Here is a 112,028-nt window from a genome sequence, read left to right as displayed (position 1 = left end):
GTGGTCAGGTGGTCGAGCAGGTGCTGCGTCGCGTGGGCGACCGCCTCGACGGCCTCGTCGAAGGCCTGCTGGTTGGCCTGGCTCGGCCTGGTGCTGCCGCTCACCTTGCGGACGTACTGCAGCGCGGCGGCGCGCACCTCCTCGGACGTCGCGGCGGGCTCGAAGTTGTGGAGCTGGCGGATGTTGCGGCACATGGCTCGACTGTATGTCGGCGCACCGACCGCGCGGTGTGCGGAGGTTCTGTGGATGAGGGTCTTGCGGAACGAGAGTTAGTAAAGTTTACTAACTCTCGTGACCACCGCACTGCCTCGAGCCCGACGGGTCTCCAGCCGCTCCGCCGTCCTCCCCTCCCACGGCCGCAGCCACAACCTGTCGCTCGTGCTGCAGGTGCTCTACTCCGTCGGTGCCATGAGCCGGGCAGACCTCGCCCGGCGCCTCGGCATGAGCAAGGTGACGGTCTCGGACCTCGTCTCAGAGCTCATGGAGAGCGGTCACGCCGTCGAGCTCGGCCCGTCCGACGTCGTGCGCCCCGGAAAGCCGGGCACCCTCGTCGACGTCAACCGCACCGGGCTGCAGACGATCGGTGTCGACCTGGCCGAGCACGAGGTGCTGCGCGCCGCGGTGCTCGACCTCGACGGCAACATCCTCGTGCGTGCCGAGCGCGCCATCGGCGACGTCACCGGCCAGTCCGTCGTCGACACGGTGCTCGACCTCGTGGACGAGGTGGTCGCGGCGGCCACGACGCCCCTCCTCGGCATCGGCATCGGCACGCCCGGCATCGTCGGCCCCGGCGGAGTCGTGGGCACGGCCCCCAACCTCGGCTGGACCGACGTGCCCCTGCGCGAGCTCGTCGCCGATGCCACTGGCCTGCCCGTCTTCGTCGTCAACGATGCCGACGCGGCCGTGCACGCCGACCACACCCTCGGCGAGGGCGGCGACGACCTCGTGCTCGTCAAGGTCGGGCGAGGCGTCGGTGGCGGACTCATCGTCGGAGGCCAACGCGTCCGCGGCGCCCACTTCGCCAGCGGCGAGATCGGCCACGTGACCGTCGGAACCGACGGCGGTGCCCCCTGCCGCTGCGGCAAGGTCGGCTGCCTCGAGACGTGGGTCTCCGCGCCGAACCTCGAGAAGGCGCTCGCCGCAGCCGGCGACGACGAGCCACTGCGCGAGGCGGGCGAGCGCCTCGGCATCGCGCTCGCCCCCGTCGTCGCGGCCCTCGACCTGTCGGAGGTCGTCCTCTGCGGACCCGAGCACCTGCTCGGCGGTGCGCTGCGCAACGCCCTCGACGAGACCCTCCACGCCCGGCTGCTCGCCCGCACGAGCACCGATCTCACGGTGCGCCTCGCGCACCGCTCCGACGACATCGTCCTCCGGGGCGCCGCCGTGCTGGTCCTCTGGGACCAGCTCGGCGTCGCCTGACCCGCCCACCCCGACGCGACACCGGCGCACCCGGTCCTGGCCACCCCACGGCATACGCCCTCACCCCCTCCGCTCGCGTAGCGAACAACCGGTCCGCACCGCGGCCGTTCGAAAGGAACCGGAATGAAGAAGACCCTCGGTCTGGCGATGGCCACGACCACCGCGGCGCTCCTGCTCACCGCCTGCGGTGGCGGCGCGACCGGCTCGACCTCCACCCCGTCCGCCGGCGCGGCCGGGGCGGGCGGGACGGCCGGCAACGCGGGCAAGAGCATCACGCTCTGGCTCGCCGGCACCGACACCCCCAAGGAGCTGCGCACCTACCTGCAGGACACCTTCAAGGCGAAGACGGGCGCGACTCTCAAGATCGAGGAGCAGGCCTGGCCCGACCTCGTCACGAAGCTGACGACGGCGCTGCCCGACGCGAAGAACACCCCGGACGTCACCGAGATCGGCAACACCCAGAGCCCCACGTTCACCAACGTCGGCGCCTTCAGCGACGTCTCCGACCTCTACCAGGAGCTCGGCGGCAGCAAGCTGCTCCAGTCCTTCGTCGACGTCGGCACGGTCGACGGCAAGCAGTACGCCCTGCCGTACTACTTCGGCTCGCGCTACCTGTTCGGGCGTGCGGACCTGTGGAAGCAGGCCGGGGTCGCCGCCCCGAAGACCCTCGACGAGTTCAACACCGCCGTCAAGACGATCACGGCCAAGAACCCCCGCGGCATCAAGAACTTCAGCGGCTTCTTCCTCGGCGGCCAGGACTGGCGCAACGGCATCTCGTGGATCTTCGCCAACGGCGGGGACCTCGCGAAGCAGGAGAACGGCCAGTGGGTCTCGACGCTCTCCGACCCGAACACCGTCAAGGGCCTCACGCAGCTGCAGGACCTCTACCGCAACGCGTCCAAGGCCCCGGCCGACGCGAAGGACCAGACGCCGTGGCTCTACGTCAACGACGCCGACGAGATCCTCGACGAGAACCAGAAGGTCACGGGCAAGACGTCCCTCGCGGCCGCGACGATCATGGCGCCGGGCTGGGCGCACTGGTCGATCGGCGACCTCAAGGACAAGGACGGCAAGAAGGTCCGCGAGTGGAACGACAAGACGTTCACCGCCTTCGTGCTCCCGGGCAACGACGGCAAGCCCGCCCCGGTCTTCGCCGGTGGCTCGAACATCGCGATCTCCAAGGCGAGCCAGAACCAGGAGCTGTCGCGCGAGCTGCTCAGGATCATCTTCTCCGCCGACTACCAGAAGAAGCTCGGCGGCGCCGGCCTCGGCCCGGCCAACAGCGACTACGTGAGCTCGCTCGGCGACGACCAGTTCGCCAGGGCGCTCGTCGAGTCGGCCTCGAACTCCAAGCTGACGCCGGCCGCGCCGGGATGGGCGGTCGTCGAGTCGAAGTCGGTCATGGAGGAGTTCTTCTCCAAGATCCGAGACGCCGCCGACCTCACGGCCCTCGCGAAGGAGTACGACGCGAAGATCACGCCGCTCCTCAACGTCAAGTGACGGCTCGACGTCAGCCCACCTGACACCGTCCCCGGCGGCCGGGCGCCCACCCGCCCGGCCGCCGGACCATCGGCTCGAAAGGCCACCCCATGACCACGACGGCGACCTCCCCGCCCCCGACCCTCCACGAGCCCGATCCCGCAGCCGCGCCGCAGCCGCCGCGCCGGCGGCTCCCGGCCGTCCTCGTGGCGCCCACCCTGCTCGTCCTGGTCGCCGCCCTCGGCTACCCCATCGGCTGGCAGGTCGTGACGAGCCTGCAGAAGTTCGGCCTGGCCCAGCAGTTCGGCCGACCGCCGGAGTGGGTCGGTCTCGACAACTACCGCGCGCTGCTCACGGACACCGACCTCTGGGTCGTCGTGGGGCGCTCGATCGCCTTCTGCCTCGTCTGCGCCCTCGTCACCGTGGGCGTCGGCCTCGGGCTCGCCCTGCTCATGGGTGCCGTCGGCCGGGCCGCGCGCCTCGTCCTGCAGGTCGCCCTGCTGCTCGCCTGGGCCATGCCGGTCGTCGCCTCGATGACGGTGTGGACGTGGATCGTCAACTGGCGCAACGGCCTGCTCAACTGGCTGCTCGAGCGGGTCGGCGTCGATGCCGAGGGGCACAACTGGCTGGTGCAGCCTGTGTCGTTCTTCGTCGTGGCGGCCGTCATCGTCGTGTGGATGAGCGTGCCCTTCGTGGCGCTCTCGATCTACGCCGGGCTCACCCAGCTCTCACCGGAGGTGCTCGAGGCCGCCGAGATCGACGGGGCGGGCGGCTGGCAGCGGCTGCGGCTCATCATCCTGCCGCTCGTGCGACCCGTGATCTCGATCGTGCTGCTGCTCCAGCTGATCTGGGACCTGCGCGTCTTCACCCAGGTGAAGCTGCTCCAGGACGCCGGCGGCGTGGCCAACGAGACCCACCTGCTCGGCACGTACATCTACCAGCTCGGCACGGGCGCAGGCGACTTCGGCACGGCCAGCGCCGTGTCGATCCTCATGCTCGTCCTCACCGTGGCGATCAGCTGGTACTACGTCCGCTCGCTCATGAAGGAGGAGCCGCGATGAGCACGACAGCCCTTGCTGGGTCGCGGGCGCCGCGGCGGTCGACGCGGCGCGCGCTGCTCACGGCCCTGGCCGTCGCCCTCGCGCTCGTGTGGGCGTTCCCCGTCTACTGGATGCTCAACTCGGCGTTCCTCGACAAGGTGACGCTGCAGCGCACCACCCCGACCTTCCTGCCCTTCGGTGGCTCGTTCGACAACTTCCGGGCGATCTTCGACGACCCGGGCTTCCTTCGGGCACTGGGCATCTCGCTCGTCGTCACCCTGACGACCGTGGCGGTGGCGATCGTCATCGCCTTCCTCGGGGCGCTCGCCATCAGCCGCTTCCGCTTCCGTGGACGCCGGTCCTTCGTGCTCGCCCTCCTGCTCATCCAGATGCTGCCCGCCGAGGGCCTCTTCATCGCGCAGTACAAGATGATGAGCGGCGTCGGACTGCTCAACAACGTGCTGGGCCTCGCGATCCTCTACACCGCGGCGGTCGTGCCCTTCACCGTGTGGATGCTGCGTGGCTTCGTCGCCGGGGTGCCGGTCGAGCTCGAGGAGGCGGCCATGGTCGACGGGCTGTCGCGCACCCAGGCGTTCCTGCGGATCACGTTCCCGCTGCTGGCGCCCGGACTCGTCGCCTCGGGCGTCTACGCCTTCCTCCAGGCGTGGAACGAGTTCACCGTCGCGCTCGTGGTCATGACCGAGGAGCAGTCTCGGACCCTGCCGCTGTGGCTACGCGGCTTCGTCCAGGCGAGCGCGACCCGCGAGACCGACTGGGGCCAGGTCATGGCCGCCTCCGCCGTCGTCGCCGTTCCCGTCATCATCTTCTTCCTCGTCGTCCAGGGGCGGATGAGCAGCGGCCTCGTGGGCGGGGCGGTGAAGGGCTGACATGGAGCACTCACCTGAGGCGCTCAGACGCCTCGTCGTCGGCACGCTCATGCCCGGATTCGTCGGCACGACCGTGCCCGAGTGGGTCACGCGGGAGTATGCCGCCGGGCTGGCTGCCGTGTGCCTCTACGGTGCGAACGTCGTCGACCCCGACCAGCTCTCGGCACTGTGCGGATCGCTCCGGTCTGCTGCGCCCGACCTCGTCGTCGCGGTCGACGAGGAGGGCGGCGACGTCACGCGGCTGCACTACCCGACCGGCTCGAACCAGCCGGGCAACGCGCTGCTCGGTCGGCTCGACGACACGTCGCTCACGCGCGACTCGGCGGCGGCCATCGGCCGCGAGCTGGCGGCATACGGAATCAACCTCGACCTCGCGCCCGTCGTCGACGTGAACTCGGCCGACGACAACCCCGTCATCGGGGTGCGCAGCTTCGGGGCGGACGCGGCGCACGTGGCGCGGCACTCGGCGGCGTACGTGGAGGGCGTCCAGTCCGTCGGTGTCGCCGCGTGCGCCAAGCACTTCCCCGGCCACGGCGACACCGTCACCGACTCGCACCTCGCCCTACCGACCGTGCACGCCGAGCCGCACGTGCTCGACACGCGCGAGCTCGTGCCGTTCCGGGCGGCGATCGCGGCCGGTGTCGCCTGCGTCATGACGTCGCACGTCGTGGTCCCCGCCATCGACCCGGACCGGCCGGCGACGTTCTCGCCGACGGTGCTCGGCGACGTGCTGCGGGGACGCCTCGGCTTCGAGGGCGTCATCGTGTCGGACGCGCTCGACATGGCAGGGGCGTCGGCCGAGACCGGCATCCCGGAGGCCTCCGTCCGGGCGCTCGCGGCAGGGTGCGACCTGATCTGCATCGGGTCGGAGACGACCGAGGACGAGTTCCTCGAGGTCGTCGCCGCCGTCGTCGCCGCGGTGGCGGCCGGGCGACTCACCGCTCGGCGACTCGAGGACGCTGCTGCGCGAGTCCAATTGCTGTCGAGGAGTTTTGTGGTTGCACACCCCATCGGCGATGGGTCCGGACAGGCTGCGTCGTGGTCCGACGGGACGCGCGCGGACGCGCTCGTCGCCGGCTTCGAGGTGGGCGCCGCGGTGGGGGCCTGGCTCGGGATGCCGCGCCCCGCGTTCATCGTGGAGGTCGCGTCCGACCCGAACCTCGCCGTCGGCGGCGTCGCCTGGGGGCCGTGTGCCGCCGGGCTGGCGACGCCCGAGGGCGCGGTCCCCGACGGGGCCAAGGTCGCCGTCGTGGGCCGGGGCCTCGCCGCCGAGCACCCGCTGTGGGCTGTGGCCGAACGCCTCGGTGCACAAGGACACCCGATCATCACCGTCGACTGCGGGTGGCCCCGCGGTGGTGCCGATCTCGTCACCTTCGGTGGGTCGGTGGTCGTCGCCGAGGCGCTCGGCCGCTACCTCGGCGTGGAGCGGCCGGCATGAGCGGCACTCTCAGGCTCGGCATCGACATCGGCGGCACGAAGACCGCCGCCGCGCTCGTGGCCGACGACGGACGCGTACACGAGATGCGCTCGGCTCCATCGGGTCGCGGACCGGACGGTGTCGTCGACGTCGCGGTGCGGCTGGCGTTGGGCGTGTGCGGCGAGACGACGGCGCCCGTGCTGTCGACGGGTGCGTGCATGCCCGGACTCGTCGACCCCGCAACGGGACTCGTGCGTCATGCGGTGAACCTGGAGGTCGACCGTCTCGCGCTCGGCGCGGAGCTGGAGGCCCGGTTGGGCACCGCCGTCGCGGTCGAGAACGACGTCAAGGCGGCGGCGCTCGGGGCCTGGCGGCTGCGGGGGGCCGGCGGGTCGGGCTCGTTCGACGAGACCATGGCGTACCTCAACCTCGGCACGGGACTCGCGTCGGCCGTCGTGCGGCGCGGCGAGCTGGTCCGGGGGATCGACGGTGTGGCAGGGGAGATCGGGCACCTGCCGATCGGTGGAGACGCCGCGTGCGCCTGTGGTCAGCTCGGCTGCCTCGAGACGGTCGCGTCCGGGTCGGCGCTCGCACGGTTGTGGCCGGAGAGCCGCCGGGTGCACCGCGACCCCTTCGTCGCGGCCGCTGCCGGTGACCTGTCGGCGGCTGCCGCGGTCGACGTGCTGTGCACCGGCATCGGCCTCGCCGTCCAGCTGCTTGCCCTCGCGTCCGGCGCGGAGCGCGTCGTCATGGGCGGCGGGCTCGCCGGGCTCGGTGCGCCGCTCGTCTCCCGCGTCCGCGCCGACCTGAGTCGTCGGGCGCTCTCCTCCCCGCTCGTGGGCGCCCTGGACCTCCCGGCCCGCGTGGAGCTGCTCCCGGCGGACGTGCCGGTGGCCGCTCTCGGTGCCGCCTGGCTGGGCGAAGGGCGGCGACACGATGCTCGGCCTGCTGGAGTCGGTGCTGACCCGATGGGCATGGTGGGGTGATGGAGGTCCTCGTCCTGCCCACGCCCGCAGACGGTGCCCGTCGGGCGGCCGAGCTGGTCATCGCAGGTCTCGCCGACGCCGGCAGACCCGAGCCGGTGCTCGGCCTCGCCACCGGCTCGTCACCCCTCGGGCTCTACGCCGAGCTGGCGGCAGCGGTTGCCGCGGGACGCCTGGACCTCACGGCCGCAAGGGGTTTCGCGCTCGACGAGTACGTCGGACTGCCGCCCGGGCACCCGCAGTCGTACCGGGAGGTGCTCCTGCGCGAGGTGTGTGCACCCCTCGGGCTGCGGCCGGATCGACTCCACGTGCCCGACGGCTCCGGCGGCGACGAGGCGGCGCTCGTGGCGGCAGCGGCGGCATACGAGATCTTGCTCGCGAAGGCCGGTGGCGTGGACGTGCAGATCCTGGGCATCGGGGCCAACGGCCACCTGGGGTTCAACGAGCCCGGGTCGGCGCTGTCGTCGCGCACGAGGGTCAAGCGGCTCTCGGACCGCACCCGGGCAGACAACGCGCGGTTCTTCGAGGGCCCCGACGAGGTGCCGACGCACTGCGTCACGCAGGGCCTCGGCACGGTGCTGGAGGCCGGCAGGCTCGTGCTCGTCGCGTCGGGGGGCGCCAAGGCGGAGGCCGTCGCTGCCGCCCTGGAGGGGCCGCTGTCGGCCTCGTGCCCCGCCTCGGTGCTCCAGTGGCACGCCGACGCCGTGGTGGTCCTCGACGAGGCCGCGGCAGGGCTGCTGCGCAACCGCGACTACTACGACGCCTCGGCCGCGGGTCTGGCCAAACCGCACACACCCTCGTCCAAGGCGTGGTAAAGGGCGCACCACGCTCTGTTGAGGCGTCGGCCACAGGTTCGTTGTGGAAAACTCCACAGGCCTGTCCCAGTTGTTCTCCACAGGTGGTGGAATGGTGTTTGCGCAGTTCATCCCGCATGAGCCGGTGTGACCTGAGCCACACGTGCACAGTTGTGCACACATCTTGTCCACACCTGTTGACGGCGTGTCGCGGATCCCCGTCCCCAGGTTTTCCACAGGCCGTCTTGTGTGTCGCCGGACCCGGCCCTAGGTTTGCACGGTGCTCCTCGGGGAGGGCGGTTCGACGGGTTGGTAGGGCCCGGTCACCGACCCTGTCGGCGCTGCGTTGTCTACTAGGTGTGGACCGAGGTTGCACGGCTGTCATTTCACTCACGCACCACACCCGCACGACTCAGGGGAACTCTCAGGGGAAGGGGAGCACGTGTCGCTCGACGAGCTGAGCACGAGCGCTTTCGCGTCGTCGTCGACCCGTGACGCAGGCCCGCCCGACGACCGTCTCCCGCCGCAGGACGTCGGGGCCGAGCAGTCGGTCCTCGGCGGCATGCTCCTGTCGAAGGACGCCATCGCCGACTGCGTCGAGCAGCTCAAGGGCACCGACTTCTACCGTCCCGCGCACGAGCTCATCTATGACGCGATCCTCGACCTCTACGGTCGCGGCGAGCCCGCCGACGCGATCACCGTCAGCGACGAGCTGACCAAGCGCGGCGACCTCGGCCGCGTGGGTGGCCAGGCCTACCTGCACCAGCTCATCGCCTCCGTGCCCACGGCCGCCAACGCCGGCTACTACGCCCAGATCGTCGCCGAGCGCGCCGTGCTGCGCCGCCTCGTCGAGGCCGGAACCCGCATCGTCCAGCTCGGATACGCGCAGGGCGGTGGCGACGTCGAGGACATCGTCAACGCCGCCCAGGCCGAGGTGTACGCCGTCGCCGACAAACGCGGCGGCGAGGACTACGCGGCCATCGGCGACATCATCGAGGCCACCGTCGACGAGATCGAGGTCGCCTCGGGTCGATCCGGTGAGATGACCGGTGTCCCAACGGGATTCACCGACTTCGACGCCCTCACCAACGGCCTGCACCCGGGACAGATGATCGTCATCGCCGCCAGGCCGGCCATGGGAAAATCGACGATCGGCCTGGATATCGTGCGGTCGGCGGCGATCAAGCACAAGATGGCCGCCGTCGTCTTCTCGCTCGAGATGAGCCGCACCGAGATCACCATGCGTCTGCTCTCGGCCGAGGCCGGCATCCAGCTGCAGCACATGCGCAAGGGCACCATGCGTGAGGAGGACTGGACCCGACTGGCATCCACGATGGGCCGCGTGTCCGACGCTCCGCTCTTCATTGACGACTCACCGAACATGTCGCTCATGGAGATCCGTGCCAAGTGCCGTCGGCTCAAGCAGCGCGAGAACCTCAAGCTCGTCGTCATCGACTACCTCCAGCTGATGAGCTCGGGCAAGCGCGTCGAGTCGCGTCAGCAGGAGGTCTCCGAGTTCTCCCGTGCGCTCAAGCTGCTCGCCAAGGAGCTCGAGGTCCCGGTCATCGCGATCTCGCAGCTGAACCGTGGTCCCGAGCAGCGCACCGACAAGAAGCCGGCCATGAGCGACCTGAGAGAGTCGGGATCGATCGAGCAGGATGCCGACATGGTGATCCTGCTCCACCGAGAGGCCGCCTACGAGAAGGACTCCCCTCGTGAGGGTGAGGCCGACCTCATCGTGGCCAAGCACCGAAACGGCCCCACCGACACGATCGTCGTCGCGTTCCAGGGCCACTTCAGCCGCTTCACCAACATGGCCAACAACTTCTGACACGAGCCCACCGACACCGGGCCTGCGGTCGGGTCGGGCAAGAGTCGGGGCGCGCCGTGTGGCGCGCCCCTGTCTGGTGCGGTCTCAGGCCTCGGGGAGAGCCGCGAAGGCCGCCTTCGTGTCGCGGTACCAGTCCATCGACTTCTTCGGGTGCCGCCACCGGCCCTTCATGGCGTCGCGCGCCTGCTGGTGCGAGGTGTCGCCAGCCCTCTCGGCCTCCCTGAGGTGGCGGTCCTGGGCCTTGATGACCTCGTCGGCGTTCTCGCCTTGGTGCTCGAGGTCGCAGGGCCCTCCGAGGGATCGGCAGGTCATCGTCTTCATGTCAGCTCCTTCGTCGGGGTGGTCCTTGTGGTCTGATGACGATCCTCGCCGAAGGAATGTGACAGGGCGCGTCGACGATCTAGGCGCGGCGTGCGTCGAGGGCGCGGAGTGTGGCCCACACACCCAACGTGATCAGCAGCAGCGAAGGCACGAGCAGGGGTGAGCGCCAGGGCGCGAACGCACCGTAGCCGCTGACGGCCACGGCCATCGCAGCGAACATGGCTGCGCCCGTGACGATCTCGACCATGCCGAGGGCCACGCGCAGGGCACTGGGGCGGGCCGCACGGGCACTGCGCACCGCGGCGTACGCGAAAACGAGACCGACGACGACGAGGACCAGGCCGGGGGCGAAGAGCGCGGTCTCGAGCTCGGCTCGCGGTGACCTGCTGGTGACGACGAGGACGACGCCGAGGACCACGGTCGCGAGCCCGACGAGGAGGTGTCCGATGCCGAGGGCGACGTCGACGTCGCCTCGAGGGGAGGGGCTGCTGTCCATGCTCCAGCGAAGCACCGGTCGGGCCGCGTGGGCGTGAGTAGTCGTACTTCACGGCCGAGCGCGACGGTCACTCGGCCGAAGAAACTGCGGCCAGGAGGGAATGGCAGGCGCCTTGACCCCGTTGTCGTCAGCAGGCAACATACCCATGGGGGGTATGTTCGGAGTGGCAGACGACGGAGGAACCGACCATGAGCGACACCTCGCACGTAGACCACGTAGACCACGTAGACCAGACGGGCCAGGCAGAACACGCCGGCCACCACACCGACCCGGCCCACGCCGGCGGGCACGACCACGGCAGCCACGCCAACGGCAGCCACGGTCACGACGGTGGTGGCCTGTCGTCCATGGCGGCGAGCGCGACCCTGCACTGCCTCACGGGGTGTGCCATCGGCGAGATCCTGGGCCTCATGATCGGCACCGCGATCGGTCTGGCCACCGGGGCCACGATCGCCTTGTCGGTGGCCCTCGCCTTCCTCTTCGGCTACACCCTCTCCAGCTTCCCGCTGCTGCGCTCCGGGCTGACGTTCGGCGCGGCCCTGCGCCTCGTCCTCGCGGCCGACACCGTCTCGATCCTCACGATGGAGGTCGTCGACAACCTCGTCATGGCCGTCATCCCCGGCGCGATGGACGCCGGTCTCGTCAACACGGTCTTCTGGGTGAGCATGGCGATCTCGCTAGCCGCCGCCTTCGTCGCCGCCTACCCGGTCAACCGCTACCTGCTGCGCCGCGGAAAGGGCCACGCGCTGACCCACGAGCACCACGGTTCCACCGCCCCGGTCACCGGTGCCCGGCGGTTGATCCCCGTGCTGCCGCCTACCGCACTCGCAGCCGCCATCGCGTCGTTCATGCTCGGGGGCTTCGTCGTGTCGGTGGCCGACGGCCTCGCCCAGCAGGACCAGCCCGCCGCCCCGACCCACGCATCGGTCTCGGTGGAGCGCTGACAGACCGACCCGGTCTCAGTCACCGTCCACGAAGGTGAGGATGTCGTGCGCCACACGCCGGTCGCTCGCGACCTGCATGTGGCCGCGACCGGCATACCTCACCGGTGTGCAGTCGGGGATGAGACGCACGGTCTCGTCGACGACGTCCGGAGGGAAGAAGCGGTCGAGCTCGGCACTGACCAGCACCACGGGGACCGTGATCTCAGGCAGCGCCTCCCATGCCCGGAAGCCGATCTCGGCCTGGGCCTCGACGAGCAGGTCCGAGGGCGGGTAGCTCTTGCCCGACATGAGGCTGCGCCCGAGGAACGGGCCGACGACCTTGCGCAGCCAGCGTCGCCCGTCGCCGGGCATCGCGTACTCCGCGAAGGTCGTCCCGACGCCCGCCGTGTCACCGCGTGTGACCGCGCCGGCGAGCCGCGCGTCGACCTGCCTGCCCCACTCGCTGACCTCCGCGGCAGCGACGACGACGGCGACCCTGCCGACGTGGTGGCCGCCCCGGGCTGCGAGCAGCAGCGCGATCATGCCCCCGTACGACTCGCCCACGACCAGGTCGACCCGCCCGCCCAGCTCGTCGACGATGACCGCTGCGAGGTCGTCTGCCATGTCGGCGACCGTGTGCCCCGCGGGCAGGTGCCGGGGCCGGGTCACGTACCAGATGGTGTAGCCGGCGTCGACGAACGGCTCGAACCAGCGAAACGCCATCCGTGCCCAGAGCCCCCGCGGCACGGAGCTGCCCGGACCGCCCGGGAGGAAGAGCAGGCTCCGGGGCCCGGAACCCCACGAGGCGAAGTCCATCCCGCAGGCGAACGTCCCGCTGCGCCAACCCTGCTCACCGGCCACCGGTCCACCGCCTCTCAGGCTCCAGAACCACGGTCCCGCAAGACGCGCGTTCCGGGAAGAGGCGGCGAACGGCCAGGCCGGCAGCCATGTCGTCCGAGTCCATGTCACAGCGGACGCCGTTCGTCCGGGACCCGACCTACGCTGCTCGACATGAGCGACGATACGTACGAGGACCGCACGGGCACGAAGTTCGAGAGGGTGCGACTCACCGGGGCGAACTTCGAGGACGTCCACCTCGACGGTGCCCGCTTCCACGACGTCGTGCTGACGGGCGCCACCCTGCGGCAGGTCGATCTGCGCGGGCTGCGGGCCCGCGACGTCTGGCTCGAGGACGTCGACATCACCGGCGACATCGGCAACCTCCGCATCAACGGCGTCGACGTGGCGCCCTTCGTCGAAGCCGAGCTCGACCGCCTCCAGCCCGACCGGCCGAAGATGCGGCCCACCGACGCCCAGGGCTTCCGCGACGCGTGGGACATCCTCGAACGCCTCTGGGGCGAGACCGTCGAGCACGCACGCACCTTTACCGCCGACCAGCTGCACGAGCGCGTCGACGGCGAGTGGTCGTTCATCGAGACGCTGCGCCACCTCGTCTTCGCCACGGACGCCTGGGTGTGCCGGGCCCTGCTCGGCGACCCCGAACCGTGGGACGCCCTCGACCTGCCGCACGACGAGATGCCCGACAGCCCACCGGTGCCGCGTGACCGCGACGCCCGACCGACGCTCGACGAGGTGCTCGCCGTGCGCGCCCGCCGGATGGCCACGGTGCGTCGCGTCGTCGACGACCTGACCGACGAGGCACTCGACGGCACGACGGAGCCGGTCACCGAGCCCGGCTACCCCGAACCGGAGCCGTATGCCGTCCGGCGCGTCCTGCGCACCGTCCTCAACGAGGAGTGGCTGCACCGTCAGTACGCCGAGCGTGACCTCGCCGTCATCGCGGCACGAGCGGAGGGGCGCCGGGACCCGCAGCCCGCGGTCGGCGTACCCCCTCGGTGAGACCCGACCCCGCGCAAACGCGAACCACGCGACCGGTCAACGCGCCCGGTCGACGATCCGCCGATGCACCTCGTGCAGCCTCGACGCCACGCCCTCCGTGACGCGCTCGCCGTCCGTGAGCCAGTCGAGCAGGGCGGTGTCGTCGCGGGTGACGCCCAGCCGGGCATCGGCGACGGCGGCGGCCATGAGGGCACCCGCGCGGGCAACGGGCAGGGCCGCACCGAGGGCCTCGACGGCCCACGTGTCGGCGTCGTCGATGAGCTCGTCGTCGACGTGCCTGCGCCGGGAAGCGGCGAGCGCCGCCGCTGCTGCCGGCAGGGCGCCGACGGCACCCGACCCGGCTGCCGACTGCACCGCACGCACCAGCTCGTCGAGGTGGATCTCGAGGAGCCACGACGGCATGCCTCGCCCGGCGAGGACGCGAGCCAGCCACTCCACCTGACGGACGGCGGCGGCCTCGTCGAGGGAGGCCAGGGACACGAGCCAGGCCGAGTCGGTCGTGGCGAAGCGCGACCCGCGGGCTCCGTAGCGCGCGCCGTAGTAGGGCATCGCGTCGATCGACCGCTGCGCGGCTCGCACCGCGGCCCGCAGCAGCGTGGCCTCGGTGGTGATCTCGTAGCCCCCCGCGTCGGCGTTGACGACCGCGGCATCGGCGGGCAGTCCCTCCTCTCGTCGGACCAGCCCGGCGACGACGTGGTTCACGGCCTCGGCCACCAGCTCGACGACCCGCTTCAGGTCGGCGCGGGGGGCATCACGCGCGCTCAGTCGCCCCTCGAGGGCCTGGCGCAGCACCGACGCCTCGGTGGACCGGGTGGCCACGACGAGTCGCTCGACCCCCACGACCGCAGCGACGACGGCCGGGTCGTCGAGCGGTCCCGTGGTGGCGCGGTCGACGTGGTCGAGCAGCAGCTGCCGCGCCTCGGCGATTCGTTCCGGTCCACTCATGGCACACATTCTGGTGGTCGGTGGGCCGCCCGTCTGCCGGACCCCGCTGGGCGCCGCCTGCCTCCGAGCGACCGTGCGGGTGCTCGCCTGCGCCTCAGGCGGGTTCGAGGCGCCGGATGTCGGTCCACCCGGTCCAGCCGCGCTCCTCGAGCAGCTCGAGCAGGCGCGCCGCGCAGGGGAACGACTCGAGGAACGCGGCGTCGAGCAGCTCGACGAGCTCCCTGCTGACGGGGTGCACGTCCTCGAAGTCGGAGGCCTCGGCTGCGGCCGCCTCGATGAACGCCGCGACGCGGTCGGCGAGCGCGGGCAGGCGCGGGTCGTCGGGCCCGCAGTCGACGAGGTCGGCGAAGTCGAGGTAGAGACGGCGCAGGCCCTCGTGCTCGAGCTGGACCTGCTTGATCTCCATGAGGTCTGCTACGGCGTCGGGCATCTGCGCGGCGATGAGGATCCAGCTGTCCCGCTCGATCTCGATGATCCGCTGCGGGAAGCCGAGCTCGCGCATCCGCTCGACGTAGGCGACGGCCGCGGGCGGCAGGCTGAGGCTGTCGCCGGCGGCAAGCTTCGCGATGCGGTCACGGTGCCGCTGACGCTCACGGATCTCGGCCCGCAGTCGGCGGTCGATCTGCTCGACCGCCGCCGCGAACTCCTCGTCGCCCGCGTCGAGCAGCTCGCTCACCCGCGCCAGCGGCACGCCGGCGTCGGCGAGCGTGCGGATGCGCACGAGCTGCACCACGGCCGCCGCGTCGTAGCGACGGTAGCCGGAGCGGTCGCGCTCGGGCTCCGGCAGCAGCCCCTTCGCGTGGTAGTGCCGCACCGCGCGGACCGTCACGCCCGCGTACGCGGCGAGCTGGCTGATCGTGAGCATGGCCCCATTCTCCTGACGCGGGGGCGAGATGGCGTGTGCCGTGTGGCCCGGCACGTCGTCAGGTGACCTTGGCGCGGTAGGTGCGCAGCGCGAGGACGTACGCCACGACGAGCAGCCCGACGCACCATGCGAGCGCGACCCAGACGTCGGTGCCGACCGGCTGCTCCGCGAGGAGCGCCCGGATCGTGTCGACGATCGAGGTGACCGGCTGGTGCTCCGCGAACCAGCGGACCGGCCCGGGCATGCCCTCCGTCGGCACGAAGGCCGAGCTGACGAACGGCAGGAAGATGAGCGGGTAGGAGAAGCCGCTCACCCCGTCGACCGACTTCGCCGTGAGGCCGGGGATGACCGCTAGCCACGTGAGGGCCAGGGTGAACAGGACCATGATGCCGACGACCGCAAGCCACGCGAGCAGCCCTGCGCCGGAACGGAATCCCATGAGCAGAGCGACGAGGACCACGAGGACGAGGGAGATGAGGTTCGCGACGACCGAAGTCAGGACGTGGCTCCAGAGCACCGAGGATCGGCTGATCGGCATGGACTGGAAGCGCTCGAAGATGCCGCCGGAGACGTCGGTGAAGAGCCGGAAGGCCGTGTAGGCGATGCCCGACGGGACGGTGATGAGCAGGATGCCGGGCAGCAGGTAGTCGACGTACGACTGGCTGCCGGCGTCGATGGCGCCTCCGAAGACGTAGACGAAGAGCAGGAGCATGGCGATCGGCGTGACGGCCGTGGTGATGATCGTGTCGGGGCTGCGCAGGATGCGGCGCAACGACCGCTTGGTCAGGACGGTGGTGTCGCCGAGGGCGTGGGTGGTCATGGGTGGTCCTCAGTTCGCGGGGGTCGAGTGGCCGACGATGGACAGGAAGATCTCCTCGAGCGTCGGTTGCTTCTCGACGTACTCGATCTCGGTGGGCGGCAGGAGCGCCTTGAGCTCGGCGAGCGTGCCGTCGGCGATGATCCGGCCCTCGTGCAGGATGGCGATGCGGTCGGCGAGGTGCTCGGCCTCGTCGAGGTACTGGGTCGTGAGCAGCACGGTGGTGCCCCGGCCGGCGAGGTCCTGGACGGTCCTCCACACCTCGAGCCGTGACTGTGGGTCGAGGCCCGTCGTCGGCTCGTCGAGGAAGAGCACGGCAGGGTCGCCGATGAGGCTCATCGCGATGTCGAGCCGCCTCTTCATGCCGCCCGAGTAGGTGCCGGCCCGTCGACCGCCCGCGTCGGTGAGACCGAACCGGGCGAGCAGGTCGTCGGCGACGCGTCCGGGCTCGGCGACCCGTCGCAGCTGCGCGACGAGGACGAGGTTCTCGCGGCCGGTCAGGATCTCGTCGACGGCCGCGAACTGTCCTGTGAGACTGATCGACTCGCGGACCCGGGCGGCCTCGGTCGCCACGTCATGGCCGTTGACGCGGGCGGACCCGCTGTCGGCGGCGAGCAGCGTGGCGAGGATCCTGACGGTGGTGGTCTTGCCGGCCCCGTTGCTGCCGAGCAGCGCGAAGACCGAGCCCGCCGGGACGCCGAGGTCGACGCCCTGCAGCACCGCGGTCTCGCCGTAGGACTTCGTCAGACCGACGATCTCGATGGCGTGTGTCGTTGTCATGGGACGAGCGTGCAACCCTGACGCAGCGTCAAGGTCAAGCCCCGTGCGCCGGCGCTCTGGCGGTGGCGTCCGGGACGCTCAGGGGCGGACGACGACCTTGCCGAGCAGCGTGCCCTGCTCCATGGCTGTCAGGGCGTCGGCGACGCCGTCCAGGCCGACCGTGCGATCGATGGCCGGACGCACCGCACGCGTCGCGACGAGGTCGCCGAGCCTGGCGTGCAGCTCTCGGGACTGGCGGGTGACGAACCAGGTCAGGTGCTGGCGCGAGAACGGGTCGAGGGCTGCTGCGGCGAGGTTGCGGTGCAGGCCGCCCAGCCATCGGCCACCGCCCTCACCGCCGACGATGACGAGCGTGCCGGTCGGGGTCAGGACCCGGCGCAGCTCGCTGATCGGTCGGTTGCCGGCGATGTCGATGACGGCGTCGAAGGGGCCGGCGAGCTCGCCGACGGTCGTGGTGCGGTAGTCGGCGACGTGCTGCGCCCCCAGGGCGCGGACGAAGTCCGCCTTGCCGGCGCTGCACACCGCGGTGACCTCGGCGCCCAGGTGGGCGGCGATCTGCACGGCGAAGCTGCCGACGCCGCCCGAGGCGCCGAGCACGAGGACCCGCTGGCCGGCCTTCACCTGAGCGTGGCGCTGCACGGCCTCGAGAGCGGTACCGCCCGAGATGCTCAGGGTCGCGGCCTGCTCGTCGCTGACCTCGGCCGGCGTGGTCGCCAGCTGGGCGGCTCGGGCGACGGCGAGCTCGGAGAGGGAGCCGGCGGCCGTGCCGAAGACGCGGTCGCCGACCGCGAGACCCGTCACCTCCGGACCGAGGGCGACCACCTCACCGGCGACCTCGAAGCCCAGCACCGGCTGACGCGGCCGGCGGAGCCCGAAGGCGGCGCGGGCGGCATACGGGGTGCCGGTGAGCAGGTGCAGGGCGCCGCGGTCGAGGCCTGCGGCTGCCACCTTCACGAGCACCTCGGCACGGCCGGGCTCGGGTCGTGGGATGCGTTCGACCTGCAGCTCGGTGACGCCGCCGTAGCGGCGCCGGGTGACGGCCCGCACGTGGTCCGGGAGGGGCGAGGTCCCCGTCGAGGACGCCTGTGAGGTGGCCAGGTCGTAGGGCTGGTGTCCGAGAGACTCCATGTCAGGCCTCACTCTCTTACGTTGTAAGGTATGAGCCGACGCTAGCATTACGCCGTAAGGTTGACAACCCCCTCTGGAGGTCCGGTGCCCCCGCGCAAGCTCACCCGCGAGAGCGTCCTCGACGCCGCGGTCGTCATGGCCGACGCGGAAGGCCTCAGCCGACTGACGATGCGCCGGCTGGCCGGCGAGCTCGGGGTCGAGGCGATGTCGCTCTACCACCACGTCGCCAACAAGGACGCGCTGCTCGACGGCATGGTCGACCGTGTCTACGCCGAGGTCGTCCTCCCCGACGCTTCAGGCGACTGGCGCGTCGAGCTGCGTCGCAGGTCGCTCTCGGTGCGCGAGGTCCTCGGCCGGCACCCGTGGGCGCTGCCCCTCATGGAGTCGCGCCGCACGCCCGGGCCGGCGACCCTGGCCTACCACGACGCCAACATCGCGTGCCTCCGCGCGGGCGGTTTCAGTCCCCGACACGTCGCGCACGCGTATGCCGTCGTCGACGCCTTCGTCTACGGCTTCGTCCTGCAGGAGACGACGCTGCCGTTCGACTCGGGCGCCGAGGCGGCCGACTTCGTCAGCACCGGTCCGCTCGCCGAGCTCCTCGCCGCGTACCCCAACATGGCCTGGTTCGCCCAGCACGTCGTGCTCGAAGCCGGATACACGTTCGCCCGCGAGTTCGAGCCTGGCCTCGAACTCGTCCTCGACGGGGTGGCCGCCCTGCTCGGCTGAGCGCCCTGCCTTCGATCCCGGTCAGCGGCAGGTGGTGAGGACCCGCGTGACCGCGGCCTTCTCGGCCGCGGTCACCCACAGGTGGTAGCGGGTCTTGACCGCCACCTGTCGTGCGACGTAGGTGCAGCGGAAGGCGCGGTTCGGAGGCAGCCAGGAGGCGGCGTCGGAGTCGCGCTTGGCACCGTTGGTCGGGCCGTAGACGGCGAGGAGGTTGAGCGGGTCGTTGGCCAGCGAGATGCGCTGCTCGCGCGTCAGCGCCTGCCCACCCTTGACCCACGCGTCACCGAGGGCGACGACGTGGTCGATCTGGACCCTCGACGAGAAGGGGCCGCGCTCGAAGGTGATGACGTGTCCCGTGTAGGGGTCGGCGAGCCGCCCCGACGTCACGACGCAGCCGTGGGTGCCGGGCTTGAGGCGCTCTGCGGTGAGGTCGCGGCGGAGCACGTCGTTGCGGGTGTCGCACCCGTTGTGGCCGCCGGCGACGTCGGCGTCGTCGGTCCACGCCGGACCGAACTGCTCGCGGGAGTAGCCGGTCTTCGGGGCTCGTCCCTTGACCGGCAGCCGGTCGAGCTGCGAGAGCGCTGCGCGCGCCTGGGCTGCGGAGATCGTCGGGGTGAAGGGGGCGGGCAGGCTCGTCGTGGTGCCCGGGCGCGACCCGTCGACCTCGGTCGGCGCGTGGTCCCGGCCACCCGGTGCCGCCCCCGTCAGGACCGGGAGCCCGCATCCGCCCACGAGCACCGTCAGAGCGGCAAACAGGGCGGCAGCGAGGGTGCGCGTGTGCTGCGCGGTGGCACGCTGAGGGAGTCTTGGCACGGTGAGAAACCTTGGCACACAAACCAACCCGTGACGGCACGCCCCGCCGCACCAGGCCGATGCGGGGTGGGCCCGGACGCTGGACTCACGGCTGGTTCCCAGCCCGGGCACGGTGCCCTCCCACCCGGCCGGCCTACGGTGCCCCATCGCCACGCGCCCGGCGACGGGTGGGCGCCGACCGTCAGGAGGTTGCCATGGCTGATCTCGGAGGACCGGAGATCATCGTCATCATCATCGCCGTCGCTCTGCTCTTCGGCTGGAAGCGCATGCCCGACATGGCCAGGAGCCTCGGCCGGTCGGTGCGCATCTTCAAGTCCGAGGTGGACCAGCTCCGCGCCGGCGAGGCACCCGAGACGCACGCGGCGGACACACCCGGCCCGACCGCCACGCGTACGCCGGAGGGCCGAGCGCCTCGAACGCCGCTCTGACGCTGCCGGACGCGCCTCAGGCGATCATCACGCGACGGTGTGGATCGGCTCCGTCGGCAGCTTGCGCACCTTGGCCCGGCGGCGGCGCCGCTGCGGGATCATCGACCGCATCTCCTCGAGCCGGCCGAAGCACAGGAGGCGGTCCTCCGCCTCGAGCACGACGCGGCGGCGCGGGTTGGGGATGACGCTCGCGCCGCGGTGCAGCGTGAGCACCTGCAGGTCGTGCTCCTCGAGGCCCGACTCGCCGATCGTCTTGCCGATGATGTCGGCGCCGGCGTGGACGACGAGCTCGGCGACGCCGTATCCCGTCGAGACGGTGAGGCGTTGGCGCACGTCGATCTCGGGGAAGGCGACCTGGCCGGCGATGTAGTCGACGATCGCGCCGGCGACGTCGAGGTTCGTCGCGGCCTCGATGCCCTCGAGTCCGGGGGAGGAGTTGACCTCCATGACGAGCGGCCCGTCGTTCCCCTCGAGCATGTCGACGCCGGCCACTCGCAGGCCCATGATCTGGGCCGAGCGCACTGCGGCCTGCTCGTACTCGGGCGTCAGCTCGACCGGCTCGACGGTGCCGCCGCGGTGCACGTTCGAGCGGAACTCGTCGCCGTTCGCCCGGCGCCGCATTGCGGCCACGACCCGGTCACCGACGACGAGGGCACGGATGTCGCGTCCCTTGCTCTCCGTGACGAAGCTCTGGATGAGCACGTTCTGCTTCGTGCTGTGCAGCGTCTCGATGATCGCCTCGGCGATCTTGATCTCCGGCGCGAGGATGACGCCGATGCCCTGCGTGCCCTCGAGCAGCTTGATGACGACCGGCGCGCCGCCGACGCGCTCGATGGCGGGGATGACGTCGGCGCGGTTGCGCACGAAGGTCGTCGCCGGCATACCGATGTTGTGGCGCGAGAGGATCTGCGTGGCGCGGAGCTTGTCACGTGCGTTGGCGATGCCGTTCGCGGTGTTCGGCGTGTAGATGTCCATCTGCTCGAACTGGCGCACGACGGCGGTGCCGAAGTAGGTGATCGAGTTGCCGATGCGCGGGAGGATCGCGTCGTAGTCGGAGAGCGGCCGCCCGCGGAACTGCAGGTCGGGCTCGGGCCCCGTCAGGTCGATGGCGAAGCGGAGCGTGTTGAGGACTCTCACCTCGTGCCCCCGGTCGAGCGCCGCGGTGCGCAGGCGCTGGGTCGAGTAGGCGCGCGGCGCGCGCGAGAGGATCGCGAGTTTCATGCAGAGGTCCTGCCAAGATGGGCGGGTGTCCGGGCCGGCCTATTCAAGCACCCATGTGGGGTGGAGGGAGTGGGTCGGTATGCCCGGGGTGGGGCTGCCGTGGGTCAAGGCGAAGATCGACACCGGCGCCCGCACGTCGTCGCTGCACGCCGAGGACGTCGAGGAGTTCGAGCACGACGGCCGCCCCTGGGTGCGCTTCACCGTGCACCCGTGGCAGGACTCGCAGGCCGACCCCACGGTCGTCGAGTGCCCCGTCCACGACCGCCGCAAGGTGCGCTCGTCCAGCGGCCACGTGCAGCGTCGGCTCGTCATCCGCGTGGACCTGCGTCTCGGTGGGCGGACGGTCCCGGCCGAGGTGACGCTGAGCAAGCGTGACCGGATGGGCTTCCGCATGCTCGTCGGCCGTGAGGCGCTGCGCCAGGGCTACGTCGTCGACCCCGACCGGTCGTATGCCGGGGGCAAGCCGCCCAAGGACGTGCGTCGCCGCAACCGGGGCCGCTGACGTCGCTGACCCGGCTCGGTCACGGCGCGCACGACGGCCGCCACCAGCAGCGCGGCCGCCGATGCCGCGAAGGGCGCCCCGGGGCCGTATGCCGTCCCGAGCGTCGTGAGGATGCCCGGCGCCGCCGTCGTGGCGAGTCCCCACGTCAGTCCCAGCACGGCGAGGTAGGTGCCCCGGCTGCCCTCCGGGGCGAGGGCGCCGGCGCCGGCCATCATCGTCGAGATGACGAGGAGGCCGCCCACGTCGAAGACGACGAGCCCGGCCGCGAGGGCGAGCGGCCCGTCGGCGAGGGCGAGGGCTGTCAGGCCCAGCGCTGCGGTGGCCTCGCCCGTGAGCAGGACGCCGCGGTCGCCCACGCGGCGCCGGAGCACCACGACGAGCCGCGCGCCGGGGACGCTGGCAGCGGCGCCGGCCGCGAGCACCCAACCCGTGACCGACGGGGCCATGCCGCGCTGCTCGACGAGGAGCGGCACCCCGAAGACGACGACCATCGTCACGGTCGCGGCGACCGTGCCCAGGGCGACGACCCGCACGAGCCGGCGGTCCGTCAGTGCCCCGACCCACCGCTGCCCCGGCGAGTCGGAGCCGCGTCGGGAACCGGGCACGCGATCATCCTTCTCGTCGAGTGTGCAGTTCCCGACGGGATCCGCCGCCTCCTCCTGGTCGAGAGGGCCCAGCGCCGGAGGTCGCCGCGACGCCGGGACGGCCCCCGCGACGAGGACTGCGCAGGCCAGGCAGGTCGCCGCGTCGACCACGAAGAGCCAGCGCAGGCCGAAGCCCGAGACGGCTGCCGCGACGAGGCCGGCGAGGACGCCGGCGACAGCCAGCGACGCGTTGAGGGCGGAGTAGGCGAACGAGCGGTCGTCCGCCGGCACGAGGTCGCTGACGAGCGCCTGGGTCGGGGGCTCGACGATCTCGTAGGCGAGGCCGAGGAGGACCGCGCCGGCGAGAGCCCACGCGTACGTCGGTGCAGCGGCGATGACGAGCTGGGCCACAGCGCAGCCCGAGAGGCCGAGCAGCATCGTCGGGCGGCGTCCCCACGCGTCGGCGAGGTGGCCACCGAGCAGACGCGACGGGATCGTGGCCAGCCCGAAGCACGTGAGCACCAGAGCCGTGCCTGCGGGACCGGCGTCGAGGTCGCGCAGCAGCAGGACGCCGAGGAAGGCCATCGAGAAGCCGCCGAGGCGGTTGACGCACCGCGCGAGGATGAGCACCCGCAGCTGCCCGGGTAGACCCATGGTCGTCCTGACTGTCGAAGTAGACTTTGGTAGTCACGACGCTAGATATGAGGAGGTGACTGGTCAAGTGCAGTTCGACAGTCACATCGAACGGCTGCTGGCCGTCGCGGTCGATCTCGTCAACCTCGTCACGCCCGGCGACGCCCGAGGGGTCGTCTACGAGCCGCCGACCGGGGAGGCGCTCGTCGTCGGCGTCGCCGATGCGACGTCAGGGCCCGACCGGCGCTCGCAGCCGACGCAGGCGCAGGCGCTGTCGCTCGTCGAGGTGGTGCCCGCGGTCCGTGCCGTCTTCGAGTCGGCCGAGCGCCACGACCTCGACGCGGCGGCGGCGACCGTCAACGAGCTGCTCGAGAGCACGGGGGCCCGGCCGCGGCTCGACGCCGACGGGACGGGCCGGCACCAGCTGCACTTCCACGGTCCCGACGACGGCTACGTGCGCGGATGGCAGGCAGGGCTCGCGTCGGGCCTCGCCGTCGCGCTCGGCAGCGACCTCGGAGGGCGTCTCGGGGTGTGCGCGGCCCCGGCGTGCGACCGCGTCTACGTCGACGCGTCGAGGAACGGCACGCGGCGCTTCTGCTCCCCGCAGTGCCAGAGCCGCGTCAAGGCCGCCGCCCACCGCGCCCGCACCCGCTGACCCACGACGCCGTCAGGTCGTCAGGTCGTCAGGTCGTCAGGCCGTCAGGTGGTTGCGTCGTGGGCGGCGAGGAGGCGGACCTCGGCCTCGGCGTCCATCGGGCCGTCGCCGCGGTTCGTGGGCCGCTCGGGCACCCCCTCGCGCTGCAGCCACGCCCACGTGTCGGCCACGGTCTCGGGCATCGGTCGCGGGCTCAGCCCGGCGGCATACGCGGCAGACACGTCGCAGTCGTGCAGGCCGACGTACACACCGGTGGGCGGTACCCAGATCGGCAGCTGGGTCCAGGGCGACACCTCGGCCGCCTCGACCGTCGAGGGGTCGACCCACACGAGCTCTGCGTCGCTGCCCGTCACCGACTTCACCTCGTCGAGGAGCAGGCCCATCGTCGTGTGCCCCGGCTTGCTGACGGTGTTGAAGACGCCGACCGGTCGGGAACCCAGGGCCCAGTCGGCGATGTCGCGGCAGTCGACGTACTGCAGCGGCCGGTCATGGGGACCGGGGGCCGGCACTCGCCCACCCGCCGCGATCCGGTTGAGCCAGAACGGCATCCGGCCGACGATCTCGTAAGGCCCGAGGATCAGCCCCGCGCGTGCGATCGCGATGTCGCCCTCGAACTCGGCCTGGACGGCGAGCTCACCACCTCGCTTCGCCGCGGCGTAGTCGGCGTCGTCGGTCGAGGAGGCGTCGCCCTCGACGACGGGTGCGTTCTCGTCGGCGCCCGGCTCGGGAGGCCAGGCGTAGACCGAGCGCGACGAGATGTAGGTGTAGTGCGGCACGCGGCCGCTCAGGAGCCGAGCTGAGGTCTGCACCGCGACGGGGGCGGCCGACCAGGTGTCGACGACCGCGTCCCACTCGTCGTCGCCGAGCGCGGCCCGCATCGCGTCAGGGTCGAGTCGGTCGGCGTGCCGGGCGTCGGCGCCCTCGACGGCGTGGCCGGTGAGGCCGCGCGTCAGGGTGGTCACCTCGTCGCCGCGGGCGAGCCCGGCCTCGACGAACGCGCGGCCGACGTGGTGGGTGCCTCCGAGCACGAGAAGTCTCATGCGCAGATCCTTGCCCGCCGGCCCCGGCCCGCCAAGCACCCTTCGCTCTCGACGTAACCCATCGAGAGAACGCTCGGGCACGTGACGGAGCGTTCTCTCGATCGGGACGTCGAGGGCGGGGGCTACTCCCAGTCGGTGGTGCGGGGACGGTCGGCGCGGCCGTCGGTGAGGTCGGCGACGTGCTGGGCGAAGCGGGGACAGGCGACGATGTCGTGGGCGCGGCACCGCAGGGCGTGCGCGGTCATCTCGCGCGACCGTTCGATGGACCGCGCCCGCTCGTCGAGGTCGCGCAGGTGCGCCTCGAGCACCTCGTGCCGGCCGGCCGCCTCGCCGTCGAGCAGCACCCCGATCTGCTCGAGGGTCATGCCGGCGGCCTTGTTGCGCACGATGACGGCGACCCGCACGAGGTCCCCGTGCCGGTAGCGCCGGTAGCCGGACGCGTCACGCTCCGGGGTCAGCAGCCCGAGCGTCTCCCAGTGCCGAAGCACGTTCGTCGGCAGGTCGAAACGAGCCGCCAGCTCACCGACGGTCCAGGTCTGCTCGCGCTCGCTTGCCTTCATCCCCACATGAAGGTACACGCTCGATCCTCAAGAGCCGCAACGACAGCAGGGAGACACCGTGCACACCGACATCGCCATCATCGGAGGCGGCCCCGCCGGCCTCCAGGCCGCCCTCTCGATCGGCCGCCTCCACCGCGACGCCGTCCTCTTCGACGACGGCACCTACCGCAACGCCGCCGTCAGCCACATGCACAACGTCGTCGGCAACGAGGGCACCCGCCCGAGGAGTTCCGCGCCCTCGCGCGCAAGCAGCTGACGGCATACGACACCGTCAGCGTGCGGGAGGAGCGGGTCGAGTCCGTCGAGGAGGCCGCCGGCACCTTCCACCTCCGCGTCGCCGACGGTTCGACCGTCACTGCGTATGCCGTCGTGCTCGCCACGGGCGTGCGCGACACCCTGCCGCCGGTGCCCGGTCTGGAGGACCTGTGGGGCGACCTCGTCGCGCACTGTCCCTTCTGCCACGGCCACGAGCTCTCGGGTGAGCGTGTCGGCATCCTCGGCGCCGCGATCGCGCCGCACCTGAGCGCCATGCTCGACCGGGTCGCCTCCGACCTCGTGGTGTTCACCGACGGGGAGGCGCTGCCCGACGGCTGGGACAACCGTCCCCCGGTGCTGACCGGACGGGTCCTCTCGGTCGAGCGCCGCGACGGCGGCGTCCGCGTGACTCTCGACGGCGTGGACGGTGCGCAGTCCTCCGAGCAGGTCGCGGGCCTCTTCGTGAAGCCGGCGATGACCCAGTCCGCGCCGTTCGCAGAGCAGCTCGGGCTCGAGCTCAACCCGTCGGGCTGCGTGCGCGTCGACGAGTTCGGCCGCACCAGCCGCCCCAGCGTCTTCGCCGGTGGCGACCTCGCTCACCTGCCCGCCTACCCGATGCCGATGGCGTCGGTGACCATGGCGGCGGCCGCCGGTCAGGTCGCGGCGTCCGGAGCGATCATGGCGGTCCTGTCGCGCTGATGCTCGGTGCTCGGTGCTCGGTGCTCAGCGCGGCTGCGGGCGAGCTCGCGGGCCCGTGCGGCGGCGAGCAGGCCGACGATGCCGGTGACGACGAGCAGGAGCACCTGGAAGGCGGACAGCCACGGGGTGAGGCGTGCGTTGCCGAGGCCGCCGTCGAAGAACCCCGACGCGATGCTGGCGAAGCAGGCGAGCGTGAGCAGCGTCGCCGGCACGGCCCCCCACCGGCGCCGGGTCGACACCGACAGCGCGGTCAGGACCACCTGCCCCGCCACCATCGGCAGGGGCGCAGCGAGCAGGGCCGCGGGTCCCCAGGCCTCCGCCCACGTGTTGACCCCGGCGGCGACGGCGAGGACGCCACCGAGGGCATCGACGCCGACGAGCGCGAGCTGGGCCACGACGAGGAGCGTCGCGACGCGCGCTGTCGTCGGTGCGGCGGGTGCGGCCGATGCAGGTGTGAGCGGCTGGGCGGCGGTGCTCATCGAGGGCTCCTGACTCTGGATGGTCGGTGCGGGTCGTCTCCATCGAGGGTTCCGCCTGCGTCTTGGGTTTCGCTTGCGAGCGGCTTGCGGCGGCGCGCGCCGGTTCGGGCCTCTCGGGCGAACGGCCACGGGACGCGGGCCTGCTGGCTACCTTGGCGACATGCACGTCTTCGTCCTCGGTGGGAGCCGCGCCGAACGTGCGACCCCGCACGGCTCGAGCGCCTCCGACGGCGTCGAGGCCGAGCCGATCGACCTGGGTGCGCGCAAGCCGCGGTCGATCGTCGCGGCGCTCGCGATGCGCCCGGGCCGACCGGTGCCCGTCGACCTGCTCGCCGACCTCGTCTGGGCGGGGGAGCCGCCGCCGGCCGCTCACGGTGCGCTGCACGCGTACATCTCGGGCCTGCGCAAGGCGATCGAGCCCGGTCGGCGCAGCCGCACGGAGCCGTCGGTGCTGGGTCGCACCGACCACGGCTACGTGCTGTCGGTGCCACCCGACGCCGTCGACGCCCACCGCTTCGCCGAGGTCACTCGCCAGTCGGAGCGCTCGCTCGCCCCGCTGGGCTCGCAGCTCGCGCCGACGGACGGCAGCAGCCGCACATCGAAGTGGCCCTCGCGCGACCTCGTCGCGGAGACCGTCGACCGGCTCGACGAGGCGCTCGGGCTCTGGGCGGGGGAGCCGTATGCCGACCTGCCCGACCACCCGGACGTGCTGGCCGAGCGTGCCTCCCTGGAGCGCCTGCGCGCGGCTGCCGAGGAGACCCGGCTGCTCGGTCTGCTCGCGCTGGGCGAGCACGTCAACGTGCTGGCGACGACCGAGCCGCTGACCGACCTGCACCCGACGCGCGAGCGCCTGCACGCGCTGCACGCCCTCGCCCTCGTGAGGGCGGGCCGGCAGGTGGAGGCGCTCGACCACCTGCGCCGGGCCCGTGAACGGCTGGCGGACGAGCTCGGGCTCGACCCCGGGCCCGAGCTGCGCGACCTCGAGCGGGCGGTGCTGCGCCAGGACGCAGGCCTGCTCGAGTGGCTGCGCGACAGCGAGCCGGGGGTGCTGCCGGAAAGACGCGCCTCCGTGGCTGTGGCACCGGAACCGACGGCGGGGAAGCGTGACCCGGTGCCGGGGCGCGGTCCTCGCGACGGGTTTCGCTCCGAGGCGACTCGGGAGACGCCGGCCACCGACGCAGTCGTCGGTCGAGGCGCCGAGCGCGCGGTCCTGTCCGCGCTGCTGGACCATGCGGTTGCGGGTAGCGCTGGGTCGGCGCTGGTCGTCGGCGAGCCGGGCATCGGCAAGTCGCGGCTGCTGCGCGACCTGGCCGCGAGAGCCCGAGGCGCAGGCTTCGTCGTCGCCGCCGGGGTCTGCTCGCAGGACGACGGGGCTCCGCCGCTGTGGCCCTGGCTCTCGGTGCTGAACGCCCTCGACGGGCAGATGCATCGGACGGGCCGGGACAACCCGCAGGACGTGTCGCCCGAGCCGTCGCCGGCGCGGCTCGCCGACGTCGCCGCCGACGCGGAGGCGCTGGGCCCCGGTCGGTCGGCCTTCCGCACGTGGGAGCGGATCGCGTCGGCCGTGCTCTCCGCGAGCGAGGCGCAGCCGGTCCTCGTCGTGCTCGACGACCTGCACTGGGCCGACGACGCGACGCTGCGCACCCTGCGCCACCTGCTCGACGTGTCGCCGGCGGAGGCGCGGCTCGTGGTCGTCGGGTCGAGGAGGTCGCACCCCGAGCCCGTCGGCGCACTGGCCGAGGTGGGCGAGGCGTTCGCCCGCCGGGGCGGGGCGCGACTGGACCTCACCGGTCTGGGCGGGGCCGACGCGGCGGCGCTCGTGCACTCCGTCGCGGGAGCGGTGCCCGACGACGTCGCCGCCGCCTGGCACGCGCGTACGGCCGGGAACCCCTTCTTCCTGCTCGAGCTGGCCCGGCTCGGGCCGACCGACTCCGGTGCGGCCGTCCCGGCTGCCTCGGCCGCGCCGGGCGAGAGGAGCGAGAGGAGCGACCGCGCGCCCACCGCCGGCGACGAGCCCGTCCCCGCCACCGTGCGCGAGGTCGTCATGCGCCGGGTCGCCGCCCTGCCGGCAGCCACCGTCAGCGCCCTCGGCACGGCGGCCGTCGTCGGGCGGTCCTTCCGCGTCGAGACCGTCGCGGCCGCCGACCGTGCCGACCCGGACCTCGTGGACGACCACCTCGCGCCGGCGCGTGCGGCAGGCCTGCTCGTCGACCACGGTCTCGACGGCTACGCCTTCGCCCACGCGCTGGCCCGCGACGCCGTCTACCACTCGGCGCCACCACGTCGGCGGGCCCGCGTCCACGCGCAGATCGCCCACGCGCTGGCCACCGATCCGGGCCTGCGCACCACCATGACCGACGACGAGCTGACGGCCGAGCTGGCCCGGCACTGGCTGGCGAGCGGACCGACCCATGCGGAGCAGGCGTGGCGTGCGGCCGACGCCGCAGCGACCCAGGCACGCCGCGCGGCCGCGTACCGCGACGCGATGGACCTGCGGGCTCGGGCCGTCGAGGCCCACCGCCGGGTGCCGGGCGCCAGCCAGGAGGAGCGGTGGGACCTGCTCCTCGAGCTCGCGCGCGACGCCGCCTTCGCGGCCCACTGGCCGGCCGTCGTCGAGGCGGCGACCGAGGCCGTCGCCCTGGGCCGCTCGCTCGGTTCGCCCCACCGGGTCGCCCGCGCGGCCGCTGCCCTCTCGCACTACTGCGTCTGGGAGCCTCTGTCGTGGCAGGAGGTGCGCGAGGACGCCGTCGACGACCTGCGCTGGGCGCTCCGGGTGCTGCCCGAGACCGACTCGCCCGACCGCGCCCGGCTGCTGCTCTCGCTCGCCGTCGAGCTCTACTACGACCAGCACGCGACGGCGGAGCGCGCCGCGCTCGTCGACGCCGGGCTCGGGGTGGCCCGGAGGGTCGGGGACGCCGAGCTGCTCGCCTGGGCACTTCGCGCCGCCTGGCTCGCCTCGTGGATCCCGTCGCGGACCGAGGCGAGACTGGCCTCCGGCCCGGAAGCGGTCGAGGCGGCCCGCGCCGCAGGCGACACCGTGGCCGAGGCGGTCTCGCTCATCAGCCTCGCGATCGACCACCTCGAGCTCGGAGACGTGGACGCGTGGACGCGCCACGCCGGCCAGGCCGACCGCATCGCCCGCCGGGAGCGCCTGCCTTACCTGCTCTACACGTTCAACTGGGTCGAGCTCTGCCTAGCGTCGCTGCGCGGCGACGATGTCGAGGCCGAACGGCTCGCGGCCGTGACCCTCGACTGGGCCTCCCAGGTGTCGCTGACGGCCGAGGACCTCGCGAAGCCGGTCATCGCCCTCGTCCGGGACATCTGGCGGCTCGGGCTCGGCGACGACGTCACGTTCTTCCGCCTGATGGCGCTCCACCCGTTGGGGCGGGCCACGGCCCACGCCCTGCTCGGCCGCGCCGGCCGCCCCGACCTCGTGGCCGAGGAGCTGCGCGACCACCCCGTCCTCCCGGTCCAGGAGAGCTGGCAGACCCTCGTCACCGAGACGCTGGAGGCCGAGGCGGCGAGCTACGTCGCCGACGTGGGGCTCGCCCGCCGCGCGGTGGCGCGGCTGACCCCGTACTCCGGTCGGATGACGCTCGCCGGCATCTCCATCGTCATCGGTCCGGTCGACGGCTACCTCGCTCTCGCGCAGGTGACCGCCGGCGACCGGGCGGGCGCAGTCGCCAGCGCGCGGCGCGCCCTGGCGCACGCGCACCGGTGGGGCTTCACGGCATACGCCCGCTGGTTGACGGGCAACCTCGAGCGTCTGGGCGTGGACGTCAGGGCCGCCCCGGGCTGAGGCGACCCCGACGGCGAGGTCGGGTCAGGCGAACCCGAACGCCTTGCGGGTGGCGCGCTCGTAGCGGCCACGCGTCAGCCACAGCAGCACGACGAAGGGCTTGCCCGCCTCGTCGAGGATCTTCCTGACGAGATGGTCCGGCACCTCGTCGGCGACCCACGGCACGAGGAAGCCCATGAGGCGGGGGCCGTACGCCTTCTGCGCAGCCGCGTCGAAGCGCGCGTTCTCCTCGGGCGTGACGACGCGCTGGAGGAACGGCAGGGCCTCGGTCTCCTCGTGGGCGAGGTGGTCGAGCAGGGCGGCCCGCGCCGCCGTGACGTGCACGTCGAGCGCGTTCCGGTGGTCGACGCACGGGTGCTCGCGCATCGCCGCGAAACCCGCCGAGACGGCCGCGAGCGTCGGGTCGATGACGCCGTGCTCGGCCTCCATGTCGTCGAGCATCGTCAGAGCGCTCTCGTCACCGAGCCGCTCGGCGTGCTCCGTGAGCACGGGCCACAGGTTGTCGTCCTCGACGCCGTGGTGGTGGTGGAGGATGTCGCCGAAGCGGGCCCAGCGCTGAGCCAGCGCCGTCCACGTGTCGGCAGCGCCGATCGGGGTGGCCCGCACCGCGGACTCGAAACGGGCGAGGTCGCGCCGCAGCGCGTGGTGCATGAGGTACATGCCGGTCTGGTCGTGCGGGCCGTGCGCGACGTGCGCCTGTCCGGGGAACGAGACCTGCTCGTGGGTCGGAGGGGTGGTGGTCGTCATCGTGCTCTCCCTGTCGTCGTCGTGCCGCGGTTGCGGCCTGCGACCAGAGTCGGCGAGGCATCTAGTGCCGCTCTTGGGAGCGACTTGCGCAGGGCGTGAGGGGCGCGGCATACGATGCCAAGATCCCGAGAACTCGAAGGAGTGGCACATGCCCCGCGACCTCGCCCCGGACCTCGTCGAGCGCCTCACGAAGGCGTTCGAGGCCGACCCGACCGCACGGATGCTCCAGAACGCCGTGACGACGACCTCCGTCGACGACATCGCCCTCGACCGCCGGGTCGTGACGAGCATCGACCACTCCGTGTCGCACCTGCTCGACGACTGGACGGCGACGTCGCAGGAGAAGAGCGGGCGCTGCTGGCTCTTCGCCGGCACCAACCTGCTGCGTGCCGGTGCGCGGAAGACGTTGAACGTCAAGGACTTCGAGTTCTCGCAGAATCACCTCCTCTTCTGGGACAAGTTCGAGAAGGCCAACCACTGGCTCGAGTCGGTCATCGCCACCGCCGACCGTGACGTCGACGACCGCACGGTCGCGCACCTGCTCGCGACCCCGGCCGAGGACGGCGGCCAGTGGAACATGTTCGTCGCGCTCGTGGTCAAGCACGGCCTCGTGCCGAAGGTCGCGATGCCCGAGACGAAGAGCTCGAGCAACACGCGCCTGATGAACCGCGACATCTCCACGATCCTGCGCCAGGCCGCGCGCGACCTGCGGGCGCAGGCTGTTGACGGCGCCTCCGAGGACGACCTGCGCGAGACCAAGGAGCAGGTGCTCGGCACGATCCACCGGCTGCTCTGCATCCACCTCGGCACGCCGCCGCAGTCGTTCGTGTGGCAGTGGAAGGACACCGACGGCGGCTTCCACCGCGACGGCGAGATGACGCCACTGGAGTTCGCCGAGAAGTACGTGACGGTGCCGCTCGAGGACTACGTGTGCCTCGTCAACGACCCGCGGGCGACCAGCCCCTACGGCCGCACCTTCACCGTCGAGCACCTCGGCAACGTCGTCGGGGCGCCGCCCGTCACCTACCTCAACGTCGAGCCCGACCTCATGAAGTCGCTTGCGGCACAGGCGATCGTCGGCGGCGAGCCGGTGTGGTTCGGCTGCGACACGGGCCAGATGTCGAACGCCGACCTCGGCCTCTGGGACGCCGGCCTCTTCGACCGCGCCGCCCTCTACGGCACTGAGCCGAGCCTGGCCAAGGCCGACCGCCTGCTCCACCACGAGTCGCTCATGACCCACGCGATGCTCTTCACGGGCGTCGACCTCGTCGACGACACCCCGCGACGCTGGCGCGTCGAGAACAGCTGGGGCACCGAGAAGGGCGACAAGGGCTTCATGACGATGAACGACGGCTGGTTCGCCGAATACGTCTTCGAGGTGGCCGTCCGCCGCGACGCCCTCCCGTCCGAGCTCCAGCAGGCCCTGACGCAGGACCCGATCGTGCTGCCCGCGTGGGACCCGATGGGCGCCCTCGCCGGCTGACCGCACTCGTGAGCCCCACGACACCGGGCCCGTCCGCGGACGCCGACGTGCCGGCATACGTCGGCGCGCTCGGCCTCCCTGGGCTGGCCGACGTGCACGTCCACTTCCTGCCCGACCCGATGCAGCGCAAGGTGTGGGCCTACTTCGACGAGGCCGAGACCCACTACGGCACGCCGTGGCCGATCACCTACCGGGCCGATGAGGAGCTGCGCCTCGCGACGTTGCGCGGCCTCGGGCTGAAGGCGATCCCGTCACTCGTCTACCCGCACAAGCCGGGCATGGCGGGGTGGCTCAACGAGTGGTGCGCCGACTTCGCCGACCGCGTGCCCGACGCCGTGCACAGTGCGACCTTCTACCCCGAGCCGGGGGTCGGCGACCTCGTGGCGACGGCGCTCGACCGCGGCGCACGGCTGTTCAAGATGCACGTGCAGGTCGGCGACTTCACACCGGACGACGAGCGCCTCGACGCCGCCTGGGCCCGGCTCGAGGCCGCCCGCGTGCCGGTCGTGATCCACGCGGGGTCGGCGCCGATCCGGGGCATGCACACCGGACCGGGGGCTGTCCGCGAGGTGCTGCGCCGCCACCCCGACCTCGTGCTGGTCGTCGCCCACCTCGGTATGCCGGAGTACCACGAGTTCGCAGATCTGGCAGACGAGTTCGGCGGTGTGCACCTCGACACCACGATGAGCGGCACCGACTTCACGAACCGCTTCGCGCCGTTCCCCGCCGGCTACGTCGAACGGCTCGCGACCCTGCGCGACCGGGTCGTCCTCGGGTCGGACTTCCCGAGCATCCCCTACCCGTACGCGCACCAGCTCGACGCGTTGGCGCGGCTCGGGCTGGGCGACGACTGGATGCGGGCGGTGCTGTGGCACAACGGCGCCCGCCTCCTGGGTCTGCCCGGCGCGTGACGTCGCCGGCGCGCTTGTCTAGGCCGTCGCGACCGGTTCGGTGGCGCGGTCGTAGGTGAGCAGGACGGCGTCACCCACCACGTGGTGGTCGCTGAGACGCCACGCCTGCGGGGACGATGTGCCGCAGGTGCGGGTACGCGTTGGTGATGCCGGCGTCGAGGCCGACCTGGTAGGAGCCACGCCCCTCGAGCACGGTGTCGAAGTGTCGCCAGGGCCCCGTGACACCCAGCGGTTCGTGCGCCGTCGCCGGCAGGGTCTCGGGGTACTCGGCGACGAGGTGTGCGACGTACTCCGGCGACACCGGCCAGAAGCCCCCGGGGCCGGTCGGGTCACTGCCGTCCGGTCCGGCGATGAAGCCGTCGATGGTCGTGGCGACGAGGTAGGTGAGGGTGCGCAACGGTGCTCCTGTCGTGGAGGTCGGAGTCCCAACCTGCCACAGTCACAAGCGCGCTCGGGCGCCGGATCAGGTCAGGTGCTGGCGCAGGAAGGCCTCGGTGCGGCGGATGGAGGTGTCCCACTGCGGCGAGGTCAGCGTGTGGCGCCCGCCCGGGTAGACGTAGAGCTGGACGTTCTTGCCCTTCGCCTTCAGTGCCGCCACCGACTCGCGCGACCACGCGATCGGGCAGTCCTCGTCAGCGGTCCCGTGGTGGATGAGCAGCGGCTCGGTGATGCGGCTGAAGTACGTGCGCGGGCTCGTCGCCGCCCACCTCGCCGGCTGGGCCTCGGGCGTGCCGAGCCGGGCGATCACCGAGCGTGCGGCACCAGCCCTCGACGCGTCGCGCCGCACCCACTTGTTGAAGTTGTCGACGGTGTCGGAGCTGACGGGCGCGTAGGCCACGGCCGCGCGGAAGAGGCCGGGGCGCGCGACGAGGGTGTTGTAGACGACCCCGCCCCCCATCGACCGACCGATGAGCGCGACCCGCGAAGGGTCGACGAGCGACGACTGCTTGAGCGCCAGCCCGGCGTTGACGGCGTCGATGGTGTAGCCGGCACGGAGCCGTGAGTCGTTGCTCGGGTCCTTGCTCGACTGGGCGTGGTTGCGGTAGTCGATGTGCAGCGTCACGTAGCCCTGCCGGGCGAGGTGGTCGCGCTCGCGGAGCATCGTCTCGCCGTTGGTGTAGACGGCCGGGTCGACGTAGCCGTGCGCGAGCACGACGGCGGGGAACGGGCCCTTGCCGCGGGGGACGTTGATGCGCCCCGAGATGGTCAGCCCGTTGCTCCGGTAGGTCGCGAAGTACTGCCGGTACGCGCTGGTGCTGCCGCGCTCGGCGCCCAGCTCCAGACCGCCGCCCTCGAACGTCGTGGCGATGAGCGCCGCGATCGAGGCCGGGTCCGGGGCGGCTGGGACGCTGGGGGCGCTGGGGACGCGGCTGGGCGTGGGGCCGCTCGCCTCGGGGACGGTCCGGGTCGGTTCGCTGCTCGGTGGCGAGACGGGGGCGGTGGAGGTGCCGAGTGCCGAAGAGCGGGACGCCGCAGGCGCCGGTGCCGGGCTGCCGGCGGCCCCGTCGGTCGGTGCGGCGCCGGTGCTGCAGGCCCCGAGCAGCACGCCGACGGTGAGGCCGGCAGTCAGCCCGGCCCGGAGCCTGGTGGTGGTGGATCGCACGGGGCGCACCCTCCGAGTCTCACCCCGCCTGCCGCGGATTCCCAGCCCACTCCCAGCCTTCGTGCCCGATCCGAGACCTTGGGGGATCAGCCCACGGTGGCCGCGGCCTCGAGGACGGTCCAGGCCTGCAGCTGCGGCGACAGCTCGAGCGGGGGAGCCGGAGCGCGGCCGCCTGGCTCCAGGGGGAACACCGTGGGGTCGCGCCGGCCTGCGACAGCCAGACTGCCCCGACCGCGCCAGAGCGCGTCAGCGGTGTCGAGGACGAGTCGCCGGGCCACCGCACGGGTCTCGTCGGGCAGGCCCGAGCGATGCGCAGCAGCCACGGCGAGGTAGCGCACGAGGATGCCGGTGAACAGGCCCCCGTCCCCGCCGCCGTGGGTCCGGAGCACCCGGCCCCCGGCCCCCGGGACCGTGAGGTTCGTGTCGACGGCGGTGACGAGCGCCGCCGCCCGTTCGAGGCTCTGCGCGTCACCGAGCGTCACGAGCGCACCGAGCACGGTGCCCTGGTTGTACGACCACACGTCCGGGACGAGCACCTCCTCTCCCGACCGGAGCCGTATGCCGTCCTGCACGAGTCCGCTGTCGGCGGACCACAGGCGCGCGTACAGCCAGTCAACGAGCCGCCGCGCCTCGGTCGTCTCGCCCAGACGCGCGAGGTGCAGGGCGGCAGGTCCGGTGGCCGGGCTGTTCTTGAAGTCCCGGTCGCGGCTCCAGAAGAGGCCGCCGCCGAGGTCCTCGGTGTGCGCCGACCGGAGCTGGTCGGTCAGCTGCCGCCCGGCGGAGCGCAGGCGTCGCTGTCGCGACCGTCGGCCGACCTCCGCGTGCAGCGCCTCGAGCCGCCCAGAGGCGAGCGCGAGCCAGGCCATGTCGTCGTAGAAGTCGTTGACCCACCGCGCCCGGTTGCGCAGCCGGATCGTCGCGAGCAGCCGGTCGCCCTGCCGCGCGTGGCGGTCCGCACCGGCCGTGTCCCCCGTGCGGAGACCGCGCAGGCCGGCGTCGACGATCGCATCGAGGTAGTGCGCCTGCCACCAGTAGTGCCAGGCGCCCCGCAGGTCGCCGAACCACCGGTTGCCGGCGGCAGGGTGCGAGACCCGAGCGAGGTGGGTCCAGGGCACCGGGCCGAGGCGGCCGCCGAAGAGCGCCTCGACCGACCGCTCCGCCTCGGCCGCCCGCTCGTCGAGCGGGCCTCCTGACCCGGGCGAGGCACTCGTGGCGGACACGCTCCGGACGCTACCGCGTGTGCTCGCCACCGATGTGACTGTGCAAGGGTCGGAGCGTGCCGACGACGGACGGGATGGTGACCGACGACCTGTGGCGCACCGTGACGCCCCAGGTCATCGGGGCGCTCGTGCGGCGCTACCGCGACTTCGACCGTGCCGAGGAGGCCGCGCAGGAGGCGCTGCTCGCGGCCGCCGCCCAGTGGCCGGAGGAGGGCGTGCCGGACGACCCGCGAGCCTGGCTCATCCGGGTCGGGTCACGCCGGCTCGTCGACCGGTTGCGCAGCGACGAGGCACGGGTGCGCCGTGAGGTCGCAGACGCGAGCCGGACCCCCGACGACGAGCACGTCAGCCCGCCACCGGACGCGAGCCGGGCGGTCCCGGCCGACGACGACACCCTGACGCTGCTGCTGCTCTGCTGCCACCCGGCGCTGACCCCGGCAGCGCGCATCGCCCTCACCCTCCGAGCCGTCGGCGGCCTCACCACCGCGCAGATCGCCCACGCCTTCCTCGTGCCCGAGGCGACGATGGCGCAGCGGATCAGCCGCGCCAAGGCGAGCATCCGTGACGCCGGCTCGCAGTTCCGGATGCCGCCCGCCGCCGAGCTGCCCGGCCGGGTCGGTGAGGTGCTGCACGTGCTCTACCTCGTGTTCACCGAGGGGCACACGGCCAGCAGCGGCGACGCGGTGGCCCGGGTCGACCTGACGGCCGAGGCGATCCGGCTCACGAGACAGGTGCATGCCCTGCTGCCCGACGAGGGCGAGGTGACGGGGCTGCTCGCCCTCATGCTCCTCACCGAGGCGCGACGTCCCGCGCGCACGACGGCGTCGGGAGAGCTGGTGCCGCTCGCCGAGCAGGACCGCTCCCGGTGGGACGCGGCGTACGTGCGGGAAGGCATCGACCTCGTCACCGACGCCCTCAGCCGGACGCGACTGGGGCCCTACCAGGTGCAGGCGGCCATCGCTGCCGTCCACGACGAGGCGACCACCGCGGCCGACACCGACTGGGAGCAGGTGCTGGCGCTCTACGACGTGCTCGAGCAGCTCGCACCCGGACCCGTCGTCTCCCTCAACCGCGCGGTGGCGCTCGCCATGGTGCAGGGCCCGGCCGCGGCCCTCGCCCAGCTCGCCGACCTCGAGGGCGACAAGCGCCTGGCGAAGCACCACCGGTTGCACGCCGTCCGCGCCCACCTGCTCGAGCAGCTCGGCGACACCGACGCCGCGCGGGAGAGCTACCTGCTCGCGGCCCGGCTGACGACGAGCACCCCCGAGCGACAGCACCTGCGCCGCAAGGCAGACGGCCTCTGATCTGCACGGTTCCGTGACCTTCGCGGGGGCGGTGTCGTTTCCCCACGACACCGTCCCGGACGAAGGAGTCCCACGTGCCACGCTCGACCCGCCTTGCCGCCGCCCTCGTCGCGGCGCTCGCCACGGCCGCTGCCCTGGCGTCAGCCGCTCCGGCCGGAGCGGCCTTCGCCGGCCCTTCCGGGGCCGGCGCCGCCACGCAGAAGCAGGTCGTCCAGCTCGGCGACTCGTACTCGGCGGGCAACGGCACCGGCTCCTACGAGGAGCGCAGCTGCTACCGCTCCCCCCGCAACTACGGCAGCCAGGTCGCGGCCTCGATCGGGGCCGCCTACGTCGACCGGGCCTGCAGCGGCGGCGTGGTCGCCGACATCCTGAACCCGCGCGACCTCGGTGACGCGTTCACGAAGTCCGCGACCTACTCCGTCGACCCGGCCACCTACCCCGACCAGCAGGCCGAGTGGTTCCGTCGCGCCCAGACCGAGCGGCTCTGCGGGGTTCCGGCGCAGCCCGACTTCTCCTACCGCTACACGTTCGTCGCGGGGGCCGGCGTCGGCAGCCTCTACACGGGCACCGTCTCGTGCCAGCTCGTCGTGCGGCCCCAGATCGACGCGGTCACGTCGTCGACCGACCTCGTCTTCCTCACCATGGGTGGCAACGACCTCGGGTTCTCCACGATCGTCACGAACTGCCTCATCGTGCGCGACCCCTCGAGCTGCCGCGACACCCTCGAGTCGGCGCGTGCCAAGGCGCCGTCGATGATGGACCGTGCCAAGGACGCCCTGCGCGCGGTCGAGGCCCGCTCCGGTGGACGCGCCGAGATCTACCTGCTCAGCTACCCGTACCTGGTGAACACCGAGAGCTACGGCATCCCCGAGGCTGCACCGACCTACGACGCGGGCGCGGCGCTCAACGAGCTGCAGCGCTACGGCGACGAGCTCCAGGCCCGCGGCATCGCCGAGCTCAACGCCGAGCCGGGCGCCGACCGCTACCACTTCGTCGGCACGGTCAAGCAGACGTGGGGTGGCCACGTGCACGGGCTCGAGCCGCACGCCGTCGCCGACAACTCGAACGCGTGGCTCGTCCCCGTCGGTACGCCGGGACGCGACGTCGCCGAGTTCGTCCACCCCACCCAGCCCGGCTGGGACGCCACCGCAGGCGGACTGCGGACGGCCGTCACCGGCTGAGCCCGCCGGTGTCCTGAGCGCGGCGACCGGTCGCGGGTGCCGCGCTCAGGCCCAGATCGCGGCCGGTATGCCGTCCGAGAAGGTCTCCGGTGGATCGGGCAGCGGGCGCGCGAGACCTGCCGCGTGACGCGCCGCGGTCCACGCGACCGCGCAGGCGTCGAGCACGTCGTCGGCGGCATACCCCTGGCCCTCGAGCACGGACGGGCGGGCGAGGCCCGCGTCGGCGAGGGCGCCGAGGCGCTGGGCACGACCCTCGTCGGTCTTCTTGCTCGCCTTGATCGGGGCGCCCGTCATCGTCGCGAACGACAGCTCGGGATGCACCTCGAGCACGGTGACGGTGGGGCGCGTGCGCACCCAGGCGTCGACCTCGACGATCTTGTCGCGCAGTGCGAAGGCCTGCGCGCCGACGCCCTGACCGACGAGGCCACGGTTGACGGCGTCGGCCTCGAGCCGTGTGCCCGCGAGGTAGGCCGCCCTCGTCAGCGTCGAGAAGATCGACGACGACTTGCCGGGCAGGGCGTTGCGCGCGAGCTGGTCGGCGCGGCGGATCGAGCTGTCGGGCAGGCCGATCGGGATGTCGATGCCGACGACGCGGATGCCCAGCGACTCGCGCACCATCGCGACGAGCTCGCTGATCGTCGGCGCGACGACGACCCGCGGCCGCGGGGCGCCGGGCTCGAGCACCGCGCCGACCCAGCCGGCCTTGCAGCCGTCCACCCCGAGGACCGGTGCGGCGACCTCGAGGGGCGGCGGGACCGTCGTCGTGGTGTGCGACTCGGCCAGCGCGGCGTCGAGGCGGGCCAGCGCCCGGCCGGCGTCGGCGTACGCCTCCCGCACCGCGGTGTCGCGCGCGGGTGCCGTCCGCGACTCGCGAGCCAGCTCCCCGGCGAAGTCGTGCAGTCGATGCCGCCACGCCTCGATGTCCATGCCCCCACCCAACCAAACCGGCGAGCCCGAGGGTGCACCGCCGCGGCGAGCTGGCCACGGCACTGTTGCACCCCGTGCCACGGTGACGCAGCCACCGCGCCAGAACGGGCCCCGACCCGCTCAGGCGGCCCCGACCGCCTCCTCGCGATCGCCCCGGCTCCTGCTGCTCGCGCGTGCGTCGGCGTGGGCCCGCACGGTGAGCCACACCGCCACCCCGCCGACCGCCGCCTCGAGGGCCCAGATCGCCACGTTGCCGGGCAGGCGAGGATAGCCACCCGCGAGCGGAATCCCGCGGGCCCCGAGGGTGATTCGTGCCAACGGCTCGATGAGAAGGGGTGACACCCCCAGAAGGCCGGCCCACCGGGCAGCCCGCCGGGACCACAGCCAGGCGAGGAGCCCCGCGACGCATCCCACCGTGATGCCGATCGTCAGCCACGGTATGCCGCCCGGCCGGCCCAGCACGAACGTGGAGAGCCATCTCGCGTAGGTGCCCGCCGCGGTCTCCGCGTGACCGGGATCGGCCGACGGATCCCTCCCGACGCGGTGCAGCCCGTAGAACCCGGCCACCATGCCGGCGCCGACGATGGCACCCGACGACACCGCGGTCGCGGGCCCCGCCCCCCAACGACGTTCGACCCACGACGCCACCGCGAAGGGCAGGACGACGAAGGGGGCGGCGAGGTTCGCGACCCAGAAGACCTCGGGGTCGCTCGGCGAGGGGATCGCCGACGTGGCCCAGCCGTAGGCGTACCCGATGAGCAGGGCCCCGAGGAGGCCGAGCGCGACGCGCCCGGTGGACGGCAGACCGGCAACCGGTCGGCGGCGCGGCGTCATGCCGGTCACCCTAGTGTCCCGTGAGCCGTTCACGCGGCCGGCCGGCCTCGGCAGGCGGCGCCTGCCATCCATGCGGGGTGGACGGTCCTTCGACACCGTCGCAACTCGGACGTAGCGTGAGGCAATGAGCCTCACCGCGCCGGGTCGCCCGGCCACCCTCGGCGAGCTGCGGGCCACCGGCCACGTCCACCGCAGCGTCAAGAGCGAGATCCGCGAGAACCTGCTCGCCCGGCTGCGCGCCGGCGAGGACGCCTTTCCCGGCATGGTCGGCTTCGAGGACTCCGTGCTGCCCGAGCTCGAGACGGCGCTCCTGGCCGGTCACGACCTCGTGCTGCTCGGTGAGCGCGGCCAGGGCAAGACCCGACTCATGCGCACCCTCGCCGGGCTGCTCGACGAGTGGAGTCCCGTCGTCGAGGGCTGCGAGATCGGTGACGACCCGCACCAGCCGTCGTGCGTGCGCTGCCGTCGGCTCGCCGCCGAGCTCGGTGACGACCTGCCGGTCACCTGGCGGCACCGCAGCGAGCGCTACACCGAGAAGCTCGCGACGCCGGACACGAGCGTCGGCGACCTCGTCGGCGACGTCGACCCCGTCAAGGTCGCGCAGGGCCGCACGCTCGGAGACCCCGAGACGGTGCACTACGGCCTCGTGCCGCGCAGCAACCGCGGCATCTTCGGCCTCAACGAGCTGCCCGACCTCGCCGAGCGCATCCAGGTCGCCCTCTTCAACGTGCTCGAGGAACGCGACATCCAGATCCGCGGCTACTCGCTGCGGCTGCCGCTCGACCTGCTCCTCGTGGCGACCGCCAACCCCGAGGACTACACGAACCGCGGCCGCATCATCACCCCGCTCAAGGACCGCTTCGGGGCCGAGATCCGCACCCACTACCCGACCGAGGTCAGTGACGAGGTCGCCCTCATCGCCCAGGAGTCGGCGCTCGTCGCCGACGTGCCCGAGCACCTGCTCGAGGTGGTGGCGCGCTTCACCCGCGGGCTCCGCGAGTCGTCGGCCGTCGACCAGCGGTCGGGCGTCTCGGCGCGCTTCGCCATCGCGGGCGCCGAGGGCGTGGCCGGTTCGGCGCTCCGCCGGGCCGCCCGGGTCGGGGAGCCGTATGCCGTCGCGCGCGTCTGCGACGTGCCCACCGTCGTGCCCACCCTCCTCGGCAAGGTCGAGTTCGAGATGGGTGAGGAGGGGCGCGAGCGCGACGTGCTGACCCACCTGCTGCGGCTCGCGATCGCCGAGACCTACCGATCGCGGCTCGCGGGTCTCGACCTCACCGGCTTCACCAACCTCTTCGTCGACGGTGCCGTCGTCGAGACCGGCGAGCTCGTGCCGGGTTCGGAGCTGCTGGCCCAGGTCGGTCCGGTCTCGGGCCTGTCCAAGGTGCTCGACCGGCTGGGTCACGGCGACGACGCGACGCCCGGGCAGGTCGCTGCCGCGGTCGAGTTCGTGCTCGAGGGCCTGCACCTGACCCGCCGCATCGACAAGGACAGCGTCGCGGGACGCACCGTCTACGGGGCGTGAGCGGCGCCCGGACCGGTTGGGCGCCCGGTTGCACGCCCGGTTGCAGGGGGGTGTTGTCGGGTAGGTGCCTCCCATGGGTGACTACACCGCAACCACGACCGTGTCGCACGACGTCACCGACGCCTTCGACTACATCTCCGACCCCGAGCACCTGCCCGAGTACTTCCCGCGCATGACCGAGGCCCACGAGGTCGAGTCCGGCACGGTGCGCACCACGGCGATCGTCGACGCCGACCAGGACGGCTCCGACGAGAAGGTCGTGTCGGACGCCTGGTTCAAGGCCGACGACGCCGACCACTCGATCAGCTGGGGATCGCCCGGCGAGAGCGACTACCACGGCACGCTGCGCCTCCACGACGACGGCGGCTCCGGCACCCGCATCGAGCTGAGCCTCACGACGCCGCACGACTTCGACGGCATGCAGCAGGGACTCGACGAGGCGCTTGCCGCCATCGCGAGCCGGCTCGACGAGATCGCGGCGAAGAAGGCGTAGCCGCAGCGATCTCGGCCGCAGGTCTGGACGGATCGGCAGGGGCCGGACGTAGCGTGGGGTGGTGAGTCCCGACCAGCCCCGCGACCCGTACTCCGGCGCCGACGGCCCGAACGCCCACGGCCGGTTCCGCTACGCGCCGTGGACGGGTGGACAGCCCGACCCGCTGGCGCCACCCTTCGACGTGCGGGCCGCCCTCGACGAGGTCGGCCAGGACGTCCTCGCCGGTGGAAGCCTGCGCGAGTCGCTGCGCGAGCTGCTGCGGCGCGGCACCGACGGCCGGCGCGGCCTCGACGACCTCGCCGATCGCGTACGTCGGCTCCGGGAGGCAGCGCGGCGGCGCGGGGACCTCGGCGGCACGCTCGACCAGGTCCGCGGCCTTCTCGACCAGGCCCTCGCGCAGGAGCGCGACCAGCTCGCGTCCGAGGACGGTGACGACGCCCGTCTCGCCGAGATGGACCTCGCGACCGTGCCCGACGACGTGGCCGGCGCCGTGCGGGCGCTCAGCGACTACCAGTGGCACTCCGACGAGGCACGCCAGACCTATGAGCAGATCGCCCAGATGCTGCAGCGCGAGGTGGTCGGCGCGCAGTTCGAGGGCCTCAAGCAGGCTCTCTCGGGCAACGACCCCGAGGCGATGCAGCGGGTCAAGGACATGCTCGCCGACCTCAACCAGCTGCTCGCCGCGCACGCTCGGGGAGAGGACACCGAGGACCTCTTCCGCGACTTCATGGACAAGCACGGCGACCTGTTCCCGGAGAACCCACAGAACGTCGACGAGCTCATCGACGCCCTCGCCAGGCGGCAGGCCGCGGCCGAGCGGCTGCTCTCGTCACTGAGCCGCGAGCAGCGCGAACAGCTCGCCCAGCTGATGGCGGACGCACTCGGCGATCCCGACCTGGCCTCGCAGATGGCGCAGCTCTCCGACAACCTCCGGGCGCTCCGGCCCGGGCTCGACCGGTCGTCCCCGGTGCGCGGTGGCCAGCCCGGCGGCGAGCCGATGCCGTGGGGTCAGGCCGTCGAGGCCGTCGCGGAGGTGGCCGACCTCGAGCAGCTCGACGAGCAGCTGGGTCAGGCCTACTTCGGCGCGACGCTCGACGACGTCGACGTGGAGCGGCTCGAGCAGTACCTCGGCGCCGACGCGACCCGCGACTTCCAGGCGCTGCGCCAGCTGGAGCGCGAGCTCGAGCGCCAGGGCTTCGTCTCGCGCGGCGACGACGGTCTGCGCCTGACACCTCGTGCCGTCCGACGGCTCGGTGAGACCGCCCTGCGCCGCGTCTTCGAGCACATCGACGCCGCCGGTCGCGGAGACCACGACGACCACTCCGCCGGTCAGGCCGACGAGCCGACCGGGCTCAGCCGCGAGTGGCGCTTCGGCGACGAGCTGCCGCTCGACACGGTGCGCACGGTCTCGAACGCATTGCGGCGCAACCCGACCCGGCGGCATACGTCATCGGGTGACGGCGGCGGAGTCGACCTTCTCGTCGAGGACTTCGAGGTGATCGAGACCGAGCGGCGGGCGCAGGCGGCGGTCGCGCTGTGCGTCGACATGTCGTTCTCGATGCTGCACGAGGGACGGTGGGGGCCGATGAAGCAGACGGCGCTCGCGCTGTCGCACCTCGTGGCCACGCGTTTCCGCCACGACGCCCTGCAGATCATCGGCTTCAACCTCGCCGCTCGACGGCTCACGCCCGTCGAGCTCACCGAGGCCGAGCCCGAGTGGGTGCAGGGCACGAACCTCCAGCACGCGCTGATGCTCGCCTCTCGACACCTGCGGCGACACCCGGAGGCCGAGCCGATCGTTCTCGTGGTCACCGACGGCGAGCCCACCGCGCACATCGCCGACGACGGGATGCCCGAGTTCCACTGGCCCGCAACGCAGGAGACGATCCGCGCCACGATCCGTCAGGTCGACGAGCTGCGGCGCTCCGGCGCCACCCTCAACGTCTTCATGCTCGGGGACGACCCCGGCCTCGCCCGCTTCGTCGACGCGGTCGCACGCCGCGCCGGCGGCCGCGTCTTCACGCCCGACGTGTCGCGGCTGGGGGAGTACGTCGTCGCCGACTACCTGCGAGCGCGCCGCGGAGGCCGCTGACCGGCACCACCACACGACAGGAGGACGGCTGCATGGGCAGGGTGATCTCGTCGGCGTCGACGTCTCTCGACGGTTTCGTCGCCGGGCCCGACGACGAGGTGGGCCCCCTCTTCGACTGGTACGAGGCCGGCGATCGACCGTGGACCGCGGCAGGTGGCGACATGACGTTCCACCTGAGCGCGGTCGACCACGACTACTGGACCCGCTGGGTGGCGCGGCTGGGGGCGCTCGTCGTCGGCCGCCGGCTCTTCGACATCACCGACGGCTGGAAGGGCACCCACCCGCTGGGGGTGCCCGTCGTCGTGCTGACGCACAGCCCGCCGGACGGCTGGGGATACCCCGGTGGCACCGTCGAGTTCGTCACCACGGGCATCCACGACGCCGTGGCCCGGGCCAGGCAGATCGCCGGCGAAGCCGACGTGGGAGTCGCCGCCGGGGAGATCGCGAGCCAGTGCATCGCCGAGGGACTGCTCGACGAGGTCGCGGTCGACCTCGTGCCGTGCTTCCTGGGCGTCGGCCGCCCCTACTTCACCGAGGTCGCCGGGCAGGTCGTGCTCGCCGACCCGACAACCGTCGTCGAGGGCGAGCGCGTCACCCACCTCGTCTACCCCGTGCGGACGGGCTGACCGGAAATCCGCTCGCTCGGGGTCGTGCGTGCCTGTCATGGTGACCGCATGACGCGCGGGTGCGACGAGCGGCTCGCCCGCATCGAGAGCTACTACGACTGCGTGCCGCGCGCCGTCGCGTCGGCCGAGGAGGTCGGCCCGTTCACGCTCTTCGTCGCCGGTCCGGGAACGGGCTGGCAGTTCTACGCGAGACCCCGCCTCGGCGGTCGAGGAGTCTTCACGACCACCGACGTATGCCGTGTGCTCGACCGCCAGGGTCAGCTCGACGTGCCGCGCGCCATCGAGTGGGTCGACGAGGTGACCCCGACCCTCCTGCCCTCGGTGCGCGGTGCCGGGCACGAGCCGCACCGCTACCCGCTGCTCGTCATGCCGAGTGACGTGCTCGTGGAGGCGGACCCGCGAGCCCGGCCGCTCAGACCGGCCGAGCCGCACCTGTCGGTCGCGCTGGGATCGGTGTCGGCCGGGTTCGCCGGGCGCGACGACGTGGAGCCGAAGGACCCCGGGCGGCGGCCCGAGCTGATGGAGCGCGGCGACCTCGTCGTCGTGGCCTCCTTCGAGGGCCACCGACTCTGCGGCGCCGGGTCGGCGGCACCACGCGGCGACGTCGCGGAGCTGATGGGCATCGCCGTGCCTCCGGGACATCGGCACCGCGGCCACGGCACCGCGATCACCCGCTCACTCGTCGCAGCCTGCCGCGAGCAGGGGGTCGACCTCGTGTTCCTCTCGGCCGGGTCGGACGCCGCCGCGGACATCTACCGGCGGATCGGTTTCGTCGACGTCGGCACCGCCTGCGTCCTCGAGCTCGACGACTGACGCGGGAGGCGAGCCTGGGCTGTCAGGCCCAGGCGGGGCGGAAGCCGGCTGCCTCGGCCGCGCTCATGGTGGTGAAGCACTGCTCGGGGTTCGTCACACCGTAGTACCGGTCGCCCGGCTCGTGGGCGATCATCGAGTCCTCGTTGCCCTTGACCGGGCGCGACTGCGGGCACGGGTGCTTGTCACCCGGCAGCGGCCACGATCCGGCGGAGCTGATGCCCGTGCCGGTCGAGGGCATGGCGCACGGGGCCTCCGGGCTCGACCGGTCGGCCCGCACGTAGGCGGCCTCGCGCGAGTGCCGGCCGTAGCCGTCGCGCGAGTCGTAGCGGGCGACAGCGAAGCCCTGCTTGATCTGGCGCAGCCCGGCGTCGACGCCGTTGACGTCGACGTAGCGCAGCAGCCGGCCGTAGCGGTCGACGTCGTCACGGGCGCCGGCCGTCAACGTGACCTGCTGGCCGCCGATGATGCCGCGGAGGTTGCGGCTCGCCTCGGAGTAGCCGCACTGGCCGATCTCGGGGGTGTCGATGCCGATGACGCGGACCTTATGGGTGACGCCTGCCCGCGATGCCCAGATGGTGTCGCCGTCGACGACCTTCGTCACGACCCACGTCGCGGAGGCGGCCGGCGCCGGGTTCGTGGCCCTGGGTGAGGTCTTGGGCGCCGCCGGCTCGGGTGGGGAGGGCATGGGGACAGACGCGCGGGCGGCAGGTCGCGACGCCGCCGTGGTGCCCAGCGTCGTGGGCGTGGTCGTGCCCGGGGTCGTGGGCGTGGCGGCATACGGGGTGGTCGTCACCGTGACCGCGGGCTCGAGGCCCGCGAGGCTGGGGTCGTCGGAGCCCTGGGCCGCGTTGCCGCCGATCGCGACGATGGCGGCGATGCCCGCGACGACGGTCAGTGCCTTGGTCCTGCGGCTGCGCATGTGCTCCTGCTCCCCTGTGACAACCCGTTCACCGTAGGCGTCCGAATCGTCCCCGTCCTGCGAATCGGTCATTCCTGCAAGGGCATTCGCAGGAAAAAATGACTCGACCGGGCAGCACCGGGGAGGGTCGGCGGTCACCCCCGCCGGGCGAGGAGGAAGGCCTGCGGCGTCGTCTCGTAGTCCTGTGGGGCGCGCTCGGTGCGAACCGTCACGCGCAGCCCGGCGTCGGCGAGCTGGGCGGTGACGCGGTCGGGGTCGTGCCGGTGCGCCTCGAAGGTGACCGCGTGCCCGTAGGCCTGATCGCGGCGGACGCTGAAGCCGCCGGTCTGGAACGCGAGCAGCAGGATCCCGTTCGGCCGTATGACGCGGTGCAGCTCGGCGAAGACCGCGGGCAGGTCGTCGGGCGGGGTGTGGATGACCGAGTACCACGCCACGACGCCCGCGAGCGACTCGTCGGCGACCTCGAGCGCCGCGAGCGCGCCGGTCCGGAACTCGAGGTCGGGGTGGCGCCGCCGCGCCTCGGCGACCATGCCGGGCGAGAGGTCCACCCCGCCGACCTCGAGACCCAGCGTCGCGAGGTGGCCGGTGATGCGCCCGGGTCCACAGCCGACGTCGACCACGGGACCGCCGCCCTCGCCGAGCACGAGCTCTGCGAAGTGCGCGAGCAGCGCCCGGTCGAGCGGGCTGCCGGCGAGCTCGTCCTCGAGGAGGCTCGCGTAGTCGACCGCCACCGTGTCGTAGGCCGTCCGCGTCTCGGTGACGTATGCCGGCTCGTCTGAGCGGGGCGTCACACCTCGGCCCTGATCAGCCCGAGGGTGTGGGCGACGACGGCGTTGGCGTGGCCGTGCCCGAGACCGTGCTCGCCCTTGAGCCACGAGACCAGCTCGCCGTGCCTGGTCGTGCCCGCGGCGTGCTGCCGGCGGACCTGCTCGATCCAGTGGTCGATCGGCTGACCGTAGGTCTTCTCGATCGACGGAAAGTAGGAGGCCGGGCCCTTGGCGGCGGCGGTCGGTGTGGTCATCGGTGCTCCTGCAGTCGTGGTCATGCCCAGACGTCGAACGAGCCGGTCGGTTCTCGACACGCTCGTCGACGCGGCCTCCCGGGCGGAGTTCGCAGCCCGGACACGAGTCCGCCGCGTACGCGTCCGCTGCGTCTCGGGGGTCCACGGTAGTGCGCGTGCGCAGGAAGCGAGGGAGGCGCGCACCGCCCGATGGGTAGGGCGTCGCGCCGCTTGGCAGAGTGTGGGTATGCGCTACGTCGTGTGGGTCGATGCCTGGCAGCAGCAGTGCTGCGGCGAGCCGTTCGCGGTGGGGTCACGGGTCGGGTGGACCCTGCGGGACATCCCGCGCGGGCGCTTCTTCGACGACGTGGCAGGCGCCGAGATCGCACAGCGCATCACCCACGCCGAGGAGCACCACGGCGCGGTCCCCGAGGACGCGCCGGTCGTCCATGGGCTCGTCCGCGAGATCCGGGCGATCCACGGAAGGTTCGTCCGTGAGCGGGACTGGGCACCCGGCGAGTCGAGGATCGTGACCTCCGCCGACGGGTCGGACGAGGTCGAAGGGCTGTCGTTCAACGGCTACGTCGTCGATCTCGACGTCGAGGAGAGCCCCGCTGAGCGCAGCGGCCGTCAGGCGGGGCGCGACTCCGCGGCGTCGGGAACGGGGAGGGACGCCGACCCGACCGCAGCACCCGGCATCCGACCCCGGCGGGCGACCCGGGCGAGGTCACCGACGACCTGGACCGCCTTGCGCCGCGACGGCATGAACCGCAGGAAGAAGGTCAGTCGCAGCACCCACGCGACCCAGCCCGTGAACGGGATGCCGTAGAGCTCGGAGATCGAGCGCCCGAGGCCGAACGATGCGGCCTGGCCCAGCCCCCGGTACGCGAACGGCCGGGTCTCTCGACCGCGCACCGTCCGAGCAAGGTTGCGTCCGACGTGCTCGCCGCCCTTGATCGCCCAGAGGGCGTTCGCGGGGACGGGTTCGCCGCCCCTCGGGTGCACGACGCAGGCGGCGTCGCCGGCCGCCCACACGTGGTCGACGACCGACAGGTCGGGCCGGGTGACGAGGCGACCGCGAGGGTCGCGGTGCCCGTCCAGGCCCGGGACCTGCACGGGTCGCTGGCCGATCGTGGCGATCACCGTGGTCGCCGTCAGGCTGGTGCCGTCGGAGAGGTACGCGTGGCCGGAGGTCACCGAGGTGAGGCGCACGCCGAGCCGCACGCGGACGCCGAGCCGCTTCAGCTCGCGGGCCGCCCGGGCCGCCAGCCCCGGCTGCGCCTCGCGCAGCTCGGGCAGCAGGTGCGCCCCGGAGTGCACGAGCTCCACGCGGAGTCGGGCACCCCCGAGGTCGGCGACGGCGGCGGCCATCTCGACCCCGGCCAGCCCGCCGCCGGCCACGACGACGGTGTGGCGGCGTGGTCCGCGAAAGGCGGCGGCCTCCCGGACCCGGTCGGCGAGCGCCTCGATGTCGCCGGGCGCCCTGAGCGTGAAGCCGTGCTCAGCCAGGCCCGGCACGGCCGTCGCCGGTTCGCGTCCGCCGGTGCCGACCACGAGGTCGTCGTAGTCGAGGACGCGGATACCGGTCTCGCCCTCCTGCTCGTATCGCACGACCCGACGCTCCGCGTCGATGTCGACCGCGCGGCCGATGACGACGTGGGCGTGCGGCATCGCCTCGGCGAGCGGCGTGCGGGTGCGGTCGTAGGGGAGCAGGCCGGCGAGCACCTCGCCGGTGAACCCGTGGAAGCTGTGGGCGGCGTCGGCGCTGATGACGACCACCTGCACCGCGCCGTCACGGACGGCGCGCCCCGCATGACGCATGAGCCCGGCGTACGCGTGGAGCGTGACGTAGCCGCCGCCGAGCAGCACGACGCGGTGCCGGGCGCGGTGGCCGGAGCGCAGGTGCGTGGTCACGACGCCATCCCCATCGAGGCCCGGCCGACGGCGACGGGCCGGCCGAAGCTCGTCGGCTCCGCCGCCCGGAAGCCCAGGTGCGACAGGCCCGTCGCGAGCTCGCGGGTGCGGTCGACGAGCTCGAGCGTCGGGACCCCGATCGAGAAGTGGCCCCGGTGTCCGGAGAGGGCGAGCAAGGCGGTCTCGGCGAAGCACGCGTACGCGCGCCCGTCGGGCAGCCCGATGTTGCCGCCGACGAGTCGCAGGCTGGGGATGTCCACGACGCCACCGTCGACGACGAGCACGTCGGGGCGCTCGGCGACGAGCGTCGGGGAGGTGTTGCGTGGCTGGGTGGCGTCGAGCACGACGGCACCGAGCCCCAGGTGCTCCGGCCCGAGCAGCGCGTCGGCGCTGGCGGTGAGCAGGATGACGAGGTCGGCGTCGGCGACGGCCTCCATCGAGGTCGCCGTGGACGTCGGCACCTGGCGGCCGACCTCGGCGGCGAGCGCGTCGAGCCGGCCGGCGGAGCGGGCGACGAGGGTGAAGCGTGCCGCGGCCCGGTCGCGGGCCAGCAACCGCGTCACGGCGGCTCCGACGCTGCCGGTCGCGCCGACGACCGCGACGTGCGGGTCGGACGCGTGGTCGACGGCGTCGCGCAGCAGCCGGCGGGCCTGGTCGTCGACGATGGCGGCGGTGAACGCGTTGCCGTTCGTCACGCCGATGTCGGTGCGGCTGCGCAGCGACACCCCGCCCGCGGTCACCGTGGCGGTCAGCGCGCCGAGCCCCACGACGTCGCAGCCGAGGGCGCGGGCCTTGTCGACCGCACGGTGAACGCGGGCCCGGCCCTCGCCGGGTGAGGTGAGCAGGTGGCGCGCGCCGTAGGGCACGAGCACGACGTGGCCGACGCGCTGCCCGCCGATGTGGACGCCGGCCATGGTGACCGGGCGCAGCGGGAGACGCCGGAGCGCGGTGTCGTAGACGGGGTCGGGCACGCGGCCGAGAGGAGCCCACACCCGGGCGAGGTCCTCGCCGAGGCGGGCGCGCGGGTGGACCGTGAAGGCGAACGTGCTGGGACTGTGGGTGCGACTGTCGGTTTGGCTGGTCATGGGTGCTCCCCGTGCGTCGTGCGGCGTGTGGTTCGACGGACCTGCGTCGAGGGCTGCGCACCCGGGGTGGGCGGGCGCCGTTGCACGAGAGGAGGAGCGAGCGGGTGGGGTGATACGTCGGGGAACGCTTCGGGCCGCATACGTGGTGGGATTGGGTACGCGTGCCTAGGCCGGGGTCATGGCTGAGCTGCCGAAGCGTCTCGAGGCCACGTGGTCGCTCGGGTCGAAGGACGCGTGCCCGTCGGCGCAGTGGCGCAGGGCCGCGCGCGGCTACCGGGTCAACGGGACGCCGGGCGGTAGACGAGCCACAGGGCGCCGCTGACGGTCGGCGTCGCGCTGACGAGGGCGAGCCGCTGCAGGTCGGTGCCCGTCTCGAAGAGCCGCCGGCCCTCGGGGTCGAGGACCGGCGCGACGGCGAGGTGGAGCTCGTCGACGAGCCCCTCGGCGAGCAGCGACTGGGCGAGCTCCATGCTGCCGTGCACCCCGATGTCGCCGCCTTCGGTGCCCTTGAGGTCGCGGACGATGTCGGCGAGCGGTCCGGTCACGGCCTCGGCGTCGCCCCACTGGACGCCGAGGGGCGAGGAGGTGACGACGTACTTCTTCACGCCGTTGATGAAGTCGGCGAACGGCTGCTCGTCGGACGTCGGCCAGTAGCGGGCCCACTCGTCGTACATGTGGCGCCCGAGCAGGACGGCATCCTGCGTGGCCAGCAGTTCGGCCTCGCGGGCGATGAGGCCGTCGTCGAAGGTGGGCGGCTGCGGCTTGTCGGGGTCGACGTCGGGCGGGAAGGCGCGGGTGGGGTCGTCGACGGCGCCGTCGAGCGAGGTGATCGTGTAGAGGACGACCTTGCGCATGGGGCTCCTTGCTCAGCGGGCTGGGTCAGGGGGTGACGAGCTCGAGGCCGAGCCACTCTGCAAGAGAGGCGATCTCACGATCGACGTCACGGCGTACGCGTTGGGTGAACCGGACGTCCTCGTGGACCGCGTTGACGACGAGTCGCCCCGCCTTGCGGTCGGCCTGGGCGTCGAGCTTCCCGACGAGCCGGTCGTGGTGGAGGATCGGCAGCGCGAAGTAGCCCCACCGGCGCTTCTCCTTGGGCTTGTACATCTCGAGGATGTACTCGTAGCCCCAGAGCTGCTCGGCGCGGACCCGGTTGTGGATGAGCTGGTCGAACGGTGACAGGAGCGCGGCGCGGCCCTCGAAGGTGCTCGGGACATCGAGGTATGCCGGGTGGACGCGCCACGTGCCCGGCACCCCCTCCACCTCGGCGGGCTCGCCGGCCTCGCCGACGTAGGCCTGCTCGCCGGGCAGCTCCGGACCACTCGCCCTGGCGATGCCGAGGGACTCGAGCCGGCGCTCGTTGCGCAGCCGCGTGGCCTCCTTGTGGTAGGGCAGCTCGAACCCGTCGCCGTAGACCCGCTCTGGGAGGTCCCAGTAGCGCTGGCGCCCCTTGCGGCCGGAGACGGCGATCTGCCCGCGCCGCGCCATCGACTCGAGCATCTTGGTGACGTTGCGGTTGTTGGTCCATCCGCTCGAGGGCCACGGGACGGCACTGGTGTCGGGGATGTCGCGGGACAGCAGCGGCCCCTCGGCCGCGAGCCGGGCGAGGATGTCGCGCCGGAACTGCTCGTTCGCCTCGAGCCAGTCGACGATCGCCGGGTGGAACTCCCGACCGACCCACTCCGCGATGACCGTCGGCACGTCGCGGGCGGGCCGGATGTAGGCGACGGTCTCGTGGAGGGTGCGGTCGTGCTCGACGGCCGCGGTGAGCTGCTCGGGCCGGTAGCCGGCGCCGAGCCGGCTCCACAGCACGAGGTCGGCACTGGGTGCGATGGCCGCCGTCGGGTCGATCTGCAGCATGGTCAGTCGTTCGACCGTCTCGACGAGGTCGGTGGGTCGCGGCTCGTCGAGCAGCTGAGCGTGCACGGCGATGCGCCGCGCGTCGTCGAGGCTCAGCCGGTGCACCGCCATGGCCAGACCCTAACCAGCGCTGCCGACAACGTCCTGTCGGTCGACGTCGACGTCCGGCCGCTCGTCGTCCCAGGCGGCCGCGGTGATCCGCCAGCCGGCTGCCGTGCGCACGAGCTGGATCGACTTCATCCCGCGGCCCTCGATCGCGGCCCCCACCTGCACCCCCGCCTTGGCGTAGCTGCCGAACCAGTGGGCGATGTCGCCGAAGACGTCGATGCGACCGCCGGTGGGCCATTCGCTGAACTCGGTGAGGCGGCCCTGCCCGAGCAGCGTGTGGCGGGGCACGATGAACGCGTCCACGTCCATCACCGTCGGCTCGCGTCCGCACGTGCTCGTCACGACGGCGCGTGGCACGAACAGGCTGCGGAGTGCTGCCATCCGTTCGGCCAGTCCAGGCCCGGTGGCGAAGGCCGAGAAGAACGAGTCGACCACAGACTGGATCGCGCTCAGGTCCGACTGGCGGTCATGCTCGAGCGCGGCATCGGTCACCCGCCGACCCTAACCACCAGAGCCTTCGAAAGAGCGGTCAGCAGGAGACGGAGTGTTCTTTCGATCGGGCACGACGGTTCGGGCGGGAGGGGCCGTGCCGGGGGCAGAATCGGTGGATGGATCTCTCTGCCTTCGGCGTCCGCGCCTCTGCCGGAAGCCTTCGCGACGCGGAGGGCGTTGCCCTGCAGCACAGCTGGACCGACGAGGGTGTCGTCGCAGCCCCGGTCACGAATGGTGCCCACGTGCTGCACCTGTCGGTCGCGCTGTGCGTGCTCAACGACACCTACCGCGAGGCCCGACGTCTCGGCATACAGGTTGACGGCGCCGCGGTGGAGGCCGACGGTGCCTTCGACGACGAGTGGCGCTCGACCGGCATCACGTATGCCGTCACGGTCGACTCGCCTGCCGCCACCGAGGAGGTCGCGCACCTCCAGTCCGTCGTCGACGAGGTTGCCGAGATCCCGCGGGCGCTGCGAGAGGGTGCGCCGGTGACGAGGAGCTACTGATCCCTACGGCTGGGATCAGTCGGTCACGGTGGATGCGTGCCCGAGTGCTCTTTGAGGAGGGCATGACGTGCGCTCAGGGTGCTGGCGGCTACGCGTCTGTCACCAGCAGGAGTTGCCCACCTCCTCGACCGTGAACTTGCTCTCGTAGGCCCGGATAGAGGCGCAGTAGCCGAATCGCGTGCCGTAGGTGGCTGATTCAAGAACCGAGGCTCCAGGTGCAAGAGCCGTCCAAACGCCGGGTGCGATGGCGATCGCCTGCGCGGCACCGTTCGCTTCACCGCGCATGTGCGACGGGATCTTGCTGACCGCGACGGTCTTGGGAAACCCCTTGGGGAAGGCCGATGGATTCGCCGTCGGGGTGGCGGTGACCGTGAGGGTCACCGTCGGCTGGACCGTCTCAGTTACGACGGCGGTTCGAGTCACGGTTGAAGTGGTGGCCGGCTGGCTCGGGCCGCTGCTACCGGAGCACCCGGCGAGGAGCGCACCAGCCATGAAAGGAAAGACGACAACGGAAATGCGGAAACTCACTGTGTGAGATTAGGGCATCGGTGCGGAAGCCCGGCCATCGGCGTGTTCGTATGCGGAGAACCGTAACGCTCTTCGACTTTCTTCCGCGTTGCAGAGAAACACCCTCGCCGCTGGCCTCTTGTCGCTGACTCCCTCGCATATGCTGAGCGCGCCCGCCGCGGTACCCGCCTTTCGTAGTTCCAGGCGACGCCCGTTCACGAGGCCCAGGCCGCGCACGCTGCCTCGCGTCACAGACCTTTCTGATGAATGGAGAACGAGAAGTCGTGGTAGGGCAGCTGACCCAGGACGATCTTTACGACAAGACAATCCAGACGATCGGTGCGGTGGCGAAGCTGCCCGTAGTCAGGGTCGACCGTGAGTCCTTCCTGCGGAAGGAGTTCGCCGGTTCGTCGCATCTCGAGGCGATCGTCGAACACGGTCCGCACGTGGTCTTCACCGTGGAGGCACTCGAGAAGAAGGCCACGGCCATCGTCCGCCGGAGCACGGTCAAGACGTCCGCGGTGTCGTTCGTCACCGGGATGCCCGCCAACCCCGCTCTGATGCTTCCCGCGGGCGCGGCAGACGTCGCGTCCTACTTCGGCTTTGCGATCAACATGGCTCAGCAGATCGCATTTCTCTTCGGAGAGGACGAGATCTTTGATGGCGGCAACGACCAGCTCTCCGAGGACGCGAAGATCCGGATCGTCGCCTATCTGGGGGTGATGTTCGGTGCCGGCGGTGCCGCGGCCCTGGTGAACCAGGTCTCGAAGAAGGCCGGGGCCAATCTCGGCAAGAAGGTTGCGAGCCAAGCGCTTACCAAGACCGTCTGGTACCCCGTGGTGAAGAAGGTCGGAGCAATCATCGGCCAGAAGATAACGAAGAAGACCGTGGAGAAGACCATCACGAAGGCCGTGCCGGTTCTCGGTGGGGTCGTGTCGGGCGGGATCACCTTCGTCACCTTCCGGCCAATGGGACACCGGCTCTCAGACACCTTCGCTCGTGGTCTGCGCGGCGAGCTCGGTGCCTTCGATGAAGCCGACCTCAACCCGGATTTCCTCGCCTCCCTGGCGCCGACCAACACCGCGTCGCCGGTCTGACCGGCGGAACCGAAAGGCTCACGACCTCATGTCGCCGCGACTACGCAGGCTTGCCGTGCGCGGCCTGACCATGGTCCTCACATTTCTCGTTGCCCTCGGGATCTTCTCCATCGTGCAGGCCAAGGGCTGGCTGACACCGCTTGGCATCGGATCGAGTTCGAACGACTCCCAGGTCGTCCAAGCGATAGAGCGAACGCAGGAGGTCTCTCTTCTCCGCCTCGGCATCCAAGGCATAAAGGAGGAGAGGCGAAACAGGGAGATCTTCGGCCAGACCGTCCCGGGCACAGGCGAGAAGCTCTTTCTGCAATACGCCTTCAAGGCAAAACTCGGTGTCGACGGCGCGAAGATAAAGGTCACGACAGTGGCTCCGGGAAAGTACGTCATCTCGGTTCCGGAGTTCATCTTCATCGGCTACGACCAGCCGACGTTCATGGTGGCCGTCGAGGACAACGATGTGTTGAGCTGGGTGACACCCGACATCGACCAGATGCAGATGGTGAACAAGGTCCTCAACGACGGGGCGCGACGACAGTACCTTGTCGATAACGATGACCTCCTGCGCGAGCAGACCAAGGTCTTCTACGACGGCCTCATCAAGAGCGTCGACCCCGACGCTGTGACCGAGTTCCAGTTCCGGTCCTGACGGTCCCGAGGGCTGCGTCAGTTGCGGTTCAGGCCGAACTCGCGCGTCAGCAGGGCACGTTTGAAGTGTGCCTCCGCAGCGTCGACCTCCGCGTTCGGGGCGTCCGGACCGAAGACTCGCAGCAGCGAGAAGACGAAGTGGCGAGCGTGGTCGGGGTCGCACTGCGCCAGAGCGCGCAGCTCGATGTTGCCGCCGTGCCCGTCCCGGGCGTAGGTCGACCAGCGGCCGAGGATGCGATCCCCGCCGTCGGCCTTGCCCACGTAGTGCTTCCCGGAGCTCACGTCGGAGATGAGGTAGACGCCCTGAACCGACCCGAGGGCGGTGCGCCATGCGGCGTAGCGCGAGTCCTCCAGGGCAGTGCGTAGCTCGGCCCTCGTCAGGACGAGGCGGTCGAAGCCCGGGAACTCGACGTTCTGCGGGTCGGCGATCTCGACGACAGGAAAGGTAGCCGCGGCAGCGCCCTTCTTCGCCCAGTTAATCGCGTCCTTTGACCACTCCGTGACGAGCCGGTTCGCGAGGGAGGCCCAGACGTCGATGGGGCGAAGGTCGAAGAACCGCAGGAAGGCGGTCCGCTCGGCGATCACCTCTCCGTGATTCTCGAACGCACCCCAGTACCGGCAGCGTCGACCGCCGGCGGCCAAGAAGTTCAGCCAGATGCGGGGCTGTTCCGCCTTGAAACGCAGGGACTGTTCTCGTGTGTAGGAGAGAACACGATCCGGGGTCGTGAGGCCACGGAGGAGGCCCTCGTCGTTGTAGGTGTGGCGCACCACGAGAACCTCGGATGGGTCGAGGCCGCTCGCGGTCATGAGGTGGCCGAGGTTGAGGTCCCCGCCCCAGGACTCGGTGGTCATTGGTTTGCGCTGCGCGTTTCGCGGTCCTGGCTGCCGGTGTCCGGCTCGGGTGCGGCGTCGTCCAGAGGGGGAAACTCGCCGCAGAGGTTGAACGAGACCCGGTGCGCCTTCCTGAACTCCCCGCCGAGGCGGAGTCCCACTTGGCGGGCGTTCGAAGCCAGGTCCGCGTCGACGCCGGTGTCGTGCTCGTACGTGAATGTGAGCGCGAACTCGCGCAGACCACCGTGAAGTCGGCCGTCGATGATCCCGCGCCATCCCGGCTGGTCGATCCACAGCAACTGCGGGAGCGCTCTGGGCCGAGCTCCGTCACCGCTGGCCTGATAGATGCCGCGGACGTGCTCCGAGTCGTTCTTGTTGCCGCCGAAGCTCAGCATGCCGAACAGGATCTCGACGTCTGCCTTCGCCTGGTCGGAGATCCTGCCCGAGTAGGACAGCTCGATCTTGCTGGCTCCAAGGGCCGTGAGCATCGCGATCGCGTCGTTTGTCTTCTCGACGAGGATCTGCGAGTGGTAACTCGCCAGCGGGATGAGCCGCGTCCTGCTCACGGGGTGCCGCACGTAGACGACGTCAGGCTCTGGGTAGCCCACCTCGTACTCGTCAGCATCGCTCAGGGGCTGCTGCTCGATATACAGCCGTTCAGGACCGTCTGGCAGGTCGACGGGCTTCTCGCCATAGAACGACACCAGCGCTGCCATGTCCCGCAAACCTCCACCGTTCAACCATCTTGAGGGCCAAACCTATATGGCGCTGAACCAGACCGCGCGGGGCCACACCGAAGATCCGAATGACGTCGATGATGAGGTACCCGTGGCCCAAGCACCGCTGCGCCTACGTCAGGCCTCGGTGGTGGGTGCGGCGGCGTACTCCTCGTCGGTGACCGGCGTCAGCCAGTGCGCGACGTCGTGGTCGGCGTCGCCCTCGTTGATGGCGAGGTGCACCATGAGCCGGTGGGGCGCGGCGCCGTGCCAGTGCTCCTCGTCGGCCTCGAAGAGGACGCGGTCTCCGGGGCGGATGACCTCGACCGGCCCGCCCCGCCGCTGGCAGAGGCCGACGCCTTCGGTGACGAAGACGGTCTGGCTGAGCGGGTGCCGGTGCCAGTGGGTGCGGGCGCCGGGCATGAAGTGGACGAGGTTGGCCGTGACGCGCGAGGGCGACGGTGCCGCGGCGACCGCGTCGATGTAGACGTCGCCGGTGAACCAGTCGCTGGGACCCTTGACGGTGTCGACGGAGCTGCGGGTGATCTGCATGGGTTTCCTTCTAGCCGTTGGTGATCGGGGTGTCCGTGGTGGCCGTCGGTGCTGGTGTCGAGGCAGCCCAGGAGGCGAGCAGCTGGAGCCGCTCGGCCGAGGGTGAGCCGGGCTCGGCCGTGTAGACCATGAGCACGAGGCCGGGCTCGGCGGTGATGGCGAGCTCCTCGTAGGCGAGGGTCAGCTCGCCGACGACGGGGTGGTTGAACCGCTTGGTGCCGGTGCCGTGGGTGCGCACGTCGTGCGCGCTCCACAGGCGCCGGAACACCTCGCTGCGGGTGGACAGCTCGCCGACAAGGTCCTGCAGGCCGCGGTCGTGCGGGTCGCGGCCGGCCTCCGCGCGCATGATGCCGACGCACATCTCGGCGAAGAGCTCCCAGTCCGGGTAGAAGTCGCGCGACGCAGGGTCGAGGAACTGGAACCGGGCGAGGTTGGGCATCCGCCCGCCCTCGCCGATGACGGGCGAGTAGAAGGCGCGGCCGAGGGTGTTGGTGGCGAGCAGGTTCTGGTGCGGGTCGCGCACGAACGCGACGCCGTCGCGGATCGACTCGAGCGCCCACTGCAGGCTGGGCCGCGATGCCGGCTTGCCGGCTGCCCGTCGCCGTGGCCGCCCCGACGTGGGGATGCCGTCGGCGGCGCGGGCGAGGTCGAGCAGGTGGGCGCGCTCGGTGTCGTCGAGCTGCAGCGCCCGGGAGAGTGCGTCGAGGACGCCCGCGGACGCCCCGGCGATCTGCCCTCGCTCGAGGCGGGCGTAGTACTCGACGCTGAGGCCGGCGAGCGTCGCGACCTCGCTGCGACGGAGGCCGGGAACGCGACGACCTCGGCCGGCCGGCATACCGACCTGCTCTGGGGTGATCCGGGCGCGGCGGGTCATCAGGAACTCGCGCACCTCCTGGCGGTTGTCCACGCCTTCGAGCGTATGCCGCGTGGAACGGTGCGCCGAGCCGCGAGAGGTGCCCTGTCAGTACGTCCCTCGACAGGGACTCCCGCGACATCGCGCCGGCGGCTTCACTCGTGGGTGGGGCTGTTCGGCCCCGGCGGGCAGCGGCCCGCGAGAAGCGAGTCGAAGGAGTTCACGCGATGCGTGGAGTTGTCATGTACGGACCCGGCGACGTGCGGATGGAGGACCGCGAGGACCCTCAGATCATCGAGCCGACCGACGCGGTCATCCGGCTCAGGGCGACGTGCATCTGCGGCAGCGACCTGTGGCCCTACCGCGGCGCCGAGCCGGTCGACCACCAGGTCATGGGGCACGAGTACGTCGGCGTCGTCGAGGAGATCGGCTCCGAGGTGCGCACCGTGAAGGTCGGCGACTTCGTCGTCGGGTCGTTCTGGGCCTCGGACAACACGTGCGAGATCTGCAAGGCCGGCTACCAGGCGTACTGCACGCACCGCGTCCTCATGGGCACCATCGGCACCCAGTCCGAGCTGGCGCGCATCCCCCTCGCCGACGGCACCCTCGTCGCGACGCCGGGGCAGCCCGACGCCGACCTCATCCCGTCGCTCATGGCGGCCTCCGACGTGCTCGGCACCGGGTGGTTCGCCGCGGTGGCAGCCGAGGCGGGGCCGGGCAAGACCGTGGCCGTCGTCGGTGACGGCGCCGTGGGTCTGCTCGGCATCCTCGCCGCCCGTGAGCTCGGCGCGGAGCGGATCATCGCCTTCAGCCGGCACGCCGACCGGCAGGCGCTCGCCCGTGAGTTCGGCGCGACCGACATCGTGGAGGAACGCGGCGAGGCGGGTGTCGCGCGCGTCAAGGAGCTGACCGGCGGCCTCGGCGCGCACTCGGTCATCGAGGCCGTCGGCACGCAGGAGGCGATGATGCAGGCCATCCACTCGGCCCGGCCCGGTGGCCACGTCGGCTTCGTCGGCGTCTCGCACGACGTCGCGATCCCCGGCGACGAGCTGTTCATGGCCGGCGTGCACCTCCACGGCGGTCCGGCACCGGTGCGGGAGTACCTGCCACACCTCATCCAGCTCATCTGGGACCGGAAGATCGCACCGGGCAAGGTCTTCGACCTCACCCTCCCGCTCGAAGAGGCAGCCCAGGGCTACAAGGCCATGGACGAGCGCACCGCGACCAAGGTGCTGCTGACGGTCTGACCCGGGCCCCCCACTGGGTCACCTCACGCAACAAGACAGAGGAGCAGCAATGCAGCTTCAGGACTTCCTCGACCACGTCGACGCCGGACGCGTCATCGAAGGCGTTTCGGCGGCGCACGAGTTCATGCACGACGCCGCGCAGGACGCGCTGCGCGTCGTGGCACGGCTGAACGGCGCCTACCGCACGCCCGACGAGGTGCGGGCGCTGCTGGCGGAGCTCACCGGGAGGGCCGTGGCCGCGTCGGTCACGGTGTTCCCGCCGTTCTACAGCGAGTTCGGCAAGAACCTCGAGCTGGGTGAGGGCGTCTTCGTCAACATGGGCTGCCGCTTCCAGGACACCGGCGGCATTCGCATCGGCGAGGGCACGCTCATCGGGCACGGGAGCACCCTGACGACCCTCAACCATGCCGTCGACCCGGACCGGCGCGCCGACATGGTGCCCGCCCCGGTGGTGATCGGCAGGAAGGTCTGGCTCGGCGCGGGCGTCACCGTCGTGCCGGGGGTGACCATCGGCGACGGGGCGATCGTCGGCGCCGGCGCGGTCGTCACGAAGGACGTACCGGCCGACGCCGTCGTCGCGGGCGTGCCGGCCAGGCTCATCCGCCCGACCGGCTACCGCGCCTGACCGCTCACCCGAGGGTCACGGGAGCGGGATGTCCTGGGTGCGGACGAACTTCGACACGGTCCACGCAGGGTCGGCCGTCTCGACGTCGTCGGAGAAGACGGTCGCGCCGCCGGCCGTGACCGACAGGTCGTCCACGACGACGCCCGCGCCGAGCACACCGCCGTCCGTGACGTACGCGACGCGCACCTTCACCGACGACCCGGCGTATGCCGTCAGGTCGCGCGTGACCTTCTGCCACCCTCCGCTGCTGCCGTCGAGCCGGTCGCCCAGCGTGGTCCACGTCGTGCCGCCGTCGGTCGAGACCTGCAGGTGGACGTAGTCGAAGCCGCTCTCGGTGTCGCGGTTCAGCCACGTCGACCACGTGACCGGTCCGCTCGCCGACGTGAGGTCGACATCGCGGCTCAGGGTCGCCGTCATGTTGTTCTCCTGCGGCGCCGAGAAGGCCCACGACCCGGAGTGGGGACGGTTGGGCGTCCGGATCCGCGCCACCTGGGTGGCGACCGCCTTCCCGGTGTCGCGGTCAGTGACGGTGACCAGCACGTCGTGCCACCCGGAGGCGGCATCGACCGGCGGGGTCACCCTGAACGACGTCGTCGCGCGGCCGTTCGCAGGAACATCGAGGTCTGCCGTCGCGGGCGTCGCCACGAACCCCTCAGGTGCCTGGACGGCATACGCAAGGTGCTGTGCGGAGTCCCTCAGAGAGGACACGCTCACCGTGACCGTCGCCGGGTCGTCGTGGGTCGCGATGCCCTCGCTGGGCGACGCACTGACGAAGACGTCCTTGCTCAGGCCGGGCCCGAACGTCGGCGGCCGGTCCTGCTCGCGGGTGCCCCACGTCGTGCTGTGCGGGTCCTCGGTGAGGGTCAGGTCGATCGTGTGCGCCGAGAGCAGGTCGCGGTTGCTCATCCAGCTCTTCGTCCACGGCGCGCGGTGGGCGGGATTGCCCCTCGCGGCGGAGGCGATGTACTGCAGCCGGCTCGCGCTGGCGCCGGGGGCGTTGACGCGGATGCGCTCGCCGCCCTCGGGCGTGATCTCGGTGCGCTCGAACATCGGCGCGCTGAGGACGAAGCTGCCGCTGCCCGGCTGGGCCTCGAAGATGCCGACCATCGAGAAGACGAGCCACGACGAGATGGTGCCGAGGTCGTCGTTGCCGGGCATCCCGTATGCCGTGTCGGTGAACAGCGGGCGGGCAGCGCGGGTGATGGCGGACGTCTTCCACGGGGCCCCGGTCCACGCGTACATCCACGGCACGTGCAGGTCGGGCTCGTTGTTCGGGTTGAACGCGAAGTTGTTGTGGTAGTCGTACGCGCCGACGACCCACGAGTCACGGGCGACGGTCTGCGGGCTGCTCAGCACCTTCGGCATGTCGAAGAACGTGTCGAGGCGCTGCTCGGCCTTTGTCGAGCCGCCCATGAGGCGGAAGAGCGAGGTCGGGTCCTGCTGGGCGAGCCACTGGTACTGCCACGCCGTGCCCTCGTGGAACGCGTTGCTCGTCGTGGGGTCGGACGAGCCGACCCACGCGCCGTCGGCGGCTCGCGGCCGGGGGAAGCCGGTGAAGCCCTTCGACTCGCCGCCGGCGTCCCAGAGCTCCTCGATGTTGGTGCACCGGCCGGCGAGCTCCTTCGCCTTGGCGTCCTCGCCGAGCGCGGTGGCCATCGTCGAGAGCATGCAGTCGCCGTACGCGTACTCGAGCGTCGCCGAGCCGGCCTGGCGTGAGTCGCCCCACTGGTAGCCCCCGCGGTCCTGGTAGCCGACCCAGCCGTGTTTCGTGTACGTCGGGTTGCCGTCGCGACCCCGGAAGGTCGACTGGTCGGCCGGGACCTCGGTCGCATTGCGCCACAGGGCCGCGAAGAGCTTGCGCGACGTCGTGTCGTCGAGGATCCCGCGCTGCCACAGGGTGACGATGAACGGCGTCACGGGGTCACCGCTCATGACGTTCGTCTCGCTGCCGGCCAGGGCCCAGCGGGGCAGCCACCCGGCGTCCTCGTAGACGTGGAGGATCGACTTCGCCATGTCGGCCGCTCGCCGCGGGTGCAGCAGCGCGACGAGCTGGTTCTGCGAACGGTACGTGTCCCACAGCGAGAACATCTGGTAGTACGGCGTGCTCGACGTGTGCACCGTGTTGTCCAGGCCGCGGTACTTCCCGTCCACGTCGGATCCGACCGACGGGTGCAGCAGTGACCGGTACAGCGCGCTGTAGTACGTGCGCTGGTCGGTCGTGGTCCCACCGGCGACGCGCATCCGCTCGAGCTCGCCCTTCCAGGCGTCGTGCGCCCGGGTGCGCAGCGCGTCGAAGGAGGTCGTGGCGCCGGCGGCCTCGGTCTCGGTCTCGGCGACGCGGTTGGCGCGCGCCCCGTCGACGGAGGTGTAGGAGATGCCGACGCTGGCCCGCACCTGGTGGCCGGCGGCGCTGTCGAAGGTCGCGTAGGCGCCGGTGCGGCCGTTGTTCGCCGTGGTGCTGCGCTCGCGTGCTCCCTCGACCGGGGCGCCGGTCGAGCCCCAGGCCCCGTACGCCGTGAACGGTCGGTCGAACTTCAGGGAGAAGAAGACGTCGTAGCGCTCCTTCGCCGTCTCCCAGCAGAAGTTGCCGCCCCTGACGTGGCCCTCGATGGTGTCGTTGCCGACCACCCTGACGTCGGCGCCGAAGGTGTAGCCGTTGCCTTCGCCGACCTCGACGACGACGTTCTGGGACTGGCCCGCGGGATAGGTGTAGCGGTGCTGCCCGGTGCGGTCGGTCGCGCTCAGCTCGGCGTCGATCCCGTAGCGGTCGAGCTTCACCCGGTAGTCACCGGGCGCCGCGCTCTCGCGCTCGTGCGAGAAGGCCGAGCGGTATGCCGTCGGGTCCGAGCTCGTCACCGCCCCGGTCGTCGGCATCAGGCGTACGAGACCGGTCGTCTGGCAGCCCACGCCGGACAGGTGGATCTGGCTGAAGCCGACGGTGGTCGTGTCGGCGTAGTCGTAGGACGCGTACTGCTTGAGCCGGGTGTCAGGGCTGTTCTGCACCATGCCGAACGGCATCGCGGCGCCCGGGAAGGTCGTGCCGTCGCCGTTGTTGCCGATCGAGGTGTTGACGAGGGTCGTCGGGTCGGCGGCGAACCGCGCGGTGGGCGTGGCAGACGGCGCCGCGCCGGCACCGGACGCCGGCGCTGTGACCGCCGCCATCGCACCGGCCGCGATGAGCGCGGTGGCCCGAACGGCGGTGCGGCGGAAGAGGGACGGGGTTGGCATGCGGACGCCTCCGTGGTCTCGTCGGTGAGAAGCGCGCTCGGCAGCCGGAACGGGCTGGTGAGCGACGCCATGGAGGCTGGCACAGGGCAGGGAGTGACCGGCCGGTAGGCCGTGCGGGAGGACAAAGCTGTCCGAATCGGACACGCGACCGGACTTCGGGTGTCGGTCGTGCGGTCGGTCGTGCGGTCAGGCTCTCCGGGGGCGGCCGATCGACAGGGCCAGGCCCGCGAGGAGGACGGTCGCAGCGACGACGGCGAACGCCGCGCTCAGGTCGACGTCCTGCTCGGTCACCGTGACGTGCTTGGGCAGTTCGGCGAGGACCTTGGTCAGGGCATCGGCGTCGGTCGCCGCGAAGTACTCACCGCCGGTCGTCTGGGCGACTCCCTTGAGCGCGGCCTCGTCGACGACGAGGAAGTTGCGGCCCGCGCCGCCGACACCGCCGGGCCCACCCCCGAAGTCACGGGTGCGGGGCTGCGAGAACCCGCCGTACTGCTCTCGCGTGCACGCCATCTGGGTGGGGTTCGTCGTGCCGAACCCGATCGGGTAGACCCGCACACCACGGGCCGCGGCCTGCTCCGCCGCCTGGGCCGGCGTGACGCCGCGGGTGTTGGCCCCGTCGGTGAGCAGCACGATGATCTCCGGTGCGACGGCCGGCTTGTCGCCCGTGCCCGGGCCACCGGTCCCGGCGCCGGGCGTCGGTGTCGGCGAGGGCGTCGGGTCGGCCGAGCCCGGCCCGTCGGTCGTCGGCTCGGCGACGGCGTCCGACGGTGCGACGTTCGGGTCGAGCTCGGCGATCGCGTCGATGGAGCGCAGGATGGCCGCGCCGATCGTCGTGCCGCGCCCGGTCGTCACCGCGTCGAGCGCCGCGAGCAGCTCGTCGCGGTTGAGGGTCGGGGCCACCGCCAGCTGCGCGAAGCCGGAGAAGACGACGAAGCCGATCTTCGTCTCGCCGTCCTGGTTCTCGATGAACGACCGCACCGCAGCCTGGGCCGCGGCCAGCCGGTTCGGGTCGACGTCGGTCGAGCACATCGACCCGGAGACGTCGAGCGCCAGGATGATCGTCGAGCTCGACACGGGCACCTGCGCCCTGACGGTCGGACGCGCCGAGGCCAGGCCGAGCAGTCCGAGCGCGGCGAGCACCAGGGCGATCGGCACGTGCCGGCGCCACGAGCGCGACCCGGCGCCCACCGACCTCAGCAGTGCCACGTTGGAGAAGCGCACGGCCTGGCGCCGGCGGCGCCGCAGCTGCCACACGTAGGCGCCGGTCAGGAGCGGCAGGGAGAGGAGCGACAGCAGCAGCACGGGCAGCCCGAAGGACACTCAGATCACCCGCCCCTGGCGCAGCACCGAGATCGTCGCGCCGCCGAGCAGCAGCAGGGCTGCCGCGGCAGCGAGCCACGACGTCACCTCGTGCGGCACGGTGCGTGTCGTCCACTGGAGCTCGATCGAGTCGTAGACCGCCGCGAGGGACGCAGCGTCCGTGGCCCGGCGGTAGGTGCCGCCCGTCGTCTCGGCGATCTGTTGCAGCGACGCCTCGTCGAGCGCCGTCGCGATGCTGAACCCGTCGACCTCGATGACGGTGCCCCCCGGGGTTCCGAGCCCGATCGGCTCGACGCGCACCCCGGCCGCCGACGCCAGCTCGGCCGCCCTGACCGGGTCGGCCGAGGCCGTGTTCTCACCGTCGCTCAGCAGCACGATCGCGGTGCCGCCGTGGAAGCCGATCGGCGTCTCGTCCTGCGTTCCCGCCTCCGCGTCGCCGGGCGCCTTGACGGGCTTGCCGACGATCGCGCTCAGCCCGGTGAGGACACCGTCCGCGAGGGACGTGTCGCCCGACGGCTTGAGGCGGGCGACGGCTGCCAGCACGGCGGCCCGGTCCTCCGTCGGTCGCTGCGTCACGAGCGCCGTGCCGCCGAAGGCCACGACCGCGATGCGCACCGACGGCGGCTGCTTCTCGACGAACCCGCGGGCCGCGGCCTTGGCCGCCTCGAGCCGCGAGGGCTTGACGTCCTTGGCCGCCATGCTGTTCGACACGTCGAAGGCCAGCACGACCGTCCCCTCGCGGTGCGGCTCGGCGAACGTCGCCACCGGGCGGGTCAGCGACAGCACGAGCACGGTGAGCGCCCCGATGAGCAGGGCAGGTCCGGCGTGGCGCCGCCAGCCGCGGCGCGGTGCCGGCATGACGAGGCCCTGCTCGGCGAGGGCGGCGCGCCGCTGCTCCTGCACCCGCAGCACGCGCCGGTAGCCGACGACGAGCACCGGGACGACGAGCAGTCCCGCGAGCGCCCACGGCCACGTCAGCGTCATCGCCGTCTCCTCATCGCCGTCTCCGTCGCCGCAGCTCGGAGATGCGCATGAGCGACCGCACGAGGTCGTCGTCGGTGCGCACGGTGTAGAGGTCCACCCCCGCCTTGCGGGCGCGCGCCTCGAGGTCGGCCTGCCGCGCGTCGGCCGCCGTCGCCAGCCGTTGCCGGAACACCGTGTCGCTCGTGTCGACGAAGATCTGCTCGCCGGTCTCGGCGTCCTCGACGTAGACGCCGCCTGCGTCGGGCAGCTCGCTCTCGCGCGGGTCGACGACCTGGATCGCGACCACCTCGTGCCGCCGGGCGAGCCGGGCCAGCGGCCGCTCCCACCCCTCGGCGCTGATGAAGTCCGACACGACCAGCACGAGCCCACGTCTGCGGGCGATGCCCGCTGCCGCCGTCAGCAGGAGCGCCAGGTCGGTGACCGTCCGCTCCTCGGTGGCTCGGTCGGGCGCCCCGGCGCCGTATGCCGGCCGCCTGGCTCCGCCCGCCCGCCCCGTCCTCGGCCGCAGCCGGTCGCGCCACCCGGACGGGGCAGCGGAGGGCTCCTCGGCGGCGCGGGACTCGCGCCGGTCCAGCAGCAGCTTGGCGATACGCAGCACCTGGATGCGCCCGGACGCCGGCGGGACGATCGCGTCGACCCCGGTGTCCATGACGATCGCCCCGACCCGGCTGCCGCCGCGGGTCAGCACGTGCGCCAACGTCGTCGCGACCTCCGCCAGCACGAGGTGCTTCTGCCGGTCGACGGGTCCGAAACCCATCGACGCCGAGTGGTCGAGCAGCAGCCACGCCGTCAGCTCCCGGTCCTCGACGAACTCGCGGACGTAGGGCGTGTCGAGCCGCGCCGTGACGTTCCACTCGATGTGGCGCAGGTCGTCGCCGGGCTCGTACTCGCGCAGGTCGGTGAAGTCGAGCCCCGACCCGCGGAAGAGGCTGCGGTAGTCGCCCTGGAGCCGCCCGTCGAGCCGCCGCACCACCCTCCACTCGAGGTGCCGGAGCAGCCGCTCGGCGGTCAGCGTGTCGGTCGCGCCCATGTCGAGTCACCGACCGTGCCCGCAGTGCCGGCGGTGCCACCTGCGGGGATCCCACCGGACTCCGCCCCGAACGCCCCGGCCACCGAGCCACGCGCCTGCTGCTCGCGGACCTGCTGCTCGCGCAGCGGGGCGGTCGGCACCGGGACGGCGTGGATGATCGGCGTCAGCAGGTCGTCCGGCGTGAGGTCCTCGGCCAGCGCCTCGTAGGAGGGCACGATGCGGTGCCGCAGCACGTCTCGCGCGAGGTCGCCCACGTCGCCCGGCAGCACGTAGTCGCGCCCGCGGAGGAACGCCAGCGCCCGGGCGGCCAGCACGAGGTTGATGGAGGCGCGCGGGCTCGCTCCGTAGGTCAGCAGACGAGAGAGGTCGTCCCGGCCCACGAGCGCCGGCTCGCGAGTCGCCGCGGCCAGCCGGACGGCATACTCGATGACCGCAGGGTCGACGTAGACGGCGTCGGTCTCGCGCTGGAAGACGCGCAGCATCTCCGGGTCCAGCACCTTGATCGTGGTGACGGCGGCCGAGATCTGCCGCTCGACGACGACGAACTCCTCGGCGGCGGAGGGGTAGCCGATGAGGACCTTGAGCATGAAGCGGTCGACCTGGGCCTCGGGCAGGGCATACGTGCCCTCCGACTCGATGGGGTTCTGCGTGGCCATGACGAGGAACGGGTCGGGCGCCGGGAAGGTCTCGCGCCCGATCGTCACCTGGCGCTCCTGCATGACCTCGAGCAGGGCGCTCTGCACCTTCGCCGGAGCCCGGTTGATCTCGTCGGCGAGCACGAGGTTGGCGAAGACGGGCCCGAGCGAGACCTGGAACTCGCCGTCGCGCTGGTTGTAGATGCGGGTTCCGATGAGGTCGGCCGGCACGAGGTCGGGCGTGAACTGGATGCGCTGGAACTCGCCGCCGATCGCGTGCGCGAGGGTCTTGATCGCCATCGTCTTGGCCAGCCCCGGCACGCCCTCGACGAGCAGGTGCCCGCGCGCGAGCAGGGCGACCATCATGCGTTCGAGCAGCAGGTCCTGGCCGACGATGGTCCGCTTAACCTCGTAGAGCGCCTGCTCCAGCTCGTGCCGACCCTGCCCGCCACCCTGCCAGCCCGTCTGCCCCTTGCCTGCCTCGCCCTCCATGCCGTCCTCCTGTCGCTGCTGCCTGGTCGTGCTGCCCTGCTGCTGGTGGGTCGTGCTGATGACGTGTGCGGCCCGTGACGTGTGCGGCCTGGTGCCTAGCGCGCGATGCCGCCGCCCCCGCCGCCCGCGGTCGCGATGGGCACCGCGAAGCCGATCCCGACGAAGAGCGACTGGTCGGTGGGGTTGGCGAGGCCGGTGACGATGCCGACGACCTGCCCGGCCCGGTTGAGCAGCGGCCCGCCGGAGTTGCCGGGGTTGACGGCTGCGTCGAACTGGATGAGGTGCTCGAGCCTGCGGTTGCTCTCGACCCGCACGGTCCGGTCGAGCGCGGAGACGACGCCGGCCGACAGCGAGTCGGTGAGCCCGAGCGGGTGGCCGACGGCGAAGACGGGTGCGCCGACCGCCACCCCGCCGCCGAGCACCGCCGGCACGACCGTCTCGGGCAGCTTCGCCGGGGTGAGGGTCGCGATGTCGCTCTCGGGCTTGCGCGACGCGATCGTCGCCGGCGTGCTGGTGCCGTCGGAGAAGGCGACGGTGATCGCGGTGGCGCCCTCGACGACGTGCAACGCCGTGAGCACCGTGCCGTCGGCGTTGACGACGACACCGGCGCCGCTGCCCTGCGACTGCCGCCCGGCCGACGTGCCTCGGGTGCTGATGACGACGAGCGAGGGAGCGATCGCGGCGTGCGCGACGCTCGCGTCGGCGGGTGCCGCGGCGTCGGCCTCCGCCTGGCGCTCCAGCCCCTTCTGCACGGTCAGGTCGACGTCGCGCTGCGTGATGGGCGCAGGGCTCGGCGGGCGCGTGACGGCATACGTGGTCACTGCCGCCGCGACGAGGACGAGGACGGCCACGCACCCCCACACCCAGCGCGGGGCCGCCGCCAGCCGGCGGCGGGTGCGCTGCCACGACCCGTCTGGTGGTGGCGGCTCGGCAGCCTCGACCGCTGCCCCGGGTGGCGCGAGAAGGCGGGCGCGCAGGGGTGGCCCGGCGCCAGGGGCGGCGGTGTCGACTGCAGGGGGAGCGGTGACCCGTGCCACCTTTTCGACTGTACGTTTCGATCGCCGTGAGCGGCAGGGGTCCGTTGAGGGTTCACAGGTTCCGCCGAAGGGGTGGCTCGCGGTCCCTGCCACGGGTAGGAATGGCGTATGCCGTCCGCCGCGTCCCTGGTGCGTCAACGCCTCGCGGAGCAGCGGGAGGCGCTCGCCGTGGCCGAGCAGGCCCTGGGCGCCGGCGAGCCCGAGGGGCTTCACGACGTCCGCGTGGCCATCCGCCGCATCCGTTCGGCGCTCGCGACCTTCCGGCCGGTGCTCGAGCGCTCGGCCACCGACCCGCTGCGCGACGAGCTGCGGTGGGTGTCGGTGCTGCTGGGGCGCGCCCGCGACGTCGAGGTCGTCATCGAGCACACGGAGGCGCTGCTCGCTGACGCCGAGCCGGTGGGCCTCGACGACGCCGTCAGCGGGTTGCGCGCGCGCCTGCGCCTCGACCTCACGGCCGCCGGCGACGTCGTCGACGAGACGCTGGCCTCGACGAGGTATGCCGCGGTGCTCGGTCTGCTCGACGCAGTCGTAGGCGACCCTCCGGTCACGGCTGCCTCGGATCGCGGCGGCAAGGGTTTCGCCCGCAAGCGGGTCGAGCACGACCTCGACCGTGTCGTCGAGCGGATCGCCCTCGTGCGGGCCGCCGGCGACGCGGACGAGCAGGCGACCCGGCTGCACGACGTGCGCAAGGCCGCCAAGCGGTTGCGCTACGCGGCCGAGGCAGCCGCTCCCGTCGCAGGGTCGCGCATCCGCGAGATCGAGGAGGTGGCCGAGGCCACCCAGGACGTCATCGGCCTGCACCACGACGCGACCGTGACGCGCGCGACGCTGCGGCACCTTGCGCTCGACGTCGACAGCGGCGAGGCCGCGGCCTTCCTCCTCGGTCACCTCGACGCTGACGAGCAGCGGGTCCTGCGCGACCTCAGGTCACAGTCGCTGGATGCGCTCGACGCGCTCGAGAAGCTGGCGAAGCACCGTGGCTGACGCCGCCCACGGGCCGTCGGGGCCGCCGGATCGAGTCTGCCGGAACGCCGTGGTCGCCGCGTGAGTCCCACTGGCATGGACGTGGACCTCACCTGCCCGATCTGCTCCGCACCGGCGATGACGCCCGGCGAGATCGTCGGTCGTTCGCCGGGTGTGAAGTTCAAGGAGCAGGGGGGCGGCCTGCTCGGCGACCTCACCGGGGTGCCCGTCACCCGAGGGGTCTTCAACCACAGTGCCCGAGCCCTTCGCTACGGCTCCTGCGGGACCATCGTGGTCCCTCCGGCCGGGCGAGCGCCCTAGCCGCTGACCACTCCCTCGGCGACAAGTCGCGGGACCGGCTGCTCCGGGTGTGGCTCGTCACCGACCGCCTTCTGCGCGAACCACATCCGTGCCTCGAGCTGCTCGCGGACCGTGGCGTGCGCCGGGTCGTCGGCGACGTTGTGCAGCTGCTCCGGGTCTCGCACGTTGTCGTAGAGCTCCCACTCGGCGGGGAAGCGCCGGTCGGAGCAGCCGGGCAGGCCGAGTCCGTCGTTGTAGAAGTGGATGAGCGTGTGCTCGCGGGTGCGGTAGCCGTAGTGGGCGCCGACCTGGTGGCTGCTGTCGTCGTGCATCCAGTAGCGGTAGTAGAAGCCCTCGGCGTCCGGATCCTGCTGGGGCTCAGATGATCCCGTCAGCTTGCCCCAGAACGACCGGCCCTGCATGCGCGCCGGGACGGTCACGCCCGCGGCCTCGAGCAGCGTGGGCGCGATGTCGGCGTTCGTGACGATGCGGTCGAACGAACGGCCGGTCGGGATGGCCGCCGGGTAGGAGAGGACGAACGGCATGCGGATCGACTCCTCGTACATGAACCGCTTGTCGAACCAGCCGTGGTCGCCGAGGAAGAAGCCCTGGTCGGAGGAGTAGATGACGATCGTGTCGTCGAGGTCGCCGCGCTCACGCAGCCAGTCGGTGACCCGACCGACGTTGTCGTCGACGGAGGCGACGCACGCGAGGTAGTCCTCCATGTATCGCTGGTACTTCCACAACGCTTCCTCGTCGTGGGAGAGGCCTTCCGGCACAGGCTGTTTGAGGTCCTCGGCCGTCAGGTGCTCGGCGATCCGCATCGCGGCACGGCGGGCCGTGTCCGAGCGGCCCGACAGGTCGTCGGTGAACGTCGCCGGCACGGGGATCAGCCCGTCCACGCCGGGCGCGCCCACGGCATACATGCCCTCGTGCTCGGCGTCCGGCTCCCACGACCGGTGCGGCGCCTTGTGCCACACGAGCACGCACCACGGCTCGTCGCCCTCCAGACTCTCGACCCAGCGCAGGGCGAGGTCGGTGATGAGGTCGGTGACGTAGCCCTGCTCGACGCGCAGCCCGTCGGCCGTGAGGAAGCGTGGGTCGTGGTACTCGCCCTGGTCGATGAGGGCCTCCCAGTGGTCGAAGCCCTGCGGGTCGTGGCTCACACCACCGGTCGAGCCGTCGCCCATGTGCCACTTGCCGACGAAGGCCGTGCGGTAGCCGGCCTCGCGCAGTGCCGTGACGAACGTCGGCTGCGATGCGTCGATCGGGGTGTCGAGGGTCGTCACGCCGTTCACGTGGCTGTAGGTGCCGGTGAGGATCGTCGCCCGGCTGGGCGCACAGAGCGAGTTCGTCGCGAAGAGGTTGTCGAGCCGCGCGCCCGACGTGGCGACCGCGTCGATGTGCGGTGTGCGGTTGACGACCGAGCCGTAGGCGCCGATCGCGTGGGCGGCGTGGTCGTCGCTCAGCACGAAGACGATGTTGGGGCGCCGGCTCGGCGGGGTCGGGGCAGTGCTCATCGGCTCCACGCTAGACGCGGCCTAGCATCGGCGCATGCAGCACCCCATCGTGCGAGACGCGACGGCCGATGACGCCGCGGCGGTCGCCGCCGTCTACGCGCCGTACGTCACGGGCACGTCGATCACGTTCGAGACGGACCCACCGAGCCCCGACGAGATGGGCCGGCGCATCGCCGCGGCCCAGCGCTCGCACGCGTTCCTCGTGCTGGAGGACGCCGGCGAGGTCGTCGGGTACGCCTACGGCGGGCCGTTCAAGGAGCGCGCGGCCTACCGCTGGTCGTGCGAGGTGTCGGTCTACCTCGGGATGGACCGCCGGGGCCGCGGCGGCGGCCGCCGGCTCTACGAGGAGCTGCTGCGGCGCCTGGCCGATCGCGGCTACCGCATGGCCGCGGCCGGCATGACCCAGCCGAACGTGCCGAGCGGGCGGCTGCACGCAGCCATGGGCTTCGAGACGGTCGGGACCTACCGCGACATCGGCCACAAGTTCGGCGCCTGGCACGACGTCACGTGGGTGCAGCGCCGGCTCGGTGACCCCACACCTCCTGGCCAGGACCCGCCCGAGCCCACCTGAGCGTCAGGAAGTGAGCACTCGACGAAAGCAGCGTCGAGTGCTCACTTCCCGACGTGAGGAAACGGGCGCTCGACGAAAGCAGCGTCGAGTGCCCACTTCCCGACGGCGTGTCAGGGGAGGCTGGGGTAGTCCGTGTAGCCCTCGGCGCCGCCGCCGTAGAAGGTGGCCGGGTTCGGCTCGTTGAGCGGGGCACCCTCGCGCCAGCGGCGGGCGAGGTCCGGGTTGGCGAGGAACTCGCGCCCGACCGCGACGGCGTCGCCGAGGTCGCGCTCGAGGATGTCCTCCACCTCCGCGAGGCCGGTCACCGAGGCGAACCCGGTGTTGAGGATGACGGGCCCGCCGAACCGCTTGCGCAGGTTGCGCACCAGGTCGGACTCGGGGTCGCCGAGGATGCTGAGGTAGGCGAGGCCGAGCGGCGCGATGCCCTCGACGAGCGTCTCGTAGGTCGCGGCCGTCTCCAGCTCGTCCTCCTCGAGCACGCCCTGGATGTTGTGCGCGGGCGAGACCCGGATGCCGACGCGGTCGGCGCCGATGGCCTCGGCGACGGCCTTCGTGATCTCGATCGTGAGGCGGGCCCGGTTCTCGGGCGACCCGCCGTACGCGTCGGAGCGCTGGTTGCTCGACGGGGCGAGGAACTGGTGCGGGAGGTAGCCGTTGGCGGCGTGCACCTCGACGCCGTCGAGGCCGGCTGCGATCGCCTGACGGGCCGCGTGGACGTACTCCGCCACGAGCGCGGGGATCTCGTCGGTCTCGAGGGCCCGCGGGACGGCATACGGCTGCTCGCCCGACGGCGTGACGATGGAGCCCGGCGCGGCGATGGCGCTCGGGGCGACGCTCTCGAGCCCGCCCTTGTTGTCGGGGTGCGCGACCCGGCCGGCGTGCATGAGCTGCACGACGACGTGGCCGCCGCCCTGGTGCACGGCGTCGGCGACGAGGCGCCAGCCGGCGACCTGCTCGTCGGAGTGCATGCCGGGGGTGTCGAGGTAGCCCTGGCCGACGGCGCTCGGCTGGGTGCCCTCGGTGATGATGAGGCCGGCGCTCGCGCGCTGGCCGTAGTACTCGGCGTTGAGCTCGGTCGGTGCCTGGCCGGCGCCGGCGCGGTTGCGCGTCAGCGGGGCCATGACGAAGCGCTGGGGGAGGTCCCAGCGGCCGATGCGGATGGTCTCGAAGGCCGTGGACACAGGCCTGCTCCTCACGTTGTCGGGGATGGTCGGCGGCTCGCTCCCGCGCCTCGATGCAGTGCGGTGGAGCCTTCAACTACGTGGGCGACAAGTCGGACAGGAGAGCTGTCATTCCCGTCGTCGCCGGATGTGACGAGCGGAACGCTCCCTGGACGGTCCGGGCACGACGAAGGGGAGGATGCCGTCGGCATCCTCCCCTTCGCGACGAGCGCTCAGACCGCGGGGGTCTGCGCGTGGGTCACGGCGCGTAGATGTACTTCATGCCCGGACCGTCGGTGAGGGTGCGGGTGTTGTAGTTGTACGGGCCGGCGAGGGCGTTCATCTCGATGATGGTGACCTCGTTGCCGTTGACGGCGGTGACCCAGGCGACGTGGCCGACGCTGGAGGAGCCGTGCACGCCGGGCTGCATGACGAGGATCGAGCGGGTGCGCGGCGTGCCGGTCACGGTGTAGCCCGCGCTGGCGGCGCCGGAGGCCCACTCCATGGCGTTGCCGGTCCAGCCACCGGGGTAGTAGCCCTCGGACGCGTGCCACTTGGCGAGCGCGCCCCAGGTGCACTGGCCCTTGGTGGCCCAGTTGTAGGAGGAGCGCATGCCGGAGGAGGCGCTCGGGACCGAGCCGTTGCTGACCGACTTGGTCGTCGACGTCGTCGACGTCAGCGTGCGGCGGGTGAGGTCACGCGAGGCGCGCTCGGCGGCGGCCTTGCGCTCGGTGGCGGCCTTGGCGGCGGCGGCCTTGGCAGCAGCGCGCTCGGTCTTGACCTGGATGTCCTCGATGACGCGCGGCTTGGTGGCCGTCGCGCGCTGGGTGACAGCCTTCTGCGCAGCCGGCGCGTAGCCGATCTTCGCCAGGGCGGTCGAGGCGGCGGGGACGGCGCCGGTGGTCGGGCCGACGGCAGCAGCACCGGCGGTCGTGCCGGACAGCGGCTCGGCGCTCGCGGGGTTCGCGAACGAGGCGACGAGGCCACCGGTGGCCGCGACGAACACGGCGCCCTTCATGGCCGGCTGAGCCGTCTCGCGGGCGAGGATCTTGAGCTCGTTGAGGGGGTTGTGGCGGCCAGGCGCACGATGGCGGCCGCGGATGATCTCGTTGTTCACACGTGTACCTCTCCGCGCCTACGAAGTTAGCTGTCGGGTTCGGGCGGAAAGGTGCCCGGCTCTCCCCCGGTCCGCGACGAGTCGCGATCCGGGCGAGTACTTCACCCCAAGGACGTCCGGAGTCGTGGCGCCGGACGCCCGGAGAAACGTGTGGTTCCTCCGCTCCTGTCACAAGGTTTGCTCTCGCTCGTCAGGCGGTGACAGGACTAGGCGGTCCACCTCGCGAGCGCCCGACCAGGTGGCCGGACCCTCGGAAGAGTAGACGACGTTGCGGGCAAAAGTCACGTTGAGGTAACGGGGACTCGCCGGAAAGTTCGTTGAAGGTCCGTTTTGGGCGTCTTTACCCGCGGCATACCTTCGCGCCTTGTGACGCGAGTCACATGACTCACGCGTGACCGGCTCGAGAGGGCCGACCCCTTGGCTGCGAGTGGTCACGGGTGGTCGAGCGCGCTCAGGAAGCGCTCGTGAGGTGGCCGAAGACGATGACGTTGTCGCGGTACTCGTTGCGGCTGTCGGTCGGCCCACCGCACGTCACGAGGCGGATCTCGGCACGTCGGAAATCGCTCCGGTAGACGAGGTCGGTCGGGAAGCGCGACTTCTCGTAGGCCGCGACCTTGTCGACGGTGAAGACGAGGTGCGAGCGGTCGCGGCGCGTGACCTCGATGACGTCGCCCGCCTTGACCGCGCCGAGGCGGTAGAAGACTCCGGGAACGCCGGACGGTGTGTCGACGTGGGCGGCGATCACGGAGGAGCCGAGCTGTCCGGGGGTCGGGCCCCCGTCGTAGAGCCCGACCTCCTGGGCGGTGCCGGGCACTGAGATCGTGCCGTCAGGCTGGACCCCGAGCGGCACGAAGGTGCGCGAGCGGACGCCGATGGAGGGGATCTCGAGCAGGGTGGGCTCCGAGGCCGCCAAGGGGCCGCCCTGCAGAGTGCCCGCAGGCGCGGCCCCCGAGGTGCCTGGTCTCCCCGCCGCCCGCGTCCCACCCTGACCGGGGGACACCGACGGTGCGGGGGAGTCGGAGGCTGTCGCGCCGACGGTCGCCGGCGCGCTGCCTGACGGCGGTGCAGCGGGCGGGGTGCCCTCCGCTCCGGGCGCTGACGGGCTGCCACGCAGGCCGAGGACGAGCGCGACGACGGCCACGACGAGCAGGAGCGCCGACGCCGTGGCAGCCGCCGCGACACCGGCGGTGACGCGGCGGCCCGACGTGGCCTCGTTCGGCTCTGTCACGTGATGCTCGTCCCCGGTAGGTCAGCCGGTCAGGAGCGCGACCGGGCTGAGCGGCGGGCGGCGAAGGCGCCGGAACCGGCAGCGGCGACGAGCGCGACGCCTCCGACGGCGAGGAGCATGCCGTTCGTGTTGGTCGTGCCGCTCAGACCGCCGCCCGTGTGCATGCCGCCGGTCGGCGCAACGTGCAGCGCCCCGCACAGGGCCGGGTCGGTCGCCTCGGTCGGCAGCTTCGGGTCGAGGTCGCTCTTGGTGTCGCCCGAGTATTTGCCGTCCTTGTTGTGATCCACGCCGTGCACGACGACGACGGACTGGCCCTTGGCGATGGCCGCGGCCACACCGTCGGACACGGTGATGCTGCCGCGCTCGTAGCTGAGGTTGCCCCCAGGGGCGGTGCTGAAGCGGTCGACCGCGAGGCCGCTCTTGGGGCTCGTGTCACCGGTCTTCGTGAGCGAGACGACGATGTCGCCGTAGGCGGGCCCGCCCTCGGTCGTGTTGATGGTGCCGTCACCGCTCGTGTCGTCCTTGATGGTCGGACACTCGTGACGCGCGGCCGCCGCGAAGTGGATGTGCGCGGCGTGCGGCTGGTCGGGCAGCAGGCCACGTGCGGCCATCTCGACCTTGATCGTGTTGCCGGTGACCGTCACCTGGGCGGTGCCGGAACCGGACACCTCGCTGCCGGGCACGGGCTCGAGGTTCGCGCTGACCCAGCCGTCGGCCGCGAAGGCGGGGCCGACGGACAGTGCCATCGCGGCAGCAGCGGCAAGGCCGGCGCCCGCGATCCGCGTGGTGGTGCGAGTGGTGCGAGTGGTGGTGCGAGTGGTGCTGGTGCGCATCTGTTCTTCCTCCTTGACGAGGAGACACAGCCGTCCAACCTGCTCTGCTTCAGACGGGGGGTCGTCATCGACCGTCTCCGGGTGGGGTTCGACGCCGCGAGCCTTCCGGATTGGATCGGTGACGGGGCTTTTCGCCGGTCCGGCCACGCATGCGCCTCTCTGGGTCTTGACTGGGAGGGACGGGGCGCGACCGGTGCCCTGCGGAGGAAGGGACAAAGGCCGTGCTCGAGAGCTCCAAGGCGTTCGGCGGGTTCTCCGTCGACGACATCCCTGCGGCGAAGGCGTTCTACGCCGACACGCTCGGCCTCTCGGTGACCGAGGAGAACGGCATGCTCACGCTGCGTCTCGCCGGGGACCGGCCGGTCGTCGTCTACCCGAAGCCGAACCACCAGCCCGCGACCTTCACGGTGCTCAACTTCCCGGTCGACGACGTCGAGGCGGCCGTCGACGAGCTGACCTCGCGGGGTGTCACCTTCGAGCGGTACGAGGGGACGCCCACCGAGACCGACGAGAAGGGCGTCTTCCGCAAGGGCGGCCCGCTCATCGCCTGGTTCACCGACCCGGCCGGCAACGTCCTCTCCGTCATCGAGTCGTCGCCGGGCTGATCCGCCGGCGCTGAGCCGCCCGGCGCGTCTGCCGCGTGGCTAGGGTCGGGGGGTGTTCGACGACAGCGCCCACGTCCTGCGCCGTGCCCGCCGCCTGCTCGCCGAGCACGTGACCCCTGCGGTCCACCGCGACCGCATGCCGCTCACCACGTCCGCGTGGCACGTGCCGGGTGAGCCGGTGCCTGTCGCGGAGGCGCTGGCCTCAGCCGCCGACGGCCGGTTCGAGCCGGTCGGGCCGGGCACGCCCTGGGGTGAGCCGTGGTCGACGTGGTGGTTCGAGATCACCGGCGCCGTGCCCGAGGCGTTCGACGGGGAGTGCGTCGAGGTGGTCGTCGACCTCGGCTTCCGCGGCGAGGGGCCGGGGTTCCAGGCCGAGGGCCTGCTCCACGACGCCGAGGGCACCCCGCTCAAGGGCATCCACCCGATGAACCGGTGGCACCGCGTCGCAGCCGAGGCGCGTGGCGGCGAACCGATCCACCTCTTCCTCGAGGCCGCCGGCAACCCGGCCGTCATGGAGCACGGCTTCCGCCCGACCGGGCTCGGCGAGGTGGCGACGGCCGGTGCCGAGCCGCGCTACGTCCTCGGCGACGTCGAGGTCGCCGTGTTCGAGCCGGAGGTCTTCGGGCTCGCGATGGACCTCGACGTGCTCGTCGACCTGGCGACCGAGCTGCCCGACCGCGACGCCCGCCGCCTCGAGGTGACGGCCGCGCTGGACGACGCCCTGGCTGCCCTCGACGTCCACGACGTGCGGAGGACTGCCGCCGCGGCGCGCGCGGCCCTCGCCGACGTGCTCGCGGCGCCCGCGGTCACGAGCGCGCAGCGGCTCACCGCCGTCGGTCACGCGCACATCGACTCCGCGTGGCTCTGGCCCGTGCGCGAGACGGTGCGCAAGTGCGCGCGCACCTTCGCCAACGTCACGGCGCTCGCCGCCGACTACCCCGAGCTCGTCTTCGCCTGCTCGTCCGCCCAGCAGTACGCGTGGATGAAGGAGCGGCAGCCCGCGATCTGGCAGCGCATCACCGACGCCGTGGCGGCCGGCACGTGGGAGCCCGTCGGCGGCCAGTGGGTCGAGGCCGACGGCGTCATGCCGAGCGGCGAGTCCCTCGTGCGCCAGCTGCTCCACGGGCAGCGCTTCTTCGAGCGCGAGCTCGGCTTGCGCTGCCGCGGCGTCTGGCTGCCCGACTCGTTCGGCTACTCCGCGGCCTACCCGCAGATCGCGCGGCTCGCCGGCGCCGAGTGGTTCCTGACGCAGAAGCTCAGCTGGAACGACACCAACACCTTCCCGCACCACACGTTCTGGTGGGAGGGCATCGACGGCACCCGCATCCTCACGCACTTCCCTCCCGCCGACACCTACGAGAGCAAGCTCGGTGGCGCCGACGTGCACCGGTCCGCCCGGCAGCACCTCGACAAGGGACGCTCGCGGCGGGCTCTCATCCCGTTCGGCTTCGGCGACGGTGGCGGCGGTCCCGAGCGCGAGATGCTCGAGCGGGCCCGGCGGCTCCGCTCGCTCGAGGGCTCGCCCGCGGTCGAGGTCGGCACGGCCCAGTCGTTCTTCGACGGCGTGCGCGAGGAGTACGCCGACCGAGCCCCCACGTGGACGGGCGAGCTCTACCTCGAGCTGCACCGGGGCACCCTGACGAGCCAGCGCGCGATGAAGGTCGGCAACCGCGGCTGCGAGGCGCTGCTGCGTCAGGCCGAGCTGGCGTGGACGCTCGTCGCCCTGCGCGGGCTGGGGGAATGGCCGGCCGAGCGGCTGCGTCTCGTGTGGGAGCGCCTGCTGCTCCTGCAGTTCCACGACATCCTCCCCGGCAGTGCCATCGCGTGGGTGCACCGCGAGGCCCGCGACGACTTCGAGCGGCTCACCGCCGAGCTGCGGGCTCTCGTCGACGAGGCGCTGACGCTCCTCTCGCCGGGCAGCGGCCTGCTCAACGCCGGTCCGTACGCGCGGCGTGAGGTCGTCGACGCCGGTCCCGGTCCCGTGCTCGTCGACGTGCCCGCGCTGTCGGTCGGTGGCGTCGTGGTCGAGCAGCCCGCGCACCCGGTCGCGGTGGACGGGCGCACCCTGACGAACGGCCTTGTCTCCGTGACGATCTCGGCGGACGGGTCGATCGAGTCGCTCGTCGACCACCGCCACGGCGACCGCACCGTCCTGCCGGAGGGCGCCCGGGCCGCGGAGCTGCGGCTGCACCCCGACGTGCCGGCGATGTGGGACGCCTGGGACATCGACAAGCCGCACAGCCGCACGTGGACGTCGCCGGTCGGCGTCGAGGTCTCGGTCGTCGAGAGCGGCCCGCTGCGCGCCGTCGTCGAGGCCCGCGGCACGGTGGGGCGCTCCACCTTCGTGCAGCGCACGACCGTCACCGCCGACTCGCCGCGCGTCGACGTCGAGGTGCGGGTCGACTGGCGCGAGCGTGAGCGCGCCCTGGCGGCATACGTCCCCGTGTCGGTGCTCGCGCCGCACAGCAGCGCCGACATCCAGTTCGGGCACCTGCGGCGGCCCACCCACGAGAACACGTCGTGGGAGTCCGCGCGCCACGAGATGGTCGCCCACCGGTGGCTGCACGTCGGCGAGGAGGGCTGGGGCGTGGCCCTCGTCAACGAGGCGACCTACGGCCACGCGGTCCGCCGATCGGTCACCGACGCCGGCGAGCCGGTCACGACGATGCGGCTGACACTGCTGCGCTCGCCGTCCTTCCCCGACCCGACGACCGACAGCTCGGAGGAGGTCGGCGAGCAGGTCATCCGCTTCGGCATCGTGCCCGGGGCCGACGTCGCGGAGGCCGTCGAGCACGGGTATGCCGTCCACCTACCGCTGGTCGGTGCGCTGGGTTCGCCCGGGGGGCAAAGTGGTTCCGTCGGCCCGGTCGTCGAGGTGGACGACCCGGCCGTCGTCGTCGAGGCGGTCAAGCTCGCCGAGGACGGCAGCGGCGACGTCGTCGTGCGGCTCTACGAGTCACGCGGCGGCCGGGCGCGCTCCGGCGGGCGCACCGGCTTCGAGTGGTCTGCCGTCACCGAGGTCGACCTGCTCGAGGAGGAGTCGGCGGTGCTCGACGGGCGTCGGGCGCTGGGCAGGGGGGACGCCGGTCGGGCCGACGGGCGGCAGGTGACGGTCGAGCTGCGACCGTTCCAGCTCGTGACGCTGCGCTTCAACCCGGTCGGCCCCGGCTGACGTGACAGAGGGCGGTCAGCTCTCGGAGGCCTCGGCGATCGCGGCCCGGCGCTTGAGGCAGAGCTCGGTGATCTCGGAGACGAGCTCGAGGGGGACCGGCCGGCTGATCGGGAAGCGGACGGTGTCCTTGGCCCGCCGGTAGGGACCGATGGCGTCCTCGAACTCGGGGTCGCCCGTCGGCACCGGGTAGAGGCCGACGTGGTTCTTCCAGCCGGCGTAGTAGATCAGCGGCTTGCCGTCGACGGTGAAGGTCGCCATGCCGTAGCTGATCTTCTCCGCGGCGTGGGGAGCCGCCTGCTGGATGGTCCGTCGCACACCGGCGAGCTGACTGCGCGTCTCCTCTGGATAGGACGCGATGTAGTCATCGACGGACGCAAATCTCGGGGCCAATCCAGGTCCTCACCTAGTTCCGGACCGGTCGCGGAGGGATGCCTCGACTGTATTGCGCGAAAGGGGTGACTGCAAAGTAAGCACCGTGTTACGGGATGAACTCGTCAACAACCTACGAATGGTGACGAATCGGGCTCAGACGTCGAGCCACTGCTCGCCCGCGAGCGCCTTGGCCACGGCGTCGGCGCCGGGCCCCTCGGGCCGGCGGCCGAGGAGGGTCGCGGTCGTGAAGCCGGCTGCGAGGCCGTCGAAGACGTGGTGCCGGCGCAGCATCGCGTGCCGTCCGCCTTCGACAGTGACGTATCCGACCCGCGCGGTGCGGGCCAGGTCACGGGCCACCGCCGCCGAGTTCGTCGGGCGGGCCACGCGGTCGTCGTCGCCGTGGACGAGCAGCACCTGCCGACCGGTGAGGTCGAGGTGCCCCTCGTGCGGGTACACCCACGGGTTGAGGGCGACCGCGCTGACGACGGGCTGCTCGGCCGCGGCCAGCAGGGCCGCGCGGCCGCCGAGGGAGTGGCCGACGAGACCGACCGGCAGGTCACGGCCGAAGCGCTCGGCCACCTCGCGCAGCGCCCAGCGCACGTCGTCGACCGGCGTGTGGTGCGCGTCCCAGCCGCGGGTCGAGTTGAGCAGGCGCAGCACGGCCAGCTCGCCCTTGGCCGCGAGGGCGATGCGCGCCGCGATCGGCACCATCCGCAGCACCGACAGCTGGGTGGGGCTGACCCGCATCGGCCTGCGGCGCGCGGCGCCACCGTGCAGCACGAGCACCACACCACGGGGAGCGCTGGGCGCGGCGGTGTCGATGAGGCGGGCGTGGGTCACTCGGACGGCATACCCGATCGGGAGAGCGCAGCGAACTGCTCTCCCGGTCGGCGGGTGGGGTCAGGGGCGCAGGAGGACCTTGACAGCCCGGCGCTCGTCCATGGCGCGATAGCCCTCGGCGACCGCGTCGAGCGGCAGCTCGAGGTCGAAGACGAGGCCCGGGTCGATGCGGCCGTCGAGGACCCGCTCCATGAGGTCGGGCAGGTAGCGGCGCACCGGCGCGATGCCGCCCGCGAGACCGATGTTGCGGACGAACATCCGGCGCAGGGGCAGCTCGACGCCGTGCGGCACGCCGACGAAGCCGACGGTCGAGCCGGCGCGGGCGACGTGGAAGGCGGTGTCCATCGACTGGTGCGTGCCGACGCACTCGAGCACCGCGTCGGCGCCGATGCCGCCGGTCAGCTCCATCACGGCGGCGACGGCCTCGTCGCCGCGTTCGGCGATGACGTGGGTCGCACCGAAGCGGCGAGCGAGAGCCTGGCGCGGCTCGTGGCGCGACATCGCGACGATGCGCTCGGCGCCGAGCTGCTGGGCGGCGATGACGCCGCACAGACCCACTGCCCCGTCGCCGACGACGACCGCGGTCGAGCCCTCGCGGACGCCCGCCGCGACGGCCGCGTGCCAGCCGGTGGCCATGACGTCGGTGAGCGCGAGCAGCGACGGCACGAGCGCGTCGTCAGGCATGCCGTCGGTCTTGACGAGGCTGCCGTCGGCCTGGGTGACGCGAGTCAGCTCGGCCTGCCCGCTCGACGTGCCGTCGGCGTTGGGGCACGCGGACTGCACGCCCGCCAGGCAGTCGGGGCACGTGTTGTCGCAGTGGCAGAACGGGATGACGACGAAGTCGCCCGGGCGGAAGTCCTTGACCTCGGAGCCGACCGCCTCGACGACGCCGACGGCCTCGTGGCCGATCGTCGAGCCCTCACGGATCGGGTTCTCGCCGCGATACGGCCACAGGTCGGAGCCGCAGATGCAGCCCGCCGTGACGCGCACGATGGCGTCGGTCGGGGCCTCGATGGTCGGGTCGGGCACCTCGGAGAGGCGGATGTCGCCGGCAGCGTGGATCGTCGTAGCGCGCATGGTCGCCATCCTTCCCCTGCGTGGCGCCGGCCTCCAAACGGAAGACGGGCACTCGACGGCGCCCTCGAGTCGAGTGCTCAGTCTGCTTCGTGTGTCAGCCTCGCGAGCGCAGGCGCAGGTTCGGCAGGCCGGGGGCGGGAAGGGTGTGCTCCCACTCCTTCGGGAAGACGCCGTATGCCGTCTCGCCGCCGTTCTCGTCGCCGCTCACCTCGCGGGCGCGCTGCCACTCCTCGCGGAAGCCGACGACCTCGTCGTGGCTGCGGCCGATGAAGTTCCACCACATGACGATCTGCTCGCCGAACGGTGCGCCGCCGAGCACGAGGAAGCGGGCCGGCTCGTCGGGGCCGGCCTCGACGGTGACCCGCTCGGCTCCGGTCGCCTGGAAGACGATCTCGCCGGGCTTGGCAGTGGCGTCGCCGACGGTGAGCAGCCCTGTGTCGCAGAGCAGCCCGTGCTCGTGGCCGGGATCGACCGTGATCGTGAGCGACCGCCCCGGCTCGAGCGTCACCTCTGCGCCGACGAGGTCGGAGAACATCGTCACCGGCGACGTCTGGCCGAAGAGTGTGCCGAGAAAGACGAGGACGCGCGCCCCGTCCACCTCGGTGACCGGCGGGGCGTAGTGCTCGAAACCGGGGGTGGCGAAACGGTCGGCCTCCGGCAGCGCCACCCACAGCTGCGCGCCGTGGAGGACGGTCGTGCCGGGCGTGGAGTACTCGGAGTGCGCAATGCCCTTGCCGGCGGTCATGATGTTGAGCTCGCCCGGACGCACGAACGCGTGGGCTCCGGTGGTGTCGCGGTGCTCGACCTCGCCGGTGAAGAGCCACGAGACGGTCTGCAGCCCGGTGTGCGGGTGGCCGGGCACGGCCATCCCCCCGGTCTGCGACACGTCGTCGGGGCCGTAGTGGTCGACGAAGCACCACGCCCCGATGAGCGAGCGCTCGCGCTGAGGGAGGCTGCGGCGTACGGGCATCGCGCGGGGACCGCCCAGCGGCACCTCGCGGTAGGGGAGCACGACCGCGCTGGACGGGCCACCCTCGCGGGCGGCGCAGACGACCTCGTCGGGGTGGCGGTCCGGGTTGCTCACCGGATCAGGCTAAGCCTGACGTTGCTACCTTTCCCAGCATGACGGAGGCCACGGACGCCACGGACGCCACGGACGCACGGGTCGGCCGGCGCTGGTCGGCCTGGCGGGTCGTGTGGTGGTTCGGCTTCGTCAGCCTTGCCGCCGACATGGTCTACGAGGGCGCCCGCTCGATGTACGGGCCGTTGCTCGCCTCGCTCGGGGCGAGCGCCGTCGTCGTCGGCCTCGTGACCGGTGCCGGCGAGGCGATGGCCCTCGTGCTGCGGCTCGTCTTCGGCCCGCTCGCCGATCGCACCGGTCGCTACTGGGGTCTGACGATCCTCGGCTACGGCCTGACCGCCGTCTGCGTGCCGCTGCTCGCCGTGACGCCGTTCGTCGGGGGAGCGGGGCTGGCGCTCGCGGCCGTGCTCATCCTGCTCGAGCGCTCCGGCAAGGCCGTGCGCAGCCCCTCGAAGTCGGCGCTGCTCGCGCACGTGGCGTCGGCCGTGGGCCGCGGTCGGGGCTTCGGCGTGCACAAGGCTCTCGACCAGGTCGGGGCGTTCGCGGGGCCGCTGCTCGTCGCGGCCGTCATCGGGGCGGCCGGGGCGATCTGGCCCGGCATGGCGGTGCTCGCCGTCCCGGGAGTGGCGGTCATGCTGCTGCTCGCCGTCATCCGCTCACGGGTGCCCGACCCGTCGGTCTACGACGAGGTCCACACCGCAGCGCCGGTCACGTCTGCTGATCCGGATGACCCTGTGGCGCAGCCGGTCTCATCGGACCCGCGTGGAGTTCGGGGCTGGTTCGCCGACGCCGTCGGGACGGGGCTGCCGCGCGAGTTCTTCGGCTACGCGCTCGCCGCCGGGCTCACGACGGGCGGGCTCGTCACCTTCGGGATCATCGGCTACCACCTCACCGTCGCGGGCCTCGTCGCCGTCGCCGCCGTCCCCCTCGTGTATGCCGGCGCGATGGCCGTCGAGGCGCTCGCCGCCTTGGGCGTCGGGCTCGTCTACGACCGCCGAGGAGGGGCGGTGCTCTACCTCGTGCCGGTGCTCGTCGCGCTCGTGCCGCCGCTGGCGCTCACGGGGCGACTGTGGGTGGCGCTGCTCGGCGTGGCGGTGTGGGCGCTCGCCTACGGGGTGCAGGACTCGACGGTGAAGGCGCTCGTCGCGGAGGTCGTGGCGGCGCCGCGGAGGGCGACGGCATACGGCGTCTTCGCGGGGGTGCAGGGCGCGTTCGCCATCGTCGGCGGGCTCGTGGCCGGCTGGCTCTACGACCGGTCGCTGACGGCTCTCGTCGTCGTGGTGGCGACGAGCCAGCTCGTCGCCCTGGTGCTCCTCGTCCGCACCGTCCGCTCCCTCCGCACCCCCGCCTGAACGCGCGAACGCGGCGTTCGGTCTCGAAAACCGTGTTCCAACACTGAGTTCGAGACCGAACACCGCGTTCGGTGAGGTGAGACGGGTGGGACTGGTCAGCTCACGGCGTCGAGCGCGTCGACCATGCCCTCACCGTAGAAGCTGTTGTCCGCGAGCGGGCCGGTGCAGTCGGGGCCACCGGTGCGGCCGGGCGGCGGCACCTCCTGCGCCGAGCAGGCACGGTCGTCGGCCTGGCTGCGCAGCTTCTCGACCATCTGGGCCGGGGTCCAGCTCGGGTGCGCCGACTTCATGAGGGCGAGCACTCCGGCGACGTGCGGGGACGCCATCGACGTGCCGCTCTTCAGGCCGTAACCGTTGCCGGCGACGACCGTCGAGAGGATGCTGCGACCGGGCGCCGCGACGTCGATGACGCCGAGGCCGCGGTTCGAGAAGTACGCCAGCGAGCCGGTGCGCGTGGCGGCGGAGACCGTGACGACACCCGGGAGCTCCGTCGGGATGTCGTTGCAGCCGCTGTTGAGCGTGCGGCTCACCTGGCCCGCGGCAGGCTGGTCGTCGGGGCTCGTCGTGTCCTTGAACGACGACTTGTCGGCAAGGTCGTGGGCCGAGTTGCCGGCAGCGGCCGCGTGGACGACACCCTGCTCGGTCGACCAGGCGACGGCGCGACGCACGGCTTCCTTCGCGGCGTACTGGTCGGGCTGGTCCTCGCAGTAGAACTCGAACGGGTCGACGTAGTAGCTGTTGTTCGTCACGTCCATGTGCTTGAGGCCGGCCTCGACGAACCCGCAGACGGCGTACTCCGGGTAGATGAAGCCGTCGTCGTTGACGACCTTGACGGAGGCCAGCCGCACGTTCGGGGCGACGCCGACGATGCCGACGCCGTTGCGGGCGGCGGCGATGGTGCCGGCCACGTGGGTGCCGTGGTCGCTCGTGGTCGGCTCCCAGCCGGTGGTGGACGGGCGTCCGGCGTCGACGCAGCTGATCGAGTTGGCGACGTCGAGGTTCTTCACGAGGTCGGGGTGGTCGGCGTCGATGCCGCTGTCGAGCACGCCGACGAGGACGTTGCGCGAGCCGTCGGTGATCCTGTGGGCCTGGTCGGCCTTGATCATCGTGAGGTCCCACTGCTCGCCCTCGCGCGGGTCGGTCGCGCCGGCCGGGGTGGTCTCGGCCTCGACGTCGCCGTTCCACGCCTTCTTCGCGCCCTGCTTGTAGCCCGAGGCGCCGCGGCCCCAGGCCGCGGCGGCACCTTCGGGGGTGCCCTCGGACACCGCGACCGTACGCGTGGCGCCGACCGACTCGACGGCGTTGCCGCCCTCGGCGACGACGTCGGCCCGGAACGTCGAGACCTTCGAGTGCGCGATGACGACGCCGATCTGCGGCCACGACTGGACCACCACGCCGCCGGCCGCGACGACGGCCCGCTCGACGAGGCGGGTCTGGCCGGGGTTGGCGGCCTTCGCGTTGACGACGTAGCTCATGAGCCGGCCGTCGGGAGTGTTGATGGTGACCGGGGTCGAGGCGGGCTCGGCGGTGGTCGACGCCGAGGCCATGCTGCCGAAGGCGGCCGTCGACGCGAGCGCGAGCGACGCGACGGCGACCGCGCCACGTCTGGTCAGGCTGGGGTGTCGCATGTGATGGGCTCCCGTGGGGTGAGGGAATGGTGCAGATGCGCCCATGTCGGGCACATGGGACCCATCCTGCGACCGAATCCGCGACTCCGCTCGTCGAGAAGATCGGGCGGCGTCAGGCCGCCCGCGGGCTGTTCCCCACTGGTCGGGTGAGGGGCGCGAAGGCGATGAGCAGCACGAGCGCACCCAACGGCTCGAGGCCCCAGGGAAGCACGAGCAGGGCGGCAGCGACCCCTGCGAGCCCGAGCGAGCCGGCCGGCATACGGCCCTCGAGCCACGTCGTGGCGAGCACGAGTGCCAGCGCGAGCGCCGTGAGCACCTGACCTCCGGCGGCGAGCGCGGTGGGCACGGTGGCGGGCAGGAAGCCGGTGAGGCTGCCCACCCAGACGGCCCCGGTCGCGCCCGCGCCGAACGCGGCGAGCAGTGCCGTGGGCACCGCGACCGGCAGGTGCTCGGCCCGCGCACCCAGGCTCGTCGTGAGCCACGCGAGTCCCGCGCTGGCGAGCACGAGCAGTGCCCCGGTGGCGACGGCGAGCGGGCCACGGGTCCCGGCCGGGCCGAGACCGTCGAGACCGCCGGGCCCGCCGAGAACGTCGGGACCGCCGAGCCCGTCGACCCAGTCGGCGATGCCGTGGGCGAAGAGCAGCAGCGGCGCGACGAGCGCCAGGAGGGCGACCCGGTCGGGTCGGCTCGCGGCCTCGACCGTCGGGCCCGTCGGGCCCGTCGCGGCCGGACGGACCGGAGCCGTCGGGCTGGTGACCGGTGCCGGCAGCGTGCTCGTCGTCATGCGTCCAGCGTGACCGCCACGGGCGGCGTCGCCCATCGGGGTCGACCCCGAGCGACCCCGGAGCGGTCCCTGAGTGCAGCCGGGCCGGGTCCGGGGGGTATGGACGATCCGCGCGGGATGGCGTTTTTGTCCATTTCAATGACTTTGCCCTGCTACAGGTCGTACCGTGCCGAATGTGGGGGTCGTCAGGGTCGGCCCGTCAACGCATCAGAGGGTTGTTGTTCTAAGGGGGTAGACATGGCAGTGCGCTTCAACGCTCCTCCGGGATGGCCTGCTCCGTCGGCGTCGTGGGCGCCGACCGATGACTGGATGCCCGACCCGTCCTGGCCCGCGCCGCCCGCGGACTGGGAGTTCTGGACGCTCGCCGACCAGCGCGCCGAGGCCCGTGCGGGCCTGGCGGCACGCGAGGCCGCCGGCTCCCGGGCTGCTGACGCTTCCGTGGCCGCGGGTCCGCCCCGCTTCGGTATGCCGCCGCGCAGCACCGCTGCGACGTACGGCACCGACCGCGGCAGCTGGCTCGCGAGCCTGCGGGCGCGGGCAGCCGCCGAGTCGACCGCGTCGGCTGCTGCCGCAGCGGCCGAGGCCGCCGCGAAGCCGGCTCCGCGCGCGGGCGCGAAGACGGTCGTCGACACCTCCTGGGAGATCGACGGCCTGCTGACCTCTGCGGGCAGGTAGGTCGACCGACGTGGACCTGCTGCTCAGGGTCGCGCCGGAGGTGCGGCTCAGCTCCTCCGCGTCCGGACTGCGCGCGTCGCTCGACGCCGGTCCGGTCGTGCGGACGGGCGTGCCCGCGGAGGCGACCCCGGCCGGGGAGCACGTGTCGCTGGCGCAGCTCGAGCAGCGCGTCCACGACGCCCACGCGGTCGAGGACGTCGTCGCCCTCGGCGCGGCCGAGGAGACCTTGGGCTCGCTGCACCTCGACAACCACCCGCTGCGCCGCCGCCCCGACCCGCCCGACACGGCGCCGTTGTCGGCCAAGGACCGGGCTGCCCTGCAGCGCAAGGCGTTCCGAGCCGCCCTGCCCCAGGTGCCGCTGTTCAAGTGGTCCGAGAGGACCAAGGCCAAGGCGGCGGCCGAGGCCGAGGCCAAGGGCTTCGGCGCGGCCCTGGACGTCGCCCACGCCGTAGTGGCCCAGCACCGCGCCGTCGCCGTCGAGCACCAGTGGAGGGAGCTCTCGGAGCACGACCCCGCCACGGTCATCGCCGAGCTCGACGCTCACTTCGCGGCCGCGGAGTGCGGGTGCACGTGCGTCGACGCCGGCTGGGACGTCGCCACCTCCCGCGGCTACGTGACCGTGGTCGGCCGCTACCCCGGGCTCGACATCGTCGGCGAGCGCGGCCCCGGTGTCTCGTCGAGCGGCCGGCGGATGATGCGTCGCCGCACCCGTTCCGAGCGGAACGCCCTCTACCTCAGCGGTCTCGCGTCCTTCGCGCTCGCGACCGTGCGGCGAGCCATCAGCGTCGCGGTGGCTGCCGACGACGTCCACGTCATCGTCGTGCGCCCCACCGCCGAGGGCGACGGTCTCGAGCCGATCTACGTCGGGAGCCTCAGCCGCGAGGCGGTCACGCTGCGTCCGTCGCTCGCCGACCCGGTGCCGCTGCTGCTCGGCTCGGCGGTCTGCCAGATGCAGTTCGAGGGGTCGGCGCACGACCTCGTCGCGCTCGACCCCGACTCGCACGTGGTCGAGGTGGTCCGGGCGTGCGCCGAGGCCCTGGCCGACGAGAAGCTCGACACCCTGCTGCGCGACCCCGCCGGCTGACCCGGATCCCGTCAGGAACTGCGCACTCGAAGCCGGGGTCCTCGTCGAGTGCGCAGTTCCCGACGCCCAGCTCCCACTCGAGTGCTCAGTTCCCGACGCCCACCTCCCACTCGAGTGCTCACCTTCCTACGCCTCGACGAGGCGGCGGAGGGCGAGGGCGGCGATGGGACGGTAGGCGAGGACGGCATACGCCGGGGCGTCGATGACGAGATCGCTCGTGCAGCCGCCGCCAGGAGCCGGGCGCACCGAGTGGTCCAGCGTCGCGTGCACCAGACCGAACCGCACGTGCCAGCTCCACGCCATCGCCGCCGCGTCGACGGCGGTTACCTCGAACGGCAGGCGCACCCCGAGCGGCCCGACGACGAGCCCGGTGAGCCCAGGCGTGAGGCGCCGGGTGGCGGCGATGACCTCCTGCACCTGGGGTGACCACGTCGCCCACAGGTCGAGGTTCTCGTAGCGTGTCCAGGCGTCGGCCGGGGTGGCCTTGCCGGTCTCGCTCACGGTGGCGCGCACGGCCGGGATCTCCTCCCGCTCAGACCGCGTCGCCGCGGGCCGGGCCGTCGACGTTGACGGTGGGCGTGCCCGAGCCGCAGCGCACGACGACGGCCCGCGAGGTCGCGTCACCCGGGTTGCTCTCGCGGTGGACGGCTCCCGCGGGCACGCGCAGAAAGTCACCCGGACCCGCCTCGACGACGTGCTCGCCGTTCGGTCCGGACTCGAGCCGCATGGTGCCCGACACGATGTAGAGCGTCGTGTCGTGGTCACCGTGGTGGTGCCATCCGGAGACGGCACCCGCCTCGGTGTCGACGGTGCCCGACCACATCGTCTCTGTGTGCAGCGCGACGTGCCGGGTCATGCCCGGGGTCGGGTCGGCGGGTGAGAGCGCGTCGCCGCCGACGCGGCTGCACGGCTGGGCGGGGTCGTGGGAGTCGCTCATGACCCCATCAAACTCCCGGCCGGGGCGCCTGACCACGTCTAGCCTTGATCTGTGGCCGGTCAGGCGCGACGGGCAGTGCGGGGGCAGCGACAGGGACGGGTGGTCGTCGTCGGGGCGAGCATCGCCGGGCTGCTGGCTGCGCGGGCGCTGTCGGACCACGCCGAGTCGGTCGTGGTCCTCGAGCGCGAGCGGTTGCCCGAGTCGGTCGAGCCGCGCGGGAGAGTGCCGCAGGGCCGCCACATCCACCTGCTGCTCTCGGCGGGACTCGACCGGCTCCGCGACTGGTTCCCCGGCATCGAGGACGAGTGCCTGGGCCGCGGCGCCGTGCACATCGACGGCACCGGCGGTTTCGTGTTCCAGGGCGGCGCCTACCGGGCGCGCGGCGACTGGGGCAGGCCGGCGATCTCGCAGTCGCGCCCACTGCTCGAGTCGGTCGTGCGTGGCCGCGTTGCGACGCTGCCCAACGTGACCATCGAGGACGGCGTCACCGTCGAGGGTGTCGCCCTGTCCGGCCGTCGGGTCACCGGGGTCCTCGTCGACGGACAGGAACGACCGGCCGACCTCGTCGTCGACTGCTCCGGACGCAGCTCCCGCATCGCGCACGACCTCGCGAGCCGGGGCCTGCTCGACCCGCCCGTCACTCGGGTCGACATCGACATCGCCTACACCTCCTTCACGCTGCGCCGCTCCGCCGGTGACCTCGACGGGCAGTTCGTCTTCTGCAGCGACAACCCCGGCACCTTCCGGTTCGGAGCGGCGGTCCCCATCGAGGGCGAGCGCTGGCAGGTCACGGTGGGAGGCGTCCACGGCGACGTGCCGCCCCTGTCCTACGACGGCATCGCCGAGTTCGCGGCCACCCTCCCGACCCCGGCGGTTGGCCAGCTCATCGACCGGTGCGAGCGTGTCTCGGAGGTGACCACCTACCGGTTCCCCTCGAGCCAGCGCAGGCACTACGAGAAGGTGCGCGATCTGCTCCCGGGCCTCGTCGTGCTCGGTGACGCGTCGAGCAGCTTCGACCCGATCTACGGGCAGGGGATGTCGTCGTCGGCCCTGCAGGCCGAAACGCTCGGACAGCTGGTCGCGCGCACGGGCGTGTGGGACGCCGACCTGCCGAGACGATTCCACCGCAGGGCTGCCCGCATCATCGAGGCGCCGTGGCGGATCGCCGTCGGTGGCGACTTCGGCCATCCGGCCACTCGAGGTCCCAAGCCCGTCGGCACCGACCAGCTGAACGGCTACATCCGGCGCGTGGTCCTCGCCGCGCACGCCTCGCTCCCGGTGGCGGTCGCGTTCAACGACGTGCTCCAGCTGGCCCGCCCGCCCGCGTCCTTGTTCCACCCGTTCGTGGTCGCGAGGGTCCTCCGTGCGGCGGGTCGGTCACCGGTGGTGACGGGTGCCCCGGTGCTCCACCCCCGGGTCGGGCCCGTGGTCACCGACTGAGCAGGACGGCATACGTCGTCTGGGCCGCCAGGGGGACGGGGCTCGTCGTGGCGGCGCGTCTTTGGTTGGGTGGACGCATGAGGACCGACCACTTCATCCGATTCGAGCGCGTCGACTCCGTCGAGCGGACCGAGCGAGGCCTGCTCGCCCGCCTCCACGGCGAGCAGCTGCGCGTCGAGGCCGTGCGCCCCGACGTCGTGCGCCTCCAGCTGAGCCGCGGTGGCGTCTTCGACGAGAAGCCGACGTATGCCGTGTGCGTCGACCCCTTCGGCGCCGACGGTGGCGCGGCGGTCGACTGGACCGCTGAGGAGTCGGACGGGTCGTGGCGGCTGACGACCGACGAGCTCGTGGTGACGCTGTGGCTCGACCCGTTCCGGGTCGACGTGCACCGCACGGACGGCTCCGCCGTCATCGAGTCGGCGCCCGACGCCGAGGGCCGCTACTGGACCTATGCGACGCTCAACGACGCGTGGACGACGCGGCGCCGGATCGGGCGCGACGACGCGATCTACGGCCTCGGCGAGAAGGGTGGCCGGCACAACCGCCGCGGCCGCGACTTCACGATGTGGAACACCGACGTGCTCAACGAGCACGCGACGGCCGAGTTCCGGGCCGGGCTCGACGCGGACGACCCGCGGGCCGACATGACGAGCACCGAGTTCGACCCGTACTACGTGACCGTGCCGTTCTTCCACCAGCGCTCGGCCGAGTCGGGCACGGCCGTCGGCTCGTTCGTCGACAACGGCTACCGCGGCGAGTACGAGTTCAGCCGCGACGACGAGTACCGCATCACCTTCCACGGTGGCCAGTGGACCGAGTACGTCTTCGCCGGACCGTCGATGGCCTCGATCCTCGAGCGCTACACCTGGCTGACCGGCCGCGCGTCGCTGCCGCCGATCTGGTCGCTCGGCTACCACCACTGCCGCTGGCACGCCTACAAGCAGCAGGACATCGAGGTCATCGCGAAGCGCTACCGCGACGACGAGTTCCCCTGCGACGCAATCTGGCTCGACATCGACTACATGGACGGCTACCGCGTCTTCACCTGGGACTCGGAGCGCTACCCCGACCCGGCGGGCATGCTCAAGGGCCTGGCCAACCAGGGCTATCGGGCCATCACGATCGTCGACCCGGGTGTCAAGCACGATCCCGGCTACGAGGTGTACGACGACGGCCTCGAGAAGGACGTCTTCTGCCGCACCGAGGGAGGCGACACGTACGTCGGGCAGGTGTGGCCGGGCAACACCGTCTTCCCCGACTTCGTGACGCCCGAGGCGCGCGCGTGGTGGGGCGACCTCAACGCTCGTCACGTCGAGTCGGGCCTCGCCGGCATCTGGAACGACATGAACGAGCCGGCGACGGGTGAGATCCCAGCGGAGGCGATGCTCTTCGACAAGGGCCGGGCCAAGCACGAGCGCTACCACAACCAGTACGCGCTGCTCATGGCCATGGGCACCATCGAGGGCCTTCGCGCTGCGCAGCCCGACGCGCGCACGTTCATCCTGTCGCGGGCCGGCTTCGCGGGCATCCAGCGGTACGCCGCGAACTGGATGGGCGACAACCAGGCCCGCTGGGACCACCTCTGGGTGAGCATGCCGATGGCGTGCGGATTCGGCCTGTCGGGCCAGCCGTTCGTCGGCGCCGACATCGGCGGCTTCCAGGGCGACACCAACCCCGAGCTGTTCCTGCGCTGGATGCAGATGGGGGCCCTGACTCCCTTCTGCCGCAACCACTCCGAGACCAACAACGTCGACCAGTACCCGTGGTCGTTCGGCGAGGAGATCCACGGGCTGGCCCGCGACGCCGTGCGGCTGCGCTACCGGCTGATCCCCTACATCTACTCGGCGTTCGTCCGGTCGACGGAGACGGGCGAGCCGGTGCAGCGACCGCTCGTGCTCGACCACCAGCACGATCCCGAGGTCGTCGACCTCGACGACCAGTACCTCTTCGGCCGCGACCTGCTCGTCGCCCCGGTCACGGAGCAGGGGATGACCTCGCGCACGGTCTACCTGCCCGAGGGCGGCTGGTACGACTGGCACACCGGCGAGCTGCACGAGGGCGGCCGGCGGATCACCGTCGACACCCCGCGCGAGCGCATCCCGCTCTTCGCCCGGGCGGGCGCGGCGATCCCGATGTGGGCGGAGGCGCCCGCGTCGACGCACGACCACCACCCCGAGGTCGTCGAGCTGCACGTCTTCGACCCGGTGGCAGACGGCCGCTGGGAGTCGGTGCTCGTCGAGGACGACGGGCTCACCGTCGTCGACGGCGAGCCGCAGCGGCTGACGACGACGGTCGTCGTCAGCCGGGCCGGCGGCGACGTGCGGGTCGAGCACGACACCGAGGGGCCAGGGTATGCCGGCCACGCCCGCACCCGCTTCGACGTCGTGCGCCACTCGGCCTGACGGCATACGGCCTGAGGCGAACGGCCTGAGGCGAACGGCCTGAGGCGAACGGCCCCGGGGGTCTCCCGCTCAGCTCGAGCGGGAGACCATCGTGGTGCCGCCGATGAAGCACGTCGTGAGGTCCAGGCACTCGGCCTTGCTGTGCCACTCGGGTGGATACGTGCCGTCGTCGGTCCACGACCCGTTGCTGTTCCAGGCGATCGGCCAGTCGTCGTTGCTGTAGCCGTGGCTCGCCAGGCAGTGGGTCGCGGTGACGCAGCTGAGCGAGCCGAGACGGAACGCGTCGGGGTGGGCCGGCTGGAACGTCCAGGCCGAGCCGTTCCAGCGGCCGACGACTCCCGAGTCGAGCACGGCCAGGCACGAGGTGGGTGCGCCGCAGGAGAGCAGCAGCGCCTCGTCGTCGGGGATCGTCGTGGGCAGCCGCCGCACCGGGGTCAGGGCGGTGCCGGAGTACTGCCGGTACGTGCTGTTGGACGACAGCAGCATGCACGGGCCGCCGGGTGCGCAGGACAGCTGGGGTCCGCGACCCCACTGGTCGGTGATGGTCGCGATGGGGGCCCACCACCCCACGCCGTTGAACCGGGACAGTCGTCCCTGCTGGTCGATCGCCAGGCACAGGTACGGGCTCGCGCACGCGAGGTCCACCGCTTCGAGAGGCATGGCCTTCGCCGCGCCCCACGCACCGCCGGACCACACGCGGTAGGACCGGCTGGCCCCCGCGACGGCGATGCAAAAGGTGGTGCCCGAGCACTCCACGCTTGCCGGCTGGGTGAAGAGCTTGCCGGACCGGGCCCACGACGAGCCGTTCCAGCTCACCAGCCAGCCGTTGTGGTCGAAGAACGAGCATGCCGTGGTCGTGCGGCAACCGACCCGGCCGACGCCTCCGGTCGTCTCCACCGAGGTGCCGAGGAGCGCCCAGCGGGTGCTCGGGGTCCAGCGGTAGAAGCGGCCACGGTCGTCCGTCGCGAAGCAGATGCCGGTCGCGCGTGGGCACGAGACCGCCCGCAGCTCGCCGATGCCGGCGCTCAGCCTGGTGCGCTCCAGCAGGGTGGTGCTGTTCCAGCGGGTGACGTTGCCCTGGTTCTTCGACATGCACAGGGTCGGGGAGCCGCACGAGAGCTGCTGCGCGTAGTCGTCGACGCCGGTGCTGGTGGGCAGGCTCTGGAACGACCACGTCGTGCCGGTCACGGTGACGCGGATGCGGTCGCCCAAGGCCAGGCAGCTGCTGGCGGAGCACGAGATCGTGCTGGGGTTGCCCGCCTGGTAGTCGGCGAAGTAGGCGGTGCTCCAGCCGGCCGAGGTCAGCGTGCCGCGCCAGTTGCTGTAGGTGGCGTTGCCGGTGGCGACTGCGAAGCACCGAGCCGCCGCCTGGCAGGCGACGTCGTTCCAGGTGACGCCCCGCAGCGGGCCGATGCGGGCTGCGGCCCTCCACGTCGTGCCGGTGCGCGTCGTGAAGAGGCCGTCGGGGCGGATCGCGATGCAGTAGGTCGTCGTCGGGCAGTCGAGGGAGCTCCACCCGGTGAGAGGGGAGCCGGTCGGACGCCACGTGCCGCCGCTCAGCTCGATGACGTTGCCGTTGCGCAGTGCCAGGCAGCGTCCGGCCGCGGGGCAGGTCAGCGACCCGATGACCCCTTCGTAGATCGAGGACGGGTCCTGGGCGGGGCTGAAGGCCTGCACGGGCTTGGACCACGTCGCCCCGGACATCACCTGGAAGGCGCCGGTGTTGTGCACCGACACGCACCACGTGCTCGTGGCGCACGCCATCGCCCCGGGCCAGCCGACGAACGGGCTCGCGGTGGTCGCCGTCCACGTGCGGTGGGTCGTGGCCTGGGCGCTGCGCGTCTGGCTCTTGTGCCCCGACGTGTCCTCGGCGTGCGCGGTGTAGGTGTAGACGAGGCCCGGGACGAGGCCCGTGTCGGTGGCCGTCGTGCCGGCGCCCCGGTAGACCTCTCGGGACACGTTGTCCGGACCCGTGCGGGTGACGACGACTGAGGCGACGATGGGGTCGGTGGGGGCGTTCCACGTGATCGTGGCGCTCGTGGCACCGGCCATGTTCGCGGCGAGGCGCGCGACCGGCGGGACCGTGGTGGCGGTGATGATCGACTCCGGGGCCAGGAACCCGCCGGCGCCGTCACCGGCCCAGATCGTGTAGCGGTACCGGGTGAAGGGCGCGAGGCCGCTGTCGGTCGTCTTGAACAGGGGCCCGTCGTAGACGAGGGCGCCGGTGGTCGGGGTCGGCGTGCCGGTGCCGTCGTCGCGGCGGATCGTGAAGTTCTTCATCGGGTTGCCGCCGCAGCACCATGTCAGCGCGACGGACGTCCCGCCGGGCTCGGCCGTGAAGGTGATGACGGACGGGTCGACGGCGGCGGCGTCGGGCGCGCCCACCGCTGCTGGGGGCGCCGCTGCCGGCTGCGCCACCGCTACTGGTCGCGCGGCCGCCGCGGCGCTGTCGGACGGACCCAGCGCGACGAGCGGCGCGGCCGCGAGGGCGGCGGCGACGGCCGCCGTGACGAAGGACGTGAAGCGGCGATGGGGGTGCTGCGTGGCCACGACTTCCCCTGTCGTATGCGGCCCGGCGCTGTGCCGGACGCCGAGATCGTAGCGCTCGGCACCCCCACGAAGGGGACCTACGAGGTCATATCGGGCGTCGGGAACCGAGCACTCGATTGGAACTTCCCGTCGAGTGCTCAGTTCCTGACGGCATACGCCATCCGGGCCCGCCGACGCCAGCTCAGGTGGAGCGGGACACCGTCGTGCCGCCGGCGACGAAACAGGTTGCGACCGTGGGGCACTCGGGTGCGTAGGGGACGTAGTCGGGCGAGTAGGTGCCGTCCGGTGCCCCCGACCAGACGCCGGCGTTCCACGTGACGGGTGCCGAGTCGTTGCTGTAGCCGTGGGTGCCGATGCAGTGGTCAGCCGTCAGGCACGAGAGGGACCCGAGCCGGTAGGCGTTCCAGTCGGCAGGGTGCGCCGTCCACGTGCTCCCGTTCCACTGTGCCCAGTCGCCCGAGTCGGCGAGCGCCAGGCAGGACGATGGCGCGCCGCACGAGAGGAGTGCGCCAGTTGCAGGGAAGGTCTGCGGGAGTCGCTGGGTCGCTGTCAGGCTCGTGCCGACGTACCGCCGGTAGAGACCGGCGGACGAGGTGATCATGCACGTCCCGGCCGGCGCGCACGAGACGCGCGGCCCGATGCCCCAGCTGTCGGAGATGGCAGCCACCGGCGCGTACCAGCCGGGGCCGGCGAAGCGGGAGACGCGCCCCTGCGTGTCGGCGGCCAGGCACAGGGTCGGGCTGGCACACGAGACGTCGGTCGCCGAGAGCGGCATCGCCTTGAGCGCGCCCCAGGAGCCGTTGGTCCAGACGCGGTAGGCGCGGCTCGTGCCGTCGACCGCGATGCAGAACGACGGACCGGCGCACTCGACGACGGCCGACTGGGTGAAGAGCTTGCCGCTGCGCGTCCAGGTGGTGCCGTTCCACGAGACCAGCCAGCCGTTCTCGTCGACGAAGAAGCAGGCGGTGGTGGAGAGGCAGCCGACGCGGTTGACGCCACCGGTCGTCTGCACTGAGGTTCCCAGCAGCGCCCAGTGCGTCGTCGGACTCCACCGGTAGAAGCGGCCGCGGTCGTCGATGGTGAAGCAGACACCGGCGTTGCGCGGGCACGACACCGCGGCGATCCGGCCGATGCCGGCACTGAGCCGGCTGCGCTCGAGCAGGGTAGTCGTCGACCAGCGGGTCACGTTGCCGCCGCCCCGTGAGACGCACAGGCCGGCCGAGCCGCACGAGATCTCGCTCGACGAGTCCGTGAGGTCCGGTCTCGCGGGCAGCCGCTGCCCCGACCAGCTCGAGCCGGAGACCGTGAACCGCGTCTCGTCACCGAGCACGAGGCAGGCCGTCGCCGCACACGAGATGGCGTTGACGATGCCGTAGTCGGCGGCGCTGCCGAGGTAGCCGGTGACCCAGCCCGACGTCGTCAGCGTGGCCCGCCAGTTGCTGTAGGTCGTGTTGCCGGACGCGATCGCGAAGCAGCGCCCGGCCGACTGGCACGAGACGCCCTTCCAGACGACTCCCGTCAGCGTGCCGATGCGCTTCAGGGCGCTCCAGGTCGTGCCGTTGCGTGCCGCCCACCAGCCATCGCTGCGGATCGCGACGCAGTAGGTCGTCGTCGGGCAGGCGAGCGAGCTCCAGGCGGACGGGGGAGCCCCGGTGGACCGCCAGGCACCGCCGACGTACTCGAGGACGAGGCTGCCGCGGATGGCGAAGCAGCGGCCGGGGGAGGGGCAGGTCAGCGACGCGACGAGTGGTGAGTAGATCGGCTGGGGGTTCGCCTTGAAGGCGGCCTTGGGCGCCGACCACGTCGTGCCGGACATCACCTGGAACGTGCCGGTGTTGTTCACCGACAGGCACCACGTGGACGTCGCGCAGGCCAGCGCACCCGGCCAGCCGGCATACGGGCTGACGGTCGACGTCGTCCACGTGCGCTTCGTCGTGAGACGCGCAGGCGTGCTCGCCGGTCCCTGACGGCCGGCGGCGTCCGACGCGACCGCGGTGTACGTGTACTCGACACCGGGCATGACACCCGTGTCGGTGACCGTCGTCCCCAGGCCGGAGTAGACGACGCGGGCCATCCCCTGCGGGTCCGCACGCGTGACGGTGACCGCCGCGACGCCGGGGTCGCGTGGAGAGGCCCAGCTGACCGTCGCCGCAGTGGCGCCCGCCGCCCCGGCGCTGAGGCTCGCGACGCGCTGGATGCTGGTGGTGACGGTGCCGGACACCGGGTCGAGGTAGCCGCCGGCACCGTCGTCGGCCCAGATCGTGTAGCGGTACGTCGTCCACGGCTCGACGGTCGTGTCGACCATCCGGAACGCGGTGCCCTCGTAGACGAGGGTGCCCGCGGTCGGGCTCGGGTCGCCCGTCCCGTCGTCCCGGCGGACCGTGTACGTCCTCGGTGGCGTGACGCTGCAGCACCACGCCAAGGTCACAGACGTCGAAGTGACGGACCCGTTGAGCTCCTTGACCGACGGGCCGGTGGCGGCAGCCGCGCTCAGGCTCGTGGTGCTGGAGGTGGCGTTGGTCTGTGCCGCGTGGGCGGGTGCCGCGGACGGGCCCAGCCCGATCACGGGCGCGGCGGTCAGGGCGACGGCGAGCGCGCCCGTGACGAGTGACATCAAGCGGCGATGACGGTGCGGCGTGGCCACGACTCCCCTGTCGTATGCGGGCCGGCGCCGTGCCGGCCGCGGCGATCGTAGCGCTCGCCCCACCAGCGTCGGGGGTATATGACGGGCGGCGCTCTCTTGCGGGCGGCGGTCGGTCCGGAGAAGGGTGGCACTCGTGGCGAGTCACGATGCAGATCACGATGCAGATCACGATGAAGATCACGGCGACGATCACGAGGCCGGGCAGGCAGACGAGCAGGGCGGCGGTGGCGGCGAGAGCCTGCTGACCGTCATCATCGCGCTCGTCGCGAACGCGCTCATCGCGCTCGCGAAGTCGGTGGTCGCGGTCATCACGGGGTCGGCGTCGATGGTCGCCGAGGCGGCGCACTCGTGGGCCGACGCCGGCAACGAGGTCTTCCTCATCCTCGCCGAGCGCAAGGCGGCCCAGCCGCGCGACGCGCGGCACCCGTTCGGCTACGGGCGCGAGGCGTACGTCTGGTCGATGTTCGCGGCCTTCGGTCTCTTCGGCGCCGGCGCGGTCGTGTCGGTGTGGCACGGCATCTCGGTGCTCGGCCACGAGGAGGAGGAGACGTCGTACACGTGGGCGTATGCCGTGCTGGCCATCGCCTTCGTGCTCGAGAGCGTCTCGTTCGTCCAGGCCACGCGACAGACCCGGGCCGAGGCGAAGCGGCGCGGGCTACGGCCGCTGAAGTTCATCGCCAACACGTCGAACCCGACCCTGCGGGCCGTCTTCGCCGAGGACGCCGCGGCGCTCGTCGGCCTGCTCATCGCGGGGCTCGGCATCTTCCTGCACCAGGTGACCGGCCAGGCCGTGTGGGACGCCGTCGGCTCGATCCTCGTCGGCCTGCTGCTCGGTGTCGTCGCCATCTTCCTCATCCGTCGCAACCGCGACTTCCTCGTCGGCGAGGCGGTGAGCGCCGAGGTGTGGCGCCGCGCGCTGGACGAGCTGAACGAGAGCCCCGAGGTCGAGCGGGTGACGTTCCTGCACCTCGAGTTCGTCGGCCCCGGCAAGGTGTTCCTCGTCGCGGCGGTCGACCTCGTCGGTGACGAGACGGAGGCCAAGGTCGCCGACCGGCTGACCGCGCTCGGGCACGCCATCGAGGAGCACCAGGTCGTCGCGCGTGCGGTGATCACCCTGTCGAGCCCGGACGCGTTGACCATCGATCCGGACTCCATCGGGACGTCGGCCACCGGGACGCCCGCCGGCGCCATGAGCAGCGACGGCCGCGCCTCCTGAGGCCTGCACGCCCCAGGCTGTGAGGTCTTCCGTCCGTCGTCGACCCTAGATAGAGTACGACTATGCCTCCTCGGATGACGATGGCAACGCGGTTGATCCTCGAGGTCCTGATGAGCGACCTGGGTGCCGAGTGGTACGGCTCCCAGATCGGGACCGCGGCGGGCCTGCCGGGCGGCACGGTCTACCCGATCCTCGCCCGCCTCGAGCGCGTCGGCTGGTTGGAGTCACGGTGGGAGGACATCGATCCCAGCAGGGAGGGGCGACCGGCGCGTCGGTACTACCGACTCACCGAGTCCGGCGCGGCCGAAGCCGGCCGGGCCCGTGCGGCTGCGCACCGGCCGCGCACCCCGTTCGCACCGGTCCCGAAGGAGGGCCTGTCGTGAGGAAGAAGCAGACGAGAGCATCGGTCCGGTTCGCGGTCTCGGCGATGGAGCGCGCGACCGAGGGGGTCCCATCGGAGATGCGCAACCGCTACCACGACGAGCTGGTGGCGGAGATGCACGAGCTCGGCCGGGTGGCCGCGTGGCGCCACGCCCTCGGTGTCGCCATGTCGTCGTCATCCATGCACGCCGCGCTGACGGACGGCGGCCCGGCGCCGGAGCCGCAGCCCCGCCATCCGGTGACGTGTCGGATGAACCTGCACCACGTGTGGGTCACGCGGCACACGAGCGACGGCAAGCTCTACCGGGCGTGCAGCCGATGCGGCAAGGAGTACGTCAACACCGGCACGGCATGGCTGATCGGCGGCTGACGACCCGTCAGATCGCGCACCCTCCTGAGCGAATGCTCAGAGCCGTTGAATCCATCGCTCACCAACGCGCATTTTCGCTCATTTCTGTGCAACAGTTCGATCGTGCGCTACCAGCGGCAACGCGCCATCGCCGACGAGGTGCGAGACGGTGCGGTCTCCGTCCAGGACCTCGTTCTGCGACTGGGCGTCTCGTCGGCCACGATCCGCCGCGACCTCGCCGAGCTCGCCGACGCGGGCGTCGTGCGCCGCGTCCACGGCGGTGCGGCGCCGGCACTGCCGGTCGAGATCGACCAGCCCTACGAGAAGGCCGCCGACGACGCAGCCTCGGAGAAGCAGCGCATCGCCCGCCGTGCGGCCGAGCTCGTGCGCGACGGCGACACCGTGCTGCTCGACATCGGCACGACCACCGGCGCCCTCGCCCGTGAGCTGAGGGGCCGCAACATCACGGTCATCACGCCGAGCCTCGCCGTCCTCGACGAGCTGCGCCACGACCCCGTCGTCGACCTCGTCATCCTCGGCGGCGCCCTCCGACGGGCCTACCACTCGCTCGTCGGCCCGCTCACCGAGGACGCCCTGCGCCACGTGAGCGCCTCGCTCGTCTTCCTCGGCACGAGCGGCGTCGACTCCGATGGCTGGATCCTCGACACGACGTCGGTCGAGGTGCCGACCAAGCGGCGCCTCGTCGAGAGCGGTGGGCGCGTCGTGCTGCTCGCCGACCACACGAAGTTTCCCGGCAAGGGCTCGATCCGCGTCTTCGGCTTCGAGTCCGTGTCGGTGCTCATCACGACCTCGCTCGCAGACCCGCGCACCCTCGGCCGCGCCCGAGACACCGGGACGGAGGTCCTGCTCGCCCCTTGACCGCCGGTGCCGGCAGGCCGGCTCACCGGCCTCGCGACCGCGACGACCACCGCTCGCCACAGACATCCCCAGCACGTCCATCGGAGAAGGAGCCACACCATGGAAGTCCGTTCCGCCACCCACGGCACGCCGAGGCAGGCACACACCCGCCCGCTCCGACGCACCGTCATCGCCGGCCTCGCCGCGTCCGTCGCCCTCGTCGGGGCCGCGTGCGACCGCGGCTCGTCGACCGGCGCCAACCCGACGCAGAACGCCGGGGCCAAGGACGTCACGCTGACGATCACCTCCAACGCCATCGCGGGCGGCAAGAACGCCGAGGAGGCCGACTGGTACGCCAAGTACGTCATCCCGAAGTTCACCGAGCAGCAGAAGGCCAAGGGCGTCACGGTCAAGGTCACCTTCCAGCCGTCGGGTGTCGACGACGAGCAGTACAAGACGAAGGTCGCGCTCGACCTCAAGAGCCGGGCCGGCGCCGACGTCATGGCGCTCGACGGCATCTGGGTCGGCGAGTTCGCGCAGGCCGGCTACCTCAAGCCGCTCACCGACGTCGCCGGGTCGGGCGTGACGTCGTGGGAGGGCTGGTCGCAGATCCCCAAGGCCGTGCAGGCGAACGCGTCGTTCGAGGACAAGGCGTACGGCATACCTGCGGGGACCGACGGGCGCGTCCTCTACTTCAACAAGAAGCTCTTCGCGCAGGCCGGGCTGCCGGCGAACTGGCAGCCGAAGTCGTGGCAGGAGATCCTCGACGCCGGCACGAAGCTCAAGTCGATCTCGGGCGTCGAGCCGATCCAGATCAACGCCGGCACCGCCATGGGTGAGGCGACGACGATGCAGGGCGTGCTGCCGCTGCTCGTCGGCACCGGCTCCGAGATCTACGCCGACAACAAGTGGCAGGGAGACACCAAGGCCGTACGCGACGTGCTGACCTTCTACAAGCAGCTCGTCGACCAGGGGCTGACCAGCAAGAACTTCCAGCAGGCCGCCAAGGGCCGTGACCAGTCGTTCGCCGCGTTCGCCGCGGGCAAGGTCGGCGTCCTCCTCGAGGGCGACTACTTCTGGCGGTCGGTCGTCAACCCCGACCAGGGAGCCAACCCGATGACCTCGCGCGACACCGACGTGGGCTGGGCCTTCATCCCCGCACGTGAGCCCGGCGCGGGCGTCGGCGGCACGGACTTCGTGTCGATGTCGGGCGGTGGCGGCTACTTCCTCAACCCGAACACGAAGTACCCGCAGCAGGCCTGGGAGCTGCTCCAGTTCCTCGGGTCGGCCGACGCCATCAACGCGCTGCTCGCCGGCTCGGCACGCATCACGGCGCGCCAGGACGTCAACGAGAAGGTGCTCGCCAAGGACCCGATGCTGACGTTCGTCTCGCAGAAGGTGCTGCCGCTGACGCACTACCGGCCCGGTCTCGCCGTCTACCCGCAGGTCTCGCAGGCGCTGCAGCAGGCGACGGCCGACATCGTGTCGGGCAAGAGCGTCGAGGAGGCCGCGAAGGCGTACTCGGCAGCGGTCGTCAAGGCCGTCGGGGGTGCCGACAAGGTGGCGACGTCCTGATGGTCCCTGTGGCAGTCATCGGGCACCCGCCCCTTCAGGGGGAGGCGGGTGCCCGATGACCGCCACCGCGGACCGGAAGGTCCGCAGCAACCGCGAGGCGGGAGCCCGCGCCGGCGGCCCGGTCGACTCGATCGACGCGGCCGGCCTCGGCCGGGCGCGCGCCGCGGGCCTCGTCGCGCCGGCGCTCGTCCTCGTGCTCGCGTTCCTCGTGGTGCCGGCCGCGTGGACGGTCTACCTCGGCGTCACCGACTACCGCCTCACCGGCATCCAGGCGGCGAACCCCGAGTTCGTCGGCCTCGACAACTTCACGGCCGCGCTCGCCGACCCCGACTTCCGCAACTCGCTGTGGCTGACCCTGCTCTTCGTGCTCGGATCGGCGATCGTCGGGCAGACCGTCGCCGGGTTCGCGCTCGCGTGGACGCTGCGCACGGTGCCCAAGCTCGTGCGGTCGGTGGTCGAGACGCTGGTGCTGCTGGCGTGGATCCTGCCGAGCTCGATCGTCGCGTTCCTCTGGGTCGCCTACCTCTCCGGTGACGGCGGCACGCTCAACGCGCTGCTCCAGACCAGTGGCACCGAGTGGCTGCTCGAGCACCCGATGGCCTCGATCATCGTCTTCAACACGTGGCGCGGCACCGCGTTCTCGATGCTGCTCTTCTCGGCGGCGCTCGGGGCGGTGCCGCCGTCGCAGCTCGAGTCGGCGCGGCTCGCGGGTGCCGGCGCGTTCGCCCAGCTGCGCGACGTCGTGCTGCCGCACATCCGCGGGCACGTGCTCACCAACACGCTGCTCATCAGCCTCTGGACATTCAACGACTTCTCGCCCTACCTGCTGACGGCCGGCGGCCCGAACCACGCGAGCGAGACGCTGCCGGTCTTCATCTACAACAAGGCCCTCTACGGCGGCCAGCTCGGCTACGGCTCGGCCATCTCGTTCATCATGCTCCTCATCAACCTCGTCATCGCGCTCTTCTACGTGCGCCTGCTCCGGGAGCGGCGGTGAGGTCCCGATGAGAACCCGGTCGGTCGTCGGTCGCCTCGCGCTCGTCGCGTTCCTCGCGGCGGTGCTCGCGTTCTGGGCGCTGCCGATGCTGTGGCTCGTCACGGCGCCCTTCGACTCGCAGCCGGGTCTCGACGTCAGCTGGCCCGACTGGACGCTCGCGAACTTCCAGAAGCTCTCGGAGAACCCGTACGCGTTCTCCTCCCTCCAGAACTCCGTCTACCTGGCGGCGGGCACGATGCTCGGCGTGACCGTGCTGGCGGCGCTGGCGGCCTACTCCCTCTCGCGGGTGCGCATCCCGGGACGCAACGGCATCCTCTACGGGCTGCTGCTGCTCAGCTCGATCGTCACGGGCACGGCCGCGATGGTGCCGATCTTCCAGCTGATGTTCCAGCTCAACCTCATCGACGACCGCTCCGGCGTGATCCTCGTGCTGACGGGCGGCCTCCTGCCGGCAGCGATCTTCATCCTCAAGGACTTCATGGACGCGACCCCGAAGTCCTACGAGGAGAGCGCGCGCGTCTTCGGTGCGAGCCCGACCCAGGTACTGCGCCACGTCGTGCTCCCGATCGTGCGACCGGGGCTCGCGACGATCGCCGTCTGGGCGCTGGTCAACGTGTGGAGCGACTTCCTCACGGCCTACATCCTCCTGCGCGACCCGGCCAAGATCCCGGCGGGCGTCGTCATGTACACGTTCTACTCCGAGGGTGGGCAGGCGAATCTGCCTCTCATCTCGGCGTTCTCGCTCGTCTACGCGCTGCCGGTGGTGGCGCTCTACCTGTTCGTCAACCGACGCTACGGGTTCCGGTTCCACGGAGGCATCAAGAGCTGATGGCCAGCATTCGCATCGACGGCCTCACCAAGGTCTACCCGGGTGACGTCACCGCCATCGACGGTCTGGACGTGACGGTCGAGGACGGCTCGTTCTTCGCGCTGCTCGGCCCCTCGGGCTGCGGCAAGACGACGCTGCTGCGCACCATCGCGGGGCTCGAGGAGGCCTCGGGCGGCTCCATCTCGATCGGCGACCGCGACGTCACGCGGCTGGCGCCCGGTGACCGCAACGTCGCGATGGTCTTCCAGGACTACGCGCTCTTCCCGCACATGACGGTGACCGACAACATCGCCTACCCCTTGCGCATCAGGAAGGTCGGCCGCAGCGAGCGGGCGGCGAAGGCGGCCGAGACGGGCGAGGGTCTCGGGCTGTCGGCGCTCATGGCGCGCCGGCCGGGTGAGCTGTCGGGTGGGCAGCAGCAGCGCGTGGCGCTCGCGCGGGCGATGGCCTGCCAGCCGGACGTGTTCCTGCTCGACGAGCCGCTGTCGAACCTCGACGCGCGCCTGCGGCTCGAGGCGCGCACCTTCCTCAAGCGGCTGCAGAAGGACCTCGGGGTCACCACCGTCTTCGTCACGCACGACCAGAGCGAGGCGCTCGCGATGGCCGACCAGATCGCCGTCATGGAGGCGGGACGCATCCGCCAGCTCGGCACCCCGTCGGAGATCTTCCGTCGGCCGGCCAACACGTTCGTCGCGAACTTCATCGGCTCGACGCCGATGAACATGCTGCCGGGCAAGCTCGTCGGCGGCGTGCTGCAGGTCGGCGCCCTGGAGGGGGTCGACGCCGTCGCGGCGGGGTGGGCCGGCCGCGAGGCGCCCGACGGCGAGGTGACGGTGGCGTTCCGGCCGGAGTACGCGCGTGTCGACGGGAAGGGGCCGCTCGTCTTCGAGGGGACCGTCGAGACGACCGAGAGCCTGGGGGCGAGCGTGCTGGTGACGGCACGCACCGACGACGGCCAGCGGGTGCAGGTCGTCGTGCCGGAAGGGGAGGAGCCCGAGGTCGGGGCGGTCGTGGGGGTCGCCCCGGCCTCCGGGCGGGTCCTCGTCTACGACGCGGAGGGGGAGCTGCTGTCGCCGAGCAGTCCGGTGCCATGACGTCCGCGACGCTGCTGCGGGTCAGTCGCACGTGGCTGCCCGAGGACCGGGCGGACTCGCAGATCCGCTCCATCGCCTTCGACGTGCCCGGGTCAGGGGCGGGCGCGATCGAGGTCGAGATGACGTATGCCGCCGAGCCGGGTGCCGTGCTCGACCTCGGTCTCGAGGGGCCGGGGGGATACGTCGGGTGGTCGGGTGGGGCACGCAGCCGTGTCGTCGTCTCACAGGGGTGGGCGACGCCGGGCTACGTGCCCCAGCCGGTCGAGCCGGGGATGTGGTGCGTGCTCATCGGGCTGCACCGGGTGCCGGCGGCGGGCGCGAAGATGGAGCTGACGGTGCGCGAGGTGGGGGCGGCTGTCGTCGAGCAGCACCGGCTGGCGGAGCCGGAGGACGCGCGGGCCAGTGGTGATCGCCCGGCTCGGCGGCGGGACCTGCCGTCGGCCGACGGGATGCAGTGGCTCGCAGGCGACTTCCACTCCCACACGGTGCACTCCGACGGGTCGCTGTCGGTGGGCGGGCTTGCGGCTTTGGCGGTCTCGCGCGGTCTGGACTTCCTCGCGGTCACCGACCACAACACGACCAGCCACCACGCCGAGCTGCCTGCCGTCGGCCGCCGGCACGGGATCACGCTCGTGCCGGGGCAGGAGGTCACGCGCGACGTCGGGCACGCCAACGTCTTCGGCGACGTCGGTCTCGTCGACTTCCGGTCACCGCCCGAGACGTGGGCGGGGCAGGCCGAGAGCCGCGGCGGGCTGCTGTCGATCAACCACCCCCTCGCCGCGGACTGCGCCTGGCTGCTGCCCGTGGACCGTCCGAAGGTGGCGGAGGTGTGGCACTCGTCGTGGGCCCTCGTCCCGACGTGGGGAGCGCCGCTCGCCTGGTGGCTCCAGACGCCCGGCACGACTCCGGTCGGGGGCAGCGACTTCCACCTGCACGGCAGCGACGGCCTGCCCGGATCACCCACGACCTGGGTGCTGGCCGAGGGTGACGACGTGCTCGGGGCTGTCAGCGCCGGCCGGACGGCGGTCAGTGCCGGCGTCGACGGGCCGCTGCTGCTGCGGGAGGGTGACGGCGTGGTGGCGATCGGTGCCGAGGGGCTGATCCTCACCGGCTTCGGCCAGCGCCGTCAGGTCCTCCTCGACGACCGCGTACGCGTGGCGGGCTGGGAGGGCCCCTGCTGGCTCGAGGACGCCGACAGAAAAGTCCACGCCCTCACCGCCTGACCCTCGCCCCCCCAAGCCAATCGAAAGAACACTCCGTCCCCACCCCCAGTCGAGTGCCCACTTCCCGACATGGATCGTCGTCGGAAACTGCGCACTCGACCTTCCGGAGTGCCCCACCCCCGTCGAGTGCTCACTTCCTGACGTGGATCGTCGTCGGAAACTGCGCACTCGACCTTCTGGAGTGCCCCGCCCGCCCCCAGTCGAGTGCTTAGTTCCTGACGTGGACGACCGTCGGGAACTGAGCACTCGACGTTCTGGAGTGCCCCACCCCAGTCGAGTGCTCAGTTCCTGACGTGGACGACCGTCGGGAACTGAGCACTCGAGTTTGGGGCGGTTCAGTGACGTTGGGTCAGCTTGGGAGGGGGACGCCGAGGTCTACCTTGACCGTGGCGATCTGCCACGGGCGCATCGGAATACGGAGGATTCCGTCCTCGACGTCGAGCTCGTCGCTGGGTCGGCCCAGGCCGTCGACTTGCGACGCCGACCGGACCGGTACGGCCGGTGAACCGAGCTCGGCCGCTGTGGGGTCGTCGCTCGAGTTGAGCAGGCGCACCTCGACGGCGGTGTCGTCGTCCTCGCGTCGCCGCAGCGAGACGAGCTGCACGCCGGGGCCACCGACGGTGAGCCCCTCGATCTGCCTCAGTGCCGTCTCGGCCGGGGCGGTGCCGGCGCTGACGATGACGGGGTGCAGGTAGGCCTCGGCTGCCTGGGCGAGACCGACGTCGGACCAGGAGCCGCGGTGCGGCATCACTGCGAGCGACATCGTGCACGAGCCGAGCACCTGCGCCTCGGGGGTCGGCAGCTGCGGGCCCGCCGGCTCGCTGCGGTACGGGTGCACGTTGCGGCTGAGGTAGCCGATGGAGCGCAGCAGGGTCACCGCGATCTCGGTGGAGGCTGAGTCCTGGCCCTCGACGACCTCGTACTCGACGGTGCGGCCGAGCAGGATGCCGGCGCCACTGGCGTCGACGAAGGTCTCGGCAGGGAAGGTGGGGAGCGGGTACTCGCCCACGGGCCCGGCCTCCGCGGTGCGGCCGCGGCGGACGACGGCGAGCTGGCCCTGGGCGTGCGAGTGGTCGGCCGCGACGGCGGTCGGCACGTGCAGCCGGAGGCGGTGGTCACGGGTGCGGTTCTGCCAGTCGAGTCGCAGCCGCACGAACGGCTCACCGGTGCGGAGCTCGACGTGCATCGACACCGGCGTCGACTCCGTGTCGGCAGACCGCCCCGCGAGGTCGCTGCTCAGCGGCAGGTCGTACCAGCGGTCGACGCGCAGCGCACCGGCGACCGGTCCCGCGCTGCCGATCGCGGCTACCCGGACGCAACTCGGGGCGTCGACGAGCACGTCATCCGCGAGCGGGGCGTAGTTGTAGGAGTCGCCGGCGTCGCCACCGTCGACGAGCCGTCCGACACCGCCTAGTGTGACGCCGTCCGAGCTGACCGTGAGCGATCCGTGCTCGTCGACCTCGACGCGCACGAGCCCGTTGTCCAGCACGCGGTCGTCGACCCGGACGGCCGCCTGGTCGCGGCCTTCGCCACCGTCGAGCCCGACGACGCGCGCGCTGGTCCAGCCCAGGGCTGGGACGGGCACCGAGGCCGCGAGGCGGCGCCGGGGCTCGTCCTGCGTGACGACCCGCCATTCGACGCCGGGCCTCGTCGTCTCCGCCGCCGCGCGCAGACGAGCCTCGGCCGCGATGGCGTCGAAGTCGGGGTCGCCGTGGTCGGCAAGATGGAACGTCAGCGCCCGCGCCGCCTCGTCGATCTCGATGTCACGCACCTGTAGCCCGAAGAGCTCCCGGTCGTGCACGCGGTGCATCAGCTTCGGCAGGTCCTCCGACCGCACCGTCTCGGTTGCGAGCTCGGCCACGGGCCGTGAGATCTCTTGCGCCGGAACGACACTCCCGTCCGGCAGCTCGAGGCCCACCCGCTCCAGTGACGCGGCCACCGGGATCGTGAGCTCGACGACGTCGTGACGGGCCGATGCGAGCGGGTTGGCGATGACGAGCGAGCCGATCGGAGCCGTCGAAGCGGCCACGGCCAGGGCGCGGTCGCGCACCGCCTGCGCCGCGTGCTCACCCTCCTGCAGTCGGGCGAGCACCTGCACCGCGGTCTCGTCGACGCCGCACCCGGTCACGGAGTCGTGACACGAGGAGTCGATGACGCGGCGCCAGGCCATCGACAGGTAGTGGCTGGGCAGGGTGGGCAGGTAGAGCGCGGCGAACGGCTCGGCGTACCTCGTGAGCAGTCGTTCGGTGCGGGCCATCGCCTCCTTGAGGTGCCAGCGGACCGACAGCACGCCGGGGAGGATGTTGGACCGCGCGTGGCTGCGCAGCTCGCCGTCGATGGTGCGCAGCTCACCTTCCGCCGTACGCGGGTCGGCGAGGTACTCGGTGAGGGTCGCGACCCTGATGCGCGGACCGTCCGGGTCGGCGGCGAGATCGGCGACCTCGGCCATGAGCGAGGGCAGGGGGGCGGCGTGGTCGGTGCCGTACATCGCGAGGAAGTCGCCGGCATACCAGTGGGTCTGGGTTCCGAGGCGGGCGGCGAGGCGCTCGCGGGCGGCGCCACCGCCGAAGACGTCGGCGACGTTGCCGTAGCTGTTGGCGAGGAACTCGGTGCGGATGCCGGTGCCGTCGGGGGAGCGCCACCAGAACTCGTGGCGGTCGACCTCGGCGGGGACGCCGCGGTAGACGACGGCCTGCTCGATGCCGGCGTGGCGCAGGATCTGGGGCATCTGGGCGCAGTGGCCGAACATGTCGGGCAGGTAGCCGATCGGCATGACCTCCCCGAGCCGGTCGGCGTCGGCCCAGCCCAGCTCGAGGTTGCGGATCATCGTCTCGCCGGAGCAGAGGAACTCGTCCATGAGGACGCGCCACGGCCCGATGGCGAGCTGGCCGTTGGCGACGAGCCCCCGCACGGCGTCGGTCTGCTCGGGTCGCACCTCGAGGTAGTCGTCGATGGCGGCCATCTGGCCGTCCATGGTGAAGCGGAAGTCAGGCTCCCGTGCGGCGCGTTCGACGACGTCGTCCATGAGGTCGACGAGCCGGAGGCGGAAGCGCTGGAAGGGCTCGTACCACTCGCGGTCCCAGTGCGTATGCGGGACGAGCCACACCGTCGAGGTCATGGCTCACGATCCTGCCAGCAGGTCAGTGGCCCTGCGCGGTGTGAAGAGCCGCTCGGTCGACTGCGGCGTGGCGCGTGCACGCAGGCCACTGACCCCGCCGGTTGTGGGCGGGGTGCGGGGCGGGGTCATCTCGTGTGCCAGGTGACCCCGGTCGCGGTGACGGTCGCGGTGAGGTCGTGCTGGTGGACGTGGGTGTGGTGGTGGGGGCAGAGCAGGGCCCCGTTGGTCAGGTCGGTCC

105 protein-coding genes, 1 pseudogene and 1 riboswitch (1 of these 107 running past the window's edge) are annotated in these 112,028 nt (G+C 72.1%); of the genes and pseudogenes, 50 read left to right on the top strand and 56 right to left on the bottom strand.

Annotation, left to right across the window (positions count from 1 at the left end; all coding sequences use genetic code 11):
* Positions 1-194 carry the 5' portion of a DUF2277 domain-containing protein gene (locus tag ACYVNR_RS19485; RefSeq protein ID WP_461050365.1) on the bottom strand. The gene continues 82 nt to the left of window position 1, outside the view, so the window shows 194 of its 276 coding nt (coding positions 1-194); its start codon is at positions 192-194; its stop codon lies beyond the left edge, outside the window.
* Positions 195-291: 97 nt separating this feature from the next.
* Between ACYVNR_RS19485 and ACYVNR_RS19480 the strand changes: the two genes are divergently transcribed.
* The 8 genes from ACYVNR_RS19480 to dnaB all read left to right on the top strand — a co-directional run bounded on the left by ACYVNR_RS19480 (position 292) and on the right by dnaB (position 9,850).
* Positions 292-1,419: an ROK family transcriptional regulator gene (locus ACYVNR_RS19480; protein ID WP_461050363.1), complete on the top strand. Its 1,128-nt coding sequence runs from the start codon at positions 292-294 to the stop codon at positions 1,417-1,419.
* 123 nt (positions 1,420-1,542) lie between these two features.
* Positions 1,543-2,919: an extracellular solute-binding protein gene (locus ACYVNR_RS19475; RefSeq protein ID WP_461050361.1), complete on the top strand. Its 1,377-nt coding sequence runs from the start codon at positions 1,543-1,545 to the stop codon at positions 2,917-2,919.
* 89 nt (positions 2,920-3,008) lie between these two features.
* On the top strand, positions 3,009-3,959 hold the full coding sequence (locus ACYVNR_RS19470; RefSeq protein ID WP_461050359.1) for a carbohydrate ABC transporter permease: 951 nt from the start codon (positions 3,009-3,011) through the stop codon (positions 3,957-3,959).
* On the top strand, positions 3,956-4,825 hold the full coding sequence (locus ACYVNR_RS19465) for a carbohydrate ABC transporter permease (protein ID WP_461050357.1): 870 nt from the start codon (positions 3,956-3,958) through the stop codon (positions 4,823-4,825). The genes ACYVNR_RS19470 and ACYVNR_RS19465 overlap by 4 nt, the downstream gene beginning before the upstream one ends.
* 1 nt (position 4,826) lies before the next feature.
* Positions 4,827-6,263: a beta-N-acetylhexosaminidase gene (gene nagZ / locus ACYVNR_RS19460; RefSeq protein ID WP_461050355.1), complete on the top strand. Its 1,437-nt coding sequence runs from the start codon at positions 4,827-4,829 to the stop codon at positions 6,261-6,263.
* Complete coding sequence (locus ACYVNR_RS19455) at positions 6,260-7,228, top strand: ROK family protein (protein WP_461050353.1); 969 nt, start codon at positions 6,260-6,262, stop codon at positions 7,226-7,228. Before nagZ ends, ACYVNR_RS19455 begins: the two co-directional genes overlap by 4 nt.
* The gene (locus ACYVNR_RS19450; RefSeq protein ID WP_461050351.1) at positions 7,228-8,040 is read left to right on the top strand and encodes a glucosamine-6-phosphate deaminase; all 813 of its coding nucleotides are present in this window, start codon (positions 7,228-7,230) and stop codon (positions 8,038-8,040) included. The genes ACYVNR_RS19455 and ACYVNR_RS19450 overlap by 1 nt, the downstream gene beginning before the upstream one ends.
* Positions 8,041-8,461: 421 nt before the next feature.
* Positions 8,462-9,850, top strand: a complete 1,389-nt coding sequence (gene dnaB / locus ACYVNR_RS19445) for a replicative DNA helicase (RefSeq protein WP_045189153.1) — start codon at positions 8,462-8,464, stop codon at positions 9,848-9,850.
* 84 nt (positions 9,851-9,934) lie between these two features.
* On the opposite strand, the gene ACYVNR_RS19440 is transcribed toward dnaB, so the two are convergent.
* Together ACYVNR_RS19440 and ACYVNR_RS19435 are read right to left on the bottom strand one after the other, a co-directional pair.
* Positions 9,935-10,171 carry a DUF1059 domain-containing protein gene (locus tag ACYVNR_RS19440; protein WP_045189155.1) on the bottom strand — a complete coding sequence of 79 codons (237 nt, stop codon included), beginning with the start codon at positions 10,169-10,171 and terminating at the stop codon, positions 9,935-9,937.
* A gap of 79 nt (positions 10,172-10,250) precedes the next feature.
* Positions 10,251-10,667, bottom strand: coding sequence for a hypothetical protein (locus ACYVNR_RS19435; RefSeq protein ID WP_045189157.1), 417 nt, complete (start codon positions 10,665-10,667; stop codon positions 10,251-10,253).
* 188 nt (positions 10,668-10,855) lie between these two features.
* On the opposite strand from ACYVNR_RS19435, the gene ACYVNR_RS19430 reads away from it, so the two are divergent.
* Positions 10,856-11,611: a DUF4396 domain-containing protein gene (locus ACYVNR_RS19430; protein WP_461050348.1), complete on the top strand. Its 756-nt coding sequence runs from the start codon at positions 10,856-10,858 to the stop codon at positions 11,609-11,611.
* Positions 11,612-11,626: 15 nt separating this feature from the next.
* On the opposite strand, the gene ACYVNR_RS19425 is transcribed toward ACYVNR_RS19430, so the two are convergent.
* Positions 11,627-12,451: an alpha/beta fold hydrolase gene (locus ACYVNR_RS19425; RefSeq protein ID WP_458799084.1), complete on the bottom strand. Its 825-nt coding sequence runs from the start codon at positions 12,449-12,451 to the stop codon at positions 11,627-11,629.
* 150 nt (positions 12,452-12,601) lie between these two features.
* Here ACYVNR_RS19425 and ACYVNR_RS19420 point away from each other — a divergent pair, with 150 nt between their 5' ends.
* Positions 12,602-13,450, top strand: a complete 849-nt coding sequence (locus ACYVNR_RS19420; protein WP_461050346.1) for a DinB family protein — start codon at positions 12,602-12,604, stop codon at positions 13,448-13,450.
* A gap of 36 nt (positions 13,451-13,486) precedes the next feature.
* On the opposite strand, the gene ACYVNR_RS19415 is transcribed toward ACYVNR_RS19420, so the two are convergent.
* From ACYVNR_RS19415 to ACYVNR_RS19395, 5 genes are all read right to left on the bottom strand, one after another.
* Positions 13,487-14,395, bottom strand: a complete 909-nt coding sequence (locus ACYVNR_RS19415; RefSeq protein WP_461050344.1) for a hypothetical protein — start codon at positions 14,393-14,395, stop codon at positions 13,487-13,489.
* A 94-nt stretch (positions 14,396-14,489) separates the two neighbouring features.
* Positions 14,490-15,260: a MerR family transcriptional regulator gene (locus ACYVNR_RS19410; protein ID WP_461050342.1), complete on the bottom strand. Its 771-nt coding sequence runs from the start codon at positions 15,258-15,260 to the stop codon at positions 14,490-14,492.
* A gap of 58 nt (positions 15,261-15,318) precedes the next feature.
* Positions 15,319-16,080: an ABC transporter permease gene (locus ACYVNR_RS19405; RefSeq protein WP_461050340.1), complete on the bottom strand. Its 762-nt coding sequence runs from the start codon at positions 16,078-16,080 to the stop codon at positions 15,319-15,321.
* A gap of 9 nt (positions 16,081-16,089) precedes the next feature.
* On the bottom strand, positions 16,090-16,857 hold the full coding sequence (locus ACYVNR_RS19400) for an ABC transporter ATP-binding protein (protein ID WP_461050338.1): 768 nt from the start codon (positions 16,855-16,857) through the stop codon (positions 16,090-16,092).
* Between the two features lie 78 nt (positions 16,858-16,935).
* Positions 16,936-17,985 carry an NAD(P)-dependent alcohol dehydrogenase gene (locus ACYVNR_RS19395; RefSeq protein WP_461050336.1) on the bottom strand — a complete coding sequence of 350 codons (1,050 nt, stop codon included), beginning with the start codon at positions 17,983-17,985 and terminating at the stop codon, positions 16,936-16,938.
* 84 nt (positions 17,986-18,069) lie between these two features.
* Between ACYVNR_RS19395 and ACYVNR_RS19390 the strand changes: the two genes are divergently transcribed.
* Positions 18,070-18,711 (top strand): TetR/AcrR family transcriptional regulator, encoded by a 642-nt coding sequence (locus ACYVNR_RS19390; protein ID WP_461050334.1) that lies wholly within the window; start codon positions 18,070-18,072, stop codon positions 18,709-18,711.
* Positions 18,712-18,732: 21 nt separating this feature from the next.
* Here ACYVNR_RS19390 and ACYVNR_RS19385 read toward each other — a convergent pair whose 3' ends face one another.
* Positions 18,733-19,524, bottom strand: coding sequence for an HNH endonuclease family protein (locus tag ACYVNR_RS19385; protein WP_461050332.1), 792 nt, complete (start codon positions 19,522-19,524; stop codon positions 18,733-18,735).
* A 194-nt stretch (positions 19,525-19,718) separates the two neighbouring features.
* Between ACYVNR_RS19385 and tatA the strand changes: the two genes are divergently transcribed.
* A complete protein-coding gene (tatA, locus tag ACYVNR_RS19380; RefSeq protein ID WP_052677140.1) occupies positions 19,719-19,952 on the top strand; it encodes a Sec-independent protein translocase subunit TatA in 234 nt (77 codons plus the stop codon).
* A gap of 27 nt (positions 19,953-19,979) precedes the next feature.
* Here the strand turns inward: tatA and ACYVNR_RS19375 are convergent, their stop codons facing one another.
* A complete protein-coding gene (locus ACYVNR_RS19375) occupies positions 19,980-21,173 on the bottom strand; it encodes a RimK family alpha-L-glutamate ligase (protein WP_045189177.1) in 1,194 nt (397 codons plus the stop codon).
* A 79-nt stretch (positions 21,174-21,252) separates the two neighbouring features.
* On the opposite strand from ACYVNR_RS19375, the gene ACYVNR_RS19370 reads away from it, so the two are divergent.
* On the top strand, positions 21,253-21,675 hold the full coding sequence (locus ACYVNR_RS19370) for an ATP-dependent zinc protease family protein (RefSeq protein ID WP_461050329.1): 423 nt from the start codon (positions 21,253-21,255) through the stop codon (positions 21,673-21,675).
* Here the strand turns inward: ACYVNR_RS19370 and ACYVNR_RS19365 are convergent.
* Positions 21,597-22,913 carry an MFS transporter gene (locus ACYVNR_RS19365; RefSeq protein ID WP_461050327.1) on the bottom strand — a complete coding sequence of 439 codons (1,317 nt, stop codon included), beginning with the start codon at positions 22,911-22,913 and terminating at the stop codon, positions 21,597-21,599. The genes ACYVNR_RS19370 and ACYVNR_RS19365 overlap by 79 nt on opposite strands.
* Positions 22,914-22,980: 67 nt before the next feature.
* Here ACYVNR_RS19365 and ACYVNR_RS19360 point away from each other — a divergent pair, with 67 nt between their 5' ends.
* A complete protein-coding gene (locus ACYVNR_RS19360; RefSeq protein ID WP_045189181.1) occupies positions 22,981-23,547 on the top strand; it encodes a CGNR zinc finger domain-containing protein in 567 nt (188 codons plus the stop codon).
* 44 nt (positions 23,548-23,591) lie between these two features.
* On the opposite strand, the gene ACYVNR_RS19355 is transcribed toward ACYVNR_RS19360, so the two are convergent.
* Positions 23,592-24,587 (bottom strand): NAD-dependent epimerase/dehydratase family protein, encoded by a 996-nt coding sequence (locus ACYVNR_RS19355; RefSeq protein WP_461050325.1) that lies wholly within the window; start codon positions 24,585-24,587, stop codon positions 23,592-23,594.
* A gap of 122 nt (positions 24,588-24,709) precedes the next feature.
* Complete coding sequence (locus ACYVNR_RS19350; RefSeq protein WP_461050323.1) at positions 24,710-25,147, bottom strand: MerR family transcriptional regulator; 438 nt, start codon at positions 25,145-25,147, stop codon at positions 24,710-24,712.
* 6 nt (positions 25,148-25,153) lie between these two features.
* On the opposite strand from ACYVNR_RS19350, the gene ACYVNR_RS19345 reads away from it, so the two are divergent.
* Positions 25,154-26,101, top strand: coding sequence for an NAD(P)/FAD-dependent oxidoreductase (locus ACYVNR_RS19345; protein WP_461050321.1), 948 nt, complete (start codon positions 25,154-25,156; stop codon positions 26,099-26,101).
* Here the strand turns inward: ACYVNR_RS19345 and ACYVNR_RS19340 are convergent.
* On the bottom strand, positions 26,056-26,580 hold the full coding sequence (locus tag ACYVNR_RS19340) for a hypothetical protein (protein WP_461050319.1): 525 nt from the start codon (positions 26,578-26,580) through the stop codon (positions 26,056-26,058). The two genes, ACYVNR_RS19345 and ACYVNR_RS19340, sit on opposite strands and share 46 nt — an antisense overlap.
* Positions 26,581-26,740: 160 nt before the next feature.
* Here ACYVNR_RS19340 and ACYVNR_RS19335 point away from each other — a divergent pair, with 160 nt between their 5' ends.
* On the top strand, positions 26,741-30,379 hold the full coding sequence (locus tag ACYVNR_RS19335; protein WP_461050317.1) for a BTAD domain-containing putative transcriptional regulator: 3,639 nt from the start codon (positions 26,741-26,743) through the stop codon (positions 30,377-30,379).
* 24 nt (positions 30,380-30,403) lie between these two features.
* Here ACYVNR_RS19335 and ACYVNR_RS19330 read toward each other — a convergent pair whose 3' ends face one another.
* Positions 30,404-31,126: a hemerythrin domain-containing protein gene (locus tag ACYVNR_RS19330; RefSeq protein WP_461050315.1), complete on the bottom strand. Its 723-nt coding sequence runs from the start codon at positions 31,124-31,126 to the stop codon at positions 30,404-30,406.
* A 148-nt stretch (positions 31,127-31,274) separates the two neighbouring features.
* On the opposite strand from ACYVNR_RS19330, the gene ACYVNR_RS19325 reads away from it, so the two are divergent.
* Both ACYVNR_RS19325 and ACYVNR_RS19320 read left to right on the top strand, forming a co-directional pair.
* A complete protein-coding gene (locus tag ACYVNR_RS19325; protein WP_045189198.1) occupies positions 31,275-32,609 on the top strand; it encodes a C1 family peptidase in 1,335 nt (444 codons plus the stop codon).
* Between the two features lie 8 nt (positions 32,610-32,617).
* A complete protein-coding gene (locus tag ACYVNR_RS19320; RefSeq protein WP_461050312.1) occupies positions 32,618-33,520 on the top strand; it encodes an amidohydrolase family protein in 903 nt (300 codons plus the stop codon).
* 70 nt (positions 33,521-33,590) lie between these two features.
* Here ACYVNR_RS19320 and ACYVNR_RS19315 read toward each other — a convergent pair whose 3' ends face one another.
* The 3 genes from ACYVNR_RS19315 to ACYVNR_RS19305 all read right to left on the bottom strand — a co-directional run bounded on the left by ACYVNR_RS19315 (position 33,591) and on the right by ACYVNR_RS19305 (position 36,343).
* Positions 33,591-33,917, bottom strand: a complete 327-nt coding sequence (locus tag ACYVNR_RS19315) for a hypothetical protein (protein WP_461050310.1) — start codon at positions 33,915-33,917, stop codon at positions 33,591-33,593.
* A 66-nt stretch (positions 33,918-33,983) separates the two neighbouring features.
* Positions 33,984-35,123: an alpha/beta hydrolase family protein gene (locus ACYVNR_RS19310; RefSeq protein ID WP_461050308.1), complete on the bottom strand. Its 1,140-nt coding sequence runs from the start codon at positions 35,121-35,123 to the stop codon at positions 33,984-33,986.
* Positions 35,124-35,209: 86 nt separating this feature from the next.
* Positions 35,210-36,343 carry a glycoside hydrolase family 76 protein gene (locus tag ACYVNR_RS19305; protein ID WP_461050306.1) on the bottom strand — a complete coding sequence of 378 codons (1,134 nt, stop codon included), beginning with the start codon at positions 36,341-36,343 and terminating at the stop codon, positions 35,210-35,212.
* Positions 36,344-36,399: 56 nt separating this feature from the next.
* Between ACYVNR_RS19305 and ACYVNR_RS19300 the strand changes: the two genes are divergently transcribed.
* Both ACYVNR_RS19300 and ACYVNR_RS19295 read left to right on the top strand, forming a co-directional pair.
* Positions 36,400-37,647 (top strand): RNA polymerase sigma factor, encoded by a 1,248-nt coding sequence (locus ACYVNR_RS19300; RefSeq protein ID WP_461050304.1) that lies wholly within the window; start codon positions 36,400-36,402, stop codon positions 37,645-37,647.
* Positions 37,648-37,721: 74 nt separating this feature from the next.
* Complete coding sequence (locus tag ACYVNR_RS19295; RefSeq protein WP_461050302.1) at positions 37,722-38,828, top strand: SGNH/GDSL hydrolase family protein; 1,107 nt, start codon at positions 37,722-37,724, stop codon at positions 38,826-38,828.
* Between the two features lie 45 nt (positions 38,829-38,873).
* Here the strand turns inward: ACYVNR_RS19295 and ACYVNR_RS19290 are convergent, their stop codons facing one another.
* On the bottom strand, positions 38,874-39,755 hold the full coding sequence (locus ACYVNR_RS19290) for a DUF429 domain-containing protein (protein ID WP_461050300.1): 882 nt from the start codon (positions 39,753-39,755) through the stop codon (positions 38,874-38,876).
* A 120-nt stretch (positions 39,756-39,875) separates the two neighbouring features.
* Positions 39,876-40,589, bottom strand: coding sequence for a hypothetical protein (locus ACYVNR_RS19285; RefSeq protein WP_461050298.1), 714 nt, complete (start codon positions 40,587-40,589; stop codon positions 39,876-39,878).
* 124 nt (positions 40,590-40,713) lie between these two features.
* On the opposite strand from ACYVNR_RS19285, the gene ACYVNR_RS19280 reads away from it, so the two are divergent.
* From ACYVNR_RS19280 to ACYVNR_RS19260, 5 genes are all read left to right on the top strand, one after another.
* Entirely contained in the window at positions 40,714-42,111 is a 1,398-nt protein-coding gene (locus ACYVNR_RS19280) for a sigma 54-interacting transcriptional regulator (protein WP_461050296.1), read from the top strand.
* Positions 42,112-42,184: 73 nt separating this feature from the next.
* Positions 42,185-42,604: an SRPBCC family protein gene (locus tag ACYVNR_RS19275; RefSeq protein ID WP_461050294.1), complete on the top strand. Its 420-nt coding sequence runs from the start codon at positions 42,185-42,187 to the stop codon at positions 42,602-42,604.
* Between the two features lie 61 nt (positions 42,605-42,665).
* A complete protein-coding gene (locus tag ACYVNR_RS19270; protein WP_461050292.1) occupies positions 42,666-44,696 on the top strand; it encodes a vWA domain-containing protein in 2,031 nt (676 codons plus the stop codon).
* Between the two features lie 32 nt (positions 44,697-44,728).
* On the top strand, positions 44,729-45,322 hold the full coding sequence (locus ACYVNR_RS19265; protein WP_458799120.1) for a dihydrofolate reductase family protein: 594 nt from the start codon (positions 44,729-44,731) through the stop codon (positions 45,320-45,322).
* A 48-nt stretch (positions 45,323-45,370) separates the two neighbouring features.
* A complete protein-coding gene (locus ACYVNR_RS19260; RefSeq protein ID WP_461050289.1) occupies positions 45,371-46,135 on the top strand; it encodes a GNAT family N-acetyltransferase in 765 nt (254 codons plus the stop codon).
* A gap of 22 nt (positions 46,136-46,157) precedes the next feature.
* On the opposite strand, the gene ACYVNR_RS19255 is transcribed toward ACYVNR_RS19260, so the two are convergent.
* The 3 genes from ACYVNR_RS19255 to ACYVNR_RS19245 form a co-directional block, all read right to left on the bottom strand.
* Positions 46,158-47,054, bottom strand: coding sequence for a thermonuclease family protein (locus ACYVNR_RS19255; protein WP_461050287.1), 897 nt, complete (start codon positions 47,052-47,054; stop codon positions 46,158-46,160).
* Positions 47,055-47,188: 134 nt separating this feature from the next.
* Entirely contained in the window at positions 47,189-47,845 is a 657-nt protein-coding gene (locus ACYVNR_RS19250; protein WP_461050285.1) for a class I SAM-dependent DNA methyltransferase, read from the bottom strand.
* Positions 47,842-48,075, bottom strand: coding sequence for a DUF4287 domain-containing protein (locus tag ACYVNR_RS19245; RefSeq protein ID WP_045189218.1), 234 nt, complete (start codon positions 48,073-48,075; stop codon positions 47,842-47,844). The genes ACYVNR_RS19250 and ACYVNR_RS19245 overlap by 4 nt, the downstream gene beginning before the upstream one ends.
* 22 nt (positions 48,076-48,097) lie before the next feature.
* On the opposite strand from ACYVNR_RS19245, the pseudogene ACYVNR_RS19240 reads away from it, so the two are divergent.
* A pseudogene (locus tag ACYVNR_RS19240) lies at positions 48,098-48,595 on the top strand (DUF6578 domain-containing protein); the annotation flags it as partial.
* 89 nt (positions 48,596-48,684) lie between these two features.
* Here ACYVNR_RS19240 and ACYVNR_RS19235 read toward each other — a convergent pair.
* The 5 genes from ACYVNR_RS19235 to ACYVNR_RS19215 all read right to left on the bottom strand — a co-directional run bounded on the left by ACYVNR_RS19235 (position 48,685) and on the right by ACYVNR_RS19215 (position 53,513).
* Positions 48,685-49,968 carry an NAD(P)/FAD-dependent oxidoreductase gene (locus ACYVNR_RS19235; protein WP_461050283.1) on the bottom strand — a complete coding sequence of 428 codons (1,284 nt, stop codon included), beginning with the start codon at positions 49,966-49,968 and terminating at the stop codon, positions 48,685-48,687.
* On the bottom strand, positions 49,965-51,053 hold the full coding sequence (locus ACYVNR_RS19230; RefSeq protein ID WP_461050281.1) for a semialdehyde dehydrogenase: 1,089 nt from the start codon (positions 51,051-51,053) through the stop codon (positions 49,965-49,967). Before ACYVNR_RS19230 ends, ACYVNR_RS19235 begins: the two co-directional genes overlap by 4 nt.
* Positions 51,054-51,331: 278 nt before the next feature.
* A complete protein-coding gene (locus ACYVNR_RS19225; protein ID WP_461050279.1) occupies positions 51,332-51,907 on the bottom strand; it encodes a dihydrofolate reductase family protein in 576 nt (191 codons plus the stop codon).
* Positions 51,908-51,932: 25 nt separating this feature from the next.
* Positions 51,933-53,024, bottom strand: a complete 1,092-nt coding sequence (locus ACYVNR_RS19220) for a DNA glycosylase AlkZ-like family protein (RefSeq protein WP_461050277.1) — start codon at positions 53,022-53,024, stop codon at positions 51,933-51,935.
* A 9-nt stretch (positions 53,025-53,033) separates the two neighbouring features.
* Positions 53,034-53,513: a DUF4440 domain-containing protein gene (locus tag ACYVNR_RS19215; RefSeq protein WP_461050275.1), complete on the bottom strand. Its 480-nt coding sequence runs from the start codon at positions 53,511-53,513 to the stop codon at positions 53,034-53,036.
* 116 nt (positions 53,514-53,629) lie between these two features.
* Between ACYVNR_RS19215 and ACYVNR_RS19210 the strand changes: the two genes are divergently transcribed.
* A complete protein-coding gene (locus tag ACYVNR_RS19210) occupies positions 53,630-54,019 on the top strand; it encodes an OsmC family protein (RefSeq protein WP_461050273.1) in 390 nt (129 codons plus the stop codon).
* Between the two features lie 99 nt (positions 54,020-54,118).
* Here ACYVNR_RS19210 and ACYVNR_RS19205 read toward each other — a convergent pair whose 3' ends face one another.
* The gene (locus ACYVNR_RS19205) at positions 54,119-54,547 is read right to left on the bottom strand and encodes a hypothetical protein (protein ID WP_461050271.1); all 429 of its coding nucleotides are present in this window, start codon (positions 54,545-54,547) and stop codon (positions 54,119-54,121) included.
* A 263-nt stretch (positions 54,548-54,810) separates the two neighbouring features.
* Between ACYVNR_RS19205 and ACYVNR_RS19200 the strand changes: the two genes are divergently transcribed.
* Both ACYVNR_RS19200 and ACYVNR_RS19195 read left to right on the top strand, forming a co-directional pair.
* A complete protein-coding gene (locus ACYVNR_RS19200) occupies positions 54,811-55,623 on the top strand; it encodes a hypothetical protein (RefSeq protein WP_461050269.1) in 813 nt (270 codons plus the stop codon).
* A gap of 55 nt (positions 55,624-55,678) precedes the next feature.
* Positions 55,679-56,266: a hypothetical protein gene (locus ACYVNR_RS19195; protein WP_461050267.1), complete on the top strand. Its 588-nt coding sequence runs from the start codon at positions 55,679-55,681 to the stop codon at positions 56,264-56,266.
* A gap of 17 nt (positions 56,267-56,283) precedes the next feature.
* On the opposite strand, the gene ACYVNR_RS19190 is transcribed toward ACYVNR_RS19195, so the two are convergent.
* The 4 genes from ACYVNR_RS19190 to ACYVNR_RS19175 form a co-directional block, all read right to left on the bottom strand.
* On the bottom strand, positions 56,284-57,117 hold the full coding sequence (locus tag ACYVNR_RS19190; RefSeq protein WP_461050265.1) for a GIY-YIG nuclease family protein: 834 nt from the start codon (positions 57,115-57,117) through the stop codon (positions 56,284-56,286).
* Positions 57,114-57,812, bottom strand: a complete 699-nt coding sequence (locus ACYVNR_RS19185; protein ID WP_461050263.1) for a hypothetical protein — start codon at positions 57,810-57,812, stop codon at positions 57,114-57,116. The genes ACYVNR_RS19190 and ACYVNR_RS19185 overlap by 4 nt, the downstream gene beginning before the upstream one ends.
* A 138-nt stretch (positions 57,813-57,950) precedes the next feature.
* Complete coding sequence (locus tag ACYVNR_RS19180) at positions 57,951-58,364, bottom strand: (R)-mandelonitrile lyase (protein ID WP_461050260.1); 414 nt, start codon at positions 58,362-58,364, stop codon at positions 57,951-57,953.
* Positions 58,365-58,374: 10 nt separating this feature from the next.
* On the bottom strand, positions 58,375-59,271 hold the full coding sequence (locus ACYVNR_RS19175; RefSeq protein WP_461050258.1) for a helix-turn-helix transcriptional regulator: 897 nt from the start codon (positions 59,269-59,271) through the stop codon (positions 58,375-58,377).
* Between the two features lie 173 nt (positions 59,272-59,444).
* On the opposite strand from ACYVNR_RS19175, the gene ACYVNR_RS19170 reads away from it, so the two are divergent.
* Positions 59,445-60,464, top strand: a complete 1,020-nt coding sequence (locus ACYVNR_RS19170) for a zinc-dependent alcohol dehydrogenase family protein (protein ID WP_461050256.1) — start codon at positions 59,445-59,447, stop codon at positions 60,462-60,464.
* A gap of 49 nt (positions 60,465-60,513) precedes the next feature.
* A complete protein-coding gene (locus ACYVNR_RS19165) occupies positions 60,514-61,089 on the top strand; it encodes a DapH/DapD/GlmU-related protein (RefSeq protein WP_461050254.1) in 576 nt (191 codons plus the stop codon).
* Positions 61,090-61,104: 15 nt separating this feature from the next.
* Here ACYVNR_RS19165 and ACYVNR_RS19160 read toward each other — a convergent pair whose 3' ends face one another.
* From ACYVNR_RS19160 to ACYVNR_RS19135, 6 genes are all read right to left on the bottom strand, one after another.
* A complete protein-coding gene (locus tag ACYVNR_RS19160) occupies positions 61,105-64,317 on the bottom strand; it encodes a GH92 family glycosyl hydrolase (RefSeq protein ID WP_461050252.1) in 3,213 nt (1,070 codons plus the stop codon).
* A gap of 186 nt (positions 64,318-64,503) precedes the next feature.
* Entirely contained in the window at positions 64,504-65,637 is a 1,134-nt protein-coding gene (locus ACYVNR_RS19155; RefSeq protein WP_461050250.1) for a VWA domain-containing protein, read from the bottom strand.
* On the bottom strand, positions 65,638-66,621 hold the full coding sequence (locus ACYVNR_RS19150) for a VWA domain-containing protein (protein ID WP_461050248.1): 984 nt from the start codon (positions 66,619-66,621) through the stop codon (positions 65,638-65,640).
* Positions 66,622-66,631: 10 nt separating this feature from the next.
* Positions 66,632-67,651: a DUF58 domain-containing protein gene (locus ACYVNR_RS19145; RefSeq protein ID WP_461050246.1), complete on the bottom strand. Its 1,020-nt coding sequence runs from the start codon at positions 67,649-67,651 to the stop codon at positions 66,632-66,634.
* Complete coding sequence (locus ACYVNR_RS19140; protein WP_461050244.1) at positions 67,630-68,778, bottom strand: AAA family ATPase; 1,149 nt, start codon at positions 68,776-68,778, stop codon at positions 67,630-67,632. The genes ACYVNR_RS19145 and ACYVNR_RS19140 overlap by 22 nt, the downstream gene beginning before the upstream one ends.
* Before the next feature lie 95 nt (positions 68,779-68,873).
* The gene (locus ACYVNR_RS19135) at positions 68,874-69,815 is read right to left on the bottom strand and encodes a S1C family serine protease (protein WP_461050242.1); all 942 of its coding nucleotides are present in this window, start codon (positions 69,813-69,815) and stop codon (positions 68,874-68,876) included.
* Between the two features lie 108 nt (positions 69,816-69,923).
* Here ACYVNR_RS19135 and ACYVNR_RS19130 point away from each other — a divergent pair, with 108 nt between their 5' ends.
* Positions 69,924-70,799 (top strand): CHAD domain-containing protein, encoded by an 876-nt coding sequence (locus ACYVNR_RS19130; protein ID WP_461050240.1) that lies wholly within the window; start codon positions 69,924-69,926, stop codon positions 70,797-70,799.
* A gap of 60 nt (positions 70,800-70,859) precedes the next feature.
* Complete coding sequence (locus ACYVNR_RS19125; protein WP_461050238.1) at positions 70,860-71,099, top strand: hypothetical protein; 240 nt, start codon at positions 70,860-70,862, stop codon at positions 71,097-71,099.
* Here ACYVNR_RS19125 and ACYVNR_RS19120 read toward each other — a convergent pair.
* Positions 71,096-72,598 (bottom strand): sulfatase family protein, encoded by a 1,503-nt coding sequence (locus tag ACYVNR_RS19120; RefSeq protein WP_461050236.1) that lies wholly within the window; start codon positions 72,596-72,598, stop codon positions 71,096-71,098. The genes ACYVNR_RS19125 and ACYVNR_RS19120 overlap by 4 nt on opposite strands.
* Before the next feature lie 34 nt (positions 72,599-72,632).
* On the opposite strand from ACYVNR_RS19120, the gene ACYVNR_RS19115 reads away from it, so the two are divergent.
* Complete coding sequence (locus ACYVNR_RS19115; protein WP_461050234.1) at positions 72,633-73,169, top strand: GNAT family N-acetyltransferase; 537 nt, start codon at positions 72,633-72,635, stop codon at positions 73,167-73,169.
* Positions 73,170-73,279: 110 nt separating this feature from the next.
* Here ACYVNR_RS19115 and ACYVNR_RS19110 read toward each other — a convergent pair whose 3' ends face one another.
* The 4 genes from ACYVNR_RS19110 to ACYVNR_RS19095 form a co-directional block, all read right to left on the bottom strand.
* Positions 73,280-74,350, bottom strand: coding sequence for an alkene reductase (locus tag ACYVNR_RS19110; RefSeq protein ID WP_461050232.1), 1,071 nt, complete (start codon positions 74,348-74,350; stop codon positions 73,280-73,282).
* Positions 74,351-74,588: 238 nt separating this feature from the next.
* Entirely contained in the window at positions 74,589-75,446 is an 858-nt protein-coding gene (locus ACYVNR_RS19105; RefSeq protein WP_461050230.1) for a CHAP domain-containing protein, read from the bottom strand.
* A 3-nt stretch (positions 75,447-75,449) separates the two neighbouring features.
* Positions 75,450-75,636: riboswitch (cyclic di-AMP (ydaO/yuaA leader) on the bottom strand.
* Between the two features lie 261 nt (positions 75,637-75,897).
* Positions 75,898-76,674 carry a sortase domain-containing protein gene (locus ACYVNR_RS19100; RefSeq protein WP_461050228.1) on the bottom strand — a complete coding sequence of 259 codons (777 nt, stop codon included), beginning with the start codon at positions 76,672-76,674 and terminating at the stop codon, positions 75,898-75,900.
* A gap of 29 nt (positions 76,675-76,703) precedes the next feature.
* On the bottom strand, positions 76,704-77,507 hold the full coding sequence (locus tag ACYVNR_RS19095; RefSeq protein WP_045189242.1) for a CHRD domain-containing protein: 804 nt from the start codon (positions 77,505-77,507) through the stop codon (positions 76,704-76,706).
* Positions 77,508-77,728: 221 nt separating this feature from the next.
* Here ACYVNR_RS19095 and ACYVNR_RS19090 point away from each other — a divergent pair, with 221 nt between their 5' ends.
* Entirely contained in the window at positions 77,729-78,112 is a 384-nt protein-coding gene (locus ACYVNR_RS19090; RefSeq protein ID WP_461050225.1) for a VOC family protein, read from the top strand.
* Between the two features lie 52 nt (positions 78,113-78,164).
* Positions 78,165-81,284: an alpha-mannosidase gene (locus ACYVNR_RS19085; RefSeq protein ID WP_461050223.1), complete on the top strand. Its 3,120-nt coding sequence runs from the start codon at positions 78,165-78,167 to the stop codon at positions 81,282-81,284.
* A 15-nt stretch (positions 81,285-81,299) separates the two neighbouring features.
* On the opposite strand, the gene ACYVNR_RS19080 is transcribed toward ACYVNR_RS19085, so the two are convergent.
* The 4 genes from ACYVNR_RS19080 to ACYVNR_RS19065 form a co-directional block, all read right to left on the bottom strand.
* Positions 81,300-81,674 (bottom strand): iron chaperone, encoded by a 375-nt coding sequence (locus ACYVNR_RS19080; protein WP_045189248.1) that lies wholly within the window; start codon positions 81,672-81,674, stop codon positions 81,300-81,302.
* 135 nt (positions 81,675-81,809) lie between these two features.
* Entirely contained in the window at positions 81,810-82,496 is a 687-nt protein-coding gene (locus tag ACYVNR_RS19075) for an alpha/beta hydrolase (protein ID WP_045189251.1), read from the bottom strand.
* A gap of 60 nt (positions 82,497-82,556) precedes the next feature.
* Positions 82,557-83,573 (bottom strand): zinc-dependent alcohol dehydrogenase family protein, encoded by a 1,017-nt coding sequence (locus tag ACYVNR_RS19070; RefSeq protein WP_461050221.1) that lies wholly within the window; start codon positions 83,571-83,573, stop codon positions 82,557-82,559.
* Positions 83,574-83,667: 94 nt separating this feature from the next.
* Positions 83,668-84,657, bottom strand: coding sequence for a pirin family protein (locus tag ACYVNR_RS19065; RefSeq protein WP_461050219.1), 990 nt, complete (start codon positions 84,655-84,657; stop codon positions 83,668-83,670).
* A 38-nt stretch (positions 84,658-84,695) separates the two neighbouring features.
* Here ACYVNR_RS19065 and ACYVNR_RS19060 point away from each other — a divergent pair, with 38 nt between their 5' ends.
* A complete protein-coding gene (locus tag ACYVNR_RS19060) occupies positions 84,696-86,006 on the top strand; it encodes an MFS transporter (RefSeq protein ID WP_461050217.1) in 1,311 nt (436 codons plus the stop codon).
* Between the two features lie 95 nt (positions 86,007-86,101).
* On the opposite strand, the gene ACYVNR_RS19055 is transcribed toward ACYVNR_RS19060, so the two are convergent.
* Complete coding sequence (locus ACYVNR_RS19055; RefSeq protein ID WP_461050215.1) at positions 86,102-87,634, bottom strand: S8 family peptidase; 1,533 nt, start codon at positions 87,632-87,634, stop codon at positions 86,102-86,104.
* 112 nt (positions 87,635-87,746) lie between these two features.
* Positions 87,747-88,418, bottom strand: a complete 672-nt coding sequence (locus ACYVNR_RS19050) for a hypothetical protein (RefSeq protein WP_461050213.1) — start codon at positions 88,416-88,418, stop codon at positions 87,747-87,749.
* A 237-nt stretch (positions 88,419-88,655) separates the two neighbouring features.
* Here ACYVNR_RS19050 and ACYVNR_RS19045 point away from each other — a divergent pair, with 237 nt between their 5' ends.
* Both ACYVNR_RS19045 and ACYVNR_RS19040 read left to right on the top strand, forming a co-directional pair.
* Entirely contained in the window at positions 88,656-89,093 is a 438-nt protein-coding gene (locus tag ACYVNR_RS19045; protein ID WP_461050211.1) for a hypothetical protein, read from the top strand.
* 10 nt (positions 89,094-89,103) lie between these two features.
* Positions 89,104-90,177, top strand: a complete 1,074-nt coding sequence (locus tag ACYVNR_RS19040) for a hypothetical protein (protein WP_461050209.1) — start codon at positions 89,104-89,106, stop codon at positions 90,175-90,177.
* Between the two features lie 126 nt (positions 90,178-90,303).
* Here the strand turns inward: ACYVNR_RS19040 and ACYVNR_RS19035 are convergent, their stop codons facing one another.
* Entirely contained in the window at positions 90,304-90,690 is a 387-nt protein-coding gene (locus ACYVNR_RS19035; RefSeq protein ID WP_461050207.1) for an SRPBCC family protein, read from the bottom strand.
* A 19-nt stretch (positions 90,691-90,709) separates the two neighbouring features.
* Complete coding sequence (locus ACYVNR_RS19030; protein ID WP_461050205.1) at positions 90,710-91,114, bottom strand: cupin domain-containing protein; 405 nt, start codon at positions 91,112-91,114, stop codon at positions 90,710-90,712.
* 51 nt (positions 91,115-91,165) lie between these two features.
* On the opposite strand from ACYVNR_RS19030, the gene ACYVNR_RS19025 reads away from it, so the two are divergent.
* Together ACYVNR_RS19025 and ACYVNR_RS19020 are read left to right on the top strand one after the other, a co-directional pair.
* The gene (locus tag ACYVNR_RS19025; protein ID WP_461050203.1) at positions 91,166-92,554 is read left to right on the top strand and encodes an FAD-dependent oxidoreductase; all 1,389 of its coding nucleotides are present in this window, start codon (positions 91,166-91,168) and stop codon (positions 92,552-92,554) included.
* 77 nt (positions 92,555-92,631) lie between these two features.
* A complete protein-coding gene (locus ACYVNR_RS19020; protein WP_045189272.1) occupies positions 92,632-94,956 on the top strand; it encodes a glycoside hydrolase family 31 protein in 2,325 nt (774 codons plus the stop codon).
* A gap of 69 nt (positions 94,957-95,025) precedes the next feature.
* Here ACYVNR_RS19020 and ACYVNR_RS19015 read toward each other — a convergent pair whose 3' ends face one another.
* Positions 95,026-97,506: a hypothetical protein gene (locus ACYVNR_RS19015; protein ID WP_461050200.1), complete on the bottom strand. Its 2,481-nt coding sequence runs from the start codon at positions 97,504-97,506 to the stop codon at positions 95,026-95,028.
* Positions 97,507-97,687: 181 nt separating this feature from the next.
* Entirely contained in the window at positions 97,688-100,120 is a 2,433-nt protein-coding gene (locus ACYVNR_RS19010; RefSeq protein ID WP_461050198.1) for a hypothetical protein, read from the bottom strand.
* A 163-nt stretch (positions 100,121-100,283) separates the two neighbouring features.
* On the opposite strand from ACYVNR_RS19010, the gene ACYVNR_RS19005 reads away from it, so the two are divergent.
* The 9 genes from ACYVNR_RS19005 to ACYVNR_RS18965 all read left to right on the top strand — a co-directional run bounded on the left by ACYVNR_RS19005 (position 100,284) and on the right by ACYVNR_RS18965 (position 108,672).
* A complete protein-coding gene (locus ACYVNR_RS19005; protein ID WP_461050196.1) occupies positions 100,284-101,366 on the top strand; it encodes a cation diffusion facilitator family transporter in 1,083 nt (360 codons plus the stop codon).
* A gap of 62 nt (positions 101,367-101,428) precedes the next feature.
* On the top strand, positions 101,429-101,749 hold the full coding sequence (locus ACYVNR_RS19000; protein ID WP_461050193.1) for a PadR family transcriptional regulator: 321 nt from the start codon (positions 101,429-101,431) through the stop codon (positions 101,747-101,749).
* On the top strand, positions 101,746-102,117 hold the full coding sequence (locus ACYVNR_RS18995; protein WP_461050191.1) for a hypothetical protein: 372 nt from the start codon (positions 101,746-101,748) through the stop codon (positions 102,115-102,117). The genes ACYVNR_RS19000 and ACYVNR_RS18995 overlap by 4 nt, the downstream gene beginning before the upstream one ends.
* A 102-nt stretch (positions 102,118-102,219) precedes the next feature.
* Complete coding sequence (locus ACYVNR_RS18990) at positions 102,220-102,975, top strand: DeoR/GlpR family DNA-binding transcription regulator (RefSeq protein ID WP_458799166.1); 756 nt, start codon at positions 102,220-102,222, stop codon at positions 102,973-102,975.
* A 99-nt stretch (positions 102,976-103,074) separates the two neighbouring features.
* A complete protein-coding gene (locus ACYVNR_RS18985) occupies positions 103,075-104,529 on the top strand; it encodes an extracellular solute-binding protein (RefSeq protein ID WP_461050189.1) in 1,455 nt (484 codons plus the stop codon).
* Between the two features lie 55 nt (positions 104,530-104,584).
* The gene (locus ACYVNR_RS18980) at positions 104,585-105,526 is read left to right on the top strand and encodes a carbohydrate ABC transporter permease (RefSeq protein WP_461050187.1); all 942 of its coding nucleotides are present in this window, start codon (positions 104,585-104,587) and stop codon (positions 105,524-105,526) included.
* 7 nt (positions 105,527-105,533) lie between these two features.
* Positions 105,534-106,355, top strand: coding sequence for an ABC transporter permease subunit (locus ACYVNR_RS18975; RefSeq protein ID WP_461050184.1), 822 nt, complete (start codon positions 105,534-105,536; stop codon positions 106,353-106,355).
* Entirely contained in the window at positions 106,355-107,449 is a 1,095-nt protein-coding gene (locus ACYVNR_RS18970) for an ABC transporter ATP-binding protein (RefSeq protein WP_461050182.1), read from the top strand. The genes ACYVNR_RS18975 and ACYVNR_RS18970 overlap by 1 nt, the downstream gene beginning before the upstream one ends.
* A complete protein-coding gene (locus ACYVNR_RS18965; protein ID WP_461050180.1) occupies positions 107,446-108,672 on the top strand; it encodes a CehA/McbA family metallohydrolase in 1,227 nt (408 codons plus the stop codon). The genes ACYVNR_RS18970 and ACYVNR_RS18965 overlap by 4 nt, the downstream gene beginning before the upstream one ends.
* A 349-nt stretch (positions 108,673-109,021) precedes the next feature.
* Here the strand turns inward: ACYVNR_RS18965 and ACYVNR_RS18960 are convergent, their stop codons facing one another.
* Complete coding sequence (locus tag ACYVNR_RS18960; RefSeq protein WP_461050178.1) at positions 109,022-111,790, bottom strand: glycoside hydrolase family 38 N-terminal domain-containing protein; 2,769 nt, start codon at positions 111,788-111,790, stop codon at positions 109,022-109,024.
* Between the last annotated feature and the right edge of the window lie 238 nt (positions 111,791-112,028).

The organism is Terrabacter koreensis (assembly GCF_054783315.1).
The sequence above is the reverse complement of the archived record's forward strand: the minus strand, read 5'-3'. Positions and strand labels throughout refer to the sequence as shown.

Bases quoted from the DNA above. Each gene is read 5' to 3' on its own strand.
- ACYVNR_RS19030 (WP_461050205.1), bottom strand. From the start codon at position 91,114: ATGAGCGACTCCCACGACCCCGCCCAGCCGTGCAGCCGCGTCGGCGGC.
- ACYVNR_RS19375 (WP_045189177.1), bottom strand. From the start codon at position 21,173: ATGAAACTCGCGATCCTCTCGCGCGCGCCGCGCGCCTACTCGACCCAG.
- ACYVNR_RS19055 (WP_461050215.1), bottom strand. From the start codon at position 87,634: ATGCGACACCCCAGCCTGACCAGACGTGGCGCGGTCGCCGTCGCGTCG.
- ACYVNR_RS18980 (WP_461050187.1), top strand. From the start codon at position 104,585: ATGACCGCCACCGCGGACCGGAAGGTCCGCAGCAACCGCGAGGCGGGA.
- ACYVNR_RS19145 (WP_461050246.1), bottom strand. From the start codon at position 67,651: ATGGGCGCGACCGACACGCTGACCGCCGAGCGGCTGCTCCGGCACCTC.
- ACYVNR_RS19365 (WP_461050327.1), bottom strand. From the start codon at position 22,913: ATGGGTCTACCCGGGCAGCTGCGGGTGCTCATCCTCGCGCGGTGCGTC.
- nagZ (WP_461050355.1), top strand. From the start codon at position 4,827: ATGGAGCACTCACCTGAGGCGCTCAGACGCCTCGTCGTCGGCACGCTC.
- ACYVNR_RS19280 (WP_461050296.1), top strand. From the start codon at position 40,714: ATGAGCCTCACCGCGCCGGGTCGCCCGGCCACCCTCGGCGAGCTGCGG.
- ACYVNR_RS19285 (WP_461050298.1), bottom strand. From the start codon at position 40,589: ATGACGCCGCGCCGCCGACCGGTTGCCGGTCTGCCGTCCACCGGGCGC.
- ACYVNR_RS19350 (WP_461050323.1), bottom strand. From the start codon at position 25,147: ATGAAGGCAAGCGAGCGCGAGCAGACCTGGACCGTCGGTGAGCTGGCG.
- ACYVNR_RS19180 (WP_461050260.1), bottom strand. From the start codon at position 58,364: ATGCAGATCACCCGCAGCTCCGTCGACACCGTCAAGGGTCCCAGCGAC.
- ACYVNR_RS19095 (WP_045189242.1), bottom strand. From the start codon at position 77,507: ATGCGCACCAGCACCACTCGCACCACCACTCGCACCACTCGCACCACC.
- ACYVNR_RS19050 (WP_461050213.1), bottom strand. From the start codon at position 88,418: ATGACGACGAGCACGCTGCCGGCACCGGTCACCAGCCCGACGGCTCCG.
- ACYVNR_RS19440 (WP_045189155.1), bottom strand. From the start codon at position 10,171: ATGAAGACGATGACCTGCCGATCCCTCGGAGGGCCCTGCGACCTCGAG.
- ACYVNR_RS19115 (WP_461050234.1), top strand. From the start codon at position 72,633: ATGCAGCACCCCATCGTGCGAGACGCGACGGCCGATGACGCCGCGGCG.
- ACYVNR_RS19225 (WP_461050279.1), bottom strand. From the start codon at position 51,907: ATGCGCAAGGTCGTCCTCTACACGATCACCTCGCTCGACGGCGCCGTC.
- ACYVNR_RS19060 (WP_461050217.1), top strand. From the start codon at position 84,696: ATGACGGAGGCCACGGACGCCACGGACGCCACGGACGCACGGGTCGGC.
- ACYVNR_RS19245 (WP_045189218.1), bottom strand. From the start codon at position 48,075: ATGACCACACCGACCGCCGCCGCCAAGGGCCCGGCCTCCTACTTTCCG.
- ACYVNR_RS19420 (WP_461050346.1), top strand. From the start codon at position 12,602: ATGAGCGACGATACGTACGAGGACCGCACGGGCACGAAGTTCGAGAGG.
- ACYVNR_RS19355 (WP_461050325.1), bottom strand. From the start codon at position 24,587: ATGAGACTTCTCGTGCTCGGAGGCACCCACCACGTCGGCCGCGCGTTC.
- ACYVNR_RS19230 (WP_461050281.1), bottom strand. From the start codon at position 51,053: ATGACCAGCCAAACCGACAGTCGCACCCACAGTCCCAGCACGTTCGCC.
- ACYVNR_RS19190 (WP_461050265.1), bottom strand. From the start codon at position 57,117: ATGACCACCGAGTCCTGGGGCGGGGACCTCAACCTCGGCCACCTCATG.
- ACYVNR_RS19010 (WP_461050198.1), bottom strand. From the start codon at position 100,120: ATGTCACTCGTCACGGGCGCGCTCGCCGTCGCCCTGACCGCCGCGCCC.
- ACYVNR_RS19415 (WP_461050344.1), bottom strand. From the start codon at position 14,395: ATGAGTGGACCGGAACGAATCGCCGAGGCGCGGCAGCTGCTGCTCGAC.
- ACYVNR_RS19020 (WP_045189272.1), top strand. From the start codon at position 92,632: ATGAGGACCGACCACTTCATCCGATTCGAGCGCGTCGACTCCGTCGAG.
- ACYVNR_RS19210 (WP_461050273.1), top strand. From the start codon at position 53,630: ATGGATCTCTCTGCCTTCGGCGTCCGCGCCTCTGCCGGAAGCCTTCGC.
- ACYVNR_RS19140 (WP_461050244.1), bottom strand. From the start codon at position 68,778: ATGGAGGGCGAGGCAGGCAAGGGGCAGACGGGCTGGCAGGGTGGCGGG.
- ACYVNR_RS19265 (WP_458799120.1), top strand. From the start codon at position 44,729: ATGGGCAGGGTGATCTCGTCGGCGTCGACGTCTCTCGACGGTTTCGTC.
- ACYVNR_RS19255 (WP_461050287.1), bottom strand. From the start codon at position 47,054: ATGCGCAGCCGCAGGACCAAGGCACTGACCGTCGTCGCGGGCATCGCC.
- ACYVNR_RS19465 (WP_461050357.1), top strand. From the start codon at position 3,956: ATGAGCACGACAGCCCTTGCTGGGTCGCGGGCGCCGCGGCGGTCGACG.
- ACYVNR_RS19430 (WP_461050348.1), top strand. From the start codon at position 10,856: ATGAGCGACACCTCGCACGTAGACCACGTAGACCACGTAGACCAGACG.
- ACYVNR_RS18960 (WP_461050178.1), bottom strand. From the start codon at position 111,790: ATGACCTCGACGGTGTGGCTCGTCCCGCATACGCACTGGGACCGCGAG.
- ACYVNR_RS19160 (WP_461050252.1), bottom strand. From the start codon at position 64,317: ATGCCAACCCCGTCCCTCTTCCGCCGCACCGCCGTTCGGGCCACCGCG.
- ACYVNR_RS19325 (WP_045189198.1), top strand. From the start codon at position 31,275: ATGCCCCGCGACCTCGCCCCGGACCTCGTCGAGCGCCTCACGAAGGCG.
- ACYVNR_RS19130 (WP_461050240.1), top strand. From the start codon at position 69,924: ATGCCGTCCGCCGCGTCCCTGGTGCGTCAACGCCTCGCGGAGCAGCGG.
- ACYVNR_RS19345 (WP_461050321.1), top strand. From the start codon at position 25,154: ATGAAGGTACACGCTCGATCCTCAAGAGCCGCAACGACAGCAGGGAGA.
- ACYVNR_RS19400 (WP_461050338.1), bottom strand. From the start codon at position 16,857: ATGACAACGACACACGCCATCGAGATCGTCGGTCTGACGAAGTCCTAC.
- ACYVNR_RS19045 (WP_461050211.1), top strand. From the start codon at position 88,656: ATGGCAGTGCGCTTCAACGCTCCTCCGGGATGGCCTGCTCCGTCGGCG.
- ACYVNR_RS19475 (WP_461050361.1), top strand. From the start codon at position 1,543: ATGAAGAAGACCCTCGGTCTGGCGATGGCCACGACCACCGCGGCGCTC.
- ACYVNR_RS19370 (WP_461050329.1), top strand. From the start codon at position 21,253: ATGCCCGGGGTGGGGCTGCCGTGGGTCAAGGCGAAGATCGACACCGGC.
- ACYVNR_RS19335 (WP_461050317.1), top strand. From the start codon at position 26,741: ATGCACGTCTTCGTCCTCGGTGGGAGCCGCGCCGAACGTGCGACCCCG.
- ACYVNR_RS19455 (WP_461050353.1), top strand. From the start codon at position 6,260: ATGAGCGGCACTCTCAGGCTCGGCATCGACATCGGCGGCACGAAGACC.
- ACYVNR_RS19410 (WP_461050342.1), bottom strand. From the start codon at position 15,260: ATGCTCACGATCAGCCAGCTCGCCGCGTACGCGGGCGTGACGGTCCGC.
- ACYVNR_RS19405 (WP_461050340.1), bottom strand. From the start codon at position 16,080: ATGACCACCCACGCCCTCGGCGACACCACCGTCCTGACCAAGCGGTCG.
- ACYVNR_RS19435 (WP_045189157.1), bottom strand. From the start codon at position 10,667: ATGGACAGCAGCCCCTCCCCTCGAGGCGACGTCGACGTCGCCCTCGGC.
- ACYVNR_RS19220 (WP_461050277.1), bottom strand. From the start codon at position 53,024: ATGGCGGTGCACCGGCTGAGCCTCGACGACGCGCGGCGCATCGCCGTG.
- ACYVNR_RS19260 (WP_461050289.1), top strand. From the start codon at position 45,371: ATGACGCGCGGGTGCGACGAGCGGCTCGCCCGCATCGAGAGCTACTAC.
- ACYVNR_RS19470 (WP_461050359.1), top strand. From the start codon at position 3,009: ATGACCACGACGGCGACCTCCCCGCCCCCGACCCTCCACGAGCCCGAT.
- ACYVNR_RS19290 (WP_461050300.1), bottom strand. From the start codon at position 39,755: ATGGACATCGAGGCGTGGCGGCATCGACTGCACGACTTCGCCGGGGAG.
- ACYVNR_RS19275 (WP_461050294.1), top strand. From the start codon at position 42,185: ATGGGTGACTACACCGCAACCACGACCGTGTCGCACGACGTCACCGAC.
- ACYVNR_RS19330 (WP_461050315.1), bottom strand. From the start codon at position 31,126: ATGACGACCACCACCCCTCCGACCCACGAGCAGGTCTCGTTCCCCGGA.
- ACYVNR_RS18975 (WP_461050184.1), top strand. From the start codon at position 105,534: ATGAGAACCCGGTCGGTCGTCGGTCGCCTCGCGCTCGTCGCGTTCCTC.
- ACYVNR_RS19395 (WP_461050336.1), bottom strand. From the start codon at position 17,985: ATGGAGTCTCTCGGACACCAGCCCTACGACCTGGCCACCTCACAGGCG.
- ACYVNR_RS19070 (WP_461050221.1), bottom strand. From the start codon at position 83,573: ATGCGCGCTACGACGATCCACGCTGCCGGCGACATCCGCCTCTCCGAG.
- ACYVNR_RS19165 (WP_461050254.1), top strand. From the start codon at position 60,514: ATGCAGCTTCAGGACTTCCTCGACCACGTCGACGCCGGACGCGTCATC.
- ACYVNR_RS19450 (WP_461050351.1), top strand. From the start codon at position 7,228: ATGGAGGTCCTCGTCCTGCCCACGCCCGCAGACGGTGCCCGTCGGGCG.
- ACYVNR_RS19120 (WP_461050236.1), bottom strand. From the start codon at position 72,598: ATGAGCACTGCCCCGACCCCGCCGAGCCGGCGCCCCAACATCGTCTTC.
- ACYVNR_RS19170 (WP_461050256.1), top strand. From the start codon at position 59,445: ATGCGTGGAGTTGTCATGTACGGACCCGGCGACGTGCGGATGGAGGAC.
- ACYVNR_RS18965 (WP_461050180.1), top strand. From the start codon at position 107,446: ATGACGTCCGCGACGCTGCTGCGGGTCAGTCGCACGTGGCTGCCCGAG.
- ACYVNR_RS19000 (WP_461050193.1), top strand. From the start codon at position 101,429: ATGCCTCCTCGGATGACGATGGCAACGCGGTTGATCCTCGAGGTCCTG.
- ACYVNR_RS18970 (WP_461050182.1), top strand. From the start codon at position 106,355: ATGGCCAGCATTCGCATCGACGGCCTCACCAAGGTCTACCCGGGTGAC.
- ACYVNR_RS18985 (WP_461050189.1), top strand. From the start codon at position 103,075: ATGGAAGTCCGTTCCGCCACCCACGGCACGCCGAGGCAGGCACACACC.
- ACYVNR_RS19340 (WP_461050319.1), bottom strand. From the start codon at position 26,580: ATGAGCACCGCCGCCCAGCCGCTCACACCTGCATCGGCCGCACCCGCC.
- tatA (WP_052677140.1), top strand. From the start codon at position 19,719: ATGGCTGATCTCGGAGGACCGGAGATCATCGTCATCATCATCGCCGTC.
- ACYVNR_RS19150 (WP_461050248.1), bottom strand. From the start codon at position 66,621: ATGACGCTGACGTGGCCGTGGGCGCTCGCGGGACTGCTCGTCGTCCCG.
- ACYVNR_RS19185 (WP_461050263.1), bottom strand. From the start codon at position 57,812: ATGGCAGCGCTGGTGTCGTTCTATGGCGAGAAGCCCGTCGACCTGCCA.